The organism is Pseudaminobacter soli (ex Zhang et al. 2022) (assembly GCF_014595955.1).
Classification (GTDB): domain Bacteria; phylum Pseudomonadota; class Alphaproteobacteria; order Rhizobiales; family Rhizobiaceae; genus Kumtagia; species Kumtagia pseudosoli.
Map to the genome: position 1 here is coordinate 160,721 of NZ_JABVCF010000004.1, position 108,602 is coordinate 269,322.

A 108,602-nucleotide genomic window follows, 5' to 3' on the forward strand; every position below is an offset into this window, starting at 1 on the left:
TCCATGGCGGTGAAGACGAACTCCTTGCCGTCCTCCTCGACCTCGAACAGATTCTGAAACCTCGGCGAGACGCGGCGCTTGCGGGCATTGCTACGAATGTTTCGGTTCTGCGACCGTCGCTCCTTCGAACGCCCGCTTCCCATCTTCAGCTTCATTCTGCACTCACTCTGCACTCAACCTGTTTGGGCCGGGTTTCCCTGTGTGCGCAAGCGCAGTCGCGCGGTCTCAATAGTGGACGATCTGGGTGCACCGGTCCCAACCCCTTCCTCTCCCTTTAAGCCAAGAGAAGGCGTAGCATTTATGGTTAGCGCCTATGCTTAATCCTGTCAATCGTATCTTTACACGTTCGGACATCCGTTCTGGACGCGTCGGCTCCTCCTCTCCCCTCGACGAGGCGGTAGCCGGTCGGTCAGACAGGGCGGTAGTTAGGGATTAGAGTTATTGGCTAATCTAAAATGCTACTGCTTCTCAAGGCTTTTAGGTAGGTTAAGGGGTAAGAGAAATTTAGAGGACCAGAAAACTAGAAGCTGAGAAAACCAGAAATCCATCAGTCGATCAGGTTGAGTTCAGAGCGTCTGCACTCAACCCGAGATCAACGGACGGGCACGCCCCTTCTCACCGGACAGCCGCCGCGCCGGCCGCACTCGATCCAGCGCAGCACGATCCACTTGATCCAATTCTAAAAGGTTGAGTGCAGACCGGCACCATCCACGCCCAATCCCATCCTCTCCAAATCCCTTCTCCCAGCAGGATGAGTGCAGACCGGCACCATCCAAAACTCAGACTTACAAACACCGGGTTGAGTGCAGACGCGCTTCACAGCCCGATCGCTTTGTCAAGGTATTATAGTGAGCCACTGTCCAGAATTTCTTGACATTTAGCCTCCAGAAGTCGAGACTCCGCACATTCTCCAAAATGCGTGCGGTGCACATGACTCTGACCCTCAAGCGGCCACGGCCGACCTTTGCGCAAGTCTTCGCGACGACCGCACATCCCGACGTTCTCCATTGGATTTCCAAAAGCGAAGCGCGCATCGGCCCGGACGCCTATAAGGAGTTCGTCGGCTCGCTCCCCTCCGAGCACACGCAGTTCCTGCACCTGCTCGAAGTGTCACTGCGACAGGGTCAGGGCAATCTCGACGGCTTTCGCGTCGCCTCCGATCTCAAATCCTATCTCGATTGGCCGGTCGATTCCGAACTGGTCAAGATCATCGACGACGCCGTGGACATGACCCAGCGCAAGAACCTGCGGCTGGCGACGATCGCATGGGTGATGGAGACTGGCACCCGCTTCCACGCCAAACCCTCCGAGGAAGTCCAATATCGCGGCGAGACCTTTTCCGGCACACGCTCCGGCCGCGTCGTCGAGGTCGACAGGGTGATCGCCTCTGGCACCGTCGCCGATGCCAATGACCAGCGCTGGACCGTACTCGGCGAAAATCTGGTGGCGGCATGAAGTGGTCGGACAAAACCATCCGGCCGGGACCTGTCTGCGGCATCGATCCGGGCGTCGACGGCGCACTCGCCTTTCTCGATGTGACCGACTGGACGATCGAGATCGTCGACGTTCCGAAGATAAAGGTCATCGTCAACGGTAAGCCGCGTCATCACGTCGACCATGTCCGCCTCGCCGAGATCATCACGGCGCGCCGGCCGTGGATGATCGTCACCGAGCATCTGTGGTCGCGGCCCGGTCAGGACGCCAAGGGCCTGTTCTCGCTCGGCCGCTACACCGGACAGGTCGAAATGGCCTCCTCCATGCTCGGCTGTGACCTCCGGCAGGTGACGCCGCAGGAGTGGAAGTCCGACCTCGCCGTCTCCTCCGACAAGAACCTCAGCCGCGAACGCGCCGCGCAACTGATGCCGTGCCTCGCGCCGACCCTCACCCGCAAGGGCGACCACGATCGCGGCGAGGCCGCGCTGCTCGCCTTCTGGGGCGCGCTCAAGCTCGGCCGCATGCCCAAGCCGATCCGCCTCATCAACCCACCCGCCCCTCCCAAGAGAAAGAAAGCAGCATGAAGAAAATGAACTGGGACGACGAGATGCGTACCCACGTCCCGTCGATGTTCATCACCGAGGATGACGACGACGAGGTCGAGTTGGTCGACACCGGCCGCGTCGACAAGGACGGCGTCCCGATCATCATCGCGCTCTCTCACAAGCAGGGCTTCGCCGGCTTCCTGCCGCCCGGAATGTACGAGCGTATCCAGCAGGCGAAGGAGGAGGCCGAGGCCAAGGCTGAGCTTACCGAGATGATCGAGGAGATCGTCACCGTCACGCTGAAGAAGATCGGCATCAAGCTCCCGCCGCCCGCGCCGGGGCCGGCTCCGGCTGTGATCCCGCGCATCAAGGAGAAGACTGTCAAGGTCTCGAACAAGAAGAAGGGATCGGCCGATGCCCGTCCTGAGTAACCCGAAATGGGAGGTCTTCGCCACCGGTCTGGCGGACGGCCTCACCGTTCTCGATGCCTATGAGCAGGCCGGCTACCCGCGCTCGGCCTCCTCGGCGTCGCAGTTGAAGAACCGGCCTGAGCTTCAGTCGCGCGTGCAGGAACTGATCTACGAGAAGCAGAGCGCCGCCCGGCGTGAGTCCGAGAATGATCCCGACATCAACCCGCACGAACTCAACCGTGCATGGTTGATCACCACGCTGATGAAGAATGTCGAGATCGCCCAGAAGGCGCAGCAGATCGCACCGGCCAACAAGGCGGTCGAGATGCTGGCCGAGATCATCGGCTACTCGCTCAAGAACCGTGGCGGCAAGAACGCCAACGACGACGACCCCAACAAGGACGGCGAAGCGCCCGGCTTTGATTTCGACAAGGCCAATGACGCCATCGGCCGGCTCATGGAAGTGCTGCCGGACGCACCGACCGAGGGTAGCTGATGGCCCGTCCCTACCCTTACGCGGATCGGGACCGGGTCTACGCGTTTCTCAAACAGGCCGAAGAGTTCGCCACTCTGGTCGAGAAGATCGCCGAAGGTCAGGCCGATCACAGTCCCGAGCTTCAGGGCGCGCTCGCCGCGCTCACCGGAGCCACCGACCTGCATCAGCAGCACAAGGCCGTCCAATACATGCTGGATCGTGCCCGCAAGGAGCACGAGCGCCGGCTGATCGAGGCCGCGCCGAACGACTTCACCGCCTATGTCGAAGTGATCAATCCGGAGGAGCCGTGCGCCTCGAAGCTGCACCGCTTCCTCGGCGAGACGCTGATGGAGATGGAGGCCAATTCCGGCCTCAAGAAGGGCGTCTCGATGCCACCCGGCCACGCCAAGGACATGTGCGTGTCCACGCCTGTGATGTTGGCGGACGGCTCGATGAAGCCGCTCGGCGAGGTCCAGGTTGGCGACTTCGTCATCACCCACACCGGCAGCGCCCGCGAGGTTCTGGAGGTCCACGATCAGGGCAAGCGCCCGGTCATGCGTATGCGCACCCTCTGCGGCCGTGAGCTTTTTCCACATCCCGAGCATCCGTTCCTGACGCCGGCCGGCTGGGTGCAGGCGCAATATCTGAAGCAGGGTGACGTACTGGCGCAGCAGCGCGAGTTCTCGATTCCCAACGGCTCCGGCCGGTCCCTCTACGATTTCATTCTGGCCGGCTACATGATGGCGGCTGGCATGGTGCGCGGCCGGCATTACAGCCGCGTCTTCACCGTCGACCGCACCTTCCGCACCGACGATCCCGAGATCATGGCCGATCTCATCGACACGGCCAAGCGACTAGGATTCCGCGCGCGGATCGCCAAGAAGGGTAGCTACGGCAAGGAGATCGAGACCGCCCGGTTCGATGAGAAGTTCATCCACTGGCTGCGTGGCCAGCGCCTGAACGGCCTGCACCGCCATACCATGCGGGTCCCCGACTGGGTGTTCAAGGGTGGGCTGATCGAGATCGCCGCCTTTGTCGGCGCGATCTTCTCGATGGACGCCAGTCTGGTGCCGACCTCCCACAAGCAGAGCCTGAACGCCCGCAAGATGGTGATCCGGCTGCGCAACGCCGGATTGGTTGGTGACATGCAGCGGCTGCTCGCCCGCCTCGGCGCGCGCTCGGCACTCGATAAGCATCTGGTCAACAACTACAACTACGAGCCGACCGAGTTCTGGAGCCTGACGGTCTGGGACGCCGAGGATCAGTATTATCTCCAGCGCTCGATGCGCGTGCGTGGCGTCAACCAGCGCCTGTGGGCCGACCCGATCGTGCCGCGCGCCTTCTTCGACGGACGCTATGCCACCGACCGCATCATCGCGATCGACTATGACTGGGACGTGCGGGAGACCAAGTGCCTGACCGTCGACGAGGACCATTCCTTCCTCGCTGATGGCGTGGTGGTGCACAACTCCACCTATTGCTCGCGCCTGTTTCCGTCGTGGTGGATGGGCAAGCGCGAGAACAAGCGCTGGCTTCAGGCCGGCCACACCCAGCGTTTTGCCGAGAAGGAGTTTGGCAAGAAGACCCGCGACAACATCCTCGCCACGGCAGCCTATCAGAAGGTGTTTCCGGGCGTCGGGGTCAGCACCGCCTCGCAGGACGAGATCATCCTGACCAATGGCTGCGCCTACAACGTCAAGGGCGTCGGACAGGGCATCTCGGGTTACCGCTCGCACTTCAACAACGTCGACGACCCATACGCGACCCATGAGGACGCGATGAGCCCGACCATCCGCGAGAAGGTCTGGAACTGGTGGGCGAACGACTTCAGGACCCGTCGCCTGCCGGGCGCGGGCGAACTGATCATCGTGACGCGCTGGCACACCGACGACGTGGTCGGCCGTCTGGAGGAGATGATCAAGAAAGGCGAAATAGAACCATGGGAGTTTATTAATCTACCCGCGTTTGCGGTAGAAGAAAACGATGTATTAAATCGCAAAATTGGTGACGTTTTGTGGCCGGAAGTATTCAAAAAAGAATTTCTTCTGGACATAAAAGGCACCAGTACGGAAGAAAACTGGTCCGCCCTGTACCAGTGTGCGCCAGTGTTGGAAAAGGGCAACATCCTCCAGCGTAACTGGATTAAATACTATAAACAACTGCCGCAGCGTAGTATTCGCCCGGCTGGTACTGTGCAGGCCGTGAACCGGGCTCCCGTGGCCGATCCGCGCCTCGTACGGGTGGACCCTTTGAAATTCAAAATCGGGGCCGAGGGACCCTCGGAATCGAAACCGGGGCCGGCCGATTCTGGAAATCAAAATTCGGTTTTTGCAATTCGAACCGTGGTTTCCGTCGACACCGCCGAAACGGATTCGGCAAGGGCCGACCGCTCGGCGCTTCAGGTCTGGATTTATGGATCGGACCGCAACCACTATCTGGCGCATGCCTCGGTCGGCAAGTATCTGTTCCCCGACCTCGTCGAGGCGATCGAGACGACGGCGCTGGCATGGGGAGCCGATCTCGTGCTGATCGAGACCAAGGGCGCGGGTCTGCAATACATTCAGGCGCGCACCGGCCACTCGCAGACGCCGATCATCGGTTTCAACCCGAAGAACATCGAGAAGTCGATGCGCTTTGACGGCACCATGGTGATGTGGCAGACCGGCACCGTGCTGCTGCCGGAGAAAGGGACATGGCTGGCCGACTATGTCGACGAGCTTCTGAAGTTCCCGTCTGGGCGTTACGACGACCAAGTCGACGCGACCAGCCAGTATTTGCACTGGCACCGGATCGACGGCGGCTGGGATCGCGGCATGAAGAAGATCAAGGGCTGAGCGGCGTTAACCTTACCTGCACAAGGTTAACGCCCGCGCCCGGCTCTGCACTCAACCCAGTTTCCCTAATGATTTCAAGGCTTTACGCCGGACTCCTACCAACTCCTAGAATGTACGAATTAGGAGTTGGGGAAAATTTGGATGATCATGGCCTCCAGATTTTGGATGAGCATGGTTTTGCATGAGGTCTGGCATGAGCATGGTCGAATTTTTGGATGGGGGAGAATTGGAACACGCGCCTGCGCGAGCGCGCGCCCGGATCGCTCAGATTTTCGGAAAACTTGAGTAAAATTTGAAACAAGCCCGCCGTTAACCATGCTCAGGTAAGGTTAACGCGCCTTGTTAACCATTCTCAGGTAAGGTTAACGGCCGGCGTTAACCATGCGGGAGTAAGGTTAACGCCGACCGCCTCCACCCAGCCCGCCTCGTTAACCCTACCCGAGTAAGGTTAACAACGCCAGCCCCGGCGTTAACCTTGCTGGCGATCGCCACTTGCATTTCGTGCGCAATGCATTATTCTGTATCAGTCAACGCAACAGGAAAGAAAAATGAGCAAGGAACCTCCCTTCCTCGACTGGGACGCGATCGAGACCGAGATCGCCGACACCAATCGCAAGGCGTGGGACGCCGAAAACACCCCGGAGAAGATCGCGGCGCGCAAGGCCAAGTCTGAAGCCGAGTTCGAGCGCGGAGTCCGTAACGGCTGGTGGGACAAGGACGGCAATTCCCTCCAGCCCGAGGAGCCGGACGAGGAGGAGGACGAGGAATAAGACGCCGGCCGTTAACCATTCCGGGGTAAGGTTAACGCGTGCCGGCCGCGCCCGGCGTTAACCTTGCTGTCCAGATTCGCTTTACAAATCCGGAGGCGTCGCCTAAGGTGCTCTGGTCAACGCAACCGGAGGACCCCATGAGCAAGCGATCCGACAAGGCAGCGGCCAAGCTGTTCCACCAACTGTTTCCCGGCGTCGGCTGGGATTACACCGACCACAAGGCCAAGCCGCTGCTGCGCGCCGCGTTCGCCCTTTACGAATCGGAGTGGAAGACCACCCAGCCTCAGGCGTTCAGGATTGAGCGCTGGGAGTGGCCGGCTAAGGCGTTCAAGAGCGACGATCCATATGTTTTCGACGCGCATGAGCCGTGGACGGTGCTTTTCCGCGAGGTCAAGATGCTGCACGACGCTCACCGCGAGACAAGCGGATACCCGCGCACGCTGGCGGACCGGATGCCCCGGTGATGACCTACGAAATCACCACGGCGCTTACCTTCCTGCTGATCCTCAAAGTGCCGCTGCTGCTCTGGATCGTCCAGTTCACGATGGACGTGGACTCCGGTCGCATCAAGCTCTGAAACGTCGAGGCCGGGCCAAGCGCCCGGCCTTTTTCGTGCCGGCCGGCGTTAACCATACCCGAGTAAGGTTAACGGCGAGCGCGCCGGCTGCTCCGAGGCATTAACCTTGCTGTCCAGAATCGCTTTACAAAAGCGGAGGTATGGCCTAAGGTCCTCTGGTCAACGCAACGGAGAGACCGACATGTTCAAAATGGAGTTCAGGACCGACAACGCCGCTTTCGTCGACGATCAGGCCGGCGAGATCGACCGGATTTTCCGCGAGGTCGCCGAGCGCGTCGCGGCGGCGGAAAAGGGCGGCACGATCCGCGATAGCAACGGCAACCGAGTCGGCCGCTGGGAACTGGAGGCCGAAGACGAAGAGGAGGAAAACCCCTTCGATCCCGAGAGCCCGGAGGGTCGCGCGTGGGAGCGCGGCGACCGTCACCTTGTGGGAGGCAACTGATGACCAAGCGAGAGAAGCGCCGTTTCATCCGCGAACTGATCAGCGCTGTCCAGAAGTCAATTCTGGATCGTGTCCCAGACATGCCGGAGGAGTGGGACGGTCACGAACTGCGCGCCTATATCGCCGAGAAGTTCGGCGAAACCGTTGTGACGGTCGGCAGGACCGGGCACTATGGCAAGCCCTACGCCAAGCGGACCCGTGACTATCGCAACACCGTTATCGAGCGCAACCTATGACCCTATTCGTGGAAGGCTACGAGGCCGCGAGACGTGGCGTCAAATGGTGGCGCAATCCCTATCCCTCAGGCTCTGAGGACGCCTACACATGGGACAAGGGACACACGAGGTTCCGCACCATCGGCTGATGCTGCACCGCACAACACGATAAATCAGGAGGTCGGGCCGCGTGCCCGGCCTCTTTTGCATTGCGGTAAGAGATTGATCTGCAAGGCTGATCTGGTCCAACTCCGAAAAGGTGGAAAAGCGGAGATGTCCGAAATCTGCGGCAAAGTTCGGACCGGCCGGGCCTTAACCCTACCCGGTCAAGGTTAACCCGTCGACAGGCTCAGGACGCCCGGCCGCGCCACCTGCCGGCGTTAACCATGGCCGAAATCTCCGCTTGCAAATCATGCGGGATGCACTATTCTGATCCTGTCAACGCAACGGAGTTTTCGACATGGCAGTGCATTCCCTCGACACCTTCGGCCAGCCGGACGGCTCGACCCAGATCAAGGATCGGACCGGCGCACTGGTCGCCACCCTCGACTGGGACGGAGAGGCCAGCGCATGGAAGGTCACCCCGGACAACGACCCGATCGGCTTCCCGCGCCCGGCACACTTCGCCAGCCGCGTCGCGGCCGAGTTCTGGGTGCTGGCCTACGCCAACGAACTGGAGGCGACCGGGCATTGAGCCCGGTCTTTTCCTTGCCCGGCCGGCGTTAACCCTACCCGAGTAAGGTAAACGCGGCCGGCTGCGGCGTTAACCTTGCTGTCCAGATTAGCTTTACAAGAGCGGAGACCACACCTATGATGCTCTGGTCAACGCAACGGAGGACGTAATGACTAAAGGCCCTATCATCCATGCACCTGTCGTGGTGCGCGAAGCATTCCGCATCGGCGATGAGATCATCGACGCCAACCCGATCAGCGGTTTCCATTTCTCCGTCGAGACGATCGGCGGCAAGGTCTACACCGGATGCCCGGAAGAGTACGCCGACAACGGCGTTCTAATTCTCGACTGCGTTGGCGGCACGCCGACGCCGATCATCGACGTTGCCAAGATCGCCGCCATCACCGTGGTTGAGGTCTGAACTATGACGCACTATCCCCTTACCCACGTCGACGGGAGCGCCGACAAGCGCTACTCGATCGCCAAGGAGTTTTGCGGCCACGCCGATCGCCGCTGGGTGCTCCGCTTCTGCGGCGAGTTCGTCAAGTCGTCGATCAGCTTTGCCAGCGTCGCCATCCGCGCCGCTGGTCACCGCTCGGCACTCAACGGCCAAGTGATATTTGAGGAGGTCCGGGCATGAAGACCCAACTGCAACATTTTTGGGAAGCGCATCGCCGCATCGCCGATCTCAATGAAGCGATGCTCGATGCACTCTTCGGACCCAACCCGATCACCGACGCCGAGCTTCGCGCCTTGATCGAGAAGCGGCCGGAGCGTTACGGCCGCTTTGCCGGCTATCTCGGCACCCGTCAGATGGAGCAGGCCGCGTGAGCGGCCTTTTCCTTGCCCGGCCGGCGTTAACCTAACCGAGATAAGGTTAACGCGGCGGCGCGGCCGTTAACCTTGCTGTCCAGATTTGCTTTACAGTCTCCCCGGCTCTGCTATGGTGTTCTGGTCAACGCAACGGAGAGACTCATGTACGTGATCCGCACCCACACTGTCGAACTGGCCGACAAGCGCTTCCTGTCCAGCGACACGCTGACGGAGATGACGGCGAAGGAACTGCGTACCGCCGAGGCCGAGAACCGGTCCGGCATCGAATACAACATCGTCACCGCCGAGATGGCGCGCCGCTATGTCAAGCAAGGCATGGTCCATGAAACGGGACTCTGGGTCGACATGGACGGTAAGGTCCGATACGCCAAGGCCGGGGAGTGATCCCGGCCAACCCTTCACGCGCGTTAACCATTCCAAGGTAAGGTTAACGGCCGCTCCGGCGTTAACCTTGCTGTCCAGAATCACTTGCATCTGGCGCAATCTCCGCTATTGTGAGACTGTCAACGCAACAAAGGAGATCGCTGATGTACATGTTCAAGGACAAGAAGCTGGAGCAGGACCAACGCAAGGTCCAGTTCGGCGACGCCGACAAGTCCACCCTCGCCAACATCTGCATGGTCGCGGCCGAGCGCTTTCGGGAGAACGCGGCCGAGTTCCGCAAGTGTATCGACTACAAGCCGAAGGAAGGCGAGTTCCCAATCTTCCCGACCGGCGAGGCAGCCAAGCGGCTGGTCGAGCAGTTCGAGCGGCAGGCAGCCGAGGCGGAGAAGTTCCGCGACCTGTTCGACAACGTGGTTCAAATCCCGGACATGGTGACGTTTGTCGAGGAAGAGGAGGAGGCCGCGTAAGCGGCCTTTTTCTTCGCCCGCCATTAACCCTAACCGGTCAAGGTAAACGCGGCCGGCCCCGGCGTTAACCTTGCTGTCCAGATTCGCTTTACAGATGCCGGCGATCTGCTATGGTGCTCCTGTCAACGCAACGCAGGAGTCCTGACATGGATCATCTCGCTTTCCTCATGCCCATTTTCAATCGCCCAATGGGCGAAAGCTGGATCACCATGGTGATCGATGTCGTGCAAAAGCGCGACGCCGAGGATCACCCGATCAACGGCGCAGATGTCGTCTCTTCCTATGAGACCGACAATCCCAAGCTGATCGGACATTCGCTGCGCGATCTGATCATCTCGGCACAGGCAAGCGTCACCGGACAAGAGGACTGGTACGCCATTCGCGTCGAATACCGCAACGCCAATACGGTCGACGCCAAGCGCGCCCGAGCCATGGTCAAGACGCTCACCGCGATCGAGAAAGCGGCCGAGAAACTGCGCGACAAGCAGGGGCTCGACTATCTCACCGCGATCCTGCTGGCCTTCGACAAGGTATTTCCGGGCATGCAACTGGCCGAGACTTCCGAGGGCGGCACAGTGCGCGGCTTCTACAATCGCCACAAGTGGCGGTGGACGCCGATCGGCGGCGCAGTCCGGGCAATCCGATCGAGCGCCGAGGAGGCGCTTGTCAGACACAGGAAGGAGAAGGCCGCGTAAGCGGCCTTTTCCTTGCCCGGCCGGCGTTAACCCTACCCGGTCAAGGTTAACGCGGCCGACTCCGGCGTTAACCTTGCTGTCCAGATACGCTTTACAAATGCGGAGGTCGTGGTATGGTGCTCCTGTCAACGCAACAAGGAGTTCTGACATGACCCACATGGAAAACCGCATCGCCCGCGCCGAGGCGCTGCTGGCCGAGAAAGGCGTCAACGTCTCGACCAAGGCCAGCCTCAAGATCGCGATCGATCAGGCCGGCGTCGCCCGCGTCAAGCTGGCCGATGTCAAGAATCACCTCCATCTGGTCTCCATGGCGGTCGAACGTGTGCTGGAGACGGGTCATCGCCTGACCGCGCACGAGTTCAACGACGAACGATATTCCAAGGCGGTCACGGCCTGCGCCGCGATCGGTTTTCGCGAGGCGCTGGCCGCGCTCGATCGCGCGATCGAGTTCGCCGAACGCGATCTGGTCGCGTGGCGCGACGCGTGGAAGAACATCCGCACCATGACCAAGGAACGGGCCGCGTGAGCGGTCCGCCCCATGGTCGCAGTCTTCCAACTGATCCTTGCACTTCTACTACTTTACATCCTCTGGCCGCTCTGACGAGCGGCCTTTGGCTTGCCCGGCCGGCGTTAACCCTACCCGGTCAAGGTTAATACTACCGCACCGGCCGCGACCTCGACGCGTTAACCTTACTACCGATCGCCGCTTGCAATTCATGCAGGATGCACTATTCTGATCCTGTCAACGCAAACGGAGGTTTTCAAAATGTCTGCATGGATGGTTTCTAACGCCCACGTCACCGCAATGATTTCTTGTGCGGTCGCACTGTTCCGGGAGTCCGACTCCTTCTCCGAGTTCCGTCTTGCTAATGGCAAGACGGCCGCGCGCCACGCTTTGGCCACTGCCGATCTGACCGAGCTTGGCAAGCTCCTGCTTCAGGAGAACGCCAAGAGCCTCGACGCCCGCTATCCCGGCGATAAGGGGTCAAGCGATGGCGACATGTACCATCAAGAGGAGATCGACTCCTATGTCTACGCCCGCGACAGTCACGCGGCCGGTCAGGATGTCGGATTCCTTGCCAAGTTGATTAGCTGTTACGCTTATCAGTCCTGCGAACATGACGGCTGGGAGACCAGCGCGGCCAAGCAATGGTGCGACTGGGCGCAGGAGGTCGGCATCTCGGTCCTGCCGAGCTACAAGCGCGCACCATGGGGCTATGACGGACCGCCCGCGCCGCGTTGACACACACGCGGGCCAAAGGAGGCCGGGCCGATCGCCCGGCCTCTTTTTCGCGCCGCGCCGGCCGTTAACCCTACCCGAGTAAGGTTAACGCCGATCGCCGGCCGCGTTAACCTTTCTGTCCAGATTTGCTTGCATCTGGCACAATCTCCGCTATTGTGGAATAGTCAACGCAAACGGAGGCTCCCATGCCGCTACCTTCTCACCTGTTCATCGCCGATGACGGCGCGCTCTACGACACCCGCGAACCAAACTGGGCGGAGCGCGCCCTTCGCCCGGTCTACAGAAAGACCGCCGTAACCATCCACGATGTCGCCGAACTGAAGGCGACCCTGCGCGTCGGTTCGCATGCATGGCCGGGTGGCTATCCCCTGTACATCGTATTGCAGGATGGATCGCCGATCACCCATGACACCGCGCGCAAGAATTTCCGCGAACTGGTCGCCGCAATGTGGGACGAGAACCTGCGCAACGACTGGCGACCGGTCGCCACGGGAATCAACTGGGAAGACCCGGACCTGTACGACGCGCACACAAATGAGCGAATCCCCTCGGCCTATGCCGAGCCGGAGGAGGAGGCGGCGTGATCCTGCTGGTCCGACTCTTCGGGCTGGCACTGGCGCTGCTGTTTGCCTTCATCGTCTTCCAACTATGACCGGGCGCAAGCCCGGTCCTTCCCTCCCCGGCCGGCGTTAACCCTACCCGCGTAAGGTTAACGCGCCGAGCGCCGGCCGCACCTGTCGGCGTTAACCTTACCTGCCGGCCGGTCAAGTTTCCGCTTGCAATTGTCCAGAATTACTTTACAACTCAAGGAGGTCAACGCAACGGAGTTTCCGCGATGGAACGCATAAAACTTCCCAACGGCTGGTCCGCCGAAATTCATCAGGATGAGGACTGCGAACGTCCCTATCAGGACGATGACGCGGTGCGGATCGTCGTCCTGCACGGCCGTTACATCGATCCGGCCAAGGGAAACTGCGGATCGGACCCGGATGAGGTCGCGCGCTGGGTCAAGGAAAACGCCCGCGATTGGTTCGTGACCAATCTCTATCTGTACGATCATAGCGGCGTCGCCTATCGGGCCGGCGAACGCAATCCATTCTCCTGCCCATGGGATAGCGGGCAGGTTGGCATCGTCGCGCTCAAAAAGAGCGAATGGGGACGCGGCAAGGGCGAACGCAACGCCAAGCGGCTGGAATATGCCAAGTCCGTCGCCGAGGAGTATGGCCGCTGGGCCAATGGCGAATGCTATGGCTATGTGCTGCACGATCCCGAGGGCGAGGAAAGCGACTCCTGCTGGGGACACATCGGTTACGATTGGGTATGCGAGGCCGCGAAGGACGCGGCCGAGGCCGGCGAGAAAGCCCGGCAACGGAGATTGAAGGAGGAGCAGGAGGAACGGAGACTGGCCCGGCAATCCAGAACCAAAGCTTACATCCGCAACCACGTGCCGCTGGACAGGCGAGTCTAGGAGGTCGACAAATCCCACACATTGATTAAAAGGCCGGACAAACTGTCCGGCCTTTTTGCTTGTCCGGCCGGTGTTAACCTTACCTGATCAAGGTTAACGGCCGTCGACGAGGCCTCCGACCTCGACCTCCGCGTTAACCTTACCGTCGACATCGGAGTTCGATTTTTGAAAAATTAGCTTGCATCCGTCCAGAAAATCTGTACGGTCAGAGTTGTCAATGCAACGCGAAATGGAGATCGCACAATGACCACTCTGATCAACGCCCACAACAATTGGGCGCGCCGCGCACCCGATGAACGCTTTTCGTCGGTCGCGGACCTGCACGCCGCAGCCCTCAACTACAAGAACGCTGCGCGGCAGACCTCGAACCTGCCCGCCACCCGGCTGGAGGCGAAGGCGACCGAGGACGGCGCAGTCGTCCTCAACGGGTCGATGACCGAAACTAAGCTCACTCACTGGAGCTTTGGCCAGCTTGCCAAGATCGCCGATGCGCCGGCCGGCTATCTTCAGGACCTGCCCGCGCCGCTTGCGGCCGACTGCCTGAACAACGGCCTGCGCAAGGCGGGCGGCAAGGTCAACCTGTTCTACAAGATGGATGATCCGACCGAGCCGGCCGGCATGCGCACGCTGCGCGCGCTGACCTCGAACCGCTATACCCGAATCTGGAATAGTGACATCACCCGCCGACTTGGCGAACTGGAGGCCGAAGGGCCATGGCAGCCCGCGCCGGCTGCGTTTGACGGCAGCCGTGGGTTGTATCTCGGCGACCGCGACATGTTCGCCTTTATGGTTGACAATGATCGCCGTATCTTCGAGACTGGTCCTGCTGGAGGCCTAAGCCGTGGATTTTTCGTAGAAAACTCCGAAGTCGGCGCGGCCTCTTTCAAGTTCACCAGCTTCCTGTATGAGTTTGTATGTGGCAACCACCGCGTGTGGGGCGCTTCCGAAGTCAAGGAGGTGCGCATCCGTCACGTGGGCGCGGCCGACGACTCCGCCTTCCGTCAACTGGAGGCCGAACTGGTCGCCTATGCCAATGCATCGGCGGCAGACGATGAACTGAAAATCCAGCGCATGCGCCGCTATACGCTGGGCAAGGACCTCGACGCCGTCATCGATACCGTTATGGGCTTGCGAGTGCCCGGACTCGGCAAGAAGATGATCGAAGCAGGCTACGATCGCGCAGAGCAGTACATTGATTGGTACGGCGCGCCTAACACCGCTTGGGCGCTGGCCGGAGGCCTGACGCAGATCGCCCGCGACATGCCGAACGCTAACGATCGGGTGGCGCTGGAGCGGGCTTCCTCGAAGGTCATGGAAATGGCCTTCTGATCCGACCGGGCCGGGCGAAAAGCCCGGCCCTCCCCTCCCCGAACGGCCCGGTTTCGACCGGGCCGTTTTGATTCAAACTTTAATCGTCGGCCGGCCGAAATTAACCCTACACGATTAAGGTTAACGGAAATCGGAGCCGTCGACGACCTCCGACCGTCCATATTTTCCGCTTGCATCCGTCAAGATTTCCTGTACAAATCAGGAGGTCAACGCAACGGAGATGAGACATGCCTGAGTTCATCATGGAAGGAAAGGAACTCCCTGAGTTCCGCAAACTCGATAGCTTCACACAGGGCTACATCCAAGCCCTATTCTTCACCGAATGCGAGCCTAACACCACGGCGGACGCCGGACAGGTCGACGACTTCATTCGGCTCTGGGACCCGGAAACGCAATCGAGCCTCCCCGGCGATGTCGGTTTCGCCGATCTCGACGCCGACTCGCTGGCGCGGATCATCAAGGCCTGTCAGGAGTTCCAAGCGATCTACGAAGCGGACCTCGATACCGTCGACGGCTACGCCCATGGCCGACGCGGTGAGACATATTGCCGGGAACACGCCGGCCATGACTTCTGGCTGACCCGCAACGGCCATGGCGCTGGCTTCTGGGACCGCTACAAGTCCTCAGACGACCAGCCCGACGTGAAGGCGGCATTCGATCGCCTCAGCGATGCGGCCAAGGCCAAGGGCGAATGCTGGGCCACCTATGGCGATGACGGCAAGGTCTACCAGTCTTGACGTGATTCCGTCCCGGTGACCGGCGCGACGCCGGGCCGGGATCATGCAGAGCGCGCCGCAAGGTGTTTTATGCAAGCCGTGTTTTCGCTGATCCTATCGGGTCTATTCCTTTACATTCTATGGCCCTTGTGAGGCCGGGCCGGGGAACCTCCCCGGCCTTTCTTTTGCGCCGCGCCGGCCGTTAACCCTACACCATTAAGGTAAACGCCGCGCCGGCCGCGCGTTAACCTTGCTGCGCGCAACGGCTTGCATCTGTCCAGCGAATCTGTACAAATCAGGAGGTCAACGCAACGGAGTTTCACACAATGACCCGCAAGGAATTTGACCTGCACGGCTTCACCGCCGCACTCGCCGCCGTCCTCGGCGGCAAAGATCAGTCCAATTCAGACCATTCGATGACGCGGCTTAGCGTCATGACTGGAGCGGTGGAGATGAGCCTGCGCACCGGCTACGGCTCGACATGGAACAAGGTGACGATCTGCCCCTATTTTCCATGCCAGCAAGGCTTGAACCACTATGAGCAAATCAAGGTCGACTCGATAACCGTGACCGGCGATCGTGACATAGCGGCCGTGGCCAAGGACGTTAAGCGGCGCATTCTCGACGGCATCGAACCCAAGCTGGAGGAGGCGCGCGCCCGCGTCGCCGCCCGTGAGACGCTGAAAAGCAGCGTCGCCGAACGTGCGGCCGATTGGCAAAGGCGTTTCCCCGGACTGCAAGTGAAGATCAGCAGTGATGGAACGGGCGCAGATGTTTATTACAACCGCGCCGGCCGTTATCTCAACGGCTCAATGACCCGCGATGGTACGCTGAGTCTTCAGCGGGTGTCACTCGACGGGCCTGAGACCTCTGAGGCACTGCTGGCCTTACTGACCGCCGCGCCGCGTTGACATCTAAGCGCGGCAACGGCCGGGGATGAGCCAAGCTCTCCCCGGCCTTTTCACGCGTGCACCTGAGACCTGTTAACCATATCCGGGTAAGGTTAACGCCGTCCTAACGGGCCGGGACCCTTCGGAATCAAACTCCGGGCCTTTCGAATCGCTGGTTAACTTTATCTCCGCTTTTGTACAGTTTCGCTTGACTTGTCGCACTCCGGCCCTATCCTCGACCCTGTCAACGCAATGGAGTTCATGACATGGCCAAGGAAAAGTTTTTGATCATCGCCGAAAAGATGATTCCGGACTGTTTCGGTGTCTTCTCGGAGACCGCCAATTGCGCGGCGATCGACGCCGGCACCGCTGACCCGTCCGATCCTTATAGCTGGATCGAGGCGAGCTTCGAGATCAAGCTGGTGCGCTATCGCGAGGCCACCCACATTTGCAGCCTCACCCCGTCCGCTTATTATGTCTGGCTGCAAAACCAGTTTGTCGGCGAGCCGAACGCCGCGTGGGATCGCGATGGTGATCCTGAGGGTCTGGAGTTCGAAAACGGTGGCGAATGTCACGGCTATGGCACCTATCGCGATGAGTACGATCCGCGCTTCATTTGCGAGACCTTCACAATCGACACGATGAAGGACCTCCCCGATCCGATGCGCAAGCCGACCGTGCGCAACACCCTGTCACACCGCACCGACAAGGAACAGTCGGCGCTCGATCGCTATCACCGGGCAATCTGGAAAGCTGCCGAGGAGGCCGCGCGCGAGATGATGTGCAATAGTCTCTGGTGCGACATCCTGAACGTCTACACCTATCGCCAGTGGGAGCGCGACAAGCTGGAGGCCACACGGCGGCGATCATTGGATGAGTCCAAGCGTGCATGGATGAGCCTGTGATCAGCATGTGATGAGATCGCGGGCGCTTCATCCCTCCCCCCGGAGCCGCGCGCCTGCGAGACGCGGGGACCTCCCGCCGAGGTCCCGGCGTTTTCGTTTGCCGGCCGGCGTTAACCATACCGAGGTAAGGTTAACGGCTACGCCTGCCCGCGTTAACCAAAGATGCCGGGGACCCTTCGGAATCAAAGATAGGGCCTTGCTATTATTGCAGAATGCAATATTCTGATCTGGTCAACGCAACGGAGTTTTCACATGTCCATCGAAGTCGATACCGTCACTGCGCCGGCCTACTGGGCTTCAGCCCTGATCAATGGTGATGAGTCCGGCATGGAGGACCACGAGATCAAGGCAATGGAGATGTGGCTGAAAGGTCTCGGCGACTTCTACGTCGTCGACGTTGCCCGCGATGAGGCCGGGGAGTCGCAGGAGGCGCGCTTCACTTGGAGCTATGAACTGTATGGCGGCACGGCTCAAGGTGGAGACGTTCTCGACTATGTGGTGCACCGAATCGTCAAGCAGGAGGCCGGCGCGGCTTAGGCCGAGCCCTTTCCTATCGCTGATCTCGCTGGATGGCGGGAGCGCATGCAGAACCTGATCGAGGGCGGGCCGCGCAAGCGGCCCTTTCCTTGTGCGGCCGAGGCCGTTAACCTTGACCCGGTAAGGTAAACAAATGCACCGGCCGGCGTTAACCATGTTTCCGAATGGGCCTTGCATTTAATGCAGGATGCAATATTCTGCACTGGTCAACGCAACGGAGTTACGAAATGTCCATCACCCAGACCAAAGGCGCGATCATCGCAACCGGCGAGGGCGTCAGCGTCTTTCAGGCGATCACGATCAAGACCGCCCTGAAGCTCTACGCCAAGACAGGCATCAAGGCCAATCGGGCATACACGCCGAAGGCCATGATGACCATGGCCGAGAAGATCACGGGCCAGAAGTTCCGGGCACGGGATTACCTCGGCGCGGTCGCCGGGCTGGAGACGTGGATCGACGAGCGCAAGGAGGCAGGGGCGTAAGCCCCTCGACCTTGCCTAAAATTTTACCGAAATTTTTTACCGACCGTTAACCATACTCAGGTAAGGTAAACGAAAAGTTAACGCGACCGGCGCAGGTCGAGGCCGCGCGCCGGCCGCGTTAACGCGCCGTTAACCATGTCCAGAATAGGTCGACAAAGGCGCTTGCAATTCATGCAGGATGCACTAATCTCCGTCATGTCAACGCAACGGAGATTTGGTCATGAAAAAGAATGTTCTGCACTTCGGACTGGATAGCGGATTCAAGGCGATCGCCCGCGATCACAACGTGACTCGCCGGACTTTCAAGGGCGAATACGTCACGGTAAAGCCGAGCTTCGCCCGCGTCATCGTCGACGCGATCAAAAACATTTTCGGCCTTTAAGGAGGCCGAGAAATGAAGCCGATCCGCTTCGATATCATCGATCGCCACACTGGAAAGAAGGTCGGCGAGGCGACGACTCGGGCAGGGGCGAATCGCTCCGTTGATCGCCGCGATAACGCGTATGGCGCATATCGATACTCGGCAAAACCGATCTATGCCGAGGACAAGGCCGCGTAAGCGGCCTTTTCTTTTGCCGATCGAGGCCGTTAACCCGGCGTTAACCATGTCCAGAATGGGTTTACAATCGTCCTTGCAATTCGTGCCGAATGCAATATTCTGTCCTTGTCAACGCAACGGAGTAAGCAAAATGCGCTGCAAGATTTTCAATCTCTTCGAAGGCGAAATTCTTTTCCGAGTCGGCGAGGCGTTTCACGTCCAGTTGGACAACGGAATCGAAGTCAAGGTCGACGCGGCCGATGTCGATTTCTTCGCCTACATGCCGACGATCGAACTGGTCGAAGTTGTGGAGTATGTCGCGGCTTAGGCCGCGACATTTCAACCGAGGAGGTTTGAAATGCAGCCTTTCACCCTTTCGATCGAAACCGATGCTGGCACCTATCGGCACGGATTCCATCTCGGCACAATCGAGCGACTCGCGCGCGAACTGGCGGAGGAGATTTGTCTAAAGCGGAGGCCGCAACGCGGCACGCGAATCGTCACTGTCGCGCTTTGCCGCTTTGAGTCGATCGTCGACGTTTTCGACGGTAAAGACTGGTCAAATGCGCTGCTTTCCAAGTTCGCCGAGGAGGCCGCGTAAGCGGCCTTTTCTTTTGTTAACTCGGCGTTAACCATGGCGAGGAGTGGTTTACAAAAGGACTTGCGGCAATTCGTGCGGCATGCAATATTCACATTGTCAACGCAACTGAGGAGTCACCAAATGCGCCGCTATCATCGTCCTGAAATGCTCCGCCAAGCCGCCCGCGTCCTCGGGCTGAATCGCACGCGCGATGGCGATCTCCGCCCCATGGTTTATGCTCTCCGCATGCTGCCGCGCCTTAACACTCCTGAGGAGAATCAGCGACTCGATGCGGCCGTTTACGCAATGCGACATTGGACGGAATTTCAAAACTTGTGCGGCCGTGTTCGAACTGGTCGCGAAACACTCTAAAAGAAAGGCCGCGAAAGCGGCCTTTTTCTTTTACTGCACGCGATCGGCCGTCCTGCCGTCCAGAGGCGCGCCTGCACGCGATCGGCCGTCCTGCCGTCCAGAGGCGCGCCTGCACGCGATCGGCCGTCCTGCCGTCCAGAGGCGCGCCTGCACGCGATCGGCCGTCCTGCCGTCCAGAGGCGCGCCTGCACGCGATCGGCCGTCCTGCCGTCCAGAGGCGCGCCTGCACGCGATCGGCCGTCCTGCCGTCCAGAGGCGCGCCTGCACGCGTTAACCTCTTGTTAACCATGTCCAGTATTGGTTTACAAAAGGACTTGTGCCAAATCATGCGCCATGCAATAACACTCTTGTCAACGCAACTGAGGAGTTCAAGACATGGCCAGCCAAGTTTTCACCGTCACCGCAGAGTCCGAGGACTATCGCCCCTATCGCCTGACCTTCGTTCGTAGCAACTTCGGCGCTTTCCCCAAACTAACCAAAGTAGAGCGTCAGCAGGACAATGGCCGCAATACCTTCTGGACCCGTCATAACAATGCATGTCATGGTGAATTGCCCGGCATGATTGTGCAAGCAATCGCAATGCATAGGGATAGCCTACGGACCGCGCGCTAAGCGCGGTCCACACTACAAAGGCCGAAAGCGAAAGCTTTCGGCCTTTTTGCTTGAATGTTTCGGAAAATTTTAGTCAACGTCGACGGAGGGGACCCAAGGCCGTGGCCGGGGTGGGGTGGCCTACCGGCCCCTACTGTGTATGTAGTGGGTAACTAAAGTCGGAGGCGGACTTTAGCTCCGGGGACCCAAGGGCCGGGGACCCTTGCAGGGGCTAGGCTTTATTGGCAGCCCTACGCACCTTGATGCGCTCGGCAAGCTCCTGTGGTGACCTCTTCGGCTTCGCCGGCTTGTAGGGCCTCGCGATCGGCGTGAGTTCACCTTCAGCCGGCGCGACATCGGGCAGAGGTTCCCCTGCCCGCTTCAGACCGCAAAGTGCCTCCAGCGCCAGCGCGAAGGTTTTGGGCACTGGGACCTTCACCGTCATGTAGCGGTAGATCAGCGACAGGTCGCAGCCTAGCAGGTCCGACATCGGTCCGCGCCATTGCGGACCGAACAGGAACTCGCCCTTTGCCTCCAGATCGGCTGGCGAGAGGAAGGATTCGACGCGCTTGCTCATAGCTGATCCATCAGGCTCTTGTCGCCCCAGATGAACAGGACATCACCGACAAGCACGTCCAGATGTTGCCTTCTCGGATTGAACCCCTTCCCCTCAAGGCCGCGATACCAGCGCAGGGTCGCCTCGCGGTTTAGGTCCTTCTGCTTCCGCTTTCCGTCCTCGTCGCAAAATGCCACGCACTTGTGGATCGTGCCGTCGTGCTCGACCAGATCGAGAAGCGGAACGACCTCGATGTAGCCGCCCACGGCGGTTTGCATAAACTTCAGGTCAGGCGTCCGGTCGACCCAATCGCGAGTTTCGACCTCGCCAGTGGTCTTCACAGTCAGCGTTGTCAGTTTTGCCATGTCTGGTCCTCGGTTGAGGCTCCAGTGATATTGCATCTTGCACGAATTGCAACAGAAATTTTCGCACTGGTGTTTGCAACTTTTGCTTGACACCATGACAGCGTTTCTTTACCGCTTTGATCACTGGCGACCAAATCTCCTTATAGGGCCAGCGACAGAGGGCAGGCGCGGAGGAGTTCAGTTCCTTGTACTCCGCGTCTGCACTCAACCCGCTCCCTTGAAGACTACCGCCATGAAGTTTTGACGACTTGAAGTCGTGAAGTTTTGAAGACTTGAGGGCCTGACAACTAGAGGGCTCCACAACATGAGGCTGACTGGGGACAATGGCTGTAGGGGCAATCAGGATTTCGGAAGATGTGCTGCGCGTGTTGAGTGCAGCGGAGATCACTGGCAATGCACTGGCGCTGACCGGCCAGCTTGACCGCAAGCTCTACGAGCAGACCAACAAGGTGCTCGATGCCGCTGGCGGGAAGTGGAACAGGAAGGCCAAGGCGCATCTCTTCGACGGTGACGCGGCCGAGGCCATCGAGCCGATCATTCTGACTGGCGAGTACACCCGCACCAAGCAGGAGTTCGGCCAGTTCGACAGCCCGCCCGATGTCGTGCGCCGTGTGATCGAGCTTGCCGATATCCGGCCGGGCATGCTGGTTCTGGAGCCATCGGCCGGCGTCGGCAATCTGGCTCTCGCCGCCCACCACGAGGGTGGAATCGTCACGGCATGGGAGATCGATCCCAATCGTTTCGACAAGCTGAAGTCGCTCGACATCTGGAGCGAGACCGCCTGTCCCGTACTTGTCGACGCCCTCCAGCAGGACCCATATTTTGAATACGCGGAGCGGTTCGACCGGGTCGTCATGAACCCGCCGTTCGCTCGGCAGGACGACATTCGACACGTCATACATGCCGCCAATTTCCTGAAAGACGGCGGGAGACTGGTCGCGGTCATGTCCGCTAGCGTCCTGTTCCGCGACAATAAACTCACGACCGATTTCCGGGCCTTCGTCGAAGCGTGTGACGGAACGATCGAGCGCCTGCCGGAGGACTCCTTCAAGGAAAGCGGCACCTCCGTGAACACCTGCGTCGTGTCCTTCAACGTCTGAGGTCCCCGTGATCTTCGTCAAGCTCAAAAGCACGCTGACCTTGTGGGAGGAGACGGTCCAGCTACCGACTGTCCCACGCGTGGGCGAACGTCTCAAGCTCGTAGAGGATTCACACTTGAGGACGGTCACCGAGGTCGTGTGGGAGCCGAACGCTTCCCCGCGCGTCACCGTTTTCTATCGCTGAGGTCCCCATGCTCGTAATCATCGTAGAGCGCTTCCCCGAAAAAGGCGTCGCCAATTTCACGGGCATGAACCTGCCCGCCGTACCACGTGTCGGCGATCTGGTAGCGCTCAATGAGACCATGAAGATGGTCGAGAATGTGGCGTGGGGCGACGGCCTCGATCCTCAGGTCTATGTCAAGGACCAGCCGGCCGAGCCGTCTGCACTCAACCCAGACGCCGCCCAGTTGACCGGTGCCAAGGTCCTCAATCTAAAAATGCCCGGCAACGACGCCGACGCCGAGACGATCAGGGACTACCTGAAAGCTCTGCTCAAAGCCTTGTGGGCTGAGGGCGAGGGTTTCAGTGGTAAGCGTCCGTTCGGCAATTCCGGCTGGGAGTACGATCTGTATCAAGTGCTCGAAAAGATCGGGTTCACTGATCGGGCCGTGCAGAACGCCTTCATCTTCGAAGCCATCAAGGCCCTGTGAGGTATCCATGATCGTCGTCACCAAGGACACTGAACTGGAAAACGATCTGGTCCTCAAAATGGGCCAGAATCTCGACCCTGCCGTCGTGCAGGCTGCTGGCTCCGTGTCGGCCGCGATCAGCCTGAAGCGCATCGCCGACGTGCTGGATGAGTTCAGACCGGCGTTGAAGATCGCCAACATGATGGTCAACCAGATGATGGAAGAGGCCATGAAGGAGGCGGCGGATGCCGCGCTGAATCGGATGAGTGCAGAGATCACCAAGGGAGGAAAAGGTGAAAGCGTCCAAGCTGATTAAGCTCTTGGAGGAAGAGATCAAGCGCCACGGTGATCTGGAGATCGTCGGCGGATACATTTCCGACGATCGCCCGCCGCGTCGGATCGCTCCGGTCACTGACTTCGGCTACGAGCCCAAGCCCGGCGAGAAGGCGTCCGGCTTCTTTCTCGAAAGCTGAGCCCATGCAGAGCGTTCGAGAATGGTTGAAAATCGTCAACGTCTGCTACGGCAGCCTCGACGACTTCCCCGACGCACGAACCGTCCGCATCATGCGCGGGCAGGCGCTCAACTACATCGCCACGCAAGATCGCGTCATGGGCGAGATCAAGGACGACATCGGCCGCGCCGAGTATTTCGAGACCTTCGCCGCCGACATCTCCGAGGCCAAGAACCAGCTTGAGAAGCTGGACGACTGGCTGGCCAAGCGCGGACTGACGCCGTGAGTGACGCCGCTCCATACGCCAAAGGCGACCGCGTGAAATTCCTTTGCGACGGAAAACTGGCGACCGTCCGGCAATGCTGGAATGCGGTAGGTGGCTGGCGCGTCCTCGCTCAAGTCGATGACGAGCACCACACCCCGCATAAGGGTATGCGAGATTTCATGGCGACCGGCGTCGAACTCGCGCCGAACGTCACCTGCGACAACCATAGGAATCCTCCCATGAAGACCGAACAGATCACCGTAGACCTCGGCAAGGCGCTTCAGCAGTTGCAGTCCGATCCGTCGCTTGCGGACAAGATCACTCAGATCGTCGCGCCGATGATCCCCGACCTGATGAAGAATGATGCTCTTCTTATCACTCAGCTTCAGACCGAGGTCGCCCAACTACATCAGCGCTTGAAGGAACTGACCGAAGACCGTGATCGCCTGATCAATAAATGCAATCACCTGACGGAGCAGGTCGAGCGTGACCTTGACCGCGTGCGCTGGGACGCCAACCCGAGGCCGCTGTGAGTAGACTTAAAACACTGCTGAAGGAAGTCGTAGAGCGCATTAGCTTCAAGCTCGCTCTACCCGACTATCCGACGCTCCACAACGTCGAGGAGTGTGTCGGTATCTTCGCACGTGACTACTCGATGTTCACCGACTTCGTCCACGTGCGTCGAGTCCACTTGAAGCGCTTCAGCATCGTGCGCCGCGAAGAGTTTTTGATGACGCGTCAAGATTTTCTGACACTTTATGGCAACAGTCGCTGGAGAAAACTGTCGTGAGCACTCATCCAGTTGACCGCGTCCTCGACGGCTGGTTTGGTGAGAGCGTTGAAGACGCCGAAGAGGGCCTTCGGCGTCTAAAATTTCTTTACCAGCCGTTGCGCGACATGTTCGACAAGAAGAGACCGGAGCAGCCGGTCAAGTATGAGTTCCGGGTCGAGATGCGCAGGCTGCCTCTCGATCTTCTTGCCGAGGCCCTGACCAAGGATTCCGCCGCAGGCTGGCAGACCGTCTCCGTCACCACCGATTGGACCGGCAAGTCTCTCGTGTCCGTCGTCACACAGCAGCGCCGCGCCGGCTGACGGGCGTTCCTAACTTTTTGCGCCGTGAGTCCAGAAACGCTTGACAGGCAGTTAAGGCTTTCTTACCGTCAGGCAAATTGTGAGGGTGAAATGTTCGCTTTCCTGACCAGACACCAGTACGGCCTCGCACTCGCCGCAGCCATCGTCGCCTTCTTCGTATTCGCCACGCCAAGCTCGACGGTGACCGGCGTCCTGCTGTTCCTCCTGCTCTTGGCGGTCGCGATCTTCGCCCTGCTCAAGCGGGCCGGTGGTGATGACGACTGGTGGACGCCGGGTGGCCCGAGCCCACTCTGATTTCCGAGGACCCTATGAGCAAAGAGCCAATGGCTCCAGCCTATCTGGAGCACATCAACCACCTCACCCGCACGACCATGTTCATGGAGAACACCCGCGTCATGCTGCGGCGATCTGCCGAGTTGCTGGAGAGGTCGAAGATTGCCCTCCCCGATGACGGCCAGCTTCGGGCCGAGATCGAGGCGGAGCTTGCCGCCCTGCGCAAGACCGGCATGATCCCGCACCCGGCACCTGACTGGTCGAAGCTTGCTTCTGGTGGACCCGTGTCGCCGCCGCTGCGAACGCCTAAAGAGCCGGCCGTTGTCTCGAAGCCAACGGCTGCTGAGATCGTCAGCGTCATGATTTTTCGACTGCGCAGCGACAAGCGGATGCCACACATTCCCAGCAACGATGGTTGGGACGATCTCCTGCCGCTGCGCGAGCGTTTTGCGGAAATCCTTGAGGCCGAGAGGAACAAGGCCGAGCAGGCGGTCATCAAATACACCCTACGGACGTATTTTGTCGGCCGCGTCACGGCTTCGATCACGCCGTGGGAGCGCGACAACTCGTTCTCCCACATCAGCGCGGGCTCGATCCATGAACTGGTGAGGTGGACCTTCTCCTCGGTTGCCGACTCCACCCAGCCCTATCCGATCGACGGCGGGTTGAAGGAGCAGGTCCGCGTGCCCGAGGCGGCGCAGTCGGCGTTCGAGACAGTACGGCGCGAACTGGAAGAGAAGGCCAAGCAACATATTGCCGAGGCCCAGCGCCGCGAGATGGAGCGTCGCGAGACGCTGCCGTTCGATCCGAACGCCAAGGGCGAGCCCTACACCGAGGCTGAGATTCGCGAGATGACTTCGTGAAGCTCTGCACCCACCATCACTATGGCTGGCGCTCGCACAGCGCCGGCATGGAGCCCTTCGACGAAGCGGCGCTGATGTCGGCTCTGCACTCAACCCACACTTTCCTCAAGCACTACGAAGGAAAGTACCGGGCCGAGATCGTGAAGACCCCGCAGTGCAACTTCGACGGACAAGTCATCGTCTACTGGGATAGCGACGAGGTCAAGCAGCTTGTCGGCCGCTCGTTTCTGAGCAAGGGCGACCACTGGTTCAAGGCCTTCAACTTCAACTTCGTCGACGACTTCGCCTGCCGGTACTGCGGCGGGACCGGCGTCGACCATTACAACCCATTAGTCTTCTGCTGGAACTGCGACGGGACCAAGAAACAGGTCCGCACGACTCGGCCGCGAGACTACGAGCCGATCAGGAGGCCAGTGTGACCACGTCCTTCGTCAACATCGTATTCGGTCCACCGAAGGTTGAGAACGGCGTTGTCGTCGTACCCTTCCGGATCAACCTCACGGACGACATCGCAGAGGGTCCGGTCGACGAAGTAATCACCGCGTCCAACGGATTCGCCCTGACGCTCCAGACGATTGCGAAAGGTCGTGACGCCATCCGCGACTGCGTCGAGGAATGCTTCGAGGAGCGCCGACATGATTGGGGTGCGATCACATTCAACCGCTACCGCGACGCCATGGTCGAGCACCTTACCACACTCGATCTCAGCAGATTTGCGGCTCCGCAATGGGCCTCGGCCCATCCTCAGCATCCAAGAGTGCAATGATGTACGACGAAGTAGACCTCGACGAAGACGCGCTGCCGATGGCTCCGCCCGACATCTGCGGATGTTGCGGCGATCCCCTGCCGCTCGATTGCGAATCTCCTTTTTGCGAGGAGTGTGAAGAAAATCTGGACAAACTCGATGCACATTGATGTCCTGACCCTCCTCGAAGCGGCCGTCGTGGTGATCAGCCTATCGGCGATCGGCGTCTGCGGAGCCGTGGCGCTTCGCGAGCAGATGCGACGGGTGAATATCAAATGGACCTGACGCATTGGGCAGTCTTCCTCGCGGCCGTCGCTTGGGCCGTGTGGGTGCGCCGGCTTTGGTTCTCGAAACCAGCCAAGGATGACCCACCGCAGTGGTGGATGATCAAGGGGACAATCCGATGACGTTCACACTTTCTATCGACTGGTGGCTGCTGCCGCTGGCTGCCTCGGTGGCGGTCTGGATTTGGTTCTTCGTGGCGACCGCTGGAGAGAACATGAGAGGGTACGGCGGAGACATCGTCGGCCTGATCTGCGGCGGATTGGCCGTCGTCATCACCCTCACGGTCTGGCTGCTCTACTGCATCTATCTGATGGTGTCCGGCAGCCCGTAATCACAGGTCCGAAGGTGCTCTACGGACGCAGGGGAGCCGAAACCCAAAGCAGGCACCAAAACGGCGATCCTTGGAACCTCGTGGTGGATTGATGAAGCCACGAGTTGAAGGGGAGCAAGGGTGATGAGCCCTCGGCGCGCGGCCGGCGCGCTTCATCTGGCTAGGACCTCGCCAGAACCGGTCTGATTTTCACTGGACAAGGAAGAGCAAACATGAGCGACGAAAACACCGAGAACTCCCAGACCGTGGCCGCTGGCCAGTTGCGCGCCCTGATCGAGCGCATCGAGCGGCTGGAGGAAGAGAAGCAGACGATCGCCGACGACATCAAGGACGTGTACGGCGAGGCACGTGGGACCGGATTTGATGTCAAGGCCCTGCGCACCTTGATTCGTATGCGCAAGAAGGACTCGGCCGAGAGGCAGGAAGAGGAAGCGATCCTCGACCTCTACATGTCCGCGATCGGGATGGAATAGCCATGAAGTGGGATGACGCTCACAAAGTAGAATCGCTATTCAAGGAGCGTCATCGCCTTCTGGAGCAGTGGACTCATGTCGAGGCTGGCGGGTTCGACACCACGATCTACGGTCAATGCGTGATCGACCGGATGGCGGTGGAGCATCGGGAGATGATTAAGCAGGCGCTTATCGGCTACCTCGACGGCGTGATCTCCGACATCGACACCCAGCTTGCCGCGCTTGGCGTCACGATTACGTCGGAAGAAGAATGAAGCACGTCGACGTTACAGCCTTTGTCGTGATCGCCATCATCATCTCACTGATGGGCGCGATCGCTGCTGTTGGTGATCGGGAGGGGAGGCAGTATTCCCCTCCCGACCGGGTGGCTGATGATTGGCAGGGAGTTCAGCCACCGAGGCTTGGTATCGGCATGACGATGACCGGTAAACCGGGCATCGAGGTCGCGCCGGGCGTCATCATGAATATGGACGGAGAACTGTGGATTGGGAGCGGGTTTTGAGTGTGATCTTCGGTCGCTCGACCGGCTCGGGAATGATCGGACCTAATCCTTCCTTGACGAACTTCGGAATGCGGAAGTAGGTCGACTTCGGATCGACCTTGAGTTCGCCGCGCCCGCGCCTGTGATCGCCGTCCTTCTTGCCAGTCTTGATCCGCTTGACCACGGCCGCGACCGCCTTCCAGTAGACGTAGGTCTCAGTCCCCTCGACATGAAAAAGAAGCCGCTCTTGGATAAACCCGAGAGCGGCTTCTGGCGTTCCATGGCGATCGATGAGAAATCGGGCCTTAACTCCGGCGTCTCGCGACGGAGGGTCTTCCCTCTCGAAGACCTCCGTCTCCAACTTCCTCCCGGAGAGCCTGTTCGGCTTCCTGACGACCTGAACCTGCATGTGCATTCCTCCTGTACGGGAGGGAATGTAGAGAAAGACTCGCCGTCGTCAACATTCTCTTTTGAGCCGTTTTTCGAAATCGGTGGACTTTCTGTCAAGAATATCTTTACAATGCCACAAATTTCCTTGACAGCGTCGCGGTTTTATGAGTGCGCACCCACTAGACAATGATCCCGGCCTCGAAGCCGGCACGCTGAGCCGGCTGCGGACGCACCGCAACCCGACCACGCTCGTTACCTATCCGGTGTGGGCTCACCCGGAGGTCCACTACTGGGCCGAGACGTGGCAGATGATTCGCGACTGCTGCCTCGGCGAGCAGGAGGTCAAGGACAAGCAGGACCTCTACCTCCCGCCGCTCGACGAGATGACCAACAAGGAATATCTCGACTATCTGGAGCGCGCCGTCTTCTTCAACATGACCGGCCGCACGGTCTCCGCCCTCACCGGCATCGTTTTCCAGCGCCGCGCCAAGGTTAGCGGCCTCGACAAGAAGCGCGAGGCCGGCTTCAAGATTCCGTCGCGCGACAATCTCACCTTCGATTCCTTCCTCAAGAAGGTCTGCCGCGAACTGATCTCGATGGGCCGCTACGGCGTCCTCGTCGACATGGATCAGAAGCCGGGCGTGGCCGGCGTGACCGCCTTCCCGTACTTCACCGGCTACAAGGCCGAGGACATCCTTGACTGGGTGATCACCAAGATCGACGGCAAGCTCGTGCCGACCGAGGTCGTGCTGCGCGAGATGGCCGAGAAGCCGCGTGAGTTCGGCAAGGCGCGCGAGGCCCAGACCATCGTGCGCCGGCTGACCCTCGAATGGTCCGAGGAGCGCGGCAACTGGGTGTACAGTCAGTACGTCTATGAGGTCGACAACATCCACACCGATCTCAACACGGTACTTCCCGAAAAGATCACGCCGACCCGCAACGGCGCACCCTTCAATCGCATTCCGTTCCGATTCTTTGGCGCACTCGAAAACACCTGCGAGGTCGATCGCAGCCCGCTTTCCGATATCGCCGCCCTGAACGTTTCCCACTACCGTTCGTACGCCCAGCTTGAGCATTCCCGGCACTACACGGCGATGCCTGTCTGGTATGCGCAGGTGCCGGCCGGCCAGTCCGAGCGCACCTACCGCGTCGGGTCCGGCACCGTGTGGGAGTGCGCGCCCGGCGAGAAGCCCGGCCTGCTCGAAATGAACGGCCACGGCCTCAACGGCCTGATTGCCGCCTGTGAGCAGAAGGAAGACCAGATTTCCGCACTCGGTGGTCGCCTTATGTCGGGCAAGACCCGTGCCGTCTCCGAGAGTGACAACAGCCTGCGCCTCAAGGAAGGCAACGAGCGCTCGATCCTCCTCAACATCGTGTTCTGCGTCAACGAAGGCATGAGCGATCTCCTGAAGCTCTGGGCGCACTGGTCCGGTCAGGACAAGATCGACGACATCGAAGTTGAACTGAACACCGAGTTCCTGACCGACCAGCTTGGCGCGCGCGAACTTCGTGCTGTGTACGCCATGTATGTCGACGGCGTCGTTCCGGTCACCGTCCTTCATCACTATCTCCAGAAGGCCGAGGTTGTGCCAGACTGGATGGAGGTCGACCAGTTCAAGGCGCTCCTCGACGACGAGTCCGAGTTCAAGAACCAGCCGGACGTGATCGCCAAGATGAAGGGTTTCGCGACCGCCAAGGATCGCGTCGCCAAGAATCAGACGAACCGCCAGATGCGCCTCACCGAGAAGCAGGTCGAGGCCAGCATCGCCCAGATGGAGGAGGACGCTCGGTCGACCAAGACCTACGAGGACTTGGACGCCGAGAAGAACGAGATCGCGTGGGAGCAGCTTGCGATCTCGCAGCAGCAGGCCGACCAGCAGGTCGAGATCGCCAAGGAGAACGCCAAGGCGAAGGCCCAGCAGGCAGCACAACGTCCCGCAGCACCAAAGAAGCCGGCCGGATGATGCGCCGCCAGATCATAGTAGCGGCCTTCGTCGCCTACATCGCGGTCTCTGACCTGTTCGGCAGTCTTTCTGCGTGGATCGAAAGCATCTGGAACAAGGACAAGAAGACTCGATGAGTCGGAATAACAGACTCCCACGGAACCCACTGATCATTGATCCGGATGATTGTGATCCACTATTCGACGACATACTGGACGATGAACAGGAACTTCGCGACGATCGCGGCGCATTCGATGTCCTCCCGACCGGGGCAAAGCGCAGAAAACCGATCATCCATGACGATTTTTGAGCCGTTGTCAAGAAAAACTTGACGAATACGTCGAGAAAATTGTAACATTCGAAATCATCGGAGGACGGTGTCCTCGCGATCTTTTCCCGACACAACCCAATGAAAGCGAGATCGGTGATCTATGCCTGAACTGTTTTTTGATACGCTCGACGCACTTCCGGAGGAACTGCGAGAGGGTGCAACGACCACCGAAGATGGTCGTGTGAAGATCAACGTTGTCGAAGCGACGAAGCTCAAGGAGTTCCGCGACAACAACATCAAGGTCGTGAAGGAGCGCGACGACCTCGCAGCCCTTCTCGGTAAGGCCAAGGACATCATCGGCAACGATGACTTCGAGGCTGCGGCCAAGGACATCGGCGACCTGCGCGGCATTGCCCAGCGCGTCAAGGATGGCCAGTTGGTTGAGAACAAGGGCCTCGACGAGGCCATTCAGGAACGCACGAAGACCATGCGCGAAGGGCTGGAAGCCCAGATTCGGCAGCACGCTACCGAGAAGGACGCATGGAAGACGAAGTTCGAGCAGGCCGATGGACGACGCCGGCAGGGTGTTGTGGATCGAGCCATCGCGTCGCTGGCCGTCGACGAGACCATCGGGATGCACCCGACTGCGCTCGCCGACATTCAGGTTCGCGCTCGCAGCGTCTTCGAGGTCGATGACAATGACGGACTGACGCCGAAGAGGAACGGCGAGGTCCTGTACGGTGGCGACGGCGCGACGCCGATGTCGATCAAGGAGTGGGTGAACGTCCTGCGCGACGAGGCTCCGCACTTCTTCAAGGGATCGAGCGGTGGCGGATCAGGCGGCGATGGTAACGGGTTCCGTGGCAAGTCGGCAAGCGACATCGCCAAGATGGACCCGATGACCAAGCTGCGTCTGGCAAACGGCGAGCTTTAATTTTCATAGGCTGGATGTCCAGAATTACTGGACATCCGCCCGCAGGTTTCAAGCCCAGAGCACCACGGGGTGGAGCGCGGGCGGTCACTGCACCGCAACAGCGGAGCTTTGGCCAAACCCGCTCCGGAGACGGACTGACCGGAGCACTCAAACCACTCAGTCCTGAACCAAACAGCAACCGAGGAGATATCCATGGCTGTTACCCTGTTGGAGGCATCCAAGCTGGTTTCTGGCGACGTGAAGCGTCAGGCCATCATCGAGATGTTCCCGCGCAACTCTGACCTTCTGGCGGCTATGCCGTTCATCAACGTCAGCGGCGGCGCATACGTCTACAACCGTGAAGGCAAGCTGCCGGGCGTGGCTTTCCGTGGCTTCAATGAGGGCTACACGGAGTCGACCGGCGTCATCAATCCGGAGAGCGAAATCCTTCGCATCGCCGGTGGTGAACTCGACGTTGACACGGCCATCATCAAGACCCGTGGCTCGGGCGTCCGCTCCTCGCAGGAGGCGATGAAGGTCAAGGCGAAGGCGCTCTACCTCGCCGACAAGCTCATCAACGGCGACTCCGAGGCTGATCCTCGCGAGTTCGACGGCCTGCGCAAGCGTATTGCCGGCGCTCAGCTTTTCCAGCCGACGATGGCTCAGAACGCCTCTGGCGCACTCTCGCTGGAAGTGCTCGACGCCGCGATCGACGCGGTCGACAGCCCGACCCATCTCGTCATGTCCAAGGCGCTTCGTCGTAAGCTGACCAAGGCTGCGCGCGAGAACAAGGGCGGCGAGATCACCTACACGACCGACTCCTTCGGCCGTCAGGTGACGCAGTACAACGACCTGCCGATCCTCATGCCCGATGTCAACGACCTCGGCCAGCGGATCATCGACTTCAACGAAACCGGCGTTGACGCCGCGCCAAGCACGACCTCGCTCTACGTCGTGTCGCTCGGCGAGGACAAGATCGTCGGCCTCCAGAACGGCATCATGGAAGTCCGTGATCTGGGCGAACTCCAGTCGAAGCCGTGCTACCGCACGCGAGTCGAGTGGCTGGTCGGCCTCGCGGTTCTCCACGGTCGTGCGGCAGCCCGCATCGCCTCCATCACCAACGCGGACTTCACCGGCTAATAACGGAGCGCTTCGGCGCTCCCCCACCGCCTGTGACCCACAACCATTGAGGACCTGAAAATGGGCATGAACTCCAAGAACCGCTTCGTCCCGGACGCCGCATTCTGCCTGCGTGACGCTGACGCTGCTGCAATCTCTGCCGACCTTGCGATCAAGGCCGGCGAACTGAAGACCCCGCTCGGCGCGGTCTGGAACGCTGAGGTCGCTGACGGCGACGTGGCGATCAAGATCAAGGCCTCGGACATGGATACCACGACTGCTGACGAGACCTACGCGGTCAGCGTCATCACGTCGGAGAGCGCGGACATGTCCGCTCCGGTCGTCCACGAGACCAAGACGCTGGTCGCCGGCTGGGCCAACGAACTCCTCGTCGACCAGCACGCCCTCGCCTACCGTGCGCCTTCGCACAAGTATTGGGGCGTCCAGATCGATGTCGGCGGCACCACGCCTTCGGTCAAGGCCGAGATTTACGTCCTGCCGAACTCCGGCAAGGCCGTCTAATCCACCCACCTATCAGTCGGTTCGGCCGGGGTAACCCGGCCGGATCGATCCTGTCCGACTCCCGACGCGAGATTACCTCATGAGTGCACCGACATACGCCGTCCGCAATCCCGAGACCGGCGACATCATCCCGAATCTTTCTTGGGCCAACGCCTCCGAACAGGTACGCCTCTATGGCAAGGAGTGGGTCCACGACTACCCGGAAGTCCTGAAGAAGGCACAGGAAGAGGCCCGCAAGAACTCCAATACCGAAGGCAACACGCGCAAGCTGTCGCCCGAGGAAGAGGCCAAGATCAATGCCCCGGACATGTTCGCCGCCGCTCAGGTTGCGGTCGCTGGACTGGCCGAGATGGGTTCGAGCGATTTGGCCGACCTGACCCGCGAGGAGCTTTTCGAGATGGCCGAAGATAAGTACGGCCTGAAGATCGACAGGCGTACGGGTCATGCGAAACTGGTCGAGGCGATCGAGAAGGCGCGCGCCGCAGAACCTGCCGCTGACGCTGCCGAGACGACCGAAGAGACCTCCGTCGAGGAGTAAGTGCATGGCGCACTACAGGATGGTTTGGTCGCCCGAGGGCGTACCGTTTGAAGTGACGCCGGACAAGGCGGATGATCTGGTCCTGAACAAGGGCTGGTTCAACTCCAAGCCGGTGTATGAGTCCGTAATCGTCGGGGACGAGAAGGCACCTGAACCGCCCCGCAGGGGCAAGAAGTTCACCCCTGAGCCCTCGTGACGTAGGAGGGCGTGAGGAGTCCTCAAATGTCCTTCTTCCGAGGGTCTTTTTCGAGCATTGGCGAGGCGCTGAAAACCATCAGCCTCGCCATTGCCGTTTTGGGAGCCATGTTGTCCGGCATCAGCTACGTCTATGGCACTCTGTCGGCGCAGAGCGCAATGGCCTCGGACCTGTCGAAGCTCAATGAGCGGGTGATGGTGATGGAGGAGGCCGGGAAGGATGCGAAGCTCTGGATGTATCGAGTCGAGCAGACTGAGATCGGCGTATCGGCGGCAAACCAAAAACTCGACCGGGTCGAGAGTGCTCTTCAGGACCTCCGGGTTGTGATCGAGGGCAAGCGCGCGAGCAAGTGAGACCTCCGAGGTCGGAGTTAGAAACACTCCGTTTCTAAGTTCTTCTTGCAAGTTTTTCTGTCATGTGTACTGCTGGTGATAAGGCCGAGTGCGGTCGACACCAAACCAAAAGAAGCGGGACACGGGCGGGCATTCTGGATGAAAGCTGCGGCATCTTCAATCGTTATCGAAGAAGACGAGTACGAGGTACTAGAGTTCAAATGGGCTTTGGCGATGGGCGAGGTCCACACCGAAGCAGGTAATCTCGTGGTCAGGGGGATTTCTGACGCGAGCGACGTGATCGAGGCGATTGACGACCTCGATGCGCTCATTGCAAAGCTCCAGCGCGTCAAAAGTGAGCTTCAGAAGTGTGGCAGTAACATTGATGGAACTTTCGGACGTGTTCGAGGCGGAGTCCCCGCCGACCTCGAAGCCCTCGAAGCGAGAACAGCGTAAAGCTGACAAGGAAGCGAGACGCCCCAAGCCGTTGGAGGCGAGAAACCTTCGGCAGAAGGAACTCATTCAGCAGCTTAACGCATTCCCGGTCGTCATTGCCTTGGGGCCGGCCGGCTCGGGAAAGACTTACGTAGGGGCGCGTCACGCCCTCGATCGACTGCTCCGCAAGACGATCGACCGGATCATCATCGCGAGACCTTCTGTGTCGGCTGCGCGGCACAGAATGGGCTTCCTCCCCGGCGACGGGGACAAGAAGATGAAGCCTTGGCTTGTCCCGATCGTCGACGCCTTCAAGGAGGGAACCTCCGGAGCCGAGGTCGACAGGTTGACAGCCACGAAGCAGATCGAGGTCCTACCGTTCGAGCATATGCGTGGACGCACCGTCAAAGACGGCGTCTTCCTCCTCGATGAGGCGCAGAACTGTACGCTGGCCGATCTGGAAATGTTCCTGACCAGAATCGGCGACAATGCGCAGGCGATCATCTGCGGCGATCCCGACCAGTCCGACATCGGTCGCGACAGCGGCTTGCGAACCATCGCCGAGATGGTTTCCCGACACGGTCTGAACGCAGGCATCACTTTTTTCCGAGAGGAAGATGTGGTGCGCTCCGCGACGGCCAAGGAGTGGGTCATGGCGTTCGCGGCAGAGCGTTCTCACCTGAGCCCCGGTCCTGATTTTTCGGGCGATTGGCGTCCAGCGTTTCTGGACAAGGGAGTGGAAAATGGTCGACCTTGTGGTTGAGGATGGCAGCATCGTAGCCGGCGCGAACACCTATGTGGATGTTCCGTGGGCTGATGCGTATCTCGCAATCGACCCTCATGCCGGCCCGATCTGGGCCGGCTTCGACGACGAGCGCAAGACCATGCTGCTCGCCTACGCGACGCGCTGGATCGACGAGAACGTCATCTGGTACGGCCGCAAGGTCGAGAAGGACCAGCCGCTCGCGTGGCCGCGCCACGGCATGCACGACGGCGAATATCCCGTCGCCTCCACCATCATCCCGGAAGCGCTCAAGCGCGCGGTGGCGCTCGCCGCCGTGTTCCTGCATCAGGAAAACCCGACCGAACTCGCCGAGGCGGTCGGCATCAAGCGCTTCCGCAACGATACGATCGAGATCGAGTTTCAGGACGGAGTCACCCAGAAGGCGACGCCGGACTGGTTGTCGCGCCTTCTGCGGGTCTTCGGCACCGGGCCGGGCGATCGCGGATTCAAGCCGATCACGCGGGTGCGCTGATGAATCTCGGCAGCCTCGCAAAGGTCCTGATGCGAAAGACGGTGGCGCTCTCCGGCGATGCGGCCAAGGACGTGTCCTTGGTCCTCATTACCGGGACAGCCTACGATGTCGCGACCGGCGAACCGGTCACCACTGTCGAGATCGTGCCCCTCGGCAAAGCGCTCTTCGGCGCGATCAGCGAGGCGGAGTCTGCCAAGTACAAGGTCGCCGCCACCAGCCACAAGGCCGTCATTCCCATGCTAAACTGGCAGGCGAGCGGCGCGCGCATGCTAGAGACCTCGGATCGTATCCTTGTTGGTGCTGACGAATGGCTGGTCGAGAAGGCGGTCATGGACTCCGTCGAAGCCTCACTCATCGTCTTCATGTGCAGGCCCTGACATGTACACGTCCAACATCGACGAGATCATCGCACGCCTGTCCAACGTTCCGGCCGACATCGAGAAGCGTGTCTCCCGGATCGTTATGAAGGTGGTGCACGAGATCGACATGCGCATCCATCCGAAGACGCCGGTCTGGTCTGGCGCGGCCGTGCGCAACATGATCTGGACGAGGGGCAAGCCAAACCAGACGGAGTTCGATCCGGTCGGCTCGGACGGAACCGGTGAGCAGAACCGCGCCGCGAACACCGCTGCCGCGCGACAGAGCTTGCATGCTTTGACATTCGACAAACCCTTCGCGGTCTACTATCTCACCAACAACGCCAAGCACATCCGTGGACTGGAGGCGGGCCTTCTGCCCTATCCGGGCAAGCATCCCGTCGATGGTATGTTCGGCATGACCTATGCAGAGGTCGTGGCAAAGCTCGGGAGCCTCTGATGAACGTCGACATCCTTGATCACGACCACTTCCGCCAGCTTGTCGAGGACAAGGTTCTCGGTGCCGTGCAACAGCATGCGTCGGAATATCCTGTCCAGATCAGCAACAACCCGTTCAAGCAGCCGAAGGACAGTAAGTGGGTCTCGCTGGTGATCAAGAGTGGTGAGAGCGTGACGCGCTCGCTCGGCAAGAAGTTCATCGAGCGCACGCCGGGCTTCGTCCAGATCGACATCATGCACCCGGCCGAGACCGGCCACGCCGCGCCGAAGAAGCTCGCTCACAAGCTCGCCGCGTCGCTCTACCCGAACAAGTTCGCCTACGCCACGGTCACACAGGCGAATTTCTGGAAGAAGCTGGTCGACGAAGCTCCGACCACTGGTTCCTACTTCCGGATCATGGCGCGGGTGTTCTTCTGGTACGATGGATTTGTCGAACGCCAGTCTTGAGGCGCTGCAATGTTTTGAGCCGTTTGTCAAGAATTTCTTGACGCCTTAGCCTGCTTTATCTATCATTCGCCTACACAGGATGAGTGGGACTCGTCCTTACCAATCCCATTCGTTCTGTAGGAGAATGCCATGGCGGGCACTTTCGCCGATTCCAATCGCGCGTCCCTTCGTTACATCGCTGAAGACTCTGCTGCATGGGGCGTGACGCCGGCCAACGGATCGCCGCGCGAAATGCGCATCACCGGGTCGCAGCTTGCACCGCAGAAGGAGACGCGGACTTCCGACGAGCTTCGTTCGGACCGCATGGTGCCGTCGATCGCCGAGGTCGGCGCGAGCGCCGAAGGCGAGATCAACTTCGAACTGTCGGCCGGCGCTATCGACGACTTCCTCGCGGCCTTCGTGTACGGCCTGTGGAGCCGTCCGATGACCTTCGACATGTTCAAGGGCAAGGCGGTCTCGATCAAGGCAGCCGACCAGATCACCATCGGGGGCGATGTTCAGCCCTACCTCACGGTTGGCCGGACCATCAAGACCGAAGGCTTCCTCAACCCTGCCAACAACACCTACGCGTCCATCTCGGCCGTGGCCTACGCTGGCGGCGTCACCACCATCACCGTGACCAGCGCTGCCTTCGTCGCGGAGGCCGGAAACGACTTCTGCCGCGTCCTCGACGCCAATGACGTTCTGGTCCTCAAGGATACGAACATTCGTTTCGGCACGGACGGCGCGTCGACGATCGATTCCAACGCCAACAACGCCTTTGCTGCCGCGATTGCAGCGGGCCAGTTGAAGATCGGTCAGAAGATTCACGTCGACGGCCTCGGCTTCGAGACCGGCTCGGTCACCATCACCGGGGTTCCGGGTGCCGGCACCAACGTCGTCGTCTCGGACGGTGTCAATCAGAAGACCTTCCAGTGGGGCGGTGTCGTCCCGGCCGGTGTGGTCGCCATGGCTGCCGGCGCTGATGCTACCGAGGCCGGCGACAACCTCGTCGCGGCCATCATGGATCAGGTCTCGCGCGGCAATCTTGCGCTCAAGGCAGTGAACGCGGTCGGTGTCGTCACGATTACCAACCTCGAAGAGACTTCCGGTGGCGCGATCGTCAAGGGCGCTGACCCGTCCAATGCTGTCGCCGTCGCCAACTTCGCAGGCGCGGTCAACTCGATCCGTGGAATCTTCACCATCACGTCGGTTTCCGACGACGTGCTTGGCGTCAGCCCGGCTCCGGCGACCAACGACAACGTCGGCGGCGCGACCATCACCGTCAAGGGCTCGATGCTGCGCAACCCGTCGAACGTCAACGACTTCATTCGCCAGTCCTTCACTGTCGAAACTTCGTTCGAGGACGTGAATCAGCACTTCGTCGCGACCGGCCTGCGCGTCGGCACCTTCGAACTGAGCATGGAATCCGGCGAAATCTCGACCGGCTCGATCTCGATGATGGGTCGTGCCATGGAACGTCGCAAGACGCAGACCTCGCTTCTGCGCAATGCGCCGTACACGCCGAAGGACGCGCCGGCCCACGATGTCATGAACGCGACCTCGAACGTCGGCAATCTGGCGATTGACGGCGTGGCGGGTGCTGCCTTCCTCCAGTCGATCTCGATTTCCGGCGACGCTTCGCTGCGTGAGCAGCGCGCGGTCGGCAACAAGTACGCCGTTGGTATCGGCGTCGGTCGCTTCCAGTTGACCGGCTCGTTCTCGGCCTACTTCGAGACCGGTGAACTGTTCGACAAGTTCGTCGATCACGACACGATCAGCCTGTCGTTCTTCTACCACGACAACCAGCGCAACCGCTACGACTTCACGATCCCTGCGATCAAGCTGACGGCGGACCCGGTTGCTCCGGAAGGCATCGATCAGGACGTGATCGAGGCGATCGAGTGGGAAGCTCAGCGCGACCCGGCGACCGCCTGCATGATCCAGATCGACCGCTTCTCGTCGACCATGCCAGCAATGGCTTGATCTGGTTGTCCAGATTTTCTGGACATCCAGTACATAAAGGAGCCCGACATACTCCTGCGCTTTTGCGCGCGCGAAACGGGGCCGGACTTTGTCGGGAGGTCCGGCCCCACCCCATCCCGAACCCCGACAGGTGAAATATGGCACGTTTTTCTGACAACTATTCCCACGACAAGACCGCAGCGGAAGAGGGCACTTGGGCTCCGATCGGCGGCGGCATCGAAGTCAAGGTCCGCTCGTTCGAGTCCGCTCACACCCGCGCCCTCCGCAAGAAGCTGAATGAGCCCTATGCGGCGCTGCTGCGCCTCGGCAAGGACATTCCCGAGGACGACCAGAACGAAATCTTCATCAAGCTGATTTCGCACTCCTCGATGATCGACTGGAACCTCACCGAGGGGACCGGCGAGAAGGATGCCAACGGCAAGGAGATCGAGCGTCCGATCCCGTTCTCGGCCGAGATCGCCGAGAAGTACCTGCGCGACGAGCCGCAGTTCCTTCGTGACGTGATCACGGTCCTGACCTCCACCGAGACGTTCAAGAAGCGCGCTCGGGAACTCGACGCAAAAAACTTCTAAACTGGCTGGCTCGGAGTTTCCACCAGCCGGAAGCCAGTAAAAAGGCTAAGAACCGGAAGTGGATCAACGAGCTACGCCAGAAACAAGGCAAGCCCCCACTTCCCTCTAATGAGCCGGAACAGGTGGATGAGCAGGAGTTTCTTCCTGCTCATCTGCACCCGATTTGGACCGCATTTACGGTCCTGTCCCGAAGTCGAAACGTCAACCAGATCGGCCCGCAGCCGATCCAGATTGGCGAGGTCCGCCACTACTGCGACCTCGACGGCGTGATCGACGAAGAAGACCGCCGCGAACTCCTCTTCCACGTCATGGAACTCGATGCCGAGTGGATGACCCGGAAGTACGCCGAGATCGAGACGGAGCGGGACAAACTCAAAAAGCAAGCTGAGAAGAACGGTACGAGGGGCCGTCGTCGATGAGCGACAACTACAACATCAAGATTGGCGTCGACTCGCGCTCCGGCGCGCGCGGTGTCAAGCAATTCTCGTCGGCCCTCGGCGAAGCACTCCGTACGCTGCGCGAGTTCGACAAGCGCTCGCGCAGCGCCTTCGACGGTCTGAAGAAGCTCGCCTCCGTCAACATCCCAGACATCGCCAAGAAGACGAAAGCCGTCCAGAAGGCGATCGAGACGCTGAATCGCGTCCAGATCAATCGCCGGATGATCAACGATCTCCAGCGCCTCCAGAACGCGCTCGCCGGCTTCCGCTTCAACGCCAAGGCGATCTCGAAGGTGCCTGAGGCCCTGCGCGGACTGTCGAACCTGAAGATCGACACGTCCTTCGTCTCCACTCTCAACCAGATCAAGGCAGCACTCAAGGGCTTCCGTGGCCCTCCGAAGGCGCTTGCGCAGTGGGCTGGCGCGTTCACTCCGTTCGCCAAGGTCAAGATCGATTCGACGCTCGCGCCGCGTCTGACCGCACTCAAGGCGGCGCTCAAGGGCTTCCCCGGCCTTCCCAAGGGGCTTGTAAACCTCCCGACATTCCTCCGTGGCATTTCCCGCAACCGAATCCCGCCTTCGGTGGCGCAGGGCATCGCGTCCCTGAAGACAGCACTCGCCGGCTTTGCCGGGCCGTCCGCTGCCGCAACCCGTAATCTGTCCGCCCTCGTCGCCGCTTTGGCTCGGGTCAGCCCCGGTCATCTCGCGCAGGTGGCGGCGGCGCTCGCGCGCCTCAACGGCCTGAACATCAATGTCCGTGGCCTCGGCTCGATGAACAACGCCGCGCAGCGCGGCGCGGGCATCTGGACCAACATGGGCAATTCGATCCGGAACACGACCAACGCGTTCCGTGGTCTCAACAATCAAATCTCGCTGACCCATCACGCGTCGACGCTGCTCGCGACCGCGCTCGGATCAGTGTCGCTCGGCACCTTCGTCAACAGCGTCTACGAGGCCGGTAGCGCCCTCATCAACCTGAAGCGCACGATGGGTGCGATCGCCGGGACGCCGACCGAGGTCAACGACCATCTTTCCTTCCTGAAGGACCTCACCAACGAGCTTCCCGTCTCGCTGGACGCTGTCGCTCGCTCGTACGGTAAGTTTGCTGTCGCCGCGCGCCTGTCCGGTACGTCGGTCGCGGATACCCAGAAGGTCTACAAGGGCTTTGCGACCGCGCTGTCGGCCATGGGTGTCTCCGCCGACAACCAGAAGTACGCCTTCCTCGCCTTGGAGCAGATGTTCTCCAAGGGAACCATCCAGATGGAAGAACTCCGCGTTCAGTTGGGTGACCACATCCCCGGCGTGGTGCCGATGCTGGCCGAGGCTCTGGATGTCTCGACCTCGAAGCTCCTGAAGATGATCGAGGCCGGTGAAGTTGGTTCGGACGCACTGATCAAGCTCGCCGAAGTCATGCAGAGCCGGTTCGGTCCGGCCGTTGCGGCGGCAATGAACACGTCCGCAGCCCAGATCACATCGCTCCAGAACGCGTGGACCGAGTTCAAGCGTATCCTCTTCGACAGCGGCTTCAACGCTGGCCTCGGCGCGATGGCGCGTCAGTTCGCGGAAATTCTCCGATCGGATGACTTCAAGAAGTTCGCGGCCGACCTCGGCCGGGCGATGGGCGAGGCATTCAAGCTGATCGGCGCGCTCGGCAAGGTCCTTGCCGACAACCGCGACAAGGTCATCACGTTCGCCAAGGCGCTCGCAGGCGTCATGGTCGCCTATTCGATCGTCGGTGTTCTCCGTCTGTTGGTGGCCCCGCTGTCGGTGGTCGGCGGACTGTTCTCGTTTGCCGCGACCGCCGTGCGCCTGTTTGGCGGCGCACTCGCCCTGCTCGCGGGTGGTAAGGCGGTTGCCGCCGTTGCCAACATCGCCAAGTCGATCGGCGTCCTGACCGGTAAGGTCATGGCAGCGGTCGCCGCCTTTGGCTTGCTGGCGATCCTGTCCAACGAAATCCTTGGCGACGGTAAGTTGGCCGCAAGCTTCGGCAACATGCTCGACGCCTTTGGCAAGCGCGTCGGCAAGATGATCGGCGAGATGACGGGCGGCGTCACGGAGATGTTCGATCTCTCCGGCGTCGACGGCTTCAGCGAGTACATGAAGGAGGCGGACGAATACGCCAAGAAGATTCAGGACGCCAACCAGATCAACGCGGAAAGCATCGAGAAGAATGCCGAGCGTTACGCCAAGCTCGAAGAGCAGAAGAAGCGCGCACTTACCACCGAACAGCAGAAGCTGTGGGACGAAATCAACGCGATCGGTAAGGCGAACGAGGAATATCAGAAGCAGTTGCTGCTCATCGACGAGATCGCGAAGAAGCGTGGTTTCGACCCGAAGAGTGCCGAGGTTGATCGGTGGCGCAAGATGCTCGCCGAGAACACGCTGGACGACCGCAACCCGGCCGGCGCGATGGCGCGCGACTACCGGCAGGAACTGGCCATGATGAAGGCCAAGACCGCCGAGCAGAAGGCCTTGGCGTCGGCGCAGGAGGATTACAACGAACTCCTGAAGAAGGGCCAGGATGTCGGCAAGGAGGGGCTGGAGGCCCTTCGCCAGTACCATGAGGGTATCGCCCGCATGAACGGTGAGATCGGCAACGGCGTCGAGCGCTGGGCCGCGTCCGTTGGCGACTTCAACGATCAGGTTCAGGAAGCAATCAAGGACGGCATCAGCAGCCTTTCCGACGAGATCACCAACTTCGTCACCGGAGCCGAGGCGGATTTCGCCAGCCTCGGCCGCTCGATCCTGAAGACCTTCGTCAAGATCAGTCTCGACTCGATGCTGAAGGACATCGCTGGCTGGATGGGTATGGACGGCGAGAAGAAGGGCGCGTCCATGGCCGAGAAGGCGATGGAAAAGCTCGCCGGCATTGGTGAGAACATCACCACGGCGATGACCAACGTCTACACCAACGGTCTGACCATAAATGGCGAGCCGGTGACCGGCGCTGGTGGTGGCCCGAATGCCGGCATGTCGCTTGCCGAACAGTATGCGTCCTATGGCGCGGGCAAGGCCCAGTCGAATGCCGCGAAGCAGGCGGGCATCACTCGTGCGCCGCTGCCTGACATTCCGGGCACCAATGTCGCGCCGGCCGGACCGTCCACAAACGATCGTTTCGCGACCGAGCCGGGCTTCGTCAAGCCGATGAAGACGCTCAACGACGGCGTGCGGGAATTGGATCGCAGCCTCAAGTCCATGCCTGATGGATGGGGACCGGGCGGCATCATCGGCGCGAACACCACGGCGAAGACCAACCGTGTCGGCTTTGTTGACCCCGAGCGCTTCGCGCCGGGCGTGAACCCCAACGCAAACCTCGGTCTGCGTGGCGCGATCGATCCTATCACCACGTCGGCACTGCCGGCTGGTGGTGGCGTGTCGCCAACCATCAACGGCTTCACCTTCTCGAAGTTCTCGGAGGCGTCGTACCAGCAGATTTCCAACCAACTGATGGACCGGTTGAAGCAGGACTTCAACCTGACCGACAATCAGGCTGGTGGCATCGTCGCGAACCTCGCGCACGAGTCCGTAGGCTTCCGCAAGTTGCAGGAAATGAAGCCGCTGGTTCCGGGCTCGCGTGGTGGTTATGGCATCGCGCAGTGGACCGGTCCGCGTCGTCGCGAGTATGAGGCTTTCGCAGCGCAGGGCGGCTGGACGACCGATTCTCCCGAGGCTCAGTACCAGTTCCTCAAGCACGAGTTGATGGGCAAGGAGTCCCGTTCTCTGTCGCACCTGCGTCAGCAGTCCGGCTTGGGCGAGTCTGTCGTGTCGTTTCAGGACAAGTTCGAGCGGCCGGGCATCCCGCACACGGCAAGCCGTATGACGCACGCCGACCGGATCATGAACGGCTATCAGCCCGGCACAGGGTTGCAGCCGGGAGTTGACCCGACCGCGACGGCCGGCATCGATCAGATGAAGGCGAAGGTGACTGAGGTTGGACAGGCTGCGCAGCAGGCCACGCCGGCTATGGACCAGATGAAGTCCAAGCTGAGCGAGACCGGCACGTCGGCGCAGACCGGTGCGTCCCAGACGCAGATGGCCAACCAGATGAAGACCCAGTCCGAGTTGCAGATGGGCTTGACCGCTCAGCAGACCGGTATTCAGGTCCAGTCGGCGGGCACCATGGCGGCGTCGGCCGGTCCGCAGTTCCAGCAGGCAGGTACAGCGATCCAGCAGGCCGGTACGCAGGCGCAGATGGGCGCGCAGCAGGCACAGTCCGCAACGCCGGGCCTCGGCCAGTTCGGTCAGGGCATCTCGCAGCTTCTCGGCCCGCTGTCGTCGGTCATCCCCGGCCTCGGCCAGTTTGGCAGCATGATCTTGCAGCTTCTCCAGCAGTTGATGACTGGTGGTATGGGCGGCATGGGTGCTGGCCTCTTCTCCGAGGGTGGATACTCCGACTCGCCGGTCACTCGCGCCCGCGTCAGCGCGGCTCCGTTCATGGGTGCTCCGCATTACTCCGAGGGCACGCCGAACACGAGTGGTGGCATGCCAGCGATCCTGCACGACAATGAGGCGGTGATCCCTCTGACCCGTGGCCGCAAGGTCCCCGTCGAGATGAACGAAGGCGATTCTTCGCGAGCCGGTCGTCAAGATTATCTTGACAGAAGTGGTCCACCGAATCTAACGTTCCACCTGCACGGTGTGAAGGACGCCGACAGCTTCAAGAGATCGAAGAGCCAGATCGGCAACGCCATGACGACGGTGCAGCAGCGCTCGCGTATCCGCGACGGATAGTAAATGTTTCACGACGTTAGATTCCCAGAAGACATCAGCTATGGATCGAAGGGAGGACCCAAATTCTCCACTTCGGTCATTACGCTCGCCTCCGGCAAGGAGCGCCGCAACATCAACTGGCGGCTCGCCCGCGCCGAATACGATGTCTCGCACGGCATCAAGGATGAGGCGCAGATGGATGACCTGCGCGACTTCTTCTATGCGCGCGTCGGCATGGCCTATTCGTTCCGGTTCAAGGACTGGGGCGACTACAGCGCGATCTCGCAGGAGATCGGCAAGGGAGATGGCACCAAGAAAGAGTTCTTTCTGTCCAAGGGATACCAGTCCGGCAATTGGAAGTACGTGCGGCCGATCACCAAGCCCGTGGTTGAAACGGTCACTCAGGTTCTGGTCGGTGGATTGCCGGCCGCAGAGTTCACCGTCGATGGTGCGACCGGAAAGATCACACTTCCCGAGGCTCCGGTCGCGAACGCGAAGGTCGTGGTTCCGTACTTCGAGTTCGATGTTCACGCCCGCTTCGACATCGACCACTTCGACCCGGTTCACGAGTTCTGGCTGACTCAGACTTGGCAGTCGATCCCCGTCATTGAGATCAAGGACGAGGATTGATGCCCAAGAACATCACTCCGGCGATGAAGACGCATCTGGCGCAGGACGTGACCACGCTCACGACCTGTTGGAAGATCACACGCACGGACGGCAAGGTCTTCGCCTACACCGAACTGGACAAATCACTCACCTACAAAGGCGTGAGGTATTCGTCGATCGGCGGCTTCAACAAGTCGGCGATCCAGTCGACCGCGACCTTCTCCGTTGACAACATGGAAGTCTCCGGATTCCTCTCCGACGACACCATCCCCGACGAGGAGATGCGTAACGGAGCCTTCGACTACGCCGAGGTCGAGGTCTTCATGGTCAACTACATGGACCTCTCGGCGAACATGGGCGACATCAAGCTGCGCTACGGAAAGTTCGGGGAAGTGAAGCGCGCACCATCCGGCGCGTTTCTGGTCGAGCTTCGCGGCCTGATCCAGCTTCTCAGTCAGAAGGTCGGCCAGATTTTCCAGCCCGAGTGCCGGGCCGACTTTGGCGACCACCGCTGCAAGATCAACCTGTTCTATCCGATCCGCAAGAGCGGTTTCTTCTACAAGAAAGGGGAGCGGGTTCGCGTTGCCGACATCTCTTTCGGATACCGGCCGGAGACCAGCATCGGCATCCTGAATGACAATTTTCAGGAGGGCGACGTTAAGTGGACCCGCAATTATGGAACCGCAGTCAGCGAGGGAACGCTTCAACTCGACCCTCCGGATGATCAGAAAAACTTCATCCGCATCACCGGCATTGAAGCTGGAGGCGGAAACACCACTGGTCTCTGGCAGACGCGCACATTGTTGAGTGACGGAGTCAGTGTAGACGACATCTCGACGGGTGAATTGAAGCTCAGGGTCGCCGTCACCGCCGCACAACTACAGTACGGCTCCGGATGGCGAGTGGACCTCACCTATTACAGGCTCGACTCGCGGGGCGGACTTCTCGTGACCACGACGCGTCGGTGGATTCCTCCGCGCGCCATCGTCCTCAATGAGTGGGACGTGTACACCCACGATTTCGATCTGCCACCTGACACGCGTTCGGTGCAGGTCCGAATCAACACTCACCAGCGCGATGAAGGACAGGCAATCGACTTTGGCATCGCCAAGGTAAAGGGCTCGATCGTCTTTCCGAACTCGACCAAGACCGAGGTTGAAGACTACGTCTTCTTTGGTGGAGTCGAATACGTCGCTTTGAATGACGGCGTCACGGCAACCGGTCAGCCTGAGTTTTCCCGGACCCCCGGTGACGAGGTCGTCGACGGGGAAGTCACGTGGCAGTGTGCCGACCCGGTCTATGTCTACATGGACGCAGCGGCCGTCGACGCGACGCGCTCGGCGACGATCACGGCGGCGACGCTCGATAAGCCGGACGACTATTTCAAGTATGGTGTGATGACCTTCCTCGAAGGGGAGAACATCGGACGGCGTGTCGAAATCCTTGGATGGAACAACCTCACCAAGGAGTTCAAGCTGGCTCTGCCGATGCCACGCAAGACGCTGGCAGGCGAGCGTTTCCAGATCGCCAGAGGCTGCGCCAAGACACGACAGGCATGTCGGGCGCACGGCAACATCATCAACATGCGAGCGGAGCCGGACATCCCCGGTATGGGACAGTATTTCCGCGTCGCCGGAACGGGCACAGGAAGTCCGAAGACGTGGAGAGACGACAGTGACGAAGCCGAGTAGAGACGAGATAGTCGCGGCGGCGCGTGAATATTTGGGCGTTCCCTTCAAGAAGGCAGGTCGCGACAAGTTCGGCCTCGATTGCGTCGGCCTGATCATCTTGGCCGGCCGCAATTGCGGTCTCGAAATTTACGACACCACCAAGTACACGATGGGTCCTCACCCGGAGTTGCTGCACGAATTTCTATACCCGCAGACCGAGCGACTTCCCGGCAACCGCCTCGTCCACGGCTCGATCGCAATCCTGCGGGATTCGATCTTCCCGATGCACACCGGGATCATCACCACGGACGGCAGCGAGCCGATGATCATCAATGCGAGCGCCAAGGCGCGTCGCGTGGTCGAGGAACCCTACAAAATCCACTGGGCAGCCAATCTGGTTGGCATGCGTGACTATAAAGGCATGATCTGAATGCAGCTTGGAGTTCTCTTCGGCGGTCAGCTTCTTGGCAGCGCGTTTGCCGGCAAGATGCTCATGTTTGGAGCATCGGTCGGCGCTTCGCTGCTGATGCGCCGCAAACAGGAGCCGCAGGGTAAGCTCAACGAAGTGCGTGTGTCGTCGTCCTCTTACGGACGCACGATCCCGAAGTGCTACGGAACCATCAAGGTCACCGGCAACCTGTTCTGGGCCACCGACTTCGAGGAGAAGAAGCGCTACATCGGCAAGAAGCAAAGCAGCAAGGGCGCGAGCAAGGGCAAGGCCGTCGAGGTCTACGACTACTACGCCAACTTTGCCATGGCACTGTGTGAGGGGCCAGTTGGACAGGTCCTGCGCGTCTGGGCCGACAACAACCTCATCTATGACAGGATGAACCCACTCAACCCGGACATTGTCGGTCAGGGTTTCACCAACCGAGGCCAGCGCGATCAAAAGGCGCAGGGCGGCAAGAAGGGTGGTGGAGAGTCCCACGGCCGCTTCGTTTTCCAATTCTACAACGGCTCTGAGAACCAGAAGCCAAACGGGTTCATGGTCTCCAAGCAGGGTGCCCAGAACGTTCCGGCGTTTCGGGGCTTGGCCTACCTCTGGTTCATGAAGTTCAAGCTCGGGGATTTCGGTAATCGCATTCCGACCATCACAGCCGAAATTTCCGTCCGTCCGGAAGTGACCCCGCATCTGCGCATCTTCCAGAACATGGAACCAAAGGCAAAGACCTCGTTCCGGACGATTTACAACAGGATCGGTTCTGGGCGGGTTGTGGCCGATCCCTTCTACGACCCTGTACGCAAGATGTTCTATCACGAGGCGATCGACTCGACGGGACGGTATGTCATCCGAGGATTCAACGTCGACAAGGTCAAAGAGACCGTTCGCTTCTCCTATCAGAAGCCCGACGACAAGCCGTGGCTCCCGCAGGAGCAGTTGTCGATGTACGGTGATGCGATCACCCGCAACCGATTCAACTACGAGAATATCTGGCAATACTGTGGTGTTGCTGGAAACGGGAACCTCGTCTTCACCACCAATCTAGGCCCGTATCCAAATCATAAGGCGATGATCTTCGTCAATCCGAGGTCGAAGGCCATCGAAGGTGTCTATGGCGGGACGATCAGTACGCTGTTTCCACCGTACGGCGGTGGTGCGCGATTCCCCGTCTACCATGTTTCCAGTCAGCTAACGAGCCACGAAAACGTTCGAGCCAACAGCACGTTCATCGCGGATCAGGAAGGCGTCATCCATGTCATGGATGCTCACGGAACGGGCTTCAACGTAGCCCTTCCGGCTGGATTCAACGCACCAAACTCCGTCCAGAAAGTGTCTGCCGGCGTTCCGGGGACCAATTACGGGATCATCATCCGCGAGAAGGGACTCTACACCCAGCGCGGACGCGTCTCGACGCTACTGCCCCGCATGATGACGGTAGGCAGCAAGTCGGATGATGCCACTCCGGACCTCCCCGAGGATCAGAAGGAGTACCCAGTGCAGGAGCCGGCTCGATTCCTGTTCGAGCTTCCCGGCTGGACCTCCAAGCGAGTCGATAGCGTCCTGTTTGCCGGCTACTGCGCTGCGGCCGATGCCATTGCCGTCCTCGCTACCACGACGGGTAATGCGAATCTGGAAAAAGGCCTCTATGCCGCACTGGTACACGCCGATCAGGGTGCAGCGGCAGTCGATGGCACTGAAAACATAATCTATCTCAAGAAGATCACTGACAACCAATTTCATTATCCGGAGGGTAACACCCATATGCCGGATTACCTCAGTGGCCCGGTGTACAGATGGATCGTTCCGAATAGTCGAACAGTATATTCGTGGGACTTTGTCGAGGGACGAGGAGACGTATATTCATATGGCACCAAGATGCCATTTTACGGCGATGATATTACGTACCAGTATTACTGGTCCGAATATGACGCTGTCCTCTACTTTTCTGAGCAGTACGAGGAAGGTCGTTGGATTCTCGGGCAGTTCCAGAAGTACAACCAGACGGGCATCTCGCTCGCCGACATCGTCGAGGATGTCTGCCTGTCGGTGAACATCCCGAAGTCGCGACTCGATGTCGAACCACTGCGCAGCCAAGGCGTGCGCGGCTACATGATCGAATCCACCCTGCAAGCAAGTCAGGTTCTGGAGGAACTTAGCTCGGTCTACATGTTCGACGTTGTCGAGAGCGACAACATCCTCAAATTCAAGTGGCGCGACACCCCGAGCGTCGTCACCATCCCGCAGTCGAAGCTTGGTGTTGTCGAGACCGACTTCGGCGGCGAGAACGAATACTACCAGATCACCCGCACTCAGGAGATTGAACTGCCTGAACGCTGCGTGGTTCAGTACATGAACTCCAAGGAGGACTACGAGGCCGGCTCCGAGCACGCCAAGCGACCACTCCGGCCGCTGCCGGTTATGAACTCTCGGGAATCACTCGATCTCACCCTGAACATGGCGCTTGAGCCTAAGGAGGCCAAGACCATGGCCCAGCGCATCCTCTATGCTGCGTGGGCGGAGCGTGGGCTGGGCGAGTTCGCCCTACCGCGTGACTATTTGTGGCTCGATCCGTCTGACGTGATCACCATCCATCTCGATAATGGTGAAGCCCTCTCCGAACGCATCACCGACATCGAGATTGGTGCCAACCTGCAAATGGAGATCAAGACGGTCTCGCAGATCGAGGCTGTGTATTCGACGGTCGCGGATGTTGAACGACGCGGCGGCATCATCCCCTCCGAGAATACCGTTGCCCCGAACTGCGTGCCCGGCATCTTCAATCTGCCTTATTTGTTCGACGGTGATGCCAACTACGAGGACGGCACATTCGGGTACTATTGGGCGGCTCTGCCTTACGAAGCCGGATTCCGCGAAGGCATCCTCGTGGCGCGTAATCGCGACTCCTCCGAGGTCGAAGGCACTGCCTATGTGGAAGCTCTTTGGGGCTCGATCACCGGAATGGTGCCACCGCCTCCCGTGAGCACTGATGTCACCGACACACAAACCCAGATTACGTTGAAGCCGACCTATGAGTGGAATGAGCCCGACGTGATCTACACGTGGGACTCTATCCCTGACGACGAATGGCCGAACGACTCCAACATGGTGATCATCGGAGGCGAGGTCATCCTGTTCAAGAATGTCGTCGAACATGATGACGGATCGGCGACGATCTCGCACCTGATCCGAGGATATCGCGGGACGACCAATGCAGCCTACACGCATAGGCCGGGCGAGAATTTCGTGCTGGTTACTGCGGACGCGATGCGCATCGCTGATGAGCCGGTCGCCAAGGTTGGGGAAGTTCGCAATTACTCGGTCCTGTCGTCGGCTCAGATGACGATCGAGACGCCGGCAAACCTGAACGCCGCGTCTCGTCGACCGTGGCCGGTTGGTGGCGTAAAGCGCACCAACAACGTAGTCGACGACACGATCACAGTGACGTGGAAGCGTTCGACCCGCTTCGGCGGCACGCTGATGAACAGCACAGGCGCAGTCCCTCTCAATGAACAGGAAGAAGAATACGAAGTCTTCCTTCTGAAGGCTCCGTTCGACCCGAACACCTTCAACCCTGAAAATGCAGCCATGTATTGGCACGCATCCGGACCCATCTCGACTCAGTCGTACACCTTTACAAAGGCTGCGTTGGCGGCTGCGGGACTTACGCACAAGTCCGATGTGCACGTCGTAATTTATCAGAACTCTCAGGCAGTCGGACGCGGCTTCGCACGCGGACTGTCACTCCGGTACTCGATGTTTGGAATTTGATCATGGCGCTATCTCCTATCCTCGCGATCCCACTTTTGTCGGCCAACCAGTCGGCCAAGGAAGCTACCATCAATGACGCTATCAGCTTCCTTGAGCAGGCGAGTAACAGGGCGCGCGATCTCGACTTCGCGGCGGGCGACGTTGTGCTGCCGGTTCTGGACCTCCAGCGCTACTTCATGTTCCGGTGCAAGAACGTCACCGGTCTCCGCGCGCTGACGATCCCGGCGACATCGAGGGTTTTCGTCGTCGACAATTCGACCGGGACCAACATGGTCAACGTCGTGCGCGGCGCGGCGACGCTACCGCTACCGACCGGAACGACGGCCGTGTTCTACGTCGACGGAAATTACCTCATCTACCTCTACTTCTCAGACAATGGCGGCACGATTCCTTTCACGAGCCTGTCGGACACGCCGGTCAACTACTCCGGCATGAAGGGCCGCTTCATGCGGGTCAAAGACACTGAGGACGGGGTCGAGTTCGCGCCGGCCGGCGCGTCGATCTCGAATTTCACTGACCTTTCCGACACGCCCGTCGACTATACCGGAAGCGCCGGCATGGCGGTTCGCGTCAACGCGGCGGGGACAGCCCTGACGTTCACCAATGAGAGCGGAAGTCTCCGCGACCTCAACGACGTGCCGGATTCTTACGCAGGGGCAGCACACCAATACCTCCGGATCAAGGCGGATGAGACCGGGATCGAATTTGTGCCGTCCGGCGATCTGATCTCCATGTTCAGAGACCTCACCGACACGCCAGTGACCTATGAAGGTTATGGTGGCTTTGTCGTGCGCGTGCGCGAAGATGAATCCGGTCTGGAGTTCGTGGCGGGCGGTGGAGGCATCACCGAGTTCACGGAACTGACAGACGCTCCGAACAGCTTCACCGGCTTTGAGGGGGCGTACCTGCGGGTCAAGAATGACGGAACTGGGATCGAGTTTGTCTACTCCGGCGACTCTCTGGAAGACTTCACCGATCTCGCGGACACGCCGGACACTTTGTCTGGGGCTGGCGGTATGGTCGTTCGGGTCAAGGAGGATGAATCCGGTCTGGAGTTTTACGGTCTGCCGACTGGAGGCGGAGGCGGCGCGGGGACCTTCCTCGAATTGGCCGACACGCCTGACAATTTCACAGACGCTGGTGGAAAGTCGGTCCGCGTCAAGGCGGATGCAACCGGTCTGGAGTTCTTTGACCAGCCGGCCAGCGGCGCGAAAACCTTCCTCGGACTGACCGACACGCCGGCAGACTACAGCGGTCAGGCTGGCAAGACGGTCCGGGTCAACAGCGCAGCCGATGGTCTCGAATTTTATAATCCATCGGGTCTGACGGTAACCACCAAGACGGCCAACTACACCCTCGCGCTGCCCGACGCCTCTGGATACGTCCGCATGAACGTGGTCGCGACAAACACCCTGACCGTGCCGCCGAACTCGGTAGTAGCATTTCCAATCGGTACGGCGATCCCGATCCGCCAGATCGGAGCAGGCCAGACCACGGTCGTGGCTGGGACCGGCGTCGTCGTTAATACGTCCGAGACCCTGAAGCTGCGCAAGCAGCATTCCGGCGCGACCCTCATCAAGGTCGCTACTGATGTGTGGGACTTGGTTGGTGATGTGGAGTTGCTGCCGTGATCCCTTATCCGATTCTGATGGGAGCCAGCGCGGCGGCAATCCTAGCCGCTGTCGCCGGCAAGGAAGCACCACCTGCTGGCGGGCCGCTGGGCATCTACGACCAGACCAGCGCAGTTTCTGACGTTGATGCTTCGACCATTGCCGTAGCGCGGCCGGAGCGCGTGGTGGCCGGTACGTTGATGGTGGCCTTTGTCGCCACTGGAGCGAGTATTTCCTCCGTCACCCCGCCATCCGGTTGGGAGGTAGTTGTCAACCGGAAGGACGGGCGCTCCTACGGCGGGTGCTTTTATCGATACGCCACTGGTTCTGAGCCGAACTACTACACTTTTACATGTACCGGAGCGGCACAAATTAATGCCGTAGTTTTTGCCATCGGCGGCGCTGCGCTGACTTCGCCGATCAACGCGTTCGGAACTAATGGGGCTCCAGCCAATAATCCTACTCACGTCGTCCCGAGCCTTACTACCACTGTTGACGGCTGTCTCGTTCTCAGCGCAGCGATCGCAGGCTGGTCCGGCGTAACCTACACCGATCCGGGCGGCGTCACGCGAATATTCTACCAGCGCCCTACTGGACCATCCGGTGGGCAGTCCAACGCTCTCGTGATATGCAAAGAGGAAAAGACGACAGCAGGCGCGACTGGTACGCGGACGTACACCCCTAGCGAAGCCACCGAGTTTACGGCCTTTGGCATTGCAATTGCCCCCGGTAATTCTCCCATCGGCCCGGCGAAGTCGTTTCTCACGCCAGTCGTCGGCGCGATTTCAACGCTCAATCAGAATACGACCGGGACTACTGGCACCATCAATAAACCTGCTGGTGCTCAGGAAGGCGACCTTCTCGTGGCTCACATTAGCCTCGGGGTTTCCGCGACCGCTCTGGCTACGCCGTCCGGCTGGACATTGATAGATCAAGGCATCTACGGTAGCGCGCGGTCGTTCCTTCTGTACAAGGTAGTGACGGCCTCGGAGCCGTCCAGCTATACATTCACGTGGACTGGCACGACGCGGTGCTGCGCGGCCATCATGCAGGTGCTGAACGCCAACCCAAATAGGCCGATCCTACAGCACTCGCGCTATGGCGGACCAACGAACTCTAACCCTTTCATAGTCGGCGTTGGCGCGATCAATGGTGACAACAGACTGGTCCTCGCGATGGTTGATGGAGGTTGGGGAGGGCAGTCCATCACCACCGGGCCGTCTGGGTACACGAAGCTGTACGACTTCGCGACGGCAACTGCAGGTGGTGACGGCGTGACGGCAGCCGCCTTTTCGCGTGTGTATAACAGCCCCGGTTTCGTCAACTCCCTGTCGATAGTACCTGTCACAGGACTCAACTACGCCGCCTTCAGTTTGGTCATTAACCCGAGAACGGAGTAGCCAGCACTTTATCGGGGTGAGCCACTGAGGATTTTTCGGGACTTTTCAGGCGATATGTGTCAAGATTTGCTTGACATATATCGACTGATTTTCTTTACACGAAGATTCCGCCATGAACATCACTGGTCACAAACTCAGCGGGGTGCCGTACATCCCGGCACGCACGATCGGACGTGTGATCAATCCGACCTTCCTCGTCATGCACTACACGGCAGGATACACGGCCGCGTCGGCGATCGGCACCTTCCGGAGCACGGAGATCGCCGCCCATCTGGTGATCGATCGTGACGGCAAGGTGACGCAGATGGTGCCATTCAACTGTCGCGCCAACCACGCAGGGCCGTCCAAATGGGCCGGCGTCGAGATGCTGAACAACCACTCGATCGGATTCGAGTTCGTCAACATCGGATGGGCCAAGATGCGGGCGGATGGGCGTCTGGTGGATGCCTACGGAAAGGTTGTGCCTGAGGATCAGGCCAAAGAGTACATCGAGGCCCCGAACGAGCGCGTAGGTCCCGGCCGCATCTTCTGGTGCCCATACACGCCAGCCCAGATCGAGATCGGGATCGAGATCACCAAGGCGCTCCTCGATCGTTATCTGATCCGCGACATCGTCTCCCACGAGGAGATCGATACCCGTGGATGGAAGACGGACCCCGGCCCGGCATTCCCGATGAACCGCTTCACCGCGCTGATGCGCGGCGTATCCGACCCGATCAAGTCGCCGACGCCTAACGTCGTTGTAGTCGACACCGATGTTCTGAACGTCCGCTCCGGCCCCGGAACCGCTTACCCGATCGTGGGGCAGACGAAGCGCGGCTCCAGACTCGGTGTGATCTCAGTTCAGGACGACTGGACGAACGTCCATACCCTCAACGGAAACGCGTGGGTTTCCTCTCGCCTCGTGAAAGCTGCCTGATGGAAAACGACCCTAAGGACATCGTGAATCGCACCCGGCGAGCCCTATTCGTGTTCATCACGGTCGCATTCTGCCTGACCGTGGTGACGGTTATGGGCTTCAATCCGGAACTGACTGGCAAGGTCAGCGAGGTCGTCGCGGACGGCCTGCTCTCGCTCGCAATGTTCCTGTCGATCTCCTACGTCGCCGGCTCGACAATCGATTACTCGGGCGTACTCGCCCGCTTCGCCCAGCCACGCAGAATGGCGCTTCCCACTTCTGAACCGGAAGAGTTCAAGGGAGGTGTGGGCTGATGGTCTCGTTTATGAACCCGATCGGCATTTCCCCGGTCTCGATCGCCCTTCCCAATCGCAGGAACTCGTCGGCCCCGCCGATCGTCATCGAGCCCACTGCTCCGATCAACACAGGCAAGCCGATGATCTCCGGCGAGCCACGCGAAGGCGTCACCCTCGTGGCGACGCGCGGCGTGTGGAGCACTGGAGGCGTAGGTATTTCGAGTTACGAGTATCAGTGGTTGCGCGAGGGAGAGCCGATCCAAGACGCAACCAGTGAGACCTACACACTCACAGCCGACGACAATTACAACGCACTCTCCGTCGAAGTAATCGCTCGAAATGCCCTCGGCTTGGGCATCGCCGAGAGCGATCCAACAGGCCGTGTAGCGCCGGCTCCGCATGCGCCAGTCAATACTGAACTGCCCACGATCACAGGTATCGCTCGATCTCAGGAAGTGCTTGCGGCGAACTCCAACGGTCAGTGGACAGGTAACGGAGACGAGCTACTGGATTTCAATTACCAGTGGCTCACCGATGGCGTCGCTATGCCGGGCAAAACCGGAACCACGATTCTCCTCACCGACAACGAGGTCGGAAAGCGTATCAGCCTGCGCGTCACCGCAATCAACTCGGTCGGCGCTACAGTCGTGGAAAGTCTCCAGACTGCGGCCGTGATCGCAGCGCAGTTCCAGCCAGCCATCGTAAGCCGACCGACGATCACAGGCGTCGCGCGCTCCTCCTACACGCTGACCGTATCGACCGGTACATGGAATAATGGTGGGTCTCCGATCCACACCTACACCTATCAGTGGTTCGCTGACGACGTAGCGATCGCTGGGGCGACCACCAACACGTTCACGATCACGGACGCTGAGCTTGGAAAGAGAATCCGAGCCGAAGTGACGGCAATCAACGCGGTCGGCAGCATCACGGCTACAACGGTGCCAACAGCGGTTGTCGCTGAAGCCGTCTTGCCTCCGTCTGTCATCACGGCTCCGAGGATCACCGGCACCGCGCGTCAGTACGAGACGCTGACCGTTTCTGATGGCGAGTGGAACGCGAACGATGGGACGATCTCCGGATACACTTACGAGTGGAAGCGCTCGGGAGTGGTGATCCCCGGTGAGACCGGCAACACCTACACCCTCACGGCGGACGATGTTGGCAAACGCATTCAGGCCTTCGTGACGGCCACGAACGAAGCGGGCTCGACGACGCGTGCAACGTCACAGACATCGACTGTTACGCTGCCTCTGAAGCCCGTCGCCATTACCAAGCCCGTCGTCTCGGGAACGGTGGCCGTGGGCGAAGTCCTTACCACCACGGATGGTGTGTGGAACGACAACGGCAACCCAATTACGGCTATCATCTATCAGTGGCGTGCCGGTAGTACGAACATCGCCGGAGCGACCAACAACACATACACGGTTCAGTCTTCGGACATTGGTAAGCGCCTCAGCGCCACTGTCACAGCGATCAACGAAGGTGGAGGGACTTCCTCCATAACGGATCAGACGATCATCGTCCCCGTGCCTCCGGAAGCGCCAACGGTCATCACCAATCCCGTCATCACCGGACTGGCTAAGGGTGGGGTACTGTTGACGGCTTCCACCGGCACGTGGAATGTAAATGGCTCCCCGATCACGGAATACCTCTTCCAGTGGTACGCGGGCGGTCTGGAGATCGCAGGGGCTACGGCGGCAAACTTCACACCAGACGACAACCACGCCGGATCGGTCATCACAGTCGGCGTCCGGGCGATCAATGCCTTGGGAACTTCCGAGGAAGCGCGCAGCGCCGGCACTGCCCCGGTACGTCCGACCGTTGAACCTCCTACGAACAGGACACTGCCATTTATCACCCCGACCAACGCGTCTCCGGACAGCCTGCTTGATGCAGATTCTGGAAATTGGGACGGCAATGGTGAAGACCCTGTCTTCTCCTATCAGTGGTGGAAGGACGGTGTCGAAATCCCCGGTGCGAGCGCGATAACGCATCAGCTTACCGAGGACGACATCGGAGCGTTCTTCCACGTCGTGGTGACGGCAACCAACTCGGCAGGCTCCAAGTCGGCAAACTCCAGTCAGATCGGTCCGGTCACGTCGTCGATCTCGTCGAATCTGGTGCTCGACTACCGAGTTTATGATCTCGCCGGGATGCCCAAGGTGAACGTGTCCCTTCCACTGGATTACGAAATTCTCGCAGTTTGACAGGTATATCAATGGTAGCAGCAGCAGATGTGAAATGGCGGTTGTCGGGAGGGGTGGCTAACAACAACCCCCACGCCTCTTTGGGCGGCGAGATGTCCGCCGTCGATGTCACACCCGGAGTCCTGAACAACCTGTTCGACCCAGTTTCCTCTCCGGAAGCGCAAAACGGGAAGACGGAGTACCGCTGCGTCTATGTCCTGAACAATCACGCGTCGGACACTTTGATCGACGTTCGCGCGTATATCCAAGCGCAGACACCGAATACCGGGACGACGATCGACATCGCACTTGCCCCTACCAGCGGCGCTGCTCCAACAGGAAGCGAAAACAGAACCCCGGCCGATCCTTCGGCAGGATTGCAGGCGACCGCAGGAAATCTCCAGAGCAATATGGTCTGGTACTGCGTCGATTATGCACCGGAGCTTGGACTGTTCGTCGCCCTTTCACTCGGTGGCGGTACTTCCTCAGACGTGCGTGCGGCGACTTCTCCAGACGGACTGAACTGGACCGCCGCAGGCGCGACCGCCGACATCACGAAAAACTGTAACTGGCGCGACATCTCTTGGTCGCCAAAACTTAAACTGTTTGCTGGTGTTGCGGACTCTGGAACCACCCGTATTGCCATCAGCGCAGACGGCGTCTCTTGGGGCCAGCGCGTGACCAACTACATAGTCAAGGGCGTCAAATGGTTCCCGGAACTCGATGCCTTCCTCTACGTCCGCCTTGCCACAAACCATTTTGTCGGCGTTTCGCATGACGGCATGGACTGGTCCGTTGGTGTACAGTCCCCGGTCGCCTTGGGAGACAAAATTGGATTTGCCTATTCTCCGCCCCTCGGCCGCACCGTGATCTGCGGAGGAACCAGCATCATCCACTCGACCACTCCACTGGAAGGAGGGTGGGTGGCGGGCATCACCGTCCCCAGTGCAAATTTTAGCGGCGTTGCGTGGTCACCAAAGCTCGGAATGTTCATCGCATCAAATAGTGGGTCGGGAGGCAGCAAACTCTACAAGAGTGTGGACGGGATTAATTGGACACCATTGATTACATACGCTTTCCCTCCTGTACTCTACCACGCTAACTGGTCGGAAGGTCTAAGTGCATTTGTCGTCTGCGGGCTGAGCTTTGCTGCTATGTCTTTCGATGGTGTTGTTTGGACGGAGATCACCGTACCCGCATCCACAGGCTACCAGAGACTTCTTCCGGTCGGCACCAAGACCTATACGGTTGGTAACACAGGCACTGCCCGCAACTACGTCCTAGAGGCTCCGGAACTGGTTTTCAGTTCCCCGGCAGATGCCGAGAACGGTCTGGAGATCGGTGATCTCGGACCGGGGCAGCGGCGCGCCGTCTGGGTCCGGCGCACGGTTTCGCCCGGCGCGCCTGCGGTAGCCAACGACCCATTCACCCTCGCAATTCGCGGCTTCCCGCCGCTGGCCTAATCCAAAGGAGAACCATCCATGGCCTTCAAAACACGTCTTGAGTTCTGGAGACTGTCGACGACCGATGACGGCGTGAAGACCGTCGTCCTCGACGAGCCGATTGCCGACTCGATCGAAATCGACGCCAACATGGCTGACCCCATCGAGCTACCTGTCCTCGTCAACCGCGAGGCTTATGGCGTGTCGATCTACGGCGTCGCCGGCAATGCTACCGTGGAGATCACGGAGACGCCGACGAAGAGCCCTCTGCGCGGCCGACTGATCGTCGAAGGGTCGCAGCACTGGATCATCGCCAAGGGCGGCAAGTCGGTCTTCATCACCGAATACGTCTGATGTTCAACCCGCTCAGCCTCTTCTCCACCTTGAAGTCCGGAGTGATCACGGTCGCCGTGGTCGCCGGACTGACCCTTGTTGGGTCCTTGTGGGTCCAGAAAAACTTGGCAGAGAAGAGGATTGAATCCTTACAGATTGAGAAGGTCAACCTCCAAAACACTGTTATCGCTCGTGAGGTCGAGGTCAAGGGCCTGAAGATCGCCATCGAGTCCTTGGAGGATACCTTCCGCAGGATCGACGAACACAGAGGGGTCGAGGAAGAAATAAGCAGGGAAATCGAGAATGCGCCAAGTGAAAACGATGGTCCTGTCGCTCCTGTACTGCGTGATGCTATCCGCAGCGTTGAGCGGCTGTACAACCCCAACAAAAACTGACGTTTTCGTCGCATCTCCGACGATCCCAGATAGTCTGCGCACGTGCAGGAACGCGCCCGGCGCACCGAGGGAGCCCTACACCCAGAAGGACGTTGCGCGCTTTATCAATGGGTTGGCCGGAGCCCATCTTGACTGCCGGGAAAAGTTGTCCGGCGTTGTCAGAATCGTCGACCAGACAGAAAAATCATCTAAAAACGTTCCTAACTCCAATAGAGTTCCCTAAGCCGAAAGAGGTACACTTGATTCGGTTTCGCTTAAACGAATCCTTACCTTGTCAAGAGCCAAAGGATTCTTTTCTGACAGAAAGCCTTGACAGCCTCGTAAAGCCGTTCTAACTGTTTCGCATCGCACAAAAGTGCGGGGACAACGGGACAGGGAAACCAATGGAAGGTGCTGTAAAAAGAACTACAAAACCAACTCTGGACAGAGAAGGGTGCATCGCGTTTGGCAGACGACTAAGTCATGCCAGAGAAGCAGCGGCACTCACTCAAGCAGAATTGGCGCGCCGTCTCGGGTTTTCTCGATCTGCAATTGGTCAGTGGGAACTCGGGAACACCTACCCATCCATCGACAACGTCAAAAGCCTTGCGGATGCTGTCCGCTCGACTCCGGAATTTCTTCTCTTCGGCGTCGAGAATAGCAATCCCGAAAGAATGGCGAATGCTATCCCTTTGATCGACAAGATCGACGGCAAGGAGCGTGTCGTCACGTCTATCGTCCTGCCGAGGGACGCTCTCCAGCGCATCGGTTTGACCGGCGAGGAGAAGCTGCGGGCCGTCACCGTATTCTACGACGACGAGATCGAAGGCATGAAGGCCGGCGACATCGTCGTGGTCAATACGGAAGACAAGGACATCCGAGGCAAGGGGACCTTCGTTCTGGACAACCACGACCGCACGGCCATTGGTGAAGTCCAAGCGGTGCCGGGCTCCCATGACAAGATGATGCTCGTCAAGATCGGCGGCAACGACTTCGAGGTGCCGGTCGGCAGACTGCCGATCGTCGGCCGTGTGGTCAGTAGCGTACTCGTCGGCCGGCCACACTAAGTCAGGACTTGGGTACATCGATTACGCTCTGGCCGGGGTCACTCCCGGCCTTTTCGTTTCTGCACTCAACCCGCCATTCCCCCTCCTCAAGGTCGATTTCCTTGCGGGCTGCTTGGATGACAGGGTCAGACGAATCCTTGACGACAAGGCCGCAGTACCACTTGATGGGAAGCGGACCGGTCGTCTCTTTGTCGGGGATGAGTTCAGAGGTAACCGTGCCGGCGTCCAGATCGATCGTGGTCAGTCTCATCAGACGAACATCCAGAGCCCGTCTTCGTCCTCGGAGGCGAAGACACCACACGCTTCCAATTCCTCGATCTGCTCCTTGGTGATGACCTCGGCCAACTTCCTCACGTCGACCTCAAGCCAAATTTTGTCGTGCTCGGCCGCAGTCACCATGTCCATGACGTGACCATTTTCGTTCACCTGCTCGGGCAGGATCGACTCCAGCAGCATGAAGGCGTGCAGGTCGTTGCGCTTGGTGCCGAAGCGACCGTCGCAGGCGAAGTTGACGCCTGTGTTTGGCCGGTTGCTTGCTGCCTCGAAGGCCTCGATCATCTCGTCGACGGTCATATCAACCACTCTCCAGTTTGCCAGTCGATCCGACCTTCGCGGACTTCTCTCTGCGTGTGCATGGCGTCCACCAATCGATTCCAAATCAGACGCCAATCATCCCGGATAAAAATCCGATGCAGGGACTCTAAATGATACGTAGTTGCCATTTCCCCGAACCGCACCCTGTCCCAGTTACGGGCGTCGTAGATATGCGCCACTGTCAACACGTCGCCATAATCGGCGTCGAACTCTCGCGCGATGCGCAGGAATGGGTAGCTCTCCGGCTTCACGTCGCCACCCTCAGCCACTTCTTGCCGCTGTAGACGATCACGCCGGCCTTGCGCCACTTCTGCAACAGCCTGTCGGCCACGCGATCGGCGATCCAGTCCATGCGGGGCACGCCAAGCTTGACCAGCACGGCACTCAGTTCGCTTGCTCTGAACGAGCGACCGACCGGAAACCATGCCGCGACCGTGTCGATCGTCGCCTGCGGGACCTCGAATCCGTTGACCTTCATAGAACCCTCTCAGACTGAACCATCTCCCAGACGCTCTCTAGGATCGCGTGCGACACCTGATCCGGGAATTTCGGATCGTCGATGATGCCTTTTTCGTTGGGTGCAGCGCTCGCATTCGTGTGCGGGTTGTCAGCGTCCCAGAACCGGTAGCGGTTGCGGATGAACATGCCGACCGTCGAGTGGAACCGGACCATACCAGCGGCGCTCTCGACCTTGGCGATAACCTCCTTCTCCTCATCTCGAAGCTCGGAGAACAGATGCTTCGCGATCTCGTCAGGCGATGGATATTGGGTCACGTCGCACTCCTGTAAACACACCAACCGATGATCCCGCTGCCGATCGCCGCGAAGCATTCTCCGGCCGTTGTCGGCGGCAGGCCGGCAAGAGACACGGCGACGCTGAATAGGCACGTGCCGAAGATCGCCGAGCCCGCCACCACCTGCACCGTCGTCACCACAAATCCTCCGAAAACAGATCAGTCATGTTGTAGTCGCGACTGCTCGTCTGCCCAGCCAGTGAGGCTATGGCGCGCGCCTCGCGCCGGCCGACGAAGCGCCCATGCGACGTGACGAATCCCTGCTCCTCGGGGAGGATCACGAACTCAGGATTACCCTTCTGGTAGAGCGAATTGACCAGCCGGATCACTTCGCCGTGGCGCGCCGGAGGTAGGAGGGAATAAGTGCAGTTGTCGCGCTCCAGACGGACGGCTGCGGCGACGATGCACTCTTCTTCGTTCTTGTTCATGTGAACTCCACCTTGTCGACGCCGGACCTGTACGCGGTGCCGCTTTTCAGGTTGATGTAGACCCGCTCACCGTCGAAGTGCATGTAACAGCCGGTGAAGGTCACGCTCGTCCCGGTATCGTCGTCTACGACATCAACTGTGTAGGTCGCGGTAGGGTTGAACTCGTCATTGACTTGAATGAGTGCAGAGATGGTCAGTTGGGTCTCTTTGGTGACGGTGATGTTCATGTGTCCGTCTCCAGATCGAAGAGCCACCTGCCATGCACAGAGTTCCTGTAGACCAAGCTGAGATCGCTCCAGCAGTAGCGGCGCAGCCTCTCCGAATGATCGACCGGCTTGTAGAAGAGGCCCTTCAGCTTCTCCATGGTCAGAGGCTCCGGCTCTGCACTCATCTGGTTCGTTGTCGTGCCATAAAGAGCAAGCAGACTGTTTTCGAGGTACTGGAGGATGCGCTGTTCGATCGCGCTGTAGTCGATCCCAACGCCGTTTCCGTGGCGGTTGATCTCAATCGCTTCGTCGAGGTCTTGGGTGACGCGGCAGCGCCCGCCGTAGAACTCCTTGTAGACAGAGATCGCAGCCTCGTGGCGATCCCGCTTGAGTTCGTGCATCTCGAACCCGTCCATGGGTACAAGGCGTCCAGTCGGCGTCGTCTTGAACTCGATCATGGTGCCGTCGTCGAGCATCGCATCAGGTATGGGGCAGAGGTCCCAGTCGGGCCAATAAACCGGCACGTCTAGGAAATCACACAGCGCCGAGGCCGAGACGGTTGAGAGCAGAGCATTGGTAGGGAGAGCCATCAGATCACCAGCGCAGAAGGAGGATCACGGCAATAATCACCACGAGGGAGGGGAGGAGAATCGGGTCCATCAGTCACACCCCCTGCCACGAGATGACGACGAGGAAGACCGCCCCGTAGATGAGGTAGGCGATGCTTGTGACCTTGAGACCGGCCCACTGAGCGTGCCCGAGGGCGAGACCCTGACTCTCCTTCTTCTCCGAGACGAGGTGGCCGAGGTAGAAGGGGAAGAAGAAGACGCAGAGAGCACCTACACCTGCGACGAGTCCTAGCGTGTTACGACCTAGTGCGAAGAGGAAATCAGACATAAGTCCAGTCCATCTGCTTCGCGAGTTCGCGGGCATGCTCGATCGAGTCCGCGACGACAGGTCGCCAGTTCTTGGACCACGATGCCGACAAACCACCTTGCTGGATAAAGAAGGCCGCATCCTTGACGAAGGGGCCTCCACCTGTACTCGTGACGAGCACGTAGTGGGTCGGGCTATCCGCCTTGCGAAGAGGCTCTCCGACAGGGCGTACCTGACTCATGTCGATCGTCTTGGAATCCGAGCGTATGTCGGCGTTGCGGGTGCCTCGTCTCTCCGCCTTCACGACGGCAGCGGCCAGTTCATCAAGAATCGCAGGTTCGCCTTCATCGTGACTGCGATCCAAGCTGTCGTAGTAGGCAAGCGTCGCTTTTGCGGCAGCCAGTAGTTCAGGATCGGCGGTGCTGCTGCTGCTGCTGCTGCGTGGATGACCGAAGTCCTTCAGCGCGAAGTCGCGGAACGCCTTCTTGTCGTGATCCCATGCGCGGAGCAGCCACTGCGACTCCGGGTGCCACTCAGTCGAGCCCCAGTAGATATGGTCCGGCGTGATCGTGCGCTCGGCCGTCTCACCCTTCCAGTTGGTGTAGGTGAGCTTGATGGAGTGCTCGACGGACATGCTGAAGGCTTTGGGAGGCTCGTGAGGGCAGCGCTGGCCAAGTCGCCGATCACACGCATTGCAGCCGCTGCGCGGGTACGACTTACCTTCAGCCTGAAGGCGGTTGCGGCAGTTGTGCGGACGGTTATCCATGATCAGCCCCACACCATCCAAGAGGAATAGAAGAACCAGTAGACCGGCCAGAAGATCGCCGAGATCAGCGCGGGGAAGGCAACAGCGCGCAGAGCGAGAGCGGAGTAGACCTCCAAGGCGTGGGCGAAGGTGAGCCACGCGCCGATCATATAGGCGACGGCGAAGTAGCGACCGTCGTTGAAGATGTGCCAGAAAAGGCCCTTGGCGGTCTTCCAGATTGAGATGCGCATGCGCTGGTCCTTCTTGGCGAGCCCGAAATAGCGGGAGTATTCGTCGGCGTTCATGGGGAGCCCTAGTTGGTGATCGCGACCCAGCGGCCGGCGTGAGACGCGTCCTGCCGCTTGAGGAAGGTGTAGTTGCTTTCCGACCAGCGCTTGATCTCGTTGGTCAGGTTGTCGAGGATGAGATCGCCTTCACTGGTCCGCATCGTCAGCACGGCATGACCTTCGCCATCCGGCTTGCGCACGACCGTGATCAGGAGATTGGAGAGCGGGACGAGTCGCGACAGCGCCTTGCGCTTCTCCAGCACGATGTCCTCGCAGTCGCCGACGTTCTGGACGGGATAGGTCCAGAACTCTTCCTGTCCGTAGGTCTCGTGGTCGGTCCTCGGGCTGACCCGCAGATTGACGCCGATGTTGATCTGCTCGATCCGCTGGAACAGCTTCTTCGTCAGGTCGATCGGTGCGGCCGGCTGCATGGGACCACACTCGGCCGGCACGCGCCGGCAGAAGTCGTAGTGACCGTACGGGATCGAGGTCTGCCCGCCGATCGACATCGCGTAGAGAGCTATGGCCGCGAGCGCCGATTCCATCACACGGCCTCCATCTGGAGATGCCGGCACAGCGCCTCGACGTAATCCTTGCGGATCGAATACTGGCCGAATTTGACGGCGGGAAAGAGTTGCTGGTAGACGACCGTCTTCCACCAGCGGTGGTTGAGCTTCTTCAGTCCCTTGGCCGCGCAGAGTTTCGCAGCCTCGGAGACGGTCACCATTTCAGTGTCCGGATGTCCGTCGCCGGCCGATTTGCGACGGATCGCGGCGACGATGTCGGGGAGGTCATTTATGTTCATTTCGGGCCTTTTCAGGTGTCCTTCGCTGTTAAGCATTTCTGGACGAAGCTGTCAAGCGCAGCTATCCATTCAAAAAATTCTGCCCTGTTTCCATTCAAAAACCCCTAAAAATAGGCAGTTTTGTCCAGATACGCTATCCGCCTACAACGACTCGGAGGTAAGCCAAGTGTCTGATTTTATTAACTAAATCGGCTTACGTCCAGAAACTCTGGACAATGAATGTACGAACTTCGAATCCGTAGGTTGCAGGTTCAAGTCCTGCCGAGCGCGCCACCCTCCGACCACACCCGAAGATATGCGTCGGCCGCACCTTACCGCCACATGCCGCGCATGCGGGCTTTCAGGTCGACGCGGATATCGGGCTGTGGCGCGCGGGCCGCACCTGCGGATGAAGGCGGCGGCCAGGCGACCCGCGAAAAGCGGTCGAGCATGTGGTCAGGGATGAAGCGGGTGCGCGAGGCATAGACGTGGCGGTCGCCGCGCGTGGCCTGGCCGTGGACGAAGAAGCGCTGGGGCGTGACCAGATGCAGCGACTCCTTTGCCCGTGTCATGGCGACATAGAGCAGCCGCCGCTCCTCCTCGATCTCCTCCCGCTCGCCGGTGGCGAGGTCGGACGGGATGCAGCCGTCCACCGCGTTGAGGACGAAAACTTTTGTCCACTCCTGCCCCTTGGCCGAATGGATGGTGGAGAGGATCAGGTAGTCTTCGTCGAGAAGCGGTGGCCCGGCCTCGTCGCTGGTCGCGTCCGGCGGGTCGAGGGTGAGTTCGGTGAGGAAACGTTCGCGGGAGGGGTAGCCGGACGCGATCTGCTCAAGCTGGATGAGATCGGCGCGGCGCACCGTGGCATCTTCGTGGATGCGCTCCAGATGCGGCTCGTACCAGAGGCGCACCCGCTCCAGGTCGGCTGGCCAGGCGGATTTCGTGCGCATCTGCGAGAACAGCTCGACGAATGAAGGCCAGTCGGCCTCCGCCCGCGCCGGAGCCTTGAAGAACTGCAGCCCTAGCGCCGGGTCGAGCGCCCGCTCCATGGCTTCCATCGCCGCCGCGGCCGACGAAGGCCCGATGCCCGGCATCAGTTGCATCACGCGGAAGGCCGCCACGCGATCGCGCGGGTTCTCGGCAAAGCGCAGCACGGCGAGCAGATCCTTCACATGCGCCGAATCGAGGAATTTCAGCCCGCCGAACTTCACGAAGGGGATGTTGCGCCGCGTGAGTTCGATCTCCAGCGGACCCGAATGGTGCGAGGCGCGGAAGAGCACCGCCTGTTGCTTCAGCGCCGTGCCCGCCTCGCGCTCCTGAAGCACCTTCTCGCACACATAGTTCGCCTGCTCGGCCTCATCGCGCACGGTCACCAGCAGCGGCTTCTCCGCCGAGCGGCGCTCGGTCCAAAGGTTCTTGGTGAAGCGTTCCGCCGCCTCGCCGATCACCGCGTTGGCGGCATCGAGGATGGCGTCGGTCGAGCGGTAGTTACGATCGAGCGTGACGATCCGCGCCGGCTCAGGAAACAGCGACGGGAAGTCGAGGATGTTCCTCACCTCCGCCGCTCGGAAGGAATAGATCGACTGCGCGTCGTCGCCGACCACGGTCAGTCCGCGCCCCTCGGGTTTGAGCGAGGTCAGGATCGCCGCCTGCAGCCGGTTGGTGTCCTGGTATTCGTCGACGAGAATATGGTCGAAGCGCGAGCCGAGATGTTCGGCGATCGCCGGCTCTGCGCACATCTGCGCCCACCAGAGCAGCAGGTCGTCGTAGTCGAGCACGTTCTCAGCCTGCTTGGCGTCGACATAGCCGGCGAACAGTTTTTTCAGGTCCTCCGCCCAGCCGGCGCACCAGGGAAAATACTTGCCGAGGATCGGCTCGAGCTCGGCCTGCGCGTTGACCACGCGCGAGTAGATGGCAAGGCAGGTGCCCTTGGCGGGAAAGCGGCTCTCCGTCTTTGACAGGCCGAGTTCGTGCCGCACCAGGTTCATCAGGTCGGCGGAATCCTCGCGGTCGTGGATGGTGAACGCCGGATCGAGGCCGATCTCCAGCGCATAGTCGCGCAGGAGCCGCGCCCCGATAGAATGGAACGTGCCCGCCCAGGAAAGCCCCTCGGTCAGCACCGCGGCCTTGTCGCCCATCACCTCGGCCGCGATGCGCTCGACGCGCCGCGTCATCTCGGACGCCGCCCGGCGCGAGAAGGTCATCAACAGGATGCGGCGGGGATCGGCGCCCTTGACGATCAGATGCGCGACCCGGTGCGCCAGCGTGTTGGTCTTCCCGGACCCCGCCCCGGCGATGATCAGCAGCGGCTCGGCGACCGCACCGTCGCCATGCTCCACCGCGGCCCTTTGCTCAGCGTTCAGGCGCGCCAGATGGTCTTTCGGCTGGGGTTGGGCCGGCGAGGGCAGAGTCGAATCACGAAGGGCGATGTCCATCTCGGGACTGAAGCCCGTTTCGCTTTTGTTCGCAATGGCCGGCGCGGGCATGAGAAAGCAGAAGCCCCGCTCCGATGAAGCGGGCCTTCGGCTTCTGATCGGCAGAGGAAGGCTTAGCCGGCGAGTTCTTCCGCCCGCAGCGCCAGTTTCCGACGCGCGTCCCCGACGGGATCGCGTATCTGAATAAAGGGGTATACCGCGAGGCTCAGAAGCGCCTTCAGGTGTGTCCGGCCACTCTCGCTGCCGGCAAGGTGGGCATGGGACCTCATCCTAAGTCCGATTCGATCGGGGTAGAGGCGCTCGTACTCGACGAAGTTCGTGAAGCACTCATAGTTGCGGTCCCACGCCCGGAAGGTCTCGGCGGGAGCGCCCTCGGCCAGGATCACCTTGTGGGTGGCGAGCACAACATGAAAATACTCGATCTCTTCCATATCATGCAGCGCGGGGGCGATCGAAGTGCCGTTGACCAGTTCCTTTACCGTGATGAGAACACCGTCGATCAGCACAGCATGGCCGGGCGATAGGTACAGATCCGAGTGCGGCGTCTGTTCGGCCAAGGCGCCACGCGCCACGCGGATGGGCATCACCTCCTTCGGCCAAGAAGAGCCGCTTCTGCGGTAGGCCCGGCGGCCGATCCACATCACCGGCAAGGTCTCGCCGTCCACCGTTACGACCAGATCGCCTTTCTCAAGATCCTCAACCCGCACCGCGCCCGATGAGGTCATGATCGAGGTGCCGCGAAGGAAACAGGCCGGACCTCCGCTATGGCCTGGACCACCGCCGGGCGAACCCGTGCCGCCGCTATTATGGCCGCGGCCACGACCGCGCCATCGCCCCATGGCATTTGCCGACGATGGCAGGACCATTGCAGTCAGCGAACCGAGCGCAGCAGCTCTGGCCGCCAGTGCTGCCGAGAGGCCAAGGAAATGACGACGTGCCTCATCGACTCGGCGCACGGACTTGTTGCCTTGAGGATCATGATTCTGCGTGGATTGAGTCATTGGTTTAGTTCTCTCTGCAGAGACGCCCCAACGATTTAAATAGTCGAGCTTGCCTGCTGTGAACCTCTTCTTTTGATGATCGATTACACGGTCGACTACATCACATTGCTGACTTCGATAGGGGCCAAAGTCCTATGCAATGGGAACAGAAGCTGCGTGTTGCCCGGCCACCGAGCACTTTCCCAGCTCCGAAGAGGGCGGGGCGTCTGGTCGGCCACGAACAAGTGCACCAGCTACCGGCCGGACGACCGCGTGGGGCGTCTCATTCAGTGAGTGCCGCTAGAATCCATCCTCCCCCACGCCGAGAGGGATTTTGCCTCCAGGGCCGAACCGGTCACCACGCCCTATAGCGTGGCGCCGAGGTGCCAGGGCACGAACTCGTTGTCGCCGTAGCCGAACAGTTCGCTCTTGGTCTTGCGGCCCGATGCGGTCTCGACGATCAGGTCGAAGATCTCGCGGCCCATCTGCGGGATCGTCTTCTCGCCGCTGGCGATCACCCCGCAGTTGACGTCCATGTCCTCTTCCATCGAATTGTAGAGCGCCGTGCTGGTGGCGACCTTGATCGACGGCGTCGGATGGGAGCCGAAGCAGGAGCCGCGGCCGGTGGTGAACACGATCATATTCGCTCCGCCCGCCACCTGCCCGGTGGCGGACACCGGGTCGTAGCCGGGGGTATCCATGAAAACGAGACCGCTTCCGCTCACCTTCTCGGCATAGGCAAAGACGCCGTTGAGAGGCGTCTGCCCACCTTTGGCAACGGCGCCGAGTGATTTTTCCAGGATCGTCGTCAGCCCACCGCGCTTGTTGCCGGGCGAAGGATTGTTGTCGATCGAGGCGCCGTGCTTGGCGGTGTGGTCCTCCCACCACTTGATGTAGCCGTCGAGCTTCTGGGCGATCTCCGCGCTCGCGGCGCGATAGGCGAGCAGATGCTCGGCGCCGTAGATCTCGGTCGTCTCGGACAGGATGCCGATGCCGCCGACGCCGGCCAGGATGTCCACGGCGGCGCCGAGCGCCGGGTTGGCGGTGATGCCGGACATGCCGTCGGAGCCGCCGCACTGCAGGCCGACGACGATCTCGCTGACCGGGATCGGCTCGCGCTTGAGATGGCCGACCTCCTCGCAGATCTCCTGCAACACGCCCATCGCCCGCTCGACCGATTTGCGCGATCCGCCCGCGTCCTGGATGTTGAAATGGCGTTTTCCTGCTGCGATGCCCTTCTGGCCGTAGAGCGTGAGCTGGTTGACCTCGCAGCCCAGCCCGACCATCAGCACGCCGCCGAAATTCGGGTGTCGTGCATAGCCGGCGAGCGTGCGATGCAGGATTTGCATGCCCTCCCCGGTGCTGCTCATCCCGCAGCCCTGGCCGTGCACGATCGGCACGAAGCCATCAATGCCCGGATAGTTCGGCAGAAGTCGCTTGTTGGCCTCGTTGGCGATGGCGTGGCATACCGTGGCCGAGCAGTTCACGCTGGCGACGATGCCGACGAAGTTGCGCGTGCCGGCCCGGCCGTCGGCGCGGCGATAGCCCATGAAGGTGCGCGCGCGCTCCTCATCCGTCGCCTCGACCGGCGCCGACGGCGGGACGACCGGCATGCGCCCGGATTCGAACACCAGATTGTGGGAGTGCACGTGCGAGCCGGCCGCGATGTCGCTGGTCGCGCGTCCGATCGCCTGGGCGTATTTGATCACCGCCTCGCCCGCCGCGATCGGCCGGATGGCGATCTTGTGGCCCGGGTCGATCGCTTCCCTTGCCAAGACACCGCGGGGAAGCTCCTCACCGGCTTCGATCCGGCCGTTGGCGACGGCGACATTGTCGGCTTTCGACAGGACGATGCATTTCGCGGCGGACACGGGCAGTTTTCCTGGTTGTTGAAGCTGGCTGAAGCTTTCAGGTAGCCAATACCCTGGTCGTCTCGGTCGGCCAAAGAGCGACCGCAAGACATTCCGGGTGCTTGACTCCCGTTAGGTTCGAAGTACTGTCTTTTATGTTAAAAATACAGTTTAGCGTCAACCGCTTTCCAGATCAGCGCGGCTGTCCAAAGGGGCATGGAAGCTTGCGATGTCCAGGACCAGTATTGTCTTCAAGCAGACCTACAACCGCTGCCTGACCATGCTCGGGCGGTGCGAGCACCTGCCCTCCGAGCCGGAGCTCGGCACCGCTCTCGGCGTCAGTCGCACGACGGTGCGCGCCGTGCTGGCACGGCTTGCCGAGACCGGCCTGATCCGCTGGGACAAGCGGTCCAAGCCGCGCCTGAGGCCGCCTTCGCCCGAGGACTACTTTCCGCCCGAGGAGACTGATTCGCCCGCCGAGATCGTCGAGCGACGCTTCATGCGGCGGCTCTTGAAGCATGGGGTGGCGCCGGGGAGCCATATCAGCGAGGTCGAGTTAGCCCGCGAGGCAGGCGTCGGAACCACCAGCGTTCGCGAGTTCCTGATCCGCTTCAGCCGCTTCGGACTGATCGAGAAGCGGCCGAACAGCCGCTGGCTGCTCAAGGGATTTACGCGGGAGTTCGCGCTGGAGCTGGCGGATATCAGGCAGATGTTCGAGCGGAACTCGGCGGCCGCATTCCTGGCACTTGCGGACGACCATCCGGCCTGGTCCGCGCTTGACCGGATAAGAGCGGAGCACGTCGCGATGGCCGCATCGATCGACGATCGCTACGAAGAGTTCCCCGAACTCGACGAGCGCTTTCACCGGCTCGTCCACAATGCGTCGAGCAACCGCTTCATCATCGATTTCTACGATCTGATCGCGATGATCTTCAATTACCACTACCAGTGGAACAGGGCGGGCGAGCGCGAGCGCCACGCCAGCGCCATCCAGGAGCATATCGCCTATATAGACGCGCTGAGGTCGAAGGATCCTGAGCGCGTGCGATCAGCCTTCCTGGCCCATATGGTGTCGGCGCGCTCGACCCTTCTCCGTTCGCTGCCCGCCAGCTGACTTGATCCGCACCATTGTGCCCGGGCGCCTTATTGCGAACTCAGTTTCAGGTTGAAGGAACGTTCAAGCTTATGCCGCGTTGTCTACGAACGTGGTCCGACTCCGTGGGAGGCGCAGCATGGATACGACGGCCTTTCGTATTTCCGTAAGACTATCCCTTGGTGGCGATGTGGTGGAGGTCGACACGCTGAACGAGGCGGCTGAGTTTCTGCGGCACTGGCCGGCGGCTCGCCGCGGCCCGGTCTACACTTGCGCACTAAAGGGCTGTGAGGCCGCGCTCGGCGGCACCATGAAGGTGGAAGACGCCCGCAGGGCATTCGAAAGCTTCGCGCGGATCACCGGCATTCTGGTCAACAGCCGCCGCATCGCTGTCGGGCCCGGCGCGACGGGGCTTTCCTTTCCCGGAACCGCAGTTCGCCATTGAACCCTCACGGCGGCACGCCGGCGACGGAGCCGCGCACCACGAGATCCACCGGCCAGACTTCACCCCTGCTACCGTCCTCCAGGCCGGAGATGCGGGCGGCGAGACGTTCGGCTATGCGCGCCCCCGCGGCTCGGATCGACGAGCGGGTGGTCGACAGCGGAACCGGGAAGTTCTCCGGCTTGAGCCACGGAAAGACGTCGTCGTGAGCGATCAGCGACACGTCGTCCGGCACCGATAGCCCGGCTTCCCTGAGCGCACGCGACACGCCCAAGGCCATGATCAGGCTGGAGCATAGGATCGCGGTCGGCGCCTGCTCACCCTCGAGCAGGCTTCGGGCAGACAGGTAGCCGTTCTCTTCCGTCATCTGGACGGACCGTATCATAGACGGCGCGAGTTCTAATCCGCCGCCGGCCAGGGCGCGCCTTGCGCCGCGCTCGCGGAAAATCGCGAAGGTCTGGCGCTCGTCGCCGTTGATGAGCGCGATCCGCCGATGCCCCAGTTGGACGAGCAGCCTCCCCGCCTCGTGGAAAGCGCCTTCATTGTCGATGTCGATGTAGGGATAGGCGAAGTCGAGGCCTTCGGAGCGGCCATGCACGATGAAGGGAAGGCCGAGTTGGTGCAGCAGCGCGATGCGCGGATCGTTCGGGACCGGCACCGATACATAAACGGCGTCGACATTCTTTGCGGCCGCGACGCGCCGGTAGGTCGTTTCCTCATCATCGGCTTCGGCGGGGCTGAGCACAAGGTCGAGTTCATGCGAGCGGGCATAGTCCCCGAGGCCAGACAGGAACTCGACGAAATGCGGGTCGATGTCGACGCTGGCTCCGGTCGGCATCACGTAGCCAATCATACCGGCCTTGCCGGTGGCCAGTCGCCGCGCGCTCGGATTGGGACGATAGCCATGCCGGCGCGCGGCATCCGCGACACGGCGTCGGGTCTCCTCGTTCACCTCGGGATAGCCGTTGAGCGCGCGACTGACAGTGGTCTGCGACAGGCCGAGCATTGAGGAGAGCTGCTTCAGGTTCACCGCACGTTCTCAAAGCGCTTTGAAGGAGACCTGCCAGAGGGAGCTTGGGGGCGGGGTCACCGGAATACGAACAAAAGTCAGACGCAGCAACTAGAACCCCGAAGCAAGCATCTTTGCCAGCGAAAAACATGCTGCACTGCCGGAAAACATGCTCGACAGGTTTCCTTCGAAATAAAGCTTCTTCTTGACTCGTTTCGAGCGATCATGGTGAGATGAGGGGCCAAAGCGCTTTGGAAATGCCTCGCATTGGCTGCCTGACGGTCTGCTCACTGGACCCGGGAAGAGGGAGGGTTCAATGTAGCCCCGGAGGCAAAGGGGACGGAGATTTCAATTACGCTTTTGATCGGCAGGGAGGAAAACCGATGAGACGAAGCCTGTTTGCAGGCGCGGCGAGCGCTGTGCTCGCCATGACCTGGCCGGCCGCGGCCGAGCTGAAATTCGCTCCAGGCGAGGACGCCCGCTTCACCTGGCAGAACTACGAGGACCTCAAGAAGGTCGACCTGAAGGGCGAGACGCTGTCGATCTTCGGTCCCTGGCGCGGCGAAGACGAGGCGCTGGTGCGCAGCGTCCTCGAATATTTCCAGGAGGCCACCGGCGCGACGATCAACTATTCCTCCTCCGAAAACTACGAGCAGCAGATCGTCATCGACACGCAGGCCGGCAGCCCGCCCAACATCGCGATCCTGCCGCAGCCCGGCCTGCTGCAGGACCTGGCCTCGAAGGGCCTGCTGGTGCCGCTCGGCGACGAGGTCGCCGGGTTCGTCAAGGAGAACTATGGCGCCGGCCAGTCCTGGGTCGATCTCGGCACCTACAAGGACAAGGACGGCACGGAAAAATTCTTCGCCTTCCCCTATAAGGCCGACCTAAAGTCGCTGGTCTGGTACGTGCCGGAGAATTTCGAGGAAGCCGGCTACCAGGTTCCGAAGACCTGGGAGGATCTGCAGGCGCTGACGGACAAGATCGTCGCTGACGGCGGCGTGCCTTGGTGCATCGGCCTGGGGTCGGGCGGCGCCACCGGCTGGCCGGCGACCGACTGGGTCGAGGACATCATGCTGCGCACCCAGCCGCCGGAAGTCTACGACAAGTGGGTGCGCAACGAGATACCGTTCAACGACCCGGCCGTGGTCAATGCGCTGAAAATCTTCTCGGACATCGCCACCAACGACAAATATGTGGACGGCGGCCGGGCCGCCGTGGCGGCGACCGATTTTCGCGATAGCCCGAAGGGCCTCTTCGGCATCCCGCCGAAGTGCTACCTGCACCGACAGGCCTCGTTCATCTCCTCCTTCTTCCCGGAGGGCACGAAGCTCGGCGAGGACGCGGACTTCTTCTACCTGCCGCCCATGGCCTCCAAGCCGGAGCTCGGGCAGCCGGTGCTCGGCGCAGGCACGCTGGTCGCGATCACCAAGGACTCCAAGGCGGCGCGGGAGTTCATCAACTTCCTGGAGATGCCGCTCGCGCATGAGATCTGGATGGCCCAGTCCGGCCTGCTCACCGCGCTGAAGACCGCCAACAAGGACGCCTACGCCAACGAGCAGTTGAAGAAGCAGGGCGACATCCTAGTCAACGCCTCGACCTTCCGCTTCGACGGCTCCGACCTGATGCCGGGCAAGATCGGCGCCGGCGCCTTCTGGACGGGCATGGTCGACCTCGTCGGCGGCAAGTCGCCGGAAGAGGTGGCTTCCGACATCCAGAAGAGCTGGGACGCGATCAAGTAGGATCGCGCGCTGCTAGGTCGTGCGTCCTTCGACAAGCTCAGGATGAGGGGCGTTGGTGCGGCCCCTCAGATATTGGTGCCGCTCCTCAACGTCCCCCCACACACGGGGATAGGGGGGCATCTGCGTCGCGGCCGGCTTCCCGCTCCCCGTCTTTCACGGGCAAAAGGTCCCGGCAGGGTGAGGGGCAGCGCCAACCTCCCTCATCCTGAACTTGTCGAAGGACGCACGACCAACAAAACGGCCAACTGAGGCAGTGCTCAAACAAAATATTCGGTCGGAGGTGGGGAGGAACCTATGGCTGCTCAGATACTCTCGGCCATCATCGTCATCATCGTCGGGGTCGGCGGCTGCGTCGCCTATTTCTGGGGCGCCAACAAGGTCCTTGACCTCATCTTCCCGTCCCGCGGGGTGAAGGGCGAGAAGGCGATCGACAATTTGCGCAAGCAGGCGATGATCCGGCCCTGGCTGTTCATCGGCCCGGCCATGCTCGTGCTGGTCGTCTATCTGATCTATCCGGTCATCCAGACGGTCTATCTCTCCTTCCACGACCGGTCGGGCGAAAACTTCGTCGGGCTCTCGAACTATGCCTGGGCCTTCGGTGACCGTGAGTTCCGCAGTTCCATCCTCAACAACCTGCTCTGGCTGCTGGTGGTGCCGGCGGCCTGCACCTTCTTCGGGCTGATCATCGCGGTGCTCACCGATCGCATCTGGTGGGGTGCGATCGCCAAGAGCCTGATCTTCCTGCCGCTCGCCATCTCCTTCGTCGGCGCGAGCGTCATCTGGAAGTTCATCTACGAGTATCGCGACGCCGGGCAGACACAGATCGGCGTCCTCAACGCCATCGTGCAGGCCCTCGGCGGCAATCCGCAGTTCTGGATCTCACTGCCGTTCTGGAACAACTTCTTCCTGATGGTCATCCTGATCTGGATCCAGACCGGCTTCGCCATGGTGATCCTGTCGGCCGCGCTGCGCGGCATTCCCGAGGAGACCATCGAGGCGGCGGTGATCGACGGCGCATCGCCGTTCCAGATCTTCTGGAAGATCATGGTGCCGCAGATCTGGGGCACGATCGCGGTCGTCTGGACCACCATCACCATACTGGTGCTGAAGGTGTTCGACATCGTGCTCACGATGACCAACGGCCAGTGGAACAGCCAGGTGCTGGCGAACCTGATGTTCGACTGGATGTTCCGCGGCGGCGGCGATTTTGGCCGCGGCGCCACGATCGCGGTCATCATCATGCTGGCGGTGCTGCCGATCATGATCTGGAACATCCGCCAGGCCAACCGCGAAACGGGAGGGCACTGAGATGGGCACCCCTTCCGGACGCTCCACCGCCGGCCGCATCGGCGTCCATCTAGCCGTTCTGTTCTTCGTCGCGGTCTGGACGATCCCGACGCTTGGCATCCTGGTCTCGTCGCTCCGGGACAAGGACCAGATCATCGCGTCGGGCTGGTGGAGCGCCTTCACCGGATCAGCGCAGACCGAGGCCGGGCGCCTGGCCCCCGCCTCCGCCCAGCAGGAGAAGGACGGCAAGTTCGTCATCGCCGGCAACCTGTTCGAAACCCCAGGCGAGCGCGAAGTGACCGCCTTCGGGACCCGCGTACAGGCGCCCTCCGACTACGAGGCCGGCAGCGTCGCCGAACTGAAGGACGGCGTGACGCTGCAGGTGAACGCAGACGGAAGCTATGTGCTTGCCTCGCCGAAGGCCTTCGAGGGGGACCGCGGCCAGCGCGTCTATTACGCGGTGACCGCGCCGCCGCGCTTCACCACCGAGAACTACGAGACCGTGCTGTTCTCGGAAGGGATCGGCCGCTCCTTCATCAACTCGCTGACGGTGACTGTTCCCGCGACCATCATCCCGATCATGGTCGCCGCCTTCGCGGCTTACGCGCTGGCCTGGATGCGCTTTCCCGGCCGGGCGCTGATCATCGCCGTGATCATCGGGCTGCTTGTCGTGCCGCTGCAGATGGCGCTCATCCCGCTGCTCCAGCTCTACAACGGCGTCGGCGCCTTCTTCGGGGTGCCGTCGAAGACCTATCTCGGCATCTGGCTGGCGCATACCGGCTTCGGCCTGCCCTTCGCCATCTACCTTCTCAGGAGCTACATGGCCGGCCTGCCGCGCGAGCTGATGGAATCGGCGCGCATGGACGGCGCCAGCGACTTCGAGATCTTCATCAAGATCGTGCTGCCGCTGTCGCTGCCGGTGCTCGCCTCCTTCGCCATCTTCCAGTTCCTCTGGGTCTGGAACGATCTCCTCGTGGCGATGGTTTTCCTGGGCTCGGGGGCAGACCAGCTGGTGCTCACCGGCAAGCTCAATGCGCTCCTGGGCTCGCGCGGCGGCGACTGGGAGATCCTCACGACATCGGCCTTCGTCACCATCATCGTGCCGTTGATCGTGTTCTTCTCGCTGCAGCGCTATTTCGTCCGCGGCCTGCTCGCGGGATCGGTGAAGGGAGGCTGAGCATGGTGAACGCCATTGGCTCCCACCACTTACCCCTCCCAACGAGGGAGAGGGAGAACGTCATCGTACGCGCCCTTCTGTCCAACTGTTCGGAAGGTCAGGCGGGAACGCCTATGCCCCCCTCCACCTTGTTGGGCAGGGTTAGGGGTGGGCGTATTCCCAAACACTAGGAAATCCGCATGACTGCAAATCAGAAAACCCCCGGCACTCCCGACCGCGACTGGTGGCGCGGCGCGGTGATCTACCAGATTTATCCGCGCAGCTACCAGGATTCCAACGGCGACGGGGTCGGCGACCTCAGGGGCATCATCCAGCGACTGCCCCACATCGCCGCGCTCGGCGCCGACGCGATCTGGATTTCGCCGTTCTGCAAGTCGCCGATGAAGGATTTCGGCTATGACGTCTCCGATTACTGCGACGTCGACCCGCTGTTCGGGACGCTCGCCGACTTCGACGCGCTGATTGCCGAGGCGCACCGGCTCGGCCTCAAGGTGATGATGGACGAGGTGATCTCGCACACCTCGGAGGAACATCCCTGGTTCAAGGAGAGCCGCTCCAGCCGCACCAACCCGAAGGCGGACTGGTATGTGTGGGCCGACGCCAAGCCGGATGGCACGCCACCGACCAACTGGCTGTCGATCTTCGGCGGCTCGGCCTGGCAGTGGGACACCCGCCGCCAGCAGTACTACATGCACAACTTCCTGGCGGAGCAGCCGGACCTGAACTTCCATAATCCGGAAGTGCAGCAGGCTCTGCTCGATGTCACCCGGTTCTGGCTGGATCGCGGCGTCGACGGTTTTAGGCTCGACACGATCAACTTCTACTTCCACAGCCAGGGGCTAGAGGACAACCCGCCGCTCGCGCCCGAACTGCGCAACGACCAGACCGCACCCTCGGTCAACCCGTACAACTACCAGGATCACCTCTACGACAAGAGCCGGCCGGAGAACCTCGACTTTCTCCGCCGCTTCCGCGCGCTGCTCGACGAGTACCCGGCCGCCGCGGCGGTGGGCGAGGTCGGCGACTCGCAGCGCGGCCTGCAGGTGGTGGCCGAGTACACCGGCGGCGGCGACCGCGTGCACATGTGCTACGCCTTCGACTTCCTGGCGCCGCAGAAGATCAGCGGCACGAAGGTCAAGACCGTGCTCGAGGATTTCGGCCGGGTGGCGAGCGACGGCTGGGCCTGCTGGGCCTTCTCCAACCACGACGTGAAGCGGCACGCTTCGCGCTGGGGCGAGGACGAGCCAGACCGCGGCGCCTATCTCAAGGTCGTCGCGGCGCTGCTTATGTCGCTGCGCGGGTCGGTCTGCATCTACCAGGGCGAGGAACTCGGCCTGACCGAGGCGGACCTCGCCTTCGAGGAACTGCAGGACCCCTACGGCATCCGCTTCTGGCCGGAATTCAAGGGGCGCGACGGCTGCCGCACCCCGATGGTCTGGGTCGCCACGGCACCGAATGGCGGCTTTTCCACCGCGAAACCCTGGCTGCCGGTCCCGGCCGAGCATCTGGCGATGGCCGTAAACCGCCAGGAGGGCGATCCGGCCTCGCTGCTGGAGCACTATCGCCGCTTCCTTGCCTTCCGCCGGGCGAACCCCGCCTTGGTGAAGGGGGACATCGAATTCCTGGCGGCGGACGAAAACGTCGTCGTCTTCATCCGCGAATACGGCAACGAGCAGATGGTCTGCGCCTTCAATCTCGGCGCACGCCCGGCGAGCGTCGACCTCGGCGACGAGACCGGGCTGGAAGCGGTCGAAGGCCATGGCTTCGCCGGCAAGGCGGAAGGCGGGAAGATCAAGCTCGGCGGATACGGCGCCTGGTTCGGGCGGTTTCTCTGAAGGGCAGGCGCGAACGGTCGTATGGGAGGGAAGACATGGCCGATCTGACGCTCAGGAACATCAAGAAGGCATACGGCAACCTGTACACCCTTCACGGCATCGATCTCGACATCCAGTCGGGCGAGTTCATCGTCTTCGTCGGACCGTCGGGCTGCGGGAAGTCGACGCTTTTGCGCACCATAGCGGGGCTGGAGGAGATCACCTCCGGCGCGCTGGAGATCGACGGGCAGATGATGAACGACGTGCCGCCGTCGAAGCGCGGCATCGCCATGGTCTTCCAGTCCTACGCGCTCTATCCGCACATGACCGTCTACGACAACATGGCGTTCTCGATGCGCATCGCGCGCGAAAGCAGGCAGGAGATCGACAAGCGGGTGCGAGCGGCCGCGGAGATCCTGCAACTGACAAAGCTGCTCGACCGATTGCCGAAGGCCATGTCCGGCGGCCAGCGCCAGCGCGTCGCCATCGGCCGCGCCATCGTGCGCAATCCAAAAGTGTTCCTGTTCGACGAGCCGCTGTCGAACCTGGACGCAGCGCTGCGCGTGGCGACCCGCATCGAGATCGCCAAGCTGAAGGAATCGATGCCGAACACGACGATGATCTACGTCACCCACGACCAGGTGGAGGCGATGACACTCGCCGACCGCATCGTCGTGCTGAAGGACGGCCGCATCGAGCAGGTCGGCACGCCGATGGAGCTCTACCAGCATCCCGGCAACCTGTTCGTCGCCCAGTTCATCGGCTCGCCGGCGATGAACATGCTGCCGGCGACGATCATGAAGCCGGGCGTGACCAGCCTCGTCGAGGTATCGGGGCGCAGGATCAGCGTACCCGTCTCCACGCCGCCGGAAGCCGCGGGGGCGGCGATCAGTTTTGGCGTGCGGCCGGAGGATCTTGGGATCGCTGCCGCAGGCGAGCCGCTGTTCGAGGGCCGGGTGGACTACATCGAGCAACTCGGCGAGGTGCAACTCGTCTATGTCGACATCGGCCGGGAAAACCAGCCGATCGTCGCCAAGCTGCCGGGCTCGGCCCATGTCACCCGCGGCGAGACGATGCGGCTTTCGGCCGACGCGGGCCGCCTGCACATCTTCGACGCGAACGGGTTGTCCTACGCGCGCCCGCGCATCCAGGCGAAGGCGGCCTGACCCCATCCTCCCGTCCGGCGCCTTCGTGCGGCGGGCTCCCGAGAGGGAGCCCGCCTGCATTTGTGGTGGGGTTCTTACAGGCGCCGTCGGCTAACCCACGAAGAAATCGAACAGCAGCTTCACGTTGAGCAGGGCAATGACGACCGCAATGAAGCCGGCGAAGGCGACCAGCCAGCCTGGCGCCACCAGCGCGCCCATCTTGGCCTTGCTTGCCGTGAACATGACCAGCGGGAACACGGCGAAGGAGAGTTGCAGGCTGAGGACCACCTGCGTGAGGATGAGCAGGTGCGCGGTGCCGCTCTCGCCGTACCAGATCGTCACGATCGCCGCCGGGATGATGGCGATGGCGCGGGTGATCAGCCGGCGCAACCAGGGCGGCAGCCGGATGTCCAGGAATCCCTCCATGACGATCTGTCCGGCCAGCGTCGCCGTGACCGTCGAATTGATCCCGCAGCAGAGCAGGGCAAGGCCAAACAGCGTGGGCGCAATCGCCAGGCCGAGGATCGGCGCAAGCAGGCTGTGGGCTTCGCCCAGTTCCGCAATCTCAGTCCGACCGGATGCGTTGAAGGTGGCAGCCGCCAGGATGAGGATCGAGGCGTTGACAAGGAGCGCGAACATCAACGCCGCGGTCGAATCGATGGTCGCGTATCTCAGCGCCTGCCGCTTCTCGGGAAGGCTGTTTCCATAGGCGCGGGTCTGGACGATGCCCGAATGGAGATAGAGGTTGTGCGGCATCACCGTGGCGCCAAGGATGCCGAGCGCGAGATAGAGCATCTCCGGATTGGCGACGATCTCGGTCGTCGGCGCGAAGCCGCGGATCACGCCACCCCAGTCCGGGTCGGCCAGCGCGATCTGGATCGCAAAGCAGGCGGCGATTACGCCCAGAAGCGATATGATCAGCGCTTCCACCCAGCGGAAGCCGAGCCGCTGGAGGTAGAGAATCAGGAACACGTCGAGCGCGGTGATGACGACGCCGATCTCCAGCGGAACGCCGAAGATGAGATTGAGGCCGATGGCGGTGCCGATCACCTCGGCTATGTCGGTCGCGATGATGGCGATCTCGGCAAGCAGCCACAAGCCGTAGGCCACAAGCTGTGGGAAGGCGTCGCGGCAGGCCTGTGCAAGGTCGCGGCCGGAGGCGATGGCCAGTCGCGCGCACAGCGATTGCAGCACGATGGCCATGATGTTGGAGACCAGCGCCACCGACAGAAGGGTGTAGCCGAACTTGGAGCCGCCGGCGAGCGAGGTCGCCCAGTTTCCCGGGTCCATGTAGCCGACTGCGACCAGATAGCCGGGGCCGACGAAAGCAGCGGCCTTCCGCCACTGGGACTTGCCCGCATGAACCGCGATCGAGCGGTGGACATCCGACAGCGAAGGCTCGCCGCGGGTTTGGCGCCAGCCCTGGTCAGGGGAGGTTGCGCGAAAGTCCATGTGATCACCCTGGGGTTCGTTCCCTAGGATGGCCGGTTTGTAGCCGGAGAACGCCAACTTGTCAATGCAAATGCAAATCGTTTGCAACTGATGAGCTTCGGGCGTTCCATTCCCCTCCGCCGCTTGGTCGGATGCCAGCACCGAGGGTGCCGTGCACCTTGCTCGCCCCACGCGCGTTTAGGTCGTGCGAACCAACGCGCGCGGGCTCTCGACGGGAAGTCCGCCCGCTTGTCGTTAGCTCGTGAGCCTCACACTCCGGCGTTGACGACCTTCCGCTCCGCGCGGGCGATGGTGATACGCGAATAAAGAAAGGCGCCGACAAAGCCGATGCTCATCAGCAGCACGATGGTGGGCGCCGGCGCCGAGTTCAGGAAGAAGCTCAGATACACGCCGAGCATGGAGGCGGTTGCAGACACAGCTACCGCGGTCATCAGCATGCGATCGAAGCGGCTGGTGAGCAGGAAGGCGATGGCGCCTGGGCCGATGAGCATGGCGATCGCCAGGATGATGCCGACCGCCTTCAGCGCCCCGACGATTGTGAGCGAGAGCACCGCGAGCAGCCCGTAGTGAAGCAGGCGAACCGGCAGGCCGACGGCGCGCGCATGCTGCGGATCGAAAGCGTGCAGCAGCAGGTCGCGGCGGAAGGAAAGCACGAGCCCAGCGGAAATCGCCGCGACGATGCCGCTCTGGGCGACATCGCCCCAGGTGATGCCAAGCATGTCGCCGAACAAGATATGGTCGAGATGCATGTCGGACTGGATCTTGGTGTAGAGCACGATGCCCAGGCCGAACATGCCGGAGAACACCACGCCCATCACCGTGTCCTCCTTGACCCGGCTGTTCTCCTTGAGGAAACCGGTGCCGAGCGCGCAGACCATGCCCGCTGCGAACGCGCCGACGGCGAGCGGGATGCCCGCCAGGTAGGCGAGCACGACGCCTGGCAGCACCGCATGGCTGATGGCGTCGCCCATCAGCGACCAGCCCTTGAGCACGAGGAAGCAGGACAGAAGCGCCATCGGCACGGCGACCAGCAGTGCGATGGCAAAAGCCTGCTGCATGAAGCCGAACTGGAAGGGCTGGAGGAGGTCGGTCACAATCCCTCCCTCAGCGCTTCCCGCGCCTTCCTCCGCGCAGCAAGCATGCCGTGCTTGGGTGCGAAGACGAAGGCGGTGAGGAAGACCAGCGTCTGCAGGACGACGATGATCCCTCCCGTCGCCCCGTCGAGGAAATAGCTCGCATAGGCGCCGACAAGGCTGGTGAGCGTGCCGATGGCGACGCTTATGCAGATCAGCCGCGGGAAACGGTCGGTGAGTAGGTAGGCGGTCGCGCCCGGGGTGACCACCATCGCGATCACCAGGAAGGCTCCCACCGTCTGCAACGCGGCGACGGTGCAGGCGGACAGCAGCGTGAAGAAGAGGACCTTTAGCAGGTCGGGATTGAGACCGATCGTGCGGGCATGATTCTCGTCGAAGAAGACGACCATCAGGTCCTTCCATTTGACTAGCAGGATGGCGAGCGAAATGCCGCCGATCAGGACAAGCTGCAGCGTATCGCCCGGGGTGACTGCCAAAATGTTGCCGAGCACGATGGTCTGGATGTTCACGGAGGTAGGCGACAGCGACACCATGAACAGGCCGAGGCCGAAGAAGGAGGTGAAGATAAGGCCGATAATGGCGTCTTCCTTGAGCTTCGTGCGCTGGTTGAGGAACAGCATGGCGCCGGCCGCGAGCCCTCCCGCGATGAAGGCGCCCAACGAGAAGGGAAGGCCGAGCATGTAGGCGCCGGCCACGCCCGGCACGATCGAATGCGAGAGCGCATCGCCGATCAGCGACCAGCCCTTCAGCATCAAATAGGCGGAGAGGAAGGCGCAGACGCCGCCGACCAGCGCCGACACCCACATGGCATTCACCATGTAGCCGTACGCGAAGGGCTCGAGCAGGGTCTCGATCACCTGCCACCTTCCCCGCCGTCCGACTCGTCGCGCCGGTCGGCGCCGCGGTCGTAGATGACGAAGGGCCGCTCGTCGTCCGTGAGCACGGTGACGCGGCGCGGGTCGGCATCGTCGTGAAGCTCGGCGCCGCCCAGTGTGTACTGGCGCAGGACGCCGCCGAAGGCATGCTCCAGGTTGGCGTGGGTGAACACCTCCGCCGTCGGCCCGTACGCCAGGACGGTGCGGTTGATCAGCACCGCCCGGTCGCAGAAACGCGGCACGCTGCCGAGATTGTGGGTCGAGACCAGCATCACGCGGCCCTCCCCGCGCAATGCGCGAAGCAGCGTGATGATGGCCTCCTCTGTCCGGACATCGACGCCGGTGAACGGCTCGTCGAGGAGGATGATGTGCGCGTCCTGCGCGAGCGCACGGGCAAGGAACACGCGCTTTTTCTGGCCTCCGGAAAGCTCGCCGATCTGGCGCTTGCGGAAATCCGCCATGCCCACCCGCGCCAGTGCGTGCTCCACCGCCTCGCGGTCGGCCGCGCGAGGGATGCGCAGAAAATTCATGTGGCCGTAGCGGCCCATCATCACGACGTCTTCGACCAGGACGGGGAAGTTCCAGTCGACATCCTCGCTCTGCGGCACATAGGCGACCTCGTTGCGCCGAAGCGCCTCCTCGGCAGGTTTGCCGAGAATGCTGACGCGCCCGGCCGCGAGGGGGACGAATCCCATGATCGCCTTGAACAGCGTCGACTTGCCGCTGCCGTTTACACCCACCAGAGCGGTGATCGTGCCGCGGGGAATGGCGAAGCTGGCGTCCCTGAGCGCAGTGTGACCGTTGCGATAGGTGACGGTTACCTGCTCGACGGCGATACCGTCGGCTTGGTTGGCTGGCGTCAGGCCCTTTCGAGGCCTCGGCGCCGTCATTGCGCCAGCGCCTTGGCGACGGTCTGCGTGGTTACGCGCAGCATGTCGAGATAGGCCGGAACGGACCCGCCGGGGTCGCTCAGAGAATCCACGTAGAGCACCCCGCCATATTTCGCGCCCGTCTCGCGCGCAACCTGCTGGGCCGGATCGGCCGAAACCGTGCTTTCGGAGAAGACAGCCGTAATCCGGTTTGCCCGTACCGCATCTATGACTTTGCGGACCTGCTGCGGAGTCCCCTGCTGGTCGGCGTTGATCGGCCAGAGATAAAGCTCCTTCAGGCCGAGATCACGAGCCAGGTAGGAGAAGGCCCCCTCGCTGGTGACCAGCCAGCGCCGCTCGTCGGGGATCGAGCCGATTGCCGCCCGCGCGGGCTCCACCGTGGCATGGATTTTCTCCACATAGGCCTTGGCGTTGGCGGCGTAGGTCCCGGCATTCTTCGGATCGTGCTGGGCGAGCGCCTTGCGGATGTTCTCAACGTAGATCACGCCGGCTTCAGGCGACATCCAGGCGTGGGGGTTGGCCTTGCCCGAGTAGGGGCCTTCAGAGATGCTCATAGGCACGACGCCATCTGAGAGCACGGCGCTCGGAACTTCTTCCAGATTGCTGAAGAATTTCTCGAACCAGAGTTCGAGATTGAGACCGTTCCACAGGATCAGGTCGGCCTTCTGCGCCTCGATCAGGTCGCCGGGCGTGGGCTGGTAGTTGTGAATCTCGGCGCCGGGCTTGGTGATTGAAACGACCGTAGCGGCGTCCCCTGCGACATTGCGGGCCATGTCGGCCAGAACAGTGAAGGTGGTCACGACGACCATCTTTCCGCCCGCCTCGGCCCGTCCAGGCTCGTCCGAGCATGCGGCAAGCAGAGGAATACTGAGAAAGAGGGCCAGAAGCGTGCGACGATGCATGGCAGTTATGTCCCCCGATTCTCGAGGGTCAACATAGGGATGGGGTCGATGGCTGTCAATGCAACTGCAAATCGTTTGCAACTGCGATTCGGCGCGCGCTCGACAGCCGCCCGGCAGGATCCGACCTCAAGCCTGAGGATGCCGTGCATCCTAGTGGCGTCATGTGCGTTTAGGTGGTTCCAACCAGCGGAGAATGGTTATGGCTGACCTGAGCAGCGTGCGCGAGCACATGGAAATAATCGGGGCCGACGGGGTACATGTCGGGACGGTCGACAGGGTCGAGGGCGACCGCATCAAGCTGACCCGCGCCGACAGCGGCGAAGGCGGCCATCGGGGGCACCATCACTATCTCCCTGGCGCTCTCATCGCCGAAGTGGAGGGCAACAAGGTCCGGCTTTCTGCGAACGGCGACGTTGCCGCCGAGATGTTCGAGGAGGAGCAGCCAGGCTCTCCGGCCGCGGGCTGATTACTCGCCTCCCGCTCGCGAAGCTCCTTCGGTCAACCGATTGTTCCTGCTGGGTCTGACGGGCTCTAGTGGAGCACGCCTTGTTTGCAACTGGGTGTCATCTGGCGCATAGTCGCGCCATGGCGAAGCAGAAGAAGAACAAGCCCGATCATGAGAAGGCGTTGCGTCGGCAGGGGATCCGCATAACCCGTCCGCGCAAGGTGATTCTCGGGATTTTATCGGGCATGGAGGACCATCCGGACGCGCTGGAGATTTTTCGCCGCGCTGTCGCGATCGATCCGGCCATCTCGCTGTCTACGGTCTATCGCACAATGAAGCTGCTGGAGGAAAAGGGCGCGATCCAGCGCCATGCGTTCGAGGGCGGCCCGTCGCGCTTCGAGCGGGCCGGCGAAGAGCATCACGATCACCTGATCGATATCGAGACGGGTGACGTCATCGAGTTTCACTCGGAACGGATCGAGCAGCTCCAGGACGAGATTGCCAAGCGATTGGGCTACGACATCGTCCACCACAGGCTGGAATTGTATGGGCGCAAGAGGCGCGGGTAGGCACAAATGCTTAGATGGGCGCTCGTTCGCTAATCTGGTGCAGCCACCCATCCGCAGGTCATCCCGGGCGTAGCAGCAGCGGAGCGCCTGGTGAGATCCGGGATCCATTCCGGGTCGGTGGAAGGTTACGGAATGGCTTCCGATACGCGCTTCGCTGCGCTCGCTCGGCCGGAACGTCGAAAGAAATCGCGGCTCGCCGCGACCGGCTCTCCCGTTGACCGTGGCGGCAGACAGCGTCAAAGCTTCGGATCACTCGGCAACCAGCCCTATAGGAGATGACACCATGAGCAAGGCGGAAATCGGTCTGATCGGCCTCGGCACCATGGGCTCCAACCTGGCGCTGAACATCGCCGAAAAGGGGCACAGGATCGCCGTCTACAACCGCACGATGGCGCGGACCGAGGAGTTCGCCGCCAATGCAGGTCCTCTGCGCGACATGGTGGTGCCCTGCGAGACCATCGAGGCGCTGGCCGAAGCAATCGAGCCGCCCCGCCCTGTCATCATCATGACGGTCGCCGGCACGCCGGTCGACGAGCAGATCGCGCTGCTGCGCCGCGTGCTTTCGGCCGGCGACATCATCATTGACGCAGGCAACGCCAATTTCCGCGACACGATGCGCCGTTTCGCCGAACTCGAGGGCTCGGGGCTCACCTTCATCGGCATGGGCGTCTCGGGCGGCGAGGAAGGCGCGCGGCACGGCCCCTCGATCATGGTGGGCGGCACAGAGCAGTCCTACCGGCGCATCGAGAAGGTGCTGCTCGACATCTCGGCCAAGTATCATGGCGAGCCCTGCGCCGCCCTGATGGGACCGAACGGCGCCGGCCATTTCGTCAAGACCATCCACAACGGCATCGAATATGCCGACATGCAAATGATCGCCGAGATCTACGGCATCCTGCGCGACGGGGTGGGCATGGCGCCGAAGGAGATCGGCGAAATCTTCGCGCGCTGGAACGAGGGGCGGCTCAACTCATACCTCATCGAGATCACGGCGAAGGTGCTTGCCGCAGACGACCCGAAGACCGGCAGGCCGATGGTCGACATGATCCTCGACCGGGCCGGCCAGAAGGGAACCGGCAAATGGTCGGTGATCGAGGCGCAGATGCTGGGTGTCCCGGCCACGGCAATAGAGGCTGCGGTCGCGGCGCGCGTGCTCTCCTCGATGCGCGACGAGCGGCTGGCGGCCGAGAAGGCCTATGGCACGCAGACGACAAACCAGTTCACCGGTGACAGGCAGGCCCTCCTGGCCGACCTCGAGCTCGCGCTCTTCGCCGGCAAGATTGCGGCTTATGCGCAGGGCTTCGCCGTCATGGACGCGGCTTCGCGCGAGTTTTCCTGGGACATCCCGCTGCCCACGGTCGCCAAGATCTGGCGGGCCGGCTGCATCATCCGCTCGCAGTTCCTGGGCACGCTGGCAGAAGCCTTCACCGGCGAGAAGGTCGCCAACCTTCTGATGGCGCCGGCCTTCGTGGAGATGATGAAGGGCGCTCACCCGTCGCTGCGCCGGGTCATCGCCGGCGCCTCGGAAGCCGGGCTTCCGGTCCCGGCGCTATCGTCGGCGCTTGGCTATTTCGACCTCTACCGGCAGGGCCGCGGCACCTCGAACCTCCTGCAGGCGCAGCGCGACTTCTTCGGCGCTCACGGGTTCGAGCGGGTGGACGAGCCGGGCGCATTCCATGGGCCATGGGGCAGCGGCTCGCTGTGAGCGGGCCGCGCTCGCTTCAACCTGCCCTCCTCACCGAGCAGCATGGACATGCCTCCTCACCCCGGCCCCAACACCAAAAGGCGCCGGAGCCGTAGCTCCGCCGCCGTTTCGGATGGTTCTGGAACTCCCCCTTGAGGGGAGTCTAGCCGCGGCCGCGCTTGCTCTTGCGTGCGGCGTAGCGCGCGTCGCGCTTTGCCTTGCGCTCGGCCTCGAGAGCAAGCTCCTGAGCGATGCGCTCAACTTCCTGCTGCTCGCGCACCAAAGCCTCTGCGGCCAGCCGCTCTTCCTCTTGCCGGCGGCGCTCCGCTTCCTCGGCCTCGCGGCGAGCACGCTCGGCCGCCTCGAGAGCCTCGCGCTCCTTGCGCAGCCTTTCCCGTTCAGCCTCGCGCTTGGCGCGCGCCTCGAGGATAGCCTGACGCTCCGCCTTTCTGGCCAGAACGCGCGGATCATCCTCTGCCGGTCGAGCCTTGAACCGTTCGAGCAAAGCTCTCTTCGCTTCGTTCGCCGCGTTACGGCGTTCGAAGATGTCTTTTTCCCTATATACTGCCAATGGTCGCCTTCGATGTGTCAGTCGATACGCGCCGCTTACATACTCAGGATTTGCCCGATATCAAGCCGCAAATCCGCACACCTGTCATGAAAACGACGCATGTTGCAGGCGCGAAACGATCTCGCCCGGCGAATGCACTGTTCACTCTTGAAGGGCTGGCGCAAAGCTGCGCTTGAACTATCTCCGGGCCACAACTCAAACGAGCGGACGCCATGGAACTTGGCCTTTACACATTCGCCGATCTCGATCCGATTTCGGCGACGCGGGAGATCTCCCCGCACCAGCGGATGCGCAACCTCATCGAGGAGATCGAGCTCGCCGACCAGGTGGGGCTCGACGTGTTCGGCCTGGGCGAGCATCACCGCCCCGACTACATATCCTCCACACCTGCCGTGGCGCTGGCAGCAGCAGCCGAGCGCACCAAGCGCATAAAGCTGACCAGCGCCGTCACCGTGCTCTCCTCCGACGACCCGGTACGGGTCTTCCAGCAGTTTGCCACGCTCGACCTGATTTCCGGCGGCCGCGCCGAGATCATGGCGGGGCGGGGCTCCTTCATCGAATCCTTCCCGCTGTTCGGCTACGATCTTGACGACTACGACGAGCTTTTCTCGGAAAAGCTCGATCTCCTCCTGAAGCTGCGCGACGAGGAGCGGATCACCTGGTCGGGCCGGCTCCGTCCCCCGATCCGGGACCGCGGCGTCTATCCGCGCCCGTACCAGGAAAAGCTCCCGATCTGGCTCGCGGTCGGCGGCACGCCGAACTCCGTCGCCCGCGCCGGCGTGCTCGGGCTGCCTTTGGCGCTCGCTATCATCGGCGGCGAGCCAAGGCGATTCGCTCCGCTCTTCGAGCTCTATCGGCGAGCCGCGGCGAAGGCCGGTCGCGACCCGGACAAGCTGCCGACCAGCCTCAACGTGCATGGCTTCGTCGGCGAAACCACGGAGCAGGCGGCGGACGACTTCTACAAGCCCCAGGCCGAGGTGATGAACCGGATCGGCCGCGAGCGTGGCTGGGGGCCGACCAACCGCGCCCACTACGACCAGTCGCGCGGACCGCACGGAGCTCTGTTCGTGGGAGACCCTGAAGTCGTCGCGGAGAAGATCGTGGCCATGCACAAGCTCTTCCGGAACGACCGTTTCCTGATCCAAATGGCCATCGGGCTGGTGCCGCATGCCAAGCTGATGAAGGCGATCGAGCTGTTCGGCACGAAGGTCGCGCCCCTGGTGCGCAAGGCGACGGCAGCGTCGTAAACGGCCCGGCTGTCTAACCGGAACTTCTCCCGAACTGCAACGTTCATCGCCCGGGATGCCGGGTGCTGGCCGGGTACCCTGCCAAGAGGGTCCATCATGACAGTCCAGAACGGGGTATCCGGCGACGACATGCCGGAGCCTTCGCGCAGCGAGATTGAGCTGCGCCGCATCCGCATGGTCCTGATTGGGGTGTTTCTGCTGGCGCTGGTCTACGCCCTCTATTACGGGCGCGACTTCTTCATGCCCGTCATGCTCTCCTTCATGCTGGCGCTGACGCTGACCCCGATCGTGCGCCTGCTTCGGCGACAGGGGGTGCCCGAATATCTGTCGGCGACCCTGCTCGTCTTCGTATCCGTCGCCGCTATCGCGATCATCGGCTATTTGCTGAGCGGTCCCGTGCTCGCGCTCATCAACGATGCCCCTTCGATTGGACGCAAGCTGAGCGAGAAGCTGAGCGAACTGCGTCATCCATTCGAGCGCTTCATCGCCGTCACGAACCAGGTCGATCAGGTCACCGACACCGTCAGCGAACCCGGCGTCGAGAAGGTTGTCGTCGCCCAGCCCGGCATCGTGTCGCAAGCAGCGGGAAACCTCCTGTCGGCGGGCACGACGATCGCCGTTACCTTCGTGCTGTCGCTCTTCGTGCTGGCGTCCGGGCCGCTCTTCTACGAGAAGATCATCCAGTCCTTCGGCCGGCTCAGCGAGAAGAAGCGGGCCCTTCGAATCATCTACGACGTGGAGCAGGAGGTCTCGCGCTACCTGCTCACCATCACGCTGATCAATGCCGGGCTGGGAGTCGCGATTGGGCTGGGTCTTTGGGCGATCGGCATGCCGACGCCGCTCCTATGGGGCGTTTCGGCCATGCTGCTCAATTTCCTGCCCTACATCGGCGCGGCCGCGAACATCCTGCTGGTCGGGGCCATCTCCATCGTCAGCTTCGATACCCTCTATTTTGCATTGGCGGCGCCGGCCTTCGTTCTGCTCTGCAATGTGCTGGAGGGGCAGTTCATCACACCCCTGGTCGTCGGTCGCCGGCTCGAGATCAACGCGGTGTCGATCTTCATCGCGGTCGCCTTCTGGTCGTGGCTATGGGGGTTCGTAGGTGCGCTTCTGGCCGTGCCGATCCTGGTGGTGATCAAGGTCTTTTGTGACCACTTCGACAGCCTGAGACATGTCGGCAACTTCCTGGCTGCCCACCAGACGCTTGACGAAGCTGAGACGGAAACGCTGCCTGAGACAGCTCCGCGCTAGACCCGGGTCGGATCGGACTTTGCGCTGCCCGACACCATTCCCTATATCGACCGAGAACTGGGGCGGCCATGGCGAATCTCGCCGTCGCTGGTAGCAGGTCGTCCGGCTCAGCTCTGTCCGACCTCTCCGCCCACGATACGGCTCAGCGCGCAAGAGCATTCCGGAGAGAAATCCATGACCGAGCTTTCTGTTCTTGACCTGTCCCCGGTCCCGGAGGGGAGTTCCGCCGCGCAGTCGCTCGCGAACACGCTCGACCTGGCCCGGCACGCGGAAGGACTGGGCTACAAGCGCTACTGGCTGGCCGAACATCACAATATGCCTGGGATCGCCAGCGCGGCGACGTCCGTAGTCATCGGCCATGTCGCCGCCGGAACAAGTACGATTCGCGTCGGCGCGGGCGGCATCATGCTGCCCAACCACGCGCCGCTGGTCATCGCCGAGCAGTTCGGCACGCTTGCTGCCTTGCATTCCGGACGCATCGACCTCGGCCTCGGCCGCGCACCGGGAACCGACATGGCAACGGCACGCGCCCTGCGACGCAATCTGGAAGCTGGCGTGGACAGCTTCCCCAACGATGTTCTTGAACTGATGGGCTTCTTCCAGCCGGCTGAGCCGGACCAGCGCATACGTGCCGTGCCCGGCGAGGGCGAGGAGGTCGAGGTCTGGATCCTCGGCTCCAGCACCTACGGCGCCCAGCTTGCCGCCATTCTCGGCCTACCCTACGCGTTCGCATCGCATTTCGCGCCCGCCGAAATGGAGCATGCGATGGAGATCTACCGCGCTCGCTTCCAGCCATCGCAGCGCCTGCAGTCGCCTCGAATCATGCTCGGCCTGAACGTTTTCGCAGCCGATACGGATGAGCAGGCGCAGCTTCTGTTTTCTTCATTGCAGCAGACGTTCGTGAACCTGCGCAGCGGCCGCCCCGGCAAGCTGCCCCCACCGGTGAAGGGATACTACGAACAGCTCGATCCAATGGCCCGGGCCATGCTCGATCAGGCTCTGTCCTGCTCGATCGTCGGATCGCCCGAGAAAGTGCGCCAGGGCTTGAAAGACTTCATCGGTAGAACCGGCGCGGATGAGCTGATGGTGACTGCGCAGATCTTCGATCACTCAGCCCGGAAACGCTCCTTCGAAATCCTGATAGAAGCAAAGCGCTAGCTGTAACTGCGAACCAGACTCCAGGATGGTAGAAACGTTAGCAACTTCCATTCACCTCGCGCTGACGGAAAAGCATTGCACGGTCGATCTTTGCTAGGCTTTGTAGCTTTCCGTTCTTCGTATGAGCTATCTTGTTCTTTGACAGCAAGCAAAAGACAGCTTATCAAACACGATCGACGTGTATCGCTGAGGGCGCGATGCGGCTCTCGACTCGGGGATCCAAATTGGATGTTGAGGCCGCTCAAATGGTAGGTCGGATCGATGACAATTGGATGACAAAACTGGTGTCAGCATCTCGCGGCCGAGCCGCGGATGTCTGACGAAGAGGTACACTTAGACTGTAATCGGGGGTGCCGTCAGGCGTCCTGGTCGATTTGCCGGATGACGGGGGTGCTTGCTTGAAACGGTGCGGTCAATGCCATCGGGACGGAACCCGTGGCTCGCCGCTTGCGCGTCGCGCCGCGTCGCGCGAGATGAAATCCATTTCGCGGGAGAGGGGGCCAGGTTGACCATGGGATATCGGCCACTGGCAAATGCCTTCCCGCCTCGCTCGCCAACCGGCCTTCCGTGAGGCAGCGAAGTTCCATGAAACACCCTCCGAGCAGTTTGTGGTCAGAGCCCGACCGCCTTGCCCCCGACATCGATCCAGAGGTGATCGTTCGCGGCCACGGCGATGGTCGCCGCATGAGAATTCTGACCGTCTTCGGCACTCGGCCAGAGGCAATCAAGATGTGCCCGCTGGTCTTGCGCCTGATGGAGAATCCATCGGTGGAGTCGCGGCTCTGCGTAACCGCACAACACCGTGAAATGCTTGACCAGGTGCTCGCCTTGTTCGGTGTCGTGCCCGATTACGACCTCGACATCATGAGGCCGAACCAGACGCTGAACGACATCACCGGATCGGTGGTGCGGGGTCTTGATTGCGTGCTCGAGGAGTTCAAGCCTGATGTCGTCCTCGTCCATGGCGATACCACGACGTCTTTCAGCGCGGCGCTCGCCGCCTTCTATCGCCAGATCCCTGTCGCCCATGTCGAAGCCGGCCTTCGAACCGGAAACATCTATTCGCCCTGGCCCGAGGAGGCCAATCGCAAGCTGACCGGCACCATTGCCCAATGGCATTTCGCTCCAACTGCGACGGCGCGTGTCAATCTGCTCAAGGAAGGGGTTTCCAAGGATCGTATTCGCGTGACGGGGAACACGGTGATCGACGCCTTGCTGTGGATGACCAAGCGCATCGAAAGCGATCCCGTCATCCATTCGACCATGACGAACCGGTTTTCAGGCCTTCGCGAAGCTTCCCGACTCATCCTGATCACCGGTCATCGCCGGGAAAACTTCGGCGCCGGCTTCGACAGCATCTGCAGGGCCATCCGCGATCTTGCCGTCGAGTTCCCGGACGTCGACTTCGTATATCCGGTCCATCTCAACCCCAACGTCCAGAGGCCGGTGAAGGCGATCCTGTCGGGCCTTGAGAACGTCCACCTGACCGCACCGCAGGAATATGCGCCCTTCGTCTGGCTGATGAATCGCTCATACCTGGTGCTGACGGATTCGGGAGGCATCCAGGAAGAGGCCCCTTCCCTCGGCAAGCCTGTGCTCGTCATGCGTGACACTACCGAGCGGCCCGAGGCGATAGAGGCGGGTACGGCGCGCTTGGTTGGCTCGGACCGCGGTCGCATCGTGGCAGGCGTCAGAGAACTGCTCACGGATGCCGGACAGTATGCCGCCATGGCCAACACCATGAATCCGTTCGGAGACGGACGGGCTTCGCAGATCATCGTCGAGACGCTTCTCAACGGGAGTTTCTCGGCATCTTCACATGACGCAGATGCCCCCGCAGTTTGAGGCTTGGAGAAGGCGATGCCCAATTCATCCATCGGCAAGACGGTCTCTGTAGTCGGCCTCGGCTACATCGGATTGCCTACGGCGACCGCCTTTGCCGAGCATGGCGTCGACGTGATCGGACTGGATGTCAATCAACGAGCGGTGGAGACGATCAACCGGGGCGAAATCCACATAGTTGAGCCGGATCTCGACCAGGCAGTGCACCGGGCGGTCAAAAGTGGCAAGCTGAGGGCGACCCTCACGCCGGAGCCCGCCGATGCATTCCTGATCGCGGTGCCGACCCCCTTCAAGGGCGCGGATCATGAGCCCGACCTCTCCTATATCGAGAAAGCGAGTCGGGCCATTGCCCCGGTCCTGAAGCACGGCGATCTGGTCGTGCTCGAGTCCACCTCACCTGTCGGCGCGACTGAACAGATGGCCGTCTGGCTGGCCGAGCAGCGGCCGGATCTCTCTTTCCCCCACCAGCGCGGCGAACAGTCCGACATCCGCATAGCCCATTGTCCGGAACGCGTCCTGCCCGGCCAGGTGATGCGCGAGTTGATCATCAATGATCGAATCATCGGCGGCATGACCCGCCGGTGCGCCCTGGCCGCCAAGTCCCTGTACAAGATCTTCGTCAAGGGCGACTGCGTCATCACCGACGCCCGCACCGCCGAAATGTGCAAGCTCGCCGAGAATGCGTTTCGCGATGTCAACATCGCCTATGCCAACGAATTGTCGGTGATATGTGATCAGTTGGGGATCGATGTGTGGGAGATGATCAGCCTCGCCAATCGGCACCCGCGCGTGAAGATCCTGCAGCCCGGCGCGGGAGTCGGAGGGCACTGCATCGCCGTCGACCCATGGTTCATCGTTGCCGGCGCTCCGAATGCCGCCAAGCTGATCCGCGCAGCGCGCGAGGTCAATGACGCCAAGCCGGGATGGCTTCTGGCGAAAGTCGCCGCGGCCGAAGAGACCTTTGCAAAACTTCGTGACGGAGCGAAGCCCATCATCGCCGTGCTTGGCCTAGCGTTCAAGCCCAATATCGATGATCTGCGCGAAAGCCCGGCCCTGCATATCGCCGAAGCTCTATACCAGCAGCACGGGGAACGGCTAATCGTCGTCGAGCCGAACATCGAGGCGCTGCCGGGATCGCTGGCCGACGCTCGGCTGGTGACGCTGGACCAGGCCCTGCACGCCGCCGACCTGCTGCTCGTCCTGGTCAAGCATCGGGAGTTTTTCGAGCTTTCCGAAAAGACGCTGCCGCCTGACCTGCAGGTCATCGATGCGGTCGGACTTCGCGGTCCCGACGGCTTGCCGCATGTGGCGCATCTCCGGACCTTGGCGGCCGGCTGAAGGGGCTTGGTGAGAGGGGCACGACGGACTGTGGCATCCGAAGGTGAGTCCAATCCCATCGACGGCGCCGCCGACGAAACCGGCGACACCCCGCAGCAGGTCGAACGCTTGACCGCCGAATTGAGGAGACGCGACGTCGCGATCAAGTCGCAGCAGGCCCTCATCACCTCTCTTCAGGAGAAGCTGGCAAAGGCCAGCAAGGAACTCGAACGGCTGAGCTCGGAAAACACTCAGGCGGAACTTCGATTGAGCCTGGAGCAATTGCGCCGGGAGAACGCCCAGACCAAGCAGGAGGCGGCGAAGGTAAGGAACACGATCTCCTACCAACTCGGCCATGCTTTGATACACGGCTTCAAGTCATGGTCTTCGGCAATCGCTCTCCCCCGAACATTGGTGGCAATTCATCTGGAAGCCAAGCGACGCGAGAAGTCGAAAGCGGCTCACGGCAGGAAACCCGGCGCGCAACCCGCCAATCCGTTAACTTCCGGTGCTCCTTCCGCTACCGCGGCTCATACCAGTACTGAGGAGGCGTGGTGCCATCCGTATGTGAAGTTGCAGGCAGTGGAAACGACCTCCCCTGGCCCGCAGCATTTCGCAATCGGCTCTTCGCTCGGCAATCCCGTCGACGGCGCAGTGACGCTCACCCCGCAGAACTTCGAACACACGATCGCGCGATCGGAGGGCTCGACGGTACGCGTCTATCTCAACCAGAACCTTGCCGGAACGGGTTGGGGGAACTTGTTCGACTTCGACGAAATGCAAAGCTTCAAAAGGTTCATCGAACTTCGAAGTATAGTCCGCACGAAGGGCGGCCGGGTGGAAATCATTCGAGAGGATGACTCCCTGGCTCCCCTGCTGTCTTACGTAGGCGACTAGTTCGGCATGAGGATCCTCGTAGTTGCCGATCTCAGCATCAACCAGGTGGATGGCTCGACCATCTGGATGAAGAACATGATCAAGCTGCTGTCGCTTTTGGGCAGTGGCATGAACATCGTCGTGCTTGCGCGGGAACAGAAATCCAACCAATCGCCCATAGTCCGCGATATCGAGGCGATCTCGAATGCCACCATGCTTGAGCCCTTTGACTGCCTGGGCAAGGCGGTTGCGGACGAGATCATCACCCAGGACAATCTGCTAGATGCCGTCGCTGGTGCGCGTGCCCGCTGTGGCGAGTTCGATTTCATATTGTGCCGCGGAACAGCCTTCGCAGCGCGGTTGGCGACCCATCCGCAGCTTCGACGTCGACTGATCGTCTACTGGACCGGCATATCCGAAAGCCTGCTCGTGGGCGGGGAGCCGCTTCTGGATGTACTGGCGAGGGACAACGTCAAGATCATCGCGCAGACGCATTTCGTGAAGAATGCGCTGGAAGTCTTCGCAGGTGTGTTCAGTGGGAACATCGCGGTCGTTCCGCCGATGATCGACACCGCATCTTTCCAGCCCGGCTTGATGCTGACGTCATCGCGGGACCTAGTGCTGAGCTATTCTGGCAAGATCGACAAGGACTACCTCGTCCTCGACCTGCTGAAGCTTGCCGGATGCGAACTGCCGGAGGGCAGGCGGCTGAAGGTGGACTTCATCGCCGGGAAGCTCACGAGGCACAAGGAAGACAGAAATTTTCCGGCAGATTGGGAAGCCGCGCGCCGCGCCGCGGATCCCGCCAACGTCACTTTCAGCGACAACGTTCCCCACTCGGAGATCGCGACCCTGATGCAGAGGGGGGATTTCGCCTGGTGCGTGCGCTCTCCCCGCTACGATTCCATCGTCGAGATCTCCACGAAGATGCTCGAATATGCCGCGCTCGGGGTTCCTCCGATCATCAACCGGACGCCGATCAACGAGGCGGTGTTTTGGAAAGACTATCCGCTCTTCGTCGAGAGTCCTGATCAGGCGCTCGATCTCGTCCGCCATCTGTCTTTAATGACCGAGGAGGAACGCCACGAACTCACACAATCCTGCCGCAACATAGCCGCTCGCTTCGACATTGCCCTGTCCATTCCGACGATGCGGCGGTTCCTCAACCTCGACGTCCGACGAATCGCCGGAAATGTGGCGGAGCAGGTAAAGCTGCTCGTGGCCGGGCACGATCTGAAATTCCTTGACCGGATCATCCACCGGCTGCGCTCCGTTCCGAGCATCGAACTGTCGTTCGACCGCTGGCGGACGACTCAAGTTCCTGAGATTGATCGTCAAGCATTCGCGCATGATGCGGACGTCGTGTTCTGCGAGTGGTGCTGCGAGAACGCGGTCTGGCACAGCCGCAACAAGCGGCCGGGCTGTCGCCTAATCATTCGGCTCCACCGGTTTGAGGCGTTCCGCGATTTTCCGGCACGCGTCGACTGGCGCAATGTCGACCAACTGATTGTGGTAAGCGATCACTTTCGGAACATCTGCGTGGAACAGTTCGGGGTGCCGCCCGAGATCATCATGGTGTTCCCGCAATTCATCGAGGCCTCCGAACTCGATCGGCCGAAGCACCGGAGGGCGGCCAGAACGATCGGCATGGTCGGCATCAATCCCTTCCATCACAAGCGCTTCGATCGGGCCCTGGAGTTCATGAAGCGCCTGGTCAGCCTGGACAGTTCCATGATGCTGCGGGTGCGCAGCGCAATGCCCTGGGACATCGGCTGGGTATGGGAATCCGACGGCGGCGAGCGACGACTCTACGAGAACCTGTTCCGGCAACTGATGAGCGATCCCGAGCTATCCGAGCGCGTCATCTTCGATCGCCCGGGTCGCGACATGGAGGAATGGTACCGCGAGGTCGGCTTCATTCTGTCCAGCTCCGATTCGGAGGGCTGTCACACGAGCGTGATCGAAGGCATGGCCTCTGGCTGCGTGCCACTGGTTTTCAATTGGCCGGGCGCGAAGAGCCTGTTCCCGAGCCAATTTGTTTACAACGAACTGACCAGTGCGGCCGACGACGTCGTAAGGATCGCCTCGTCCGGTCAATTACCCGAATTGGGCAAGGAGATGAAAGCCTGGGTTTCACGCTTCGACACGGACGCGTTCCTCGTCAAGCTGCTGGGAATGATCTTCGGGAAGGGGGAAATCGATGTCTCAGGCGTCCGAGAACTCTAGCGAACTGCTGAAGGAAGTCGAAGCCGCGAGGCGCGCGTTTCGCGACAAGATGGTCGGCTATATCAAGGCAGGAAACAGATACCACCACCCCGCACCGGAGTTGCCGACTTCCCTCGTCGAGAACTGCAGGTTCCTCGGCAGCCGACGCGAGATCATCTCGCGCATGCCGAAGAACGGTATTGTTGCTGAGGTGGGCGTGGACAAGGGCGAGTTCTCGAGGGTCATTCTGGAGATCGCGCAGCCGGAGCACCTTCACCTGATCCACATGGATCTCACGCGCCTCGACTACCAGAACGTCCAGGACGCGGTGGCCACCGGCCAATGCGAGTTGCACGGCGGCGATCCACCGGAAATACTATCCGAATTTCAGGATCGCTATTTCGATTGGATCTATATCGACGGCGATCACTACTATGAGGCTGTCAAGCAAGATCTCGAGGCTGCGAAAAGCAAGCTGAAGGCGGGTGGATACCTTGTTTTCAACGACTACTCCGTCTGGTCTCCCATCGGGATGACTCATTGCGGTGTTGCGCGTGCCGTGAATGAATTCTGCCTCAAGGAAGGATGGGAGTTCGTCTACTTCTCCTTCCAGAGCATGGGGTATAATGACGTCGCCATCCGGAAGGTGTAAAAGCGGAAGGCTTAGTACTTTACGCTGAACTGGACTCCTTCGAGCCAATATTGACCGTATGTTGGTCGACCTATAAGCCATGGATGTCACAACGCCCAAAGATCGCCCGTGCCGAACCCGGAATCCCGACTTAAGCTTGCACTTATTTCGGACGAGCAGACTCGGGTTTGCCTGTCGCACGAATGCCGCGTGATGGATGTCACGCCCTGGAACTATCCATTCGTGCTCAAGCTGTGGAAGCCGGATGTCCTCTTCGTGGAGTCAGCATGGATGGGGCGCTGGAACAGCTGGCGCTACAAGATCGCCTCCTATCCGGATCATCCGAAGCGCAGCAACGCTCGCCTCGCTCGAGTAGTCGAGGCGGCGCGCGACGCGCACATTCCGGCGGTGTTCTGGAACCGCGAGGATGGCGCGCACTTTCATCGCTTCGTCGATTCAGCCCGGCATTTCGACCGCATCTACACCGTCGACGAAAACACTATTCCACGCTACCGCGACGTCGTGTCTGATCAAGTGCCGGTCGAAGTGCTGATGTTCGCTGCGCAGCCGGCGATCCACTTCCCCCGTTCGACGGAACTTGTTCGCCGCGCTTCATTTGTCGGCAGCTACGATCGCCACATCCATCCGCGGCGGCGGTCCTGGCAGGACATGATCTTCGAAGCAGCCGTAACCATCGGACTGACCGTCTACGACCGCAATTCCAGCCGCAGGCCCGACAAGTACCGCTATCCGGATCGCCCGTGGATCAAGGTGCGGAAGGCCATTCGGCATGAGCGTACAGCCGAGGTCTATCGAAGCCATGTGGTGAATATCAACGTCAACACTGTCGACCAGTCTGCGACGGCTTTCTCGAGACGCCTGGTCGAGATCCTCGCCTGTGGCGGCTTCGCCGTCACAAACCCCACTCCGGCAGCCGTGCGTTTGTTCGGCGATTTCTGCCGGGTGCTGGACAGTGGAGAGGAGGCAAGAGCGCTTTTTGAGCGCCTCGCGCGTGAAGGTCTGTCGCATGCCGAGCGCGAGCAGACTCGCGCTGCCGCCGATCACGTCCAACGAAATCACACCTGGCGGCATCGTCTGGAGCAGGTGGCTGGGGCATGCGGTTGATTGTCGACCTTAGCGGTCCCAGGCAAAGCTGACTTTGCCTGTAACCGTACATTTTAGGGTTTCGATCGGCGCACCCGTAGAAGACGGTTCAAGTAATGTGTTTGCTGACCACGAAGTAACCGATCCGTTGCTTGCGCTTTGAATAGCGGTTTACACAAACTGTAGCCGGCCGCTTATTGGAATTCGAAACGCCAGAGGGGCAATAATGAAGCCTAAGGTGGATTTCTTCGTGATCGGACCTGCGCGATGCGGTACGACAAGTCTGTACGCCGCGATGCGTCGTCACCCGCAAGTCTATGCCCCTCCAAAGAAGGAGCCCCGATTCTTTGACCAGAATTGGGATAAAGGCTGGGGATGGTATGCCGACAACTACAAGCAGGCTCCATCCGGCAGGCTGACGGGTGATTTCTCGCCAACTTATGCTTCGTCGTACAAGCGAAGCACAGCGCTGCGCATCGCACGGGCGTACCCGGATGCAAAAATCATCCAACTCATACGCAACCCCATAGACTGCGCGATTTCCAACTGGCGCATGGCGGCAGAAAATCGGGGGATGGAGATTCCATTTCTGCAGGCTCTCACCGAGTGGCGGGTGGTATTGGACCGTGCCTTATTCTTCGGCCAGATAACAAATTTCCGGGCCCATTTTCCAGACGCTCAGATCAAGTCGGTAGCCTTCGTCGAACGTGGAAACGATCCGACCATGTTGAGGGAGGTTCAGAGTTTTCTCGGCTTGGAAATCGTGAACATGCCTGTGCCCAAGGCCAGCCGCTCTGATAGTCGGAGAAATCGGCCGAAAAAACCCATCGTATCACATAGCGATCGCAAAACCTTCATCGAAATGGTGGCGGAAGATGCCAACAAGATACTGGAATATGCGGGGCTTCCGAAAGATTTCTGGGCACTTACAGTCGATTACAAGGGATGGGATAGCGGACTGGTAAGAAGAACCCAAGCCCGCCTGGCCATCCACCCGTACTTATCTCGGCTGCTGACTCTCACTACTCGCTGACTTAAGTCGTCGCACAATCTCCCACCCCCGGTGAATGAGATCGATCCGCTTCTGACGGCCGCCCATGTGCAACGCCCAATAACCCTGATGCGCGTTCATGGAAAATTCGACGTCACCCGGATTGGCTTTCAGGCCAAATCGCTTCCTGCCCTGCAGGTACCATGTGATGATTTGGCGTCTTCGCTGAACGGGACCTGACGCAAACACGCGCAAGCTGCCGCCGGGTGCACCCAGAGACGCACTTTCCCAATCGATTATGCTAAAGCCGCCTCGACGAACGAGGATGTTGTTGCTGTGCAGGTCATTGTGGGTCAGGCAGGCTCCGATGGATCGCCCGATAATCTCTGGATCCCAGCGGGTTAGATGCTTTATCTGCGAGGTCCATGCTGCCAATTCCGGCCATGCGTTCGACGTCCTTCGCAGGGCCGGACCGACGGGCTTCATCCAGTAGGTGGCGGGCAGTTCGACGTCGGATGCTGCCGCCTCGATCTCGGCGACTGCCATCATGAGAGCTTTCAGCTCCGCCGGCGAATATTTATGGAGGCTCTTGGCTTCTCCGTCGAGATATTCCCAGACCTCGATGTCGTCCAGCCGGCCATAAAGCTTCGGAAATCGCACGGATGCACACTTCAGTTCGCTCAGCCGGCGCGCGAGCGTATCGGTCAACGGATCACGTAACACACCGCCGACCTTCACATGGAAGGCGGTTCCCTTCGCTTCTGAACGAAAGAAGCGGCGGCCTGCCCCCGAGACTGCATCCGTTCGTCTTGTGAGGAGGAGATCTACGCTGTCCGGTAGTGACAGGATCGTCCTGACAGTACTGGCGACGCGAAGGTCCTCGCTGCTGCTCAGCACAGCTTGAAGATCCTGCGCTTGCCGTCCTGTCCGATCTCCTCGACGCTCTTGAACCCGCCTTCCTTCGCCACGAACGCCACGAATTCGTCCTGTTCCATGTTGCGATAGGCGCCTTCCATCTGCTTTTCCGTCGGCACATGGGCCTGGAAGAACATGGTCTTCGCCTTCATCCGGTGCAGCAGGGCGACGAGGTCGTTGAAGCCGATTTCGGTCTTCAGGAAGTGATGGAATATGTTGAGCGCGAGCACGATGTCGTAGGAGAGGTCTTCGAGCTTGAAGACCGAGGTCTCGAGGATCTCGAATTTCTTTCCACAGATGTCGCGTATTCCCCGCGCAATGTAGGCGAAGTTGGGAGAGTGCTCGACCGCTGTGACCCGGTAGCCGAGGTCCTCGAGCCAGTGCGCGAACTGACCCCAATGCGTGCCAATGTCGAGGACGGTTCCGCCCGGATGGTCCAGGTGCGGACGCAGGATGTCGAAGCGCTCATTGCCATGAGCGACCGGCAGATCCGCAAAATCCGGGTGGGGTATGCTGTGGTAGAGCTTGCCGCGGTTCTTCTCCATGAAGGCACGGACACGGCGCTTCAACTCATCCGGAGCTGGCTGGAATCCCATTTCGATTTTCTTCCTTCAGACTTTGCATCGAGCCCGGCTGAATAGAGCGGCGCACCTCAAGGGCGGCCCGTCCGACAAGCTGTGGCCGGTTCCGGCTGACTGTCAATCAAAACGTCGTGGAATCGTTACCTTGGCGATCTTCTGTACACAAGGCAAAAGTATACGTTAAGAGTGCATAGGCGGCGGCCCGACCGACACTCGTAGTAAGACTGCAAGAATTGCGCTAGCCAGCTTTGAAATGCATGAGGCATCAGATCAACTTGATCGGCCAGTCATCAGTGCCGCCCATCATTACAGCCGATGCGCGAATTTCGCAGGATTGCCCCTTGCTCGCGTAAGTGTCAGTGCTTGGCGCGGTTCCTCACGCACTCACCAGCACCGGCAGCGACTTGTCGAAAACCTGCTGCGGGAACAACGTCCGCATCGTAAGCTCGGGATCGAGGCCCAGGCCTTCCGCGGTTGCTTTGGCAATGAGAACGTTGAGGTCCAGGGTCGGGGTCAGATCCCGTCCTTCATAGAGTGCTGCCGGCTTCAGGCCCGGCCAGTCGGCGACGACGCGGCCTCCCGAAACGGAGCCCCCGAGCACCATGGCAGCGGATGCCGTTCCGTGATCGGTCCCGCCCGAACCGTTCACGGCTGCCGTGCGTCCGAATTCCGTCGCCACCAGCACCGTGGTCTTACTCCAGACATCTCCCAGCCCGTCACGAAGTGATCCGAACAGCGCATCGAGCTTGGTCAACTGGTTCTTGAGACGTCCTTTCTGTCCGGCATGCGTGTCCCAGCCGCTTGTCTCGATCATCGCGATCCGCGGTCCGCTCTCGGTGGTCAGGAAGCCTGCCGCCATGGTTCCAAGATTGGCCGCTTCCTCGCGCTCTTCGATGGCCACGGCGACCTCCCGCACCTCCAGCGCCTCCGCCCACAGGGCATGCAGTTGCGCGTCCCTGTCGTACATTGCTGCCACACGCATCAGAAGCTCTTCGGTGGGCTCCGGAAGCTTCGAGGGCGAATAGGTGTTCACGGCGACCGTGCCTCGCAGCGCCAGGGGCAACACCGGCGCGAAGGCGATCGCTTCCTCCTTGGATTGTGGAAGCAGCGGCAGGAGACGGTTCAGCCAGCCGTCCCTGAGCTGGTTCGGCTTCGTCCCGCCCGTCTCGAGCACGTTCTGCCCATCGAAATGCGATCTGTTGCGGTAGGGCGAAGCGACCGCGTGCACGAACAGCGCCTCTCCCTCACCATAGAACTCCGCCGTCCGGGTCAGCGCGGGATGCAGCGCGAACATCCCATCGAGCTTGAGGCTCTCGGCCGGATCGATGGCGATTGCACCCCGCAGCGTGGAATAGGACGGGTCTGCGTAGGGGACGACGGTGTTCAGCCCGTCGGCCGCGCCGCGCTGGATGATGAACACGAAGCGCCGGTCCGTGTCCACGCTGGCCAGGGTCATCCTGGGCCCCAGGAACATCGAACCCGTGATCCCCAGGCTGTAGCCAAGAAACTGTCGCCGGTTGAACATCCGCTATCTCCTCAGGAACTCGGGAGAGACCGCAAGCAAGACGAGACCCGATTGCGCCGTGCTGGCTCGATGGATCTCCTGCCGCGTGCTGTCGCTCAACGTCCCGGGCAGAAGCTCAAGAGCCAGGTCCCTCGGGTCGAGGTCGCCCCGGCTGTCGGCAAACTGCTGCGCGACCTCTACCCTCTTCATGAGGGCATCGGGCGAGGCCCAACTCGCCGCGATGTCGTCGTAGCCGGCCGGCGAACCCGGCTGCCATACAGGCTGGCCGAGTTGCTGGAGCATCGCGGCAATGCTCATCTCGGGTTTTTCGGGGATGCCCAGTCCGCGGAATGAGGAGATCAGCCATTCCCAAGGTGTCTTGAACTTGACTCGATCCGGCTCCCAAGCTTCGGCCCTGTCGATCAGGGTCTCGTAAACGGCGGGAAGCATCCCGCCCGAGTCGAGGAATGCGGTCTGCAAGGCCCGGATCGCGGCTTCGGGCGGATCGTCGCCAATGAAGTGCCGCGCCAGCTTCGTCGCGACGTGGCGGGCCGTTTGAGGCGATCTGGCGAGGTCGCGCAGGATCGCCTTGCCCTGGTAGACCCCAGGCTGAGCATAGGTCGTGCCCATGATCACCCGCCTGCCGTGCTCATGCGCCACGGGTGCGAAATACGGATCTCCGTCGCGGACAGGAGCGCCACTCTTGATCCGACGCCCCCAGCCGGTGAGAGCGAGCGCGAGTTGGATCACGTCCTCTTGGGTATAGGCTGCCTTCACCCCCAGCGTATGAAGTTCGAGAACCTCCCGGGCCAGGTTCTCGTTCAGCCCAAGCCTACGGTTTTTCTTCTCACTGACTCTCTTCGCCTGAGAGCTGTTCGGGCCGACCGATTCGGACTGGTTGAGGTAGAGCAGCATCGCCGGATGCGTTTCGACGGCAAGCAGCATCTCCTCGAACGTGCCGAGGACATGCGGGCGGATCGCCTCTCGTTCGAAGCTTCCGGCCAGCCAGGTCACAAGCGGGTCGGCGATCGAAAGCGCGAAATGGTTCGACCAGAAGTGGACGAGCCGCTCGATGAACGGCGATGAGGTCTCCACCGCCGAGGCAACCCGCAGCTTCACGTCCAGGCGATAGTTCGCCCGACCCTCTTTGCGAAGAGCCTGACGGATTTCCATTCTCTCCGGTGCTGGAAGATCCTTCGAGGAACGGATGCGCTCAGCGTAGTCGGACAGAATGTCGGATGATCTCAGGCCCCGTGACAGGGATTCCGGCGCGGCCTCATAGGCCTCCAACTGGCTCATAAGCCAGTCCCGTGCATCCCCGGCGTGGTCGTCTCCGGCCCGGGCTCCCAGCCCGAAGCGGTTGAGCGCGATGCCTCGTTCGACTTCCTGGCGCATTTCCATGCCGCTCGCCTGATCCCCCATCCCTCTACAAACCGCTTTTGTCGTCAATGCGGCATCGTCTGCCGCTCGCCGACGAGTCCGAGACCGCCGCGCTTGCATGCATCCGCGATGGCGTGCAAGAGCGAGGCAACCAGAAACAAATTGGCAGGGCTGCCGGGGGTTGGGAGACTGGCACAGCTATCCTGCCCCATCCTTATAGGACCGGAGGAATCTCTTGACCGAATCGATCCGACGGGGTCCGGCCGGTCCCATCGACGCGGGGCAACTGGTCGAGGTGATGACCGAGGCGGCGATTGCCGCGTCGCACGAGGTCATGGCGGTCTACGCGGACCCTTCGCCGTCGTTTTCCCTCAAGAGCGATGCCACGCCGGTGACGGAAGCCGACACACGCGCAGAAGCTGCCATTCTGTCCATGCTGCGAAAATGGTTCCCGGACATTCCTGTGGTCGCCGAGGAGGAAGTTGCCTCTGGCAAGTCTCCGGCCGCTGTGGACCGGTTCTTCCTGGTCGACCCGCTGGACGGCACGAAGGAATTCATCAGCCGCAACGGCGAGTTCACGGTCAACATTGCTTTGATCGATAACGGGGTGCCGGTTGCAGGCGTGGTGTGCGCCCCGGCGCTCGGCGAGATCTTTGTCGGGCAGGGTTCCCAGGCATGGCGCGGCGAACTCGTCGAGGGCGAGATCAGGAACCTGCGCCCGATAAGGACCCGGCCGGCGCCGCCTCGGCTCGTCGCGGTGGGCAGTCGCTCGCATGGCACCGAGGGGACGACGGACTGGCTGAAGCGCTTCGACGTCGATCGCTTCGTCTCGAAGGGATCGTCCCTGAAATTCTGCCTGGTAGCGACCGGCGAGGCGGACATCTATCCCAGGCTCGGGCGCACCATGGAGTGGGATACGGCAGCCGGAGACGCGGTATTGCGGGCGGCAGGGGGCATCGTGACCGATATGGAGGGAAAGCCGTTCCGCTACAACAAGCGCGGACAGGCCTCCGACCTCGATTTTGCCAACGGACATTTCGTCGCCTATGGGGATCCTCGGCTTTGCGGCATCGCCGCAGCCGGAATGGAATAGATTTGCGCTGAACGGCATTCTAACCGAAATTCGTATCCTTGACCTCTCATCTTGGTGGTATACGGCTGATCTTCAGTAAAACGGCAGGTAGCCGTGACCAGGATGAAGAATGCCGCAGACTAGACTCCCATCACCAGCCGAACTCGCCGGCGACAAGCTGACGCATCTGCAGCGCCTGGAAGCGGAGTCGATCCACATCATCAGGGAAGTGGCCGCCGAGTTCCGCAATCCGGTGATGCTCTATTCGATCGGCAAGGATTCGTCGGTGATGCTTCACCTGACCGCGAAGGCCTTCTATCCGTCGAAGCCCCCGTTTCCGCTGCTCCACGTCGATACCACCTGGAAGTTTCGCGAGATGATCGCTTTCCGCGACGAGACGGCGAAGCGGGTGGGGATGGACCTGATCGTCCACACCAACGAGCAGGGGCTGCGCGAGGGGATCTCGCCCTTCACGCATGGCTCGTCCACCTACACCAACATCATGAAGACGGACGCGCTGAAGCAGGCGCTTACGCAGTACAAGTTCGATGCCGCCTTCGGCGGGGCCCGGCGCGACGAGGAGAAGAGCCGGGCGAAGGAGCGTATCTTCTCCTTCCGGACGGAGAACCATGGCTGGGACCCCAAGAACCAGCGGCCGGAACTCTGGAACCTCTACAACGCCCGCATTCGCCAGGGCGAATCGATCCGCGTGTTCCCCCTGTCGAACTGGACCGAGCTCGATATCTGGCAATACATCCTCCAGGAGAACATACCGATTGTGCCGCTCTATTTCGCGGCCAAGCGGCCGGTGGTGGAGCGGGATGGCCAGTTGATCATGGTCGATGACGACCGGCTGCCGCTCGCCAAGAGCGAGGTGCCGCAGGAGAGGATGGTGCGCTTCCGCACGCTCGGCTGCTATCCACTGACCGCCGCGATTGAATCGCCCGCGTCCACCCTGCATGAGATCGTCTACGAGATGCTGCTGGCCCGCACCTCGGAGCGCTCCGGCCGCCTGATCGACCACGACGAGGCGGGCTCGATGGAAAAGAAGAAGCGCGAGGGGTACTTCTGATGGACGCGCTCAGAG

Annotated in this window: 135 protein-coding genes (2 of these 135 running past the window's edge); 103 read left to right on the forward strand and 32 right to left on the reverse strand. The window is 61.0% G+C overall.

From position 1 onward, the window contains the following. Window positions 1-155: the start of a hypothetical protein gene (locus tag HUI96_RS09315; RefSeq protein ID WP_188254364.1), read on the reverse strand. 1,300 nt of this gene lie to the left of the window's left edge; 155 of the gene's 1,455 nt are visible here — the first part of the coding sequence; it begins with the start codon at window positions 153-155; the stop codon falls past the left edge of the window. Between the two features lie 775 nt (window positions 156-930). Here HUI96_RS09315 and HUI96_RS09320 point away from each other — a divergent pair. The 32 genes from HUI96_RS09320 to HUI96_RS09470 all read left to right on the forward strand — a co-directional run bounded on the left by HUI96_RS09320 (window position 931) and on the right by HUI96_RS09470 (window position 20,427). Further along, window positions 931-1,455 carry a hypothetical protein gene (locus tag HUI96_RS09320; RefSeq protein ID WP_188254365.1) on the forward strand — a complete coding sequence of 175 codons (525 nt, stop codon included), beginning with the start codon at window positions 931-933 and terminating at the stop codon, window positions 1,453-1,455. Beyond that, window positions 1,452-2,018 carry a hypothetical protein gene (locus HUI96_RS09325; protein WP_188254366.1) on the forward strand — a complete coding sequence of 189 codons (567 nt, stop codon included), beginning with the start codon at window positions 1,452-1,454 and terminating at the stop codon, window positions 2,016-2,018. Before HUI96_RS09320 ends, HUI96_RS09325 begins: the two co-directional genes overlap by 4 nt. Then, entirely contained in the window at window positions 2,015-2,410 is a 396-nt protein-coding gene (locus HUI96_RS09330; RefSeq protein ID WP_188254367.1) for a hypothetical protein, read from the forward strand. The genes HUI96_RS09325 and HUI96_RS09330 overlap by 4 nt, the downstream gene beginning before the upstream one ends. Further along, window positions 2,394-2,885, forward strand: a complete 492-nt coding sequence (locus tag HUI96_RS09335; RefSeq protein WP_188254368.1) for a hypothetical protein — start codon at window positions 2,394-2,396, stop codon at window positions 2,883-2,885. Before HUI96_RS09330 ends, HUI96_RS09335 begins: the two co-directional genes overlap by 17 nt. Further along, on the forward strand, window positions 2,885-5,698 hold the full coding sequence (terL, locus tag HUI96_RS09340) for a phage terminase large subunit (protein ID WP_188254369.1): 2,814 nt from the start codon (window positions 2,885-2,887) through the stop codon (window positions 5,696-5,698). The genes HUI96_RS09335 and terL overlap by 1 nt, the downstream gene beginning before the upstream one ends. A gap of 548 nt (window positions 5,699-6,246) precedes the next feature. Further along, the gene (locus HUI96_RS09345; RefSeq protein ID WP_188254370.1) at window positions 6,247-6,468 is read left to right on the forward strand and encodes a hypothetical protein; all 222 of its coding nucleotides are present in this window, start codon (window positions 6,247-6,249) and stop codon (window positions 6,466-6,468) included. 137 nt (window positions 6,469-6,605) lie between these two features. After that, window positions 6,606-6,932 carry a hypothetical protein gene (locus tag HUI96_RS09350; RefSeq protein ID WP_188254371.1) on the forward strand — a complete coding sequence of 109 codons (327 nt, stop codon included), beginning with the start codon at window positions 6,606-6,608 and terminating at the stop codon, window positions 6,930-6,932. Window positions 6,933-7,226: 294 nt separating this feature from the next. After that, window positions 7,227-7,487 (forward strand): hypothetical protein, encoded by a 261-nt coding sequence (locus tag HUI96_RS09355; protein ID WP_188254372.1) that lies wholly within the window; start codon window positions 7,227-7,229, stop codon window positions 7,485-7,487. Continuing rightward, entirely contained in the window at window positions 7,487-7,723 is a 237-nt protein-coding gene (locus HUI96_RS09360; RefSeq protein WP_188254373.1) for a hypothetical protein, read from the forward strand. The genes HUI96_RS09355 and HUI96_RS09360 overlap by 1 nt, the downstream gene beginning before the upstream one ends. Beyond that, window positions 7,720-7,851 carry a hypothetical protein gene (locus HUI96_RS29840; protein ID WP_273033166.1) on the forward strand — a complete coding sequence of 44 codons (132 nt, stop codon included), beginning with the start codon at window positions 7,720-7,722 and terminating at the stop codon, window positions 7,849-7,851. Before HUI96_RS09360 ends, HUI96_RS29840 begins: the two co-directional genes overlap by 4 nt. A gap of 311 nt (window positions 7,852-8,162) precedes the next feature. Further along, entirely contained in the window at window positions 8,163-8,396 is a 234-nt protein-coding gene (locus tag HUI96_RS09365; protein ID WP_188254374.1) for a hypothetical protein, read from the forward strand. 148 nt (window positions 8,397-8,544) lie between these two features. After that, window positions 8,545-8,796: a hypothetical protein gene (locus tag HUI96_RS09370; protein ID WP_188254375.1), complete on the forward strand. Its 252-nt coding sequence runs from the start codon at window positions 8,545-8,547 to the stop codon at window positions 8,794-8,796. 3 nt (window positions 8,797-8,799) lie between these two features. After that, window positions 8,800-9,015 carry a hypothetical protein gene (locus HUI96_RS09375; RefSeq protein ID WP_188254376.1) on the forward strand — a complete coding sequence of 72 codons (216 nt, stop codon included), beginning with the start codon at window positions 8,800-8,802 and terminating at the stop codon, window positions 9,013-9,015. Next, on the forward strand, window positions 9,012-9,206 hold the full coding sequence (locus HUI96_RS09380) for a hypothetical protein (protein WP_188254377.1): 195 nt from the start codon (window positions 9,012-9,014) through the stop codon (window positions 9,204-9,206). The genes HUI96_RS09375 and HUI96_RS09380 overlap by 4 nt, the downstream gene beginning before the upstream one ends. Window positions 9,207-9,350: 144 nt before the next feature. Further along, window positions 9,351-9,593, forward strand: coding sequence for a hypothetical protein (locus HUI96_RS09385; RefSeq protein ID WP_188254378.1), 243 nt, complete (start codon window positions 9,351-9,353; stop codon window positions 9,591-9,593). Between the two features lie 143 nt (window positions 9,594-9,736). Then, entirely contained in the window at window positions 9,737-10,060 is a 324-nt protein-coding gene (locus tag HUI96_RS09390; RefSeq protein WP_188254379.1) for a hypothetical protein, read from the forward strand. 146 nt (window positions 10,061-10,206) lie between these two features. After that, window positions 10,207-10,755: a hypothetical protein gene (locus tag HUI96_RS09395; RefSeq protein ID WP_188254380.1), complete on the forward strand. Its 549-nt coding sequence runs from the start codon at window positions 10,207-10,209 to the stop codon at window positions 10,753-10,755. 148 nt (window positions 10,756-10,903) lie between these two features. Then, window positions 10,904-11,281 carry a hypothetical protein gene (locus HUI96_RS09400; RefSeq protein WP_188254381.1) on the forward strand — a complete coding sequence of 126 codons (378 nt, stop codon included), beginning with the start codon at window positions 10,904-10,906 and terminating at the stop codon, window positions 11,279-11,281. Between the two features lie 240 nt (window positions 11,282-11,521). After that, window positions 11,522-11,998, forward strand: a complete 477-nt coding sequence (locus tag HUI96_RS09405) for a hypothetical protein (protein ID WP_188254382.1) — start codon at window positions 11,522-11,524, stop codon at window positions 11,996-11,998. A gap of 185 nt (window positions 11,999-12,183) precedes the next feature. Continuing rightward, the gene (locus tag HUI96_RS09410) at window positions 12,184-12,582 is read left to right on the forward strand and encodes a hypothetical protein (RefSeq protein ID WP_188254383.1); all 399 of its coding nucleotides are present in this window, start codon (window positions 12,184-12,186) and stop codon (window positions 12,580-12,582) included. A gap of 251 nt (window positions 12,583-12,833) precedes the next feature. After that, window positions 12,834-13,466 carry a hypothetical protein gene (locus tag HUI96_RS09415; RefSeq protein ID WP_188254384.1) on the forward strand — a complete coding sequence of 211 codons (633 nt, stop codon included), beginning with the start codon at window positions 12,834-12,836 and terminating at the stop codon, window positions 13,464-13,466. Window positions 13,467-13,709: 243 nt separating this feature from the next. Continuing rightward, entirely contained in the window at window positions 13,710-14,795 is a 1,086-nt protein-coding gene (locus tag HUI96_RS09420) for a DUF932 domain-containing protein (RefSeq protein ID WP_188254385.1), read from the forward strand. A gap of 227 nt (window positions 14,796-15,022) precedes the next feature. After that, a complete protein-coding gene (locus HUI96_RS09425) occupies window positions 15,023-15,532 on the forward strand; it encodes a hypothetical protein (RefSeq protein ID WP_188254386.1) in 510 nt (169 codons plus the stop codon). Window positions 15,533-15,837: 305 nt separating this feature from the next. Continuing rightward, window positions 15,838-16,422 (forward strand): hypothetical protein, encoded by a 585-nt coding sequence (locus HUI96_RS09430; RefSeq protein ID WP_188254387.1) that lies wholly within the window; start codon window positions 15,838-15,840, stop codon window positions 16,420-16,422. Between the two features lie 245 nt (window positions 16,423-16,667). Then, complete coding sequence (locus tag HUI96_RS09435; protein ID WP_188254388.1) at window positions 16,668-17,306, forward strand: hypothetical protein; 639 nt, start codon at window positions 16,668-16,670, stop codon at window positions 17,304-17,306. A 252-nt stretch (window positions 17,307-17,558) separates the two neighbouring features. After that, window positions 17,559-17,843 carry a hypothetical protein gene (locus HUI96_RS09440; RefSeq protein WP_188254389.1) on the forward strand — a complete coding sequence of 95 codons (285 nt, stop codon included), beginning with the start codon at window positions 17,559-17,561 and terminating at the stop codon, window positions 17,841-17,843. A gap of 227 nt (window positions 17,844-18,070) precedes the next feature. Beyond that, window positions 18,071-18,325: a hypothetical protein gene (locus HUI96_RS09445; RefSeq protein ID WP_188254390.1), complete on the forward strand. Its 255-nt coding sequence runs from the start codon at window positions 18,071-18,073 to the stop codon at window positions 18,323-18,325. 220 nt (window positions 18,326-18,545) lie between these two features. Then, entirely contained in the window at window positions 18,546-18,707 is a 162-nt protein-coding gene (locus tag HUI96_RS09450; protein WP_188254391.1) for a hypothetical protein, read from the forward strand. 12 nt (window positions 18,708-18,719) lie between these two features. Beyond that, window positions 18,720-18,884 carry a hypothetical protein gene (locus HUI96_RS09455; RefSeq protein ID WP_188254392.1) on the forward strand — a complete coding sequence of 55 codons (165 nt, stop codon included), beginning with the start codon at window positions 18,720-18,722 and terminating at the stop codon, window positions 18,882-18,884. A 130-nt stretch (window positions 18,885-19,014) separates the two neighbouring features. Then, entirely contained in the window at window positions 19,015-19,191 is a 177-nt protein-coding gene (locus HUI96_RS09460) for a hypothetical protein (RefSeq protein WP_188254393.1), read from the forward strand. 30 nt (window positions 19,192-19,221) lie between these two features. Next, window positions 19,222-19,464 carry a hypothetical protein gene (locus tag HUI96_RS09465; protein WP_188254394.1) on the forward strand — a complete coding sequence of 81 codons (243 nt, stop codon included), beginning with the start codon at window positions 19,222-19,224 and terminating at the stop codon, window positions 19,462-19,464. A 726-nt stretch (window positions 19,465-20,190) separates the two neighbouring features. Continuing rightward, complete coding sequence (locus tag HUI96_RS09470) at window positions 20,191-20,427, forward strand: hypothetical protein (protein WP_188254395.1); 237 nt, start codon at window positions 20,191-20,193, stop codon at window positions 20,425-20,427. Between the two features lie 211 nt (window positions 20,428-20,638). On the opposite strand, the gene HUI96_RS09475 is transcribed toward HUI96_RS09470, so the two are convergent. Together HUI96_RS09475 and HUI96_RS09480 are read right to left on the reverse strand one after the other, a co-directional pair. Further along, complete coding sequence (locus HUI96_RS09475; protein WP_188254396.1) at window positions 20,639-20,983, reverse strand: hypothetical protein; 345 nt, start codon at window positions 20,981-20,983, stop codon at window positions 20,639-20,641. Next, window positions 20,980-21,327, reverse strand: coding sequence for a DUF3846 domain-containing protein (locus HUI96_RS09480; protein WP_188254397.1), 348 nt, complete (start codon window positions 21,325-21,327; stop codon window positions 20,980-20,982). The genes HUI96_RS09475 and HUI96_RS09480 overlap by 4 nt, the downstream gene beginning before the upstream one ends. Before the next feature lie 323 nt (window positions 21,328-21,650). On the opposite strand from HUI96_RS09480, the gene HUI96_RS09485 reads away from it, so the two are divergent. The 18 genes from HUI96_RS09485 (at window position 21,651) to HUI96_RS09565 (ending at window position 28,337) form a co-directional block, all read left to right on the forward strand. Further along, window positions 21,651-22,427: a methyltransferase gene (locus HUI96_RS09485; protein WP_210320108.1), complete on the forward strand. Its 777-nt coding sequence runs from the start codon at window positions 21,651-21,653 to the stop codon at window positions 22,425-22,427. 191 nt (window positions 22,428-22,618) lie between these two features. Then, entirely contained in the window at window positions 22,619-23,077 is a 459-nt protein-coding gene (locus tag HUI96_RS09490) for a hypothetical protein (RefSeq protein WP_188254398.1), read from the forward strand. 7 nt (window positions 23,078-23,084) lie between these two features. Then, window positions 23,085-23,372 carry a hypothetical protein gene (locus HUI96_RS09495; protein ID WP_188254399.1) on the forward strand — a complete coding sequence of 96 codons (288 nt, stop codon included), beginning with the start codon at window positions 23,085-23,087 and terminating at the stop codon, window positions 23,370-23,372. Next, the gene (locus HUI96_RS09500) at window positions 23,350-23,529 is read left to right on the forward strand and encodes a hypothetical protein (protein WP_188254400.1); all 180 of its coding nucleotides are present in this window, start codon (window positions 23,350-23,352) and stop codon (window positions 23,527-23,529) included. Before HUI96_RS09495 ends, HUI96_RS09500 begins: the two co-directional genes overlap by 23 nt. Window positions 23,530-23,533: 4 nt before the next feature. Continuing rightward, window positions 23,534-23,794, forward strand: a complete 261-nt coding sequence (locus HUI96_RS09505; RefSeq protein ID WP_188254401.1) for a hypothetical protein — start codon at window positions 23,534-23,536, stop codon at window positions 23,792-23,794. After that, the gene (locus tag HUI96_RS09510; protein ID WP_188254402.1) at window positions 23,791-24,306 is read left to right on the forward strand and encodes a hypothetical protein; all 516 of its coding nucleotides are present in this window, start codon (window positions 23,791-23,793) and stop codon (window positions 24,304-24,306) included. Before HUI96_RS09505 ends, HUI96_RS09510 begins: the two co-directional genes overlap by 4 nt. Then, the gene (locus tag HUI96_RS09515) at window positions 24,303-24,563 is read left to right on the forward strand and encodes a hypothetical protein (RefSeq protein ID WP_188254403.1); all 261 of its coding nucleotides are present in this window, start codon (window positions 24,303-24,305) and stop codon (window positions 24,561-24,563) included. Before HUI96_RS09510 ends, HUI96_RS09515 begins: the two co-directional genes overlap by 4 nt. After that, window positions 24,560-24,865 (forward strand): hypothetical protein, encoded by a 306-nt coding sequence (locus HUI96_RS09520; protein ID WP_188254404.1) that lies wholly within the window; start codon window positions 24,560-24,562, stop codon window positions 24,863-24,865. Before HUI96_RS09515 ends, HUI96_RS09520 begins: the two co-directional genes overlap by 4 nt. 90 nt (window positions 24,866-24,955) lie before the next feature. Then, on the forward strand, window positions 24,956-25,159 hold the full coding sequence (locus tag HUI96_RS09525; protein WP_188254405.1) for a hypothetical protein: 204 nt from the start codon (window positions 24,956-24,958) through the stop codon (window positions 25,157-25,159). Window positions 25,160-25,173: 14 nt separating this feature from the next. Next, window positions 25,174-26,001, forward strand: coding sequence for a hypothetical protein (locus tag HUI96_RS09530; RefSeq protein WP_188254406.1), 828 nt, complete (start codon window positions 25,174-25,176; stop codon window positions 25,999-26,001). Beyond that, a complete protein-coding gene (locus tag HUI96_RS09535; protein WP_188254407.1) occupies window positions 25,998-26,420 on the forward strand; it encodes a hypothetical protein in 423 nt (140 codons plus the stop codon). Before HUI96_RS09530 ends, HUI96_RS09535 begins: the two co-directional genes overlap by 4 nt. Continuing rightward, window positions 26,417-26,767: a hypothetical protein gene (locus tag HUI96_RS09540; RefSeq protein WP_188254408.1), complete on the forward strand. Its 351-nt coding sequence runs from the start codon at window positions 26,417-26,419 to the stop codon at window positions 26,765-26,767. The genes HUI96_RS09535 and HUI96_RS09540 overlap by 4 nt, the downstream gene beginning before the upstream one ends. After that, a complete protein-coding gene (locus tag HUI96_RS09545) occupies window positions 26,767-26,916 on the forward strand; it encodes a hypothetical protein (RefSeq protein WP_188254409.1) in 150 nt (49 codons plus the stop codon). The genes HUI96_RS09540 and HUI96_RS09545 overlap by 1 nt, the downstream gene beginning before the upstream one ends. Then, window positions 26,906-27,031 (forward strand): hypothetical protein, encoded by a 126-nt coding sequence (locus HUI96_RS29845; protein ID WP_273033167.1) that lies wholly within the window; start codon window positions 26,906-26,908, stop codon window positions 27,029-27,031. The genes HUI96_RS09545 and HUI96_RS29845 overlap by 11 nt, the downstream gene beginning before the upstream one ends. Before the next feature lie 118 nt (window positions 27,032-27,149). After that, window positions 27,150-27,362: a hypothetical protein gene (locus tag HUI96_RS09550; protein ID WP_188254410.1), complete on the forward strand. Its 213-nt coding sequence runs from the start codon at window positions 27,150-27,152 to the stop codon at window positions 27,360-27,362. A gap of 212 nt (window positions 27,363-27,574) precedes the next feature. Beyond that, window positions 27,575-27,835, forward strand: coding sequence for a DUF2312 domain-containing protein (locus HUI96_RS09555; RefSeq protein ID WP_188254411.1), 261 nt, complete (start codon window positions 27,575-27,577; stop codon window positions 27,833-27,835). A 2-nt stretch (window positions 27,836-27,837) separates the two neighbouring features. Beyond that, window positions 27,838-28,089: a hypothetical protein gene (locus HUI96_RS09560; protein ID WP_188254412.1), complete on the forward strand. Its 252-nt coding sequence runs from the start codon at window positions 27,838-27,840 to the stop codon at window positions 28,087-28,089. After that, window positions 28,086-28,337 (forward strand): hypothetical protein, encoded by a 252-nt coding sequence (locus HUI96_RS09565; protein ID WP_188254413.1) that lies wholly within the window; start codon window positions 28,086-28,088, stop codon window positions 28,335-28,337. The genes HUI96_RS09560 and HUI96_RS09565 overlap by 4 nt, the downstream gene beginning before the upstream one ends. Here HUI96_RS09565 and HUI96_RS09570 read toward each other — a convergent pair. Further along, on the reverse strand, window positions 28,294-28,725 hold the full coding sequence (locus tag HUI96_RS09570; RefSeq protein WP_188254414.1) for a hypothetical protein: 432 nt from the start codon (window positions 28,723-28,725) through the stop codon (window positions 28,294-28,296). The two genes, HUI96_RS09565 and HUI96_RS09570, sit on opposite strands and share 44 nt — an antisense overlap. A 145-nt stretch (window positions 28,726-28,870) precedes the next feature. Between HUI96_RS09570 and HUI96_RS09575 the strand changes: the two genes are divergently transcribed. From HUI96_RS09575 to HUI96_RS09720, 30 genes are all read left to right on the forward strand, one after another. Then, entirely contained in the window at window positions 28,871-30,670 is a 1,800-nt protein-coding gene (locus HUI96_RS09575) for a DUF4055 domain-containing protein (RefSeq protein WP_188254415.1), read from the forward strand. A 410-nt stretch (window positions 30,671-31,080) separates the two neighbouring features. Beyond that, window positions 31,081-31,854, forward strand: a complete 774-nt coding sequence (locus tag HUI96_RS09580; protein WP_188254416.1) for a hypothetical protein — start codon at window positions 31,081-31,083, stop codon at window positions 31,852-31,854. 192 nt (window positions 31,855-32,046) lie between these two features. After that, on the forward strand, window positions 32,047-32,973 hold the full coding sequence (locus HUI96_RS09585) for a major capsid protein (RefSeq protein WP_188254417.1): 927 nt from the start codon (window positions 32,047-32,049) through the stop codon (window positions 32,971-32,973). A 66-nt stretch (window positions 32,974-33,039) separates the two neighbouring features. Further along, on the forward strand, window positions 33,040-33,474 hold the full coding sequence (locus tag HUI96_RS09590) for a hypothetical protein (RefSeq protein ID WP_210320109.1): 435 nt from the start codon (window positions 33,040-33,042) through the stop codon (window positions 33,472-33,474). A 79-nt stretch (window positions 33,475-33,553) separates the two neighbouring features. Next, a complete protein-coding gene (locus HUI96_RS09595) occupies window positions 33,554-34,012 on the forward strand; it encodes a hypothetical protein (RefSeq protein ID WP_188254419.1) in 459 nt (152 codons plus the stop codon). A 4-nt stretch (window positions 34,013-34,016) separates the two neighbouring features. Beyond that, entirely contained in the window at window positions 34,017-34,208 is a 192-nt protein-coding gene (locus HUI96_RS09600) for a hypothetical protein (RefSeq protein WP_188254420.1), read from the forward strand. A gap of 26 nt (window positions 34,209-34,234) precedes the next feature. Further along, the gene (locus HUI96_RS09605; RefSeq protein WP_188254421.1) at window positions 34,235-34,561 is read left to right on the forward strand and encodes a hypothetical protein; all 327 of its coding nucleotides are present in this window, start codon (window positions 34,235-34,237) and stop codon (window positions 34,559-34,561) included. Window positions 34,562-34,699: 138 nt separating this feature from the next. Beyond that, complete coding sequence (locus tag HUI96_RS09610) at window positions 34,700-34,996, forward strand: hypothetical protein (protein ID WP_188254422.1); 297 nt, start codon at window positions 34,700-34,702, stop codon at window positions 34,994-34,996. Beyond that, the gene (locus HUI96_RS09615) at window positions 34,926-35,738 is read left to right on the forward strand and encodes a PhoH family protein (RefSeq protein WP_188254423.1); all 813 of its coding nucleotides are present in this window, start codon (window positions 34,926-34,928) and stop codon (window positions 35,736-35,738) included. The genes HUI96_RS09610 and HUI96_RS09615 overlap by 71 nt, the downstream gene beginning before the upstream one ends. Continuing rightward, window positions 35,719-36,231 (forward strand): DnaT-like ssDNA-binding protein, encoded by a 513-nt coding sequence (locus HUI96_RS09620; protein ID WP_188254424.1) that lies wholly within the window; start codon window positions 35,719-35,721, stop codon window positions 36,229-36,231. The genes HUI96_RS09615 and HUI96_RS09620 overlap by 20 nt, the downstream gene beginning before the upstream one ends. Further along, entirely contained in the window at window positions 36,231-36,608 is a 378-nt protein-coding gene (locus HUI96_RS09625) for a hypothetical protein (RefSeq protein ID WP_188254425.1), read from the forward strand. Before HUI96_RS09620 ends, HUI96_RS09625 begins: the two co-directional genes overlap by 1 nt. A 1-nt stretch (window position 36,609) precedes the next feature. Next, complete coding sequence (locus tag HUI96_RS09630; RefSeq protein WP_188254426.1) at window positions 36,610-37,047, forward strand: hypothetical protein; 438 nt, start codon at window positions 36,610-36,612, stop codon at window positions 37,045-37,047. Further along, on the forward strand, window positions 37,047-37,493 hold the full coding sequence (locus HUI96_RS09635) for a phage tail terminator-like protein (RefSeq protein ID WP_188254427.1): 447 nt from the start codon (window positions 37,047-37,049) through the stop codon (window positions 37,491-37,493). The genes HUI96_RS09630 and HUI96_RS09635 overlap by 1 nt, the downstream gene beginning before the upstream one ends. Before the next feature lie 129 nt (window positions 37,494-37,622). Beyond that, window positions 37,623-39,458 (forward strand): phage tail tube protein, encoded by a 1,836-nt coding sequence (locus HUI96_RS09640; RefSeq protein WP_188254428.1) that lies wholly within the window; start codon window positions 37,623-37,625, stop codon window positions 39,456-39,458. 137 nt (window positions 39,459-39,595) lie between these two features. Continuing rightward, on the forward strand, window positions 39,596-40,030 hold the full coding sequence (locus HUI96_RS09645) for a hypothetical protein (protein ID WP_188254429.1): 435 nt from the start codon (window positions 39,596-39,598) through the stop codon (window positions 40,028-40,030). A gap of 122 nt (window positions 40,031-40,152) precedes the next feature. Beyond that, window positions 40,153-40,449 (forward strand): phage tail assembly chaperone, encoded by a 297-nt coding sequence (locus HUI96_RS09650; protein WP_188254430.1) that lies wholly within the window; start codon window positions 40,153-40,155, stop codon window positions 40,447-40,449. Then, window positions 40,446-45,197 carry a phage tail tip lysozyme gene (locus HUI96_RS09655; protein ID WP_188254431.1) on the forward strand — a complete coding sequence of 1,584 codons (4,752 nt, stop codon included), beginning with the start codon at window positions 40,446-40,448 and terminating at the stop codon, window positions 45,195-45,197. Before HUI96_RS09650 ends, HUI96_RS09655 begins: the two co-directional genes overlap by 4 nt. Window positions 45,198-45,200: 3 nt before the next feature. Further along, window positions 45,201-45,806 carry a DUF2460 domain-containing protein gene (locus HUI96_RS09660; protein WP_188254432.1) on the forward strand — a complete coding sequence of 202 codons (606 nt, stop codon included), beginning with the start codon at window positions 45,201-45,203 and terminating at the stop codon, window positions 45,804-45,806. Further along, on the forward strand, window positions 45,806-47,476 hold the full coding sequence (locus tag HUI96_RS09665; protein ID WP_188254433.1) for a baseplate hub protein: 1,671 nt from the start codon (window positions 45,806-45,808) through the stop codon (window positions 47,474-47,476). The genes HUI96_RS09660 and HUI96_RS09665 overlap by 1 nt, the downstream gene beginning before the upstream one ends. Beyond that, window positions 47,460-47,885 carry a hypothetical protein gene (locus HUI96_RS09670; RefSeq protein ID WP_188254434.1) on the forward strand — a complete coding sequence of 142 codons (426 nt, stop codon included), beginning with the start codon at window positions 47,460-47,462 and terminating at the stop codon, window positions 47,883-47,885. Before HUI96_RS09665 ends, HUI96_RS09670 begins: the two co-directional genes overlap by 17 nt. Continuing rightward, window positions 47,886-51,665, forward strand: a complete 3,780-nt coding sequence (locus HUI96_RS09675; RefSeq protein ID WP_188254435.1) for a phage tail protein — start codon at window positions 47,886-47,888, stop codon at window positions 51,663-51,665. Window positions 51,666-51,667: 2 nt separating this feature from the next. Then, window positions 51,668-53,296, forward strand: a complete 1,629-nt coding sequence (locus HUI96_RS09680) for a hypothetical protein (protein ID WP_188254436.1) — start codon at window positions 51,668-51,670, stop codon at window positions 53,294-53,296. Then, complete coding sequence (locus HUI96_RS09685; protein WP_188254437.1) at window positions 53,293-54,675, forward strand: hypothetical protein; 1,383 nt, start codon at window positions 53,293-53,295, stop codon at window positions 54,673-54,675. The genes HUI96_RS09680 and HUI96_RS09685 overlap by 4 nt, the downstream gene beginning before the upstream one ends. Before the next feature lie 112 nt (window positions 54,676-54,787). Continuing rightward, window positions 54,788-55,594 carry an N-acetylmuramoyl-L-alanine amidase gene (locus HUI96_RS09690; RefSeq protein WP_188254438.1) on the forward strand — a complete coding sequence of 269 codons (807 nt, stop codon included), beginning with the start codon at window positions 54,788-54,790 and terminating at the stop codon, window positions 55,592-55,594. Then, window positions 55,594-55,887: a hypothetical protein gene (locus tag HUI96_RS09695; protein WP_188254439.1), complete on the forward strand. Its 294-nt coding sequence runs from the start codon at window positions 55,594-55,596 to the stop codon at window positions 55,885-55,887. Before HUI96_RS09690 ends, HUI96_RS09695 begins: the two co-directional genes overlap by 1 nt. Further along, window positions 55,887-58,079, forward strand: coding sequence for a hypothetical protein (locus HUI96_RS09700; RefSeq protein ID WP_188254440.1), 2,193 nt, complete (start codon window positions 55,887-55,889; stop codon window positions 58,077-58,079). Before HUI96_RS09695 ends, HUI96_RS09700 begins: the two co-directional genes overlap by 1 nt. A gap of 11 nt (window positions 58,080-58,090) precedes the next feature. After that, entirely contained in the window at window positions 58,091-59,521 is a 1,431-nt protein-coding gene (locus HUI96_RS09705; RefSeq protein ID WP_188254441.1) for a hypothetical protein, read from the forward strand. An 18-nt stretch (window positions 59,522-59,539) separates the two neighbouring features. Further along, entirely contained in the window at window positions 59,540-59,854 is a 315-nt protein-coding gene (locus tag HUI96_RS09710) for a hypothetical protein (protein WP_188254442.1), read from the forward strand. Next, entirely contained in the window at window positions 59,854-60,228 is a 375-nt protein-coding gene (locus tag HUI96_RS09715) for a hypothetical protein (protein ID WP_188254443.1), read from the forward strand. The genes HUI96_RS09710 and HUI96_RS09715 overlap by 1 nt, the downstream gene beginning before the upstream one ends. Window positions 60,229-60,611: 383 nt before the next feature. Further along, window positions 60,612-61,274: a helix-turn-helix domain-containing protein gene (locus tag HUI96_RS09720; protein ID WP_188254444.1), complete on the forward strand. Its 663-nt coding sequence runs from the start codon at window positions 60,612-60,614 to the stop codon at window positions 61,272-61,274. Between the two features lies 1 nt (window position 61,275). Here the strand turns inward: HUI96_RS09720 and HUI96_RS09725 are convergent, their stop codons facing one another. The 17 genes from HUI96_RS09725 to HUI96_RS09805 form a co-directional block, all read right to left on the reverse strand. Beyond that, on the reverse strand, window positions 61,276-61,524 hold the full coding sequence (locus HUI96_RS09725) for a hypothetical protein (protein WP_188254445.1): 249 nt from the start codon (window positions 61,522-61,524) through the stop codon (window positions 61,276-61,278). After that, on the reverse strand, window positions 61,524-61,847 hold the full coding sequence (locus HUI96_RS09730) for a hypothetical protein (protein ID WP_188254446.1): 324 nt from the start codon (window positions 61,845-61,847) through the stop codon (window positions 61,524-61,526). Before HUI96_RS09730 ends, HUI96_RS09725 begins: the two co-directional genes overlap by 1 nt. Then, a complete protein-coding gene (locus HUI96_RS09735; RefSeq protein WP_188254447.1) occupies window positions 61,844-62,119 on the reverse strand; it encodes a hypothetical protein in 276 nt (91 codons plus the stop codon). Before HUI96_RS09735 ends, HUI96_RS09730 begins: the two co-directional genes overlap by 4 nt. Next, window positions 62,116-62,346: a hypothetical protein gene (locus tag HUI96_RS09740; protein WP_188254448.1), complete on the reverse strand. Its 231-nt coding sequence runs from the start codon at window positions 62,344-62,346 to the stop codon at window positions 62,116-62,118. The genes HUI96_RS09735 and HUI96_RS09740 overlap by 4 nt, the downstream gene beginning before the upstream one ends. Then, window positions 62,343-62,642 carry a DUF6794 domain-containing protein gene (locus HUI96_RS09745; protein ID WP_188254449.1) on the reverse strand — a complete coding sequence of 100 codons (300 nt, stop codon included), beginning with the start codon at window positions 62,640-62,642 and terminating at the stop codon, window positions 62,343-62,345. The genes HUI96_RS09740 and HUI96_RS09745 overlap by 4 nt, the downstream gene beginning before the upstream one ends. Further along, window positions 62,639-62,800 (reverse strand): hypothetical protein, encoded by a 162-nt coding sequence (locus HUI96_RS09750; protein WP_188254450.1) that lies wholly within the window; start codon window positions 62,798-62,800, stop codon window positions 62,639-62,641. The genes HUI96_RS09745 and HUI96_RS09750 overlap by 4 nt, the downstream gene beginning before the upstream one ends. Then, complete coding sequence (locus tag HUI96_RS09755; protein WP_188254451.1) at window positions 62,797-63,090, reverse strand: hypothetical protein; 294 nt, start codon at window positions 63,088-63,090, stop codon at window positions 62,797-62,799. The genes HUI96_RS09750 and HUI96_RS09755 overlap by 4 nt, the downstream gene beginning before the upstream one ends. Then, the gene (locus tag HUI96_RS09760; RefSeq protein ID WP_188254452.1) at window positions 63,087-63,317 is read right to left on the reverse strand and encodes a hypothetical protein; all 231 of its coding nucleotides are present in this window, start codon (window positions 63,315-63,317) and stop codon (window positions 63,087-63,089) included. Before HUI96_RS09760 ends, HUI96_RS09755 begins: the two co-directional genes overlap by 4 nt. Beyond that, window positions 63,314-63,886: a hypothetical protein gene (locus HUI96_RS09765; protein WP_188254453.1), complete on the reverse strand. Its 573-nt coding sequence runs from the start codon at window positions 63,884-63,886 to the stop codon at window positions 63,314-63,316. Before HUI96_RS09765 ends, HUI96_RS09760 begins: the two co-directional genes overlap by 4 nt. Before the next feature lie 73 nt (window positions 63,887-63,959). Continuing rightward, complete coding sequence (locus HUI96_RS09770; RefSeq protein WP_188254454.1) at window positions 63,960-64,193, reverse strand: hypothetical protein; 234 nt, start codon at window positions 64,191-64,193, stop codon at window positions 63,960-63,962. Continuing rightward, the gene (locus HUI96_RS29065; RefSeq protein WP_210320110.1) at window positions 64,186-64,938 is read right to left on the reverse strand and encodes a hypothetical protein; all 753 of its coding nucleotides are present in this window, start codon (window positions 64,936-64,938) and stop codon (window positions 64,186-64,188) included. Before HUI96_RS29065 ends, HUI96_RS09770 begins: the two co-directional genes overlap by 8 nt. A gap of 2 nt (window positions 64,939-64,940) precedes the next feature. Then, window positions 64,941-65,222: a hypothetical protein gene (locus HUI96_RS09780; protein ID WP_188254455.1), complete on the reverse strand. Its 282-nt coding sequence runs from the start codon at window positions 65,220-65,222 to the stop codon at window positions 64,941-64,943. 8 nt (window positions 65,223-65,230) lie between these two features. Then, window positions 65,231-65,749: a transglutaminase-like cysteine peptidase gene (locus HUI96_RS09785; RefSeq protein WP_188254456.1), complete on the reverse strand. Its 519-nt coding sequence runs from the start codon at window positions 65,747-65,749 to the stop codon at window positions 65,231-65,233. Then, entirely contained in the window at window positions 65,749-66,009 is a 261-nt protein-coding gene (locus HUI96_RS09790) for a hypothetical protein (protein ID WP_188254457.1), read from the reverse strand. Before HUI96_RS09790 ends, HUI96_RS09785 begins: the two co-directional genes overlap by 1 nt. A gap of 311 nt (window positions 66,010-66,320) precedes the next feature. Continuing rightward, the gene (locus HUI96_RS09795; RefSeq protein ID WP_188254458.1) at window positions 66,321-68,423 is read right to left on the reverse strand and encodes an ATP-dependent helicase; all 2,103 of its coding nucleotides are present in this window, start codon (window positions 68,421-68,423) and stop codon (window positions 66,321-66,323) included. A gap of 113 nt (window positions 68,424-68,536) precedes the next feature. Then, window positions 68,537-69,424 (reverse strand): Hint domain-containing protein, encoded by an 888-nt coding sequence (locus tag HUI96_RS09800; RefSeq protein ID WP_188254459.1) that lies wholly within the window; start codon window positions 69,422-69,424, stop codon window positions 68,537-68,539. A gap of 344 nt (window positions 69,425-69,768) precedes the next feature. Next, window positions 69,769-71,274, reverse strand: coding sequence for a UxaA family hydrolase (locus tag HUI96_RS09805; RefSeq protein ID WP_188254460.1), 1,506 nt, complete (start codon window positions 71,272-71,274; stop codon window positions 69,769-69,771). Between the two features lie 208 nt (window positions 71,275-71,482). Here HUI96_RS09805 and HUI96_RS09810 point away from each other — a divergent pair, with 208 nt between their 5' ends. Beyond that, window positions 71,483-72,367 (forward strand): GntR family transcriptional regulator, encoded by an 885-nt coding sequence (locus tag HUI96_RS09810; protein ID WP_188254461.1) that lies wholly within the window; start codon window positions 71,483-71,485, stop codon window positions 72,365-72,367. A 118-nt stretch (window positions 72,368-72,485) separates the two neighbouring features. Further along, a complete protein-coding gene (locus HUI96_RS09815) occupies window positions 72,486-72,791 on the forward strand; it encodes a DUF982 domain-containing protein (RefSeq protein ID WP_188254462.1) in 306 nt (101 codons plus the stop codon). A gap of 4 nt (window positions 72,792-72,795) precedes the next feature. On the opposite strand, the gene HUI96_RS09820 is transcribed toward HUI96_RS09815, so the two are convergent. Then, window positions 72,796-73,818, reverse strand: a complete 1,023-nt coding sequence (locus HUI96_RS09820) for a substrate-binding domain-containing protein (RefSeq protein ID WP_188254463.1) — start codon at window positions 73,816-73,818, stop codon at window positions 72,796-72,798. Between the two features lie 362 nt (window positions 73,819-74,180). Here HUI96_RS09820 and HUI96_RS09825 point away from each other — a divergent pair, with 362 nt between their 5' ends. The 5 genes from HUI96_RS09825 (at window position 74,181) to HUI96_RS09845 (ending at window position 80,980) form a co-directional block, all read left to right on the forward strand. Then, the gene (locus tag HUI96_RS09825; protein ID WP_188254464.1) at window positions 74,181-75,536 is read left to right on the forward strand and encodes an ABC transporter substrate-binding protein; all 1,356 of its coding nucleotides are present in this window, start codon (window positions 74,181-74,183) and stop codon (window positions 75,534-75,536) included. A 294-nt stretch (window positions 75,537-75,830) separates the two neighbouring features. Beyond that, a complete protein-coding gene (locus tag HUI96_RS09830) occupies window positions 75,831-76,844 on the forward strand; it encodes a carbohydrate ABC transporter permease (protein ID WP_188254465.1) in 1,014 nt (337 codons plus the stop codon). A gap of 1 nt (window position 76,845) precedes the next feature. Then, window positions 76,846-78,000: a carbohydrate ABC transporter permease gene (locus HUI96_RS09835; protein ID WP_188254466.1), complete on the forward strand. Its 1,155-nt coding sequence runs from the start codon at window positions 76,846-76,848 to the stop codon at window positions 77,998-78,000. A 179-nt stretch (window positions 78,001-78,179) separates the two neighbouring features. Continuing rightward, complete coding sequence (locus tag HUI96_RS09840) at window positions 78,180-79,835, forward strand: alpha-glucosidase family protein (RefSeq protein WP_188254467.1); 1,656 nt, start codon at window positions 78,180-78,182, stop codon at window positions 79,833-79,835. Window positions 79,836-79,870: 35 nt separating this feature from the next. Then, entirely contained in the window at window positions 79,871-80,980 is a 1,110-nt protein-coding gene (locus HUI96_RS09845; protein ID WP_188254468.1) for an ABC transporter ATP-binding protein, read from the forward strand. A gap of 90 nt (window positions 80,981-81,070) precedes the next feature. On the opposite strand, the gene HUI96_RS09850 is transcribed toward HUI96_RS09845, so the two are convergent. The 5 genes from HUI96_RS09850 to HUI96_RS09870 form a co-directional block, all read right to left on the reverse strand. After that, window positions 81,071-82,411, reverse strand: a complete 1,341-nt coding sequence (locus tag HUI96_RS09850; RefSeq protein WP_188254469.1) for an Nramp family divalent metal transporter — start codon at window positions 82,409-82,411, stop codon at window positions 81,071-81,073. Between the two features lie 248 nt (window positions 82,412-82,659). Continuing rightward, window positions 82,660-83,469: a metal ABC transporter permease gene (locus HUI96_RS09855; protein ID WP_188254597.1), complete on the reverse strand. Its 810-nt coding sequence runs from the start codon at window positions 83,467-83,469 to the stop codon at window positions 82,660-82,662. A gap of 32 nt (window positions 83,470-83,501) precedes the next feature. Further along, window positions 83,502-84,362: a metal ABC transporter permease gene (locus HUI96_RS09860; RefSeq protein ID WP_337918193.1), complete on the reverse strand. Its 861-nt coding sequence runs from the start codon at window positions 84,360-84,362 to the stop codon at window positions 83,502-83,504. Further along, entirely contained in the window at window positions 84,359-85,270 is a 912-nt protein-coding gene (locus tag HUI96_RS09865; protein WP_188254470.1) for a manganese/iron ABC transporter ATP-binding protein, read from the reverse strand. Before HUI96_RS09865 ends, HUI96_RS09860 begins: the two co-directional genes overlap by 4 nt. Continuing rightward, window positions 85,267-86,172: a metal ABC transporter substrate-binding protein gene (locus HUI96_RS09870; RefSeq protein WP_188254471.1), complete on the reverse strand. Its 906-nt coding sequence runs from the start codon at window positions 86,170-86,172 to the stop codon at window positions 85,267-85,269. Before HUI96_RS09870 ends, HUI96_RS09865 begins: the two co-directional genes overlap by 4 nt. A gap of 199 nt (window positions 86,173-86,371) precedes the next feature. On the opposite strand from HUI96_RS09870, the gene HUI96_RS09875 reads away from it, so the two are divergent. The 3 genes from HUI96_RS09875 (at window position 86,372) to gndA (ending at window position 88,891) form a co-directional block, all read left to right on the forward strand. Then, window positions 86,372-86,638, forward strand: a complete 267-nt coding sequence (locus HUI96_RS09875; protein ID WP_188254472.1) for a DUF2171 domain-containing protein — start codon at window positions 86,372-86,374, stop codon at window positions 86,636-86,638. Window positions 86,639-86,757: 119 nt separating this feature from the next. Continuing rightward, window positions 86,758-87,186 (forward strand): Fur family transcriptional regulator, encoded by a 429-nt coding sequence (locus tag HUI96_RS09880; protein WP_188254473.1) that lies wholly within the window; start codon window positions 86,758-86,760, stop codon window positions 87,184-87,186. 283 nt (window positions 87,187-87,469) lie between these two features. Next, window positions 87,470-88,891: an NADP-dependent phosphogluconate dehydrogenase gene (gndA, locus tag HUI96_RS09885; protein ID WP_188254474.1), complete on the forward strand. Its 1,422-nt coding sequence runs from the start codon at window positions 87,470-87,472 to the stop codon at window positions 88,889-88,891. Window positions 88,892-89,033: 142 nt separating this feature from the next. On the opposite strand, the gene HUI96_RS09890 is transcribed toward gndA, so the two are convergent. Beyond that, window positions 89,034-89,441 (reverse strand): DUF6481 family protein, encoded by a 408-nt coding sequence (locus HUI96_RS09890; RefSeq protein WP_188254475.1) that lies wholly within the window; start codon window positions 89,439-89,441, stop codon window positions 89,034-89,036. 212 nt (window positions 89,442-89,653) lie between these two features. Here HUI96_RS09890 and HUI96_RS09895 point away from each other — a divergent pair, with 212 nt between their 5' ends. The 10 genes from HUI96_RS09895 (at window position 89,654) to HUI96_RS09940 (ending at window position 102,105) form a co-directional block, all read left to right on the forward strand. Further along, window positions 89,654-90,688, forward strand: coding sequence for an LLM class flavin-dependent oxidoreductase (locus HUI96_RS09895; protein WP_188254476.1), 1,035 nt, complete (start codon window positions 89,654-89,656; stop codon window positions 90,686-90,688). 96 nt (window positions 90,689-90,784) lie between these two features. Further along, the gene (locus HUI96_RS09900) at window positions 90,785-91,939 is read left to right on the forward strand and encodes an AI-2E family transporter (protein ID WP_188254477.1); all 1,155 of its coding nucleotides are present in this window, start codon (window positions 90,785-90,787) and stop codon (window positions 91,937-91,939) included. A 174-nt stretch (window positions 91,940-92,113) separates the two neighbouring features. Continuing rightward, on the forward strand, window positions 92,114-93,097 hold the full coding sequence (locus tag HUI96_RS09905) for an LLM class flavin-dependent oxidoreductase (RefSeq protein ID WP_188254478.1): 984 nt from the start codon (window positions 92,114-92,116) through the stop codon (window positions 93,095-93,097). Between the two features lie 585 nt (window positions 93,098-93,682). Next, window positions 93,683-94,942, forward strand: coding sequence for a non-hydrolyzing UDP-N-acetylglucosamine 2-epimerase (gene wecB, locus HUI96_RS09910; protein ID WP_337918195.1), 1,260 nt, complete (start codon window positions 93,683-93,685; stop codon window positions 94,940-94,942). 15 nt (window positions 94,943-94,957) lie between these two features. After that, window positions 94,958-96,277 carry a UDP-N-acetyl-D-mannosamine dehydrogenase gene (wecC, locus tag HUI96_RS09915; protein WP_188254479.1) on the forward strand — a complete coding sequence of 440 codons (1,320 nt, stop codon included), beginning with the start codon at window positions 94,958-94,960 and terminating at the stop codon, window positions 96,275-96,277. Window positions 96,278-96,307: 30 nt separating this feature from the next. Further along, window positions 96,308-97,153 carry a hypothetical protein gene (locus HUI96_RS09920; protein WP_188254480.1) on the forward strand — a complete coding sequence of 282 codons (846 nt, stop codon included), beginning with the start codon at window positions 96,308-96,310 and terminating at the stop codon, window positions 97,151-97,153. 6 nt (window positions 97,154-97,159) lie between these two features. Then, the gene (locus tag HUI96_RS09925; protein ID WP_188254481.1) at window positions 97,160-99,358 is read left to right on the forward strand and encodes a glycosyltransferase; all 2,199 of its coding nucleotides are present in this window, start codon (window positions 97,160-97,162) and stop codon (window positions 99,356-99,358) included. Beyond that, window positions 99,333-99,989, forward strand: a complete 657-nt coding sequence (locus HUI96_RS09930) for a class I SAM-dependent methyltransferase (protein ID WP_188254482.1) — start codon at window positions 99,333-99,335, stop codon at window positions 99,987-99,989. Before HUI96_RS09925 ends, HUI96_RS09930 begins: the two co-directional genes overlap by 26 nt. Window positions 99,990-100,181: 192 nt before the next feature. Then, window positions 100,182-101,093, forward strand: a complete 912-nt coding sequence (locus HUI96_RS09935; RefSeq protein ID WP_188254483.1) for a CgeB family protein — start codon at window positions 100,182-100,184, stop codon at window positions 101,091-101,093. 205 nt (window positions 101,094-101,298) lie between these two features. Further along, a complete protein-coding gene (locus HUI96_RS09940) occupies window positions 101,299-102,105 on the forward strand; it encodes a sulfotransferase family protein (RefSeq protein WP_188254484.1) in 807 nt (268 codons plus the stop codon). Here the strand turns inward: HUI96_RS09940 and HUI96_RS09945 are convergent. The 4 genes from HUI96_RS09945 to HUI96_RS09960 form a co-directional block, all read right to left on the reverse strand. Then, window positions 102,073-102,960, reverse strand: a complete 888-nt coding sequence (locus tag HUI96_RS09945) for a phosphotransferase (protein ID WP_188254485.1) — start codon at window positions 102,958-102,960, stop codon at window positions 102,073-102,075. The two genes, HUI96_RS09940 and HUI96_RS09945, sit on opposite strands and share 33 nt — an antisense overlap. Then, on the reverse strand, window positions 102,954-103,574 hold the full coding sequence (locus HUI96_RS09950; protein WP_188254486.1) for a class I SAM-dependent methyltransferase: 621 nt from the start codon (window positions 103,572-103,574) through the stop codon (window positions 102,954-102,956). The genes HUI96_RS09945 and HUI96_RS09950 overlap by 7 nt, the downstream gene beginning before the upstream one ends. Window positions 103,575-103,935: 361 nt before the next feature. Continuing rightward, window positions 103,936-105,084 (reverse strand): DUF1501 domain-containing protein, encoded by a 1,149-nt coding sequence (locus HUI96_RS09955; protein WP_188254487.1) that lies wholly within the window; start codon window positions 105,082-105,084, stop codon window positions 103,936-103,938. 3 nt (window positions 105,085-105,087) lie between these two features. After that, on the reverse strand, window positions 105,088-106,464 hold the full coding sequence (locus HUI96_RS09960; protein WP_188254488.1) for a DUF1800 domain-containing protein: 1,377 nt from the start codon (window positions 106,462-106,464) through the stop codon (window positions 105,088-105,090). 277 nt (window positions 106,465-106,741) lie between these two features. Here HUI96_RS09960 and cysQ point away from each other — a divergent pair, with 277 nt between their 5' ends. From cysQ to cysN, 3 genes are all read left to right on the forward strand, one after another. Then, the gene (cysQ, locus tag HUI96_RS09965) at window positions 106,742-107,536 is read left to right on the forward strand and encodes a 3'(2'),5'-bisphosphate nucleotidase CysQ (RefSeq protein ID WP_188254599.1); all 795 of its coding nucleotides are present in this window, start codon (window positions 106,742-106,744) and stop codon (window positions 107,534-107,536) included. A 109-nt stretch (window positions 107,537-107,645) separates the two neighbouring features. Further along, window positions 107,646-108,587, forward strand: coding sequence for a sulfate adenylyltransferase subunit CysD (gene cysD / locus HUI96_RS09970; RefSeq protein WP_188254489.1), 942 nt, complete (start codon window positions 107,646-107,648; stop codon window positions 108,585-108,587). Next, window positions 108,587-108,602, forward strand: partial view of a sulfate adenylyltransferase subunit CysN gene (gene cysN, locus HUI96_RS09975; protein ID WP_188254490.1) — the 5' portion only. The gene runs 1,877 nt beyond the window's last position; the window shows 16 of its 1,893 coding nt (coding positions 1-16); it begins with the start codon at window positions 108,587-108,589; the stop codon falls past the right edge of the window. The genes cysD and cysN overlap by 1 nt, the downstream gene beginning before the upstream one ends.

What these genes read in the sequence shown, in the direction of transcription:
- HUI96_RS09320 (WP_188254365.1), top strand. Translation starts at nt 931, where the DNA reads ATGACTCTGACCCTCAAGCGGCCACGGCCGACCTTTGCGCAAGTCTTC.
- HUI96_RS09325 (WP_188254366.1), top strand. Translation starts at nt 1,452, where the DNA reads ATGAAGTGGTCGGACAAAACCATCCGGCCGGGACCTGTCTGCGGCATC.
- HUI96_RS09330 (WP_188254367.1), top strand. Translation starts at nt 2,015, where the DNA reads ATGAAGAAAATGAACTGGGACGACGAGATGCGTACCCACGTCCCGTCG.
- HUI96_RS09335 (WP_188254368.1), top strand. Translation starts at nt 2,394, where the DNA reads ATGCCCGTCCTGAGTAACCCGAAATGGGAGGTCTTCGCCACCGGTCTG.
- terL (WP_188254369.1), top strand. Translation starts at nt 2,885, where the DNA reads ATGGCCCGTCCCTACCCTTACGCGGATCGGGACCGGGTCTACGCGTTT.
- HUI96_RS09345 (WP_188254370.1), top strand. Translation starts at nt 6,247, where the DNA reads ATGAGCAAGGAACCTCCCTTCCTCGACTGGGACGCGATCGAGACCGAG.
- HUI96_RS09350 (WP_188254371.1), top strand. Translation starts at nt 6,606, where the DNA reads ATGAGCAAGCGATCCGACAAGGCAGCGGCCAAGCTGTTCCACCAACTG.
- HUI96_RS09355 (WP_188254372.1), top strand. Translation starts at nt 7,227, where the DNA reads ATGTTCAAAATGGAGTTCAGGACCGACAACGCCGCTTTCGTCGACGAT.
- HUI96_RS09360 (WP_188254373.1), top strand. Translation starts at nt 7,487, where the DNA reads ATGACCAAGCGAGAGAAGCGCCGTTTCATCCGCGAACTGATCAGCGCT.
- HUI96_RS29840 (WP_273033166.1), top strand. Translation starts at nt 7,720, where the DNA reads ATGACCCTATTCGTGGAAGGCTACGAGGCCGCGAGACGTGGCGTCAAA.
- HUI96_RS09365 (WP_188254374.1), top strand. Translation starts at nt 8,163, where the DNA reads ATGGCAGTGCATTCCCTCGACACCTTCGGCCAGCCGGACGGCTCGACC.
- HUI96_RS09370 (WP_188254375.1), top strand. Translation starts at nt 8,545, where the DNA reads ATGACTAAAGGCCCTATCATCCATGCACCTGTCGTGGTGCGCGAAGCA.
- HUI96_RS09375 (WP_188254376.1), top strand. Translation starts at nt 8,800, where the DNA reads ATGACGCACTATCCCCTTACCCACGTCGACGGGAGCGCCGACAAGCGC.
- HUI96_RS09380 (WP_188254377.1), top strand. Translation starts at nt 9,012, where the DNA reads ATGAAGACCCAACTGCAACATTTTTGGGAAGCGCATCGCCGCATCGCC.
- HUI96_RS09385 (WP_188254378.1), top strand. Translation starts at nt 9,351, where the DNA reads ATGTACGTGATCCGCACCCACACTGTCGAACTGGCCGACAAGCGCTTC.
- HUI96_RS09390 (WP_188254379.1), top strand. Translation starts at nt 9,737, where the DNA reads ATGTACATGTTCAAGGACAAGAAGCTGGAGCAGGACCAACGCAAGGTC.
- HUI96_RS09395 (WP_188254380.1), top strand. Translation starts at nt 10,207, where the DNA reads ATGGATCATCTCGCTTTCCTCATGCCCATTTTCAATCGCCCAATGGGC.
- HUI96_RS09400 (WP_188254381.1), top strand. Translation starts at nt 10,904, where the DNA reads ATGACCCACATGGAAAACCGCATCGCCCGCGCCGAGGCGCTGCTGGCC.
- HUI96_RS09405 (WP_188254382.1), top strand. Translation starts at nt 11,522, where the DNA reads ATGTCTGCATGGATGGTTTCTAACGCCCACGTCACCGCAATGATTTCT.
- HUI96_RS09410 (WP_188254383.1), top strand. Translation starts at nt 12,184, where the DNA reads ATGCCGCTACCTTCTCACCTGTTCATCGCCGATGACGGCGCGCTCTAC.
- HUI96_RS09415 (WP_188254384.1), top strand. Translation starts at nt 12,834, where the DNA reads ATGGAACGCATAAAACTTCCCAACGGCTGGTCCGCCGAAATTCATCAG.
- HUI96_RS09420 (WP_188254385.1), top strand. Translation starts at nt 13,710, where the DNA reads ATGACCACTCTGATCAACGCCCACAACAATTGGGCGCGCCGCGCACCC.
- HUI96_RS09425 (WP_188254386.1), top strand. Translation starts at nt 15,023, where the DNA reads ATGCCTGAGTTCATCATGGAAGGAAAGGAACTCCCTGAGTTCCGCAAA.
- HUI96_RS09430 (WP_188254387.1), top strand. Translation starts at nt 15,838, where the DNA reads ATGACCCGCAAGGAATTTGACCTGCACGGCTTCACCGCCGCACTCGCC.
- HUI96_RS09435 (WP_188254388.1), top strand. Translation starts at nt 16,668, where the DNA reads ATGGCCAAGGAAAAGTTTTTGATCATCGCCGAAAAGATGATTCCGGAC.
- HUI96_RS09440 (WP_188254389.1), top strand. Translation starts at nt 17,559, where the DNA reads ATGTCCATCGAAGTCGATACCGTCACTGCGCCGGCCTACTGGGCTTCA.
- HUI96_RS09445 (WP_188254390.1), top strand. Translation starts at nt 18,071, where the DNA reads ATGTCCATCACCCAGACCAAAGGCGCGATCATCGCAACCGGCGAGGGC.
- HUI96_RS09450 (WP_188254391.1), top strand. Translation starts at nt 18,546, where the DNA reads ATGAAAAAGAATGTTCTGCACTTCGGACTGGATAGCGGATTCAAGGCG.
- HUI96_RS09455 (WP_188254392.1), top strand. Translation starts at nt 18,720, where the DNA reads ATGAAGCCGATCCGCTTCGATATCATCGATCGCCACACTGGAAAGAAG.
- HUI96_RS09460 (WP_188254393.1), top strand. Translation starts at nt 19,015, where the DNA reads ATGCGCTGCAAGATTTTCAATCTCTTCGAAGGCGAAATTCTTTTCCGA.
- HUI96_RS09465 (WP_188254394.1), top strand. Translation starts at nt 19,222, where the DNA reads ATGCAGCCTTTCACCCTTTCGATCGAAACCGATGCTGGCACCTATCGG.
- HUI96_RS09470 (WP_188254395.1), top strand. Translation starts at nt 20,191, where the DNA reads ATGGCCAGCCAAGTTTTCACCGTCACCGCAGAGTCCGAGGACTATCGC.
- HUI96_RS09475 (WP_188254396.1), bottom strand. Translation starts at nt 20,983, where the DNA reads ATGAGCAAGCGCGTCGAATCCTTCCTCTCGCCAGCCGATCTGGAGGCA.
- HUI96_RS09480 (WP_188254397.1), bottom strand. Translation starts at nt 21,327, where the DNA reads ATGGCAAAACTGACAACGCTGACTGTGAAGACCACTGGCGAGGTCGAA.
- HUI96_RS09485 (WP_210320108.1), top strand. Translation starts at nt 21,651, where the DNA reads ATGGCTGTAGGGGCAATCAGGATTTCGGAAGATGTGCTGCGCGTGTTG.
- HUI96_RS09490 (WP_188254398.1), top strand. Translation starts at nt 22,619, where the DNA reads ATGCTCGTAATCATCGTAGAGCGCTTCCCCGAAAAAGGCGTCGCCAAT.
- HUI96_RS09495 (WP_188254399.1), top strand. Translation starts at nt 23,085, where the DNA reads ATGATCGTCGTCACCAAGGACACTGAACTGGAAAACGATCTGGTCCTC.
- HUI96_RS09505 (WP_188254401.1), top strand. Translation starts at nt 23,534, where the DNA reads ATGCAGAGCGTTCGAGAATGGTTGAAAATCGTCAACGTCTGCTACGGC.
- HUI96_RS09525 (WP_188254405.1), top strand. Translation starts at nt 24,956, where the DNA reads ATGTTCGCTTTCCTGACCAGACACCAGTACGGCCTCGCACTCGCCGCA.
- HUI96_RS09530 (WP_188254406.1), top strand. Translation starts at nt 25,174, where the DNA reads ATGAGCAAAGAGCCAATGGCTCCAGCCTATCTGGAGCACATCAACCAC.
- HUI96_RS09545 (WP_188254409.1), top strand. Translation starts at nt 26,767, where the DNA reads ATGTACGACGAAGTAGACCTCGACGAAGACGCGCTGCCGATGGCTCCG.
- HUI96_RS29845 (WP_273033167.1), top strand. Translation starts at nt 26,906, where the DNA reads ATGCACATTGATGTCCTGACCCTCCTCGAAGCGGCCGTCGTGGTGATC.
- HUI96_RS09550 (WP_188254410.1), top strand. Translation starts at nt 27,150, where the DNA reads ATGACGTTCACACTTTCTATCGACTGGTGGCTGCTGCCGCTGGCTGCC.
- HUI96_RS09555 (WP_188254411.1), top strand. Translation starts at nt 27,575, where the DNA reads ATGAGCGACGAAAACACCGAGAACTCCCAGACCGTGGCCGCTGGCCAG.
- HUI96_RS09560 (WP_188254412.1), top strand. Translation starts at nt 27,838, where the DNA reads ATGAAGTGGGATGACGCTCACAAAGTAGAATCGCTATTCAAGGAGCGT.
- HUI96_RS09565 (WP_188254413.1), top strand. Translation starts at nt 28,086, where the DNA reads ATGAAGCACGTCGACGTTACAGCCTTTGTCGTGATCGCCATCATCATC.
- HUI96_RS09570 (WP_188254414.1), bottom strand. Translation starts at nt 28,725, where the DNA reads ATGCAGGTTCAGGTCGTCAGGAAGCCGAACAGGCTCTCCGGGAGGAAG.
- HUI96_RS09575 (WP_188254415.1), top strand. Translation starts at nt 28,871, where the DNA reads ATGAGTGCGCACCCACTAGACAATGATCCCGGCCTCGAAGCCGGCACG.
- HUI96_RS09580 (WP_188254416.1), top strand. Translation starts at nt 31,081, where the DNA reads ATGCCTGAACTGTTTTTTGATACGCTCGACGCACTTCCGGAGGAACTG.
- HUI96_RS09585 (WP_188254417.1), top strand. Translation starts at nt 32,047, where the DNA reads ATGGCTGTTACCCTGTTGGAGGCATCCAAGCTGGTTTCTGGCGACGTG.
- HUI96_RS09590 (WP_210320109.1), top strand. Translation starts at nt 33,040, where the DNA reads ATGAACTCCAAGAACCGCTTCGTCCCGGACGCCGCATTCTGCCTGCGT.
- HUI96_RS09595 (WP_188254419.1), top strand. Translation starts at nt 33,554, where the DNA reads ATGAGTGCACCGACATACGCCGTCCGCAATCCCGAGACCGGCGACATC.
- HUI96_RS09600 (WP_188254420.1), top strand. Translation starts at nt 34,017, where the DNA reads ATGGCGCACTACAGGATGGTTTGGTCGCCCGAGGGCGTACCGTTTGAA.
- HUI96_RS09605 (WP_188254421.1), top strand. Translation starts at nt 34,235, where the DNA reads ATGTCCTTCTTCCGAGGGTCTTTTTCGAGCATTGGCGAGGCGCTGAAA.
- HUI96_RS09610 (WP_188254422.1), top strand. Translation starts at nt 34,700, where the DNA reads ATGAAAGCTGCGGCATCTTCAATCGTTATCGAAGAAGACGAGTACGAG.
- HUI96_RS09615 (WP_188254423.1), top strand. Translation starts at nt 34,926, where the DNA reads ATGGAACTTTCGGACGTGTTCGAGGCGGAGTCCCCGCCGACCTCGAAG.
- HUI96_RS09620 (WP_188254424.1), top strand. Translation starts at nt 35,719, where the DNA reads ATGGTCGACCTTGTGGTTGAGGATGGCAGCATCGTAGCCGGCGCGAAC.
- HUI96_RS09625 (WP_188254425.1), top strand. Translation starts at nt 36,231, where the DNA reads ATGAATCTCGGCAGCCTCGCAAAGGTCCTGATGCGAAAGACGGTGGCG.
- HUI96_RS09630 (WP_188254426.1), top strand. Translation starts at nt 36,610, where the DNA reads ATGTACACGTCCAACATCGACGAGATCATCGCACGCCTGTCCAACGTT.
- HUI96_RS09635 (WP_188254427.1), top strand. Translation starts at nt 37,047, where the DNA reads ATGAACGTCGACATCCTTGATCACGACCACTTCCGCCAGCTTGTCGAG.
- HUI96_RS09640 (WP_188254428.1), top strand. Translation starts at nt 37,623, where the DNA reads ATGGCGGGCACTTTCGCCGATTCCAATCGCGCGTCCCTTCGTTACATC.
- HUI96_RS09645 (WP_188254429.1), top strand. Translation starts at nt 39,596, where the DNA reads ATGGCACGTTTTTCTGACAACTATTCCCACGACAAGACCGCAGCGGAA.
- HUI96_RS09655 (WP_188254431.1), top strand. Translation starts at nt 40,446, where the DNA reads ATGAGCGACAACTACAACATCAAGATTGGCGTCGACTCGCGCTCCGGC.
- HUI96_RS09660 (WP_188254432.1), top strand. Translation starts at nt 45,201, where the DNA reads ATGTTTCACGACGTTAGATTCCCAGAAGACATCAGCTATGGATCGAAG.
- HUI96_RS09665 (WP_188254433.1), top strand. Translation starts at nt 45,806, where the DNA reads ATGCCCAAGAACATCACTCCGGCGATGAAGACGCATCTGGCGCAGGAC.
- HUI96_RS09675 (WP_188254435.1), top strand. Translation starts at nt 47,886, where the DNA reads ATGCAGCTTGGAGTTCTCTTCGGCGGTCAGCTTCTTGGCAGCGCGTTT.
- HUI96_RS09680 (WP_188254436.1), top strand. Translation starts at nt 51,668, where the DNA reads ATGGCGCTATCTCCTATCCTCGCGATCCCACTTTTGTCGGCCAACCAG.
- HUI96_RS09690 (WP_188254438.1), top strand. Translation starts at nt 54,788, where the DNA reads ATGAACATCACTGGTCACAAACTCAGCGGGGTGCCGTACATCCCGGCA.
- HUI96_RS09695 (WP_188254439.1), top strand. Translation starts at nt 55,594, where the DNA reads ATGGAAAACGACCCTAAGGACATCGTGAATCGCACCCGGCGAGCCCTA.
- HUI96_RS09700 (WP_188254440.1), top strand. Translation starts at nt 55,887, where the DNA reads ATGGTCTCGTTTATGAACCCGATCGGCATTTCCCCGGTCTCGATCGCC.
- HUI96_RS09705 (WP_188254441.1), top strand. Translation starts at nt 58,091, where the DNA reads ATGGTAGCAGCAGCAGATGTGAAATGGCGGTTGTCGGGAGGGGTGGCT.
- HUI96_RS09710 (WP_188254442.1), top strand. Translation starts at nt 59,540, where the DNA reads ATGGCCTTCAAAACACGTCTTGAGTTCTGGAGACTGTCGACGACCGAT.
- HUI96_RS09715 (WP_188254443.1), top strand. Translation starts at nt 59,854, where the DNA reads ATGTTCAACCCGCTCAGCCTCTTCTCCACCTTGAAGTCCGGAGTGATC.
- HUI96_RS09720 (WP_188254444.1), top strand. Translation starts at nt 60,612, where the DNA reads ATGGAAGGTGCTGTAAAAAGAACTACAAAACCAACTCTGGACAGAGAA.
- HUI96_RS09725 (WP_188254445.1), bottom strand. Translation starts at nt 61,524, where the DNA reads ATGAGACTGACCACGATCGATCTGGACGCCGGCACGGTTACCTCTGAA.
- HUI96_RS09730 (WP_188254446.1), bottom strand. Translation starts at nt 61,847, where the DNA reads ATGACCGTCGACGAGATGATCGAGGCCTTCGAGGCAGCAAGCAACCGG.
- HUI96_RS09740 (WP_188254448.1), bottom strand. Translation starts at nt 62,346, where the DNA reads ATGAAGGTCAACGGATTCGAGGTCCCGCAGGCGACGATCGACACGGTC.
- HUI96_RS09755 (WP_188254451.1), bottom strand. Translation starts at nt 63,090, where the DNA reads ATGAACAAGAACGAAGAAGAGTGCATCGTCGCCGCAGCCGTCCGTCTG.
- HUI96_RS09760 (WP_188254452.1), bottom strand. Translation starts at nt 63,317, where the DNA reads ATGAACATCACCGTCACCAAAGAGACCCAACTGACCATCTCTGCACTC.
- HUI96_RS09765 (WP_188254453.1), bottom strand. Translation starts at nt 63,886, where the DNA reads ATGGCTCTCCCTACCAATGCTCTGCTCTCAACCGTCTCGGCCTCGGCG.
- HUI96_RS09770 (WP_188254454.1), bottom strand. Translation starts at nt 64,193, where the DNA reads ATGTCTGATTTCCTCTTCGCACTAGGTCGTAACACGCTAGGACTCGTC.
- HUI96_RS29065 (WP_210320110.1), bottom strand. Translation starts at nt 64,938, where the DNA reads ATGGATAACCGTCCGCACAACTGCCGCAACCGCCTTCAGGCTGAAGGT.
- HUI96_RS09780 (WP_188254455.1), bottom strand. Translation starts at nt 65,222, where the DNA reads ATGAACGCCGACGAATACTCCCGCTATTTCGGGCTCGCCAAGAAGGAC.
- HUI96_RS09785 (WP_188254456.1), bottom strand. Translation starts at nt 65,749, where the DNA reads ATGGAATCGGCGCTCGCGGCCATAGCTCTCTACGCGATGTCGATCGGC.
- HUI96_RS09790 (WP_188254457.1), bottom strand. Translation starts at nt 66,009, where the DNA reads ATGAACATAAATGACCTCCCCGACATCGTCGCCGCGATCCGTCGCAAA.
- HUI96_RS09795 (WP_188254458.1), bottom strand. Translation starts at nt 68,423, where the DNA reads ATGGACATCGCCCTTCGTGATTCGACTCTGCCCTCGCCGGCCCAACCC.
- HUI96_RS09800 (WP_188254459.1), bottom strand. Translation starts at nt 69,424, where the DNA reads ATGACTCAATCCACGCAGAATCATGATCCTCAAGGCAACAAGTCCGTG.
- HUI96_RS09810 (WP_188254461.1), top strand. Translation starts at nt 71,483, where the DNA reads ATGTCCAGGACCAGTATTGTCTTCAAGCAGACCTACAACCGCTGCCTG.
- HUI96_RS09815 (WP_188254462.1), top strand. Translation starts at nt 72,486, where the DNA reads ATGGATACGACGGCCTTTCGTATTTCCGTAAGACTATCCCTTGGTGGC.
- HUI96_RS09825 (WP_188254464.1), top strand. Translation starts at nt 74,181, where the DNA reads ATGAGACGAAGCCTGTTTGCAGGCGCGGCGAGCGCTGTGCTCGCCATG.
- HUI96_RS09830 (WP_188254465.1), top strand. Translation starts at nt 75,831, where the DNA reads ATGGCTGCTCAGATACTCTCGGCCATCATCGTCATCATCGTCGGGGTC.
- HUI96_RS09835 (WP_188254466.1), top strand. Translation starts at nt 76,846, where the DNA reads ATGGGCACCCCTTCCGGACGCTCCACCGCCGGCCGCATCGGCGTCCAT.
- HUI96_RS09840 (WP_188254467.1), top strand. Translation starts at nt 78,180, where the DNA reads ATGACTGCAAATCAGAAAACCCCCGGCACTCCCGACCGCGACTGGTGG.
- HUI96_RS09845 (WP_188254468.1), top strand. Translation starts at nt 79,871, where the DNA reads ATGGCCGATCTGACGCTCAGGAACATCAAGAAGGCATACGGCAACCTG.
- HUI96_RS09850 (WP_188254469.1), bottom strand. Translation starts at nt 82,411, where the DNA reads ATGGACTTTCGCGCAACCTCCCCTGACCAGGGCTGGCGCCAAACCCGC.
- HUI96_RS09855 (WP_188254597.1), bottom strand. Translation starts at nt 83,469, where the DNA reads ATGCAGCAGGCTTTTGCCATCGCACTGCTGGTCGCCGTGCCGATGGCG.
- HUI96_RS09865 (WP_188254470.1), bottom strand. Translation starts at nt 85,270, where the DNA reads ATGACGGCGCCGAGGCCTCGAAAGGGCCTGACGCCAGCCAACCAAGCC.
- HUI96_RS09870 (WP_188254471.1), bottom strand. Translation starts at nt 86,172, where the DNA reads ATGCATCGTCGCACGCTTCTGGCCCTCTTTCTCAGTATTCCTCTGCTT.
- HUI96_RS09875 (WP_188254472.1), top strand. Translation starts at nt 86,372, where the DNA reads ATGGCTGACCTGAGCAGCGTGCGCGAGCACATGGAAATAATCGGGGCC.
- HUI96_RS09880 (WP_188254473.1), top strand. Translation starts at nt 86,758, where the DNA reads ATGGCGAAGCAGAAGAAGAACAAGCCCGATCATGAGAAGGCGTTGCGT.
- gndA (WP_188254474.1), top strand. Translation starts at nt 87,470, where the DNA reads ATGAGCAAGGCGGAAATCGGTCTGATCGGCCTCGGCACCATGGGCTCC.
- HUI96_RS09895 (WP_188254476.1), top strand. Translation starts at nt 89,654, where the DNA reads ATGGAACTTGGCCTTTACACATTCGCCGATCTCGATCCGATTTCGGCG.
- HUI96_RS09900 (WP_188254477.1), top strand. Translation starts at nt 90,785, where the DNA reads ATGACAGTCCAGAACGGGGTATCCGGCGACGACATGCCGGAGCCTTCG.
- HUI96_RS09905 (WP_188254478.1), top strand. Translation starts at nt 92,114, where the DNA reads ATGACCGAGCTTTCTGTTCTTGACCTGTCCCCGGTCCCGGAGGGGAGT.
- wecB (WP_337918195.1), top strand. Translation starts at nt 93,683, where the DNA reads ATGAAACACCCTCCGAGCAGTTTGTGGTCAGAGCCCGACCGCCTTGCC.
- wecC (WP_188254479.1), top strand. Translation starts at nt 94,958, where the DNA reads ATGCCCAATTCATCCATCGGCAAGACGGTCTCTGTAGTCGGCCTCGGC.
- HUI96_RS09925 (WP_188254481.1), top strand. Translation starts at nt 97,160, where the DNA reads ATGAGGATCCTCGTAGTTGCCGATCTCAGCATCAACCAGGTGGATGGC.
- HUI96_RS09930 (WP_188254482.1), top strand. Translation starts at nt 99,333, where the DNA reads ATGTCTCAGGCGTCCGAGAACTCTAGCGAACTGCTGAAGGAAGTCGAA.
- HUI96_RS09935 (WP_188254483.1), top strand. Translation starts at nt 100,182, where the DNA reads ATGGATGTCACGCCCTGGAACTATCCATTCGTGCTCAAGCTGTGGAAG.
- HUI96_RS09940 (WP_188254484.1), top strand. Translation starts at nt 101,299, where the DNA reads ATGAAGCCTAAGGTGGATTTCTTCGTGATCGGACCTGCGCGATGCGGT.
- HUI96_RS09950 (WP_188254486.1), bottom strand. Translation starts at nt 103,574, where the DNA reads ATGGGATTCCAGCCAGCTCCGGATGAGTTGAAGCGCCGTGTCCGTGCC.
- HUI96_RS09955 (WP_188254487.1), bottom strand. Translation starts at nt 105,084, where the DNA reads ATGTTCAACCGGCGACAGTTTCTTGGCTACAGCCTGGGGATCACGGGT.
- HUI96_RS09960 (WP_188254488.1), bottom strand. Translation starts at nt 106,464, where the DNA reads ATGGAAATGCGCCAGGAAGTCGAACGAGGCATCGCGCTCAACCGCTTC.
- cysQ (WP_188254599.1), top strand. Translation starts at nt 106,742, where the DNA reads ATGACCGAGGCGGCGATTGCCGCGTCGCACGAGGTCATGGCGGTCTAC.
- cysD (WP_188254489.1), top strand. Translation starts at nt 107,646, where the DNA reads ATGCCGCAGACTAGACTCCCATCACCAGCCGAACTCGCCGGCGACAAG.